The sequence below is a fragment of the Mucilaginibacter rubeus genome (genome assembly GCF_003286415.2).
In the GTDB taxonomy this organism is placed as follows: domain Bacteria; phylum Bacteroidota; class Bacteroidia; order Sphingobacteriales; family Sphingobacteriaceae; genus Mucilaginibacter; species Mucilaginibacter rubeus_A.
Genome location: NZ_CP043450.1, coordinates 5,536,462 through 5,651,804, shown reverse-complemented (window position 1 = coordinate 5,651,804; position 115,343 = coordinate 5,536,462). Strand labels below are relative to the sequence as shown.

The window sequence follows — 115,343 nt, the reverse complement described above, 5'->3', positions numbered from 1 at the left end:
TGTGGTTTTAATACAATTGCATTTTGCAAGGTTAAGCTGAAAGCTTAACCTGTTTTAGGACGAAGTTACGCTATCGCTAAACTTCGACCAGTTAGGGGTGGTTAACCTATAATACGAGGCTCGAAGCAATCGCACGGAAGCATAGCCGTTTTGCATGGCTACGAGATTGCCACGTCGCCCCAGGCGCATTCCCATTTCGCTCCTCGCAATGACATGATTTATGAAGTACTTAAGCTTTATAGCTATGGTCCTTTTATCACAAGTATCTGTTTAATTGCTGCCTCATTCGTATTACTTTCCCCTAACATTACAATCATCATAATTTGATATCCAATAATTAGGTTTTATGACTATTTTCATGCTTCGTTAGCTATAATAATTTCATATGCCGTTCCCCTTGAAAAAAATATTGGTTAAAACGCTTAAGATAAGCGCTATTACCGTTGTTAGTTTATTGCTGTTGATGTTCCTGTTGCCTTACCTTTTTCCCGAAACTGTAACGCAAAAAATAAAACAATGGGCAGCCGGCAGCGTAAACAGCAAACTTTCGTTTTCAAATACACGCTTATCTTTCTTTAAAAAGTTCCCGTCGCTAACGTTAACGCTTAATGATTTTGTGCTGAATGGCAGCGTGCCTTTTCAGAATGATACGCTGGTTTCGGCCAAGGAAATTTCGCTGGCTATTGATCTTTCTTCAGTGTTCAAAAGCAAGATCAATGTGAACAAGATCTATCTTGATCATGCACTGATCAACATACAGGTGGATAGCGCGGGCAAAGCCAACTATAACGTTTATAAGTCATCACCTCCAAAACAAGATAATAAAGCGGATACCGCCAGCGCTTCGTTAGGAATTGAGCAGATTCTGATAGATAAAAGTCACCTGGTTTATGACGACCGCTCGCTGCCCATGCAGATCAACGCGCGGGAGCTCAACTACAAGGGCAGCGGTGACTTAAGCAAAGATATCTTTGACCTTTATAGCCACGTGGATGCCGCTTCGGTTGATTTTTATTACGGCAACAAAGCTTACGTACTTAAGAAAAAAGTAAATGCCGATCTGGTAACCAGTATTAATACCAAATCATTGGCTTTCGCATTTCAAAAAAACGACCTGCTTATTAATAAGCTCCCGGTTAAGTTTAAAGGCCGGTTTGAGTTCCTGAAAGATGGGTATGATATGGATTTCAAGATCAGGAGCGATCAGAATGATTTGGGCGATGTTTTTACCGCCATCCCTGATGAATACGCCAAATATGTTGATAACATGGATATCAGTGGTAACGGCATCATCCAGCTTGATCTTAGCGGAAAGTACATCGCCTCAAAAAATATTATGCCTAACCTGAGCATCAGTATGAAAGTGCGCGATGGTGCTATCGTTAACAAAAGTACCCCCGCACCGGTTAAAAACCTGTACTTGAACATGGACGCCAGTTTGCCAGGGCTTAATCCTGACAGCTTAAACGTTAATATTGATTCGGTTTACTTCAATATTGGCAAGGACTACTTTGGTTCGGTATTGAAACTAAAGGGGATTAAATCGCCATACATTTATGCTAAAGTGAATACCGAAATTGATCTGGAGCAATGGTACAAGGTTTTTGGTATTAAGCCATTCCAGGTAAAAGGAAGATATGGCTTGCATTTACTGGCCGAAGGTAAATACACTACCGGTATCAGGAAAACGGGGCTAAGGCAAAAGGTTGATACCGTGATAACCAGTATTCCTCAATTTAAACTTAAATCAACCTTCAGAAACGGGTATTTCAAATACAGCAAGCTGCCGCAATCCATCAATAATATCAGTTTTGACCTAGATGCCGCTTGTCCGGATCATAACATTGCCAACGCCACTATGGATGTGCGTAACCTGAACATTAACGCGCTTAATAATTACATAAAAGGCTATCTGAAACTAAGCAATAAGGCCGGAGCTTTAATTGATGCCGGTTTGAATGCTAAATTTCATTTAGATGATATCAAGCAGTTTTACCCGATTGACAGCATTGATTTCCGTGGTGATTTTGATGCTAACCTGCAAAGCAAGGGCAGGTATATTCCTGCCCGCCGGATCTTCCCGGTTACAAACGCCGAGATCAACCTGAAAAACGGATATATCCAAACCAAATACTACCCGCACCCAATGCAAAATGTACAGGTGAGTGTAAATATTTTTAATAATACCGGCTCGTTGAAAGGACTTAAAGTGAATATTAAACCGGTATCGTTCAATTTTGAAGGACAGCCATTTTTGCTGAGGGCCAACCTCCGCAATTTTGACGACCTTGATTATAACGTAGCTTCACGCGGTAGCCTTGACCTGGGTAAAATTTATAAAGTATTTGCCGTTAAAGGATATGATGTAAATGGCTTTGTAAGCACCAATTTTAAACTCAAAGGCAAGCAAAGCGATGCCACCACAGGACATTATGACAAGCTGGATAACTCGGGCAGCATGAAGGTGAAAAACATCAAGCTTACAACCGAGCTTTTCCCAAAACCGTTTTTTATCACCAATGGCGTATTCAGCTTTAACCAGGATAAAATGAAGTTCGACCAGTTTAAGGCCAACTATGGTAAATCGATAGTGGTGCTTGACGGTGCTTTATCCAACGTGATAGGTTATGCCATGCAACCAAATTCGCCCTTAAAAGGGGAGTTTAACCTGAAGAGCGACCTGATCATTGCTGATGATTTTATGGCCTTTGCCGGAGTGCCAGCGTCTGCCAAGCCAACCAAATCGTCAGGTGTAATATTGGTGCCATCTAACCTCGATCTTAATTTTGCTGCTGATGTTAAAAAAGTAAAATATAACGGTTTGGATATCAGCGATGTCAAAGGCGCGATGAACATTGCCAACGGGCAGATAGTACTTAAGCAAACAGGTTTCAGCCTGATTGGTGCGCCTGTGGTAATGGATGCCACTTATGGCAGTATTAATCCGCAAAAAGCATTTTTTGATTATCACATCAACGCCAAGGAGTTTGACATTCAGCGTGCTTACCGCGAGATTAAATTATTCCATGATATGGCTACTTCGGCAGAGCATGTGCAGGGTGTTGTGTCGTTAGATTATAAACTGACCGGCAAGCTCAACAGCGATATGAAACCTGTTTACCCGTCATTGAAAGGCGGCGGTGTACTTTCTGTAAAACAGGTGAAGGTATACGGATTGAAATTGCTGAGCGCGGTAGGTAAAGAAACCGGGCACGACAGCGTTGGCCATGGCGATGTAAAAAAGGTTGATATCAAATCTACTATATCAAACAATATCATGACCATTGAGCGTACCAAAATGCGTATTGCAGGTTTCAGGCCAAGGTTTGAAGGCCAAGTAGGTTTGGATGGCAAGCTGAACCTGAAATTCAGGCTGGGACTGCCGCCTTTCGGTATTTTCGGAATCCCGATGACCATAACCGGCACCCAGGACAAACCTATTATCCATTTGGGCAAAGGCAAAAAAGAAGACGAGCTTAAAGAAACACAGGACGAAGAGTAAGAGACTTTGAGGCGGCCATAGTTGACATAGGAAAAGCGTTGGATAGTGCGATTCCCTCCCCAGGGAGGGTGTAGGGAGGGGTTTTAGCGAGATGTCCCTGTCGTAGCAAAGCTGTATAGCCCCCTCCCTGCCAACACACAATTCCAACACACCCCTCCCGGGGGAGGGAATTAGAAAATTGCCATTGCCAACCAACAAATGTAAAATAGTTAACATATGGCTGTTAGTTAACATTAAGTTCATATTGAAATGCTTTTTTTGTTTGCCTTTTTATGCTCAGGTAGCTGAGGGCGACTTCTTTGCAATGGCACCTGCTCAATTTTCAGATATGATTAAACGCTACATCAGGATTATTCAATTTACATTTTACCTGTTTGTATTAATATCTGGTACATCGGCCTTGGCTCAGTCAAATAAAACAGACCGGTTTGAAAAACTACAGTTGCTTGCACAGCAGCATCCCGATTCTGTACTCCTCGTTCTGAAAAAGATACATGCCGATGCAATTCAGGATAACAATAACCTTACTGCTGGTATGAGCCTGCAGCAAATGGGGCAGATCTGTTTTAACCAGGGACATTACGCGCAGGCGCTTGATTTTTATTTGCATGCCGATAAAGTATTCGGACAGATAGGTAATAAGGACCTGCTGGCCGAAAACTGGGGCAAGATGGGGATCCTGTATTATTACAACAGGCAGTCGGATAAATCATTTCAGTTGTATAACAGGGCGCTAAACCTTTATAAGGCAACAAATAATAAAAAAGGGCAGGCCGAAATATTGGGAGCTATTGGTCACTTATACGAGAAGCATCACAAATATGACAGCTCATTTTACTACCAGCGCCTGGCCCTGAAAAGTTACCAGCGCATAGGAGACGATTACGGGCAGGCGAAAATATACGAGAACCTTGGGAGTATCCACGAAGATCTGGCCAATTACGATTCGTCATATTCCTGCTTTAAAAAGTCATTAGAGATCTACAATAAATACAATAATGAGGTTGCCAGCATTGAGGTGATCAATAACATCGGCGATATTTTACGGAAAACCGGCAAGTATGAAGCGGGGATCCAACAATCGCGCAAGGCTTATGCGCTATCGTTAAAAACTGGAAACCTGTATCAGTTAGCGGCCTCTTGTCGCGATCTGGGGAAGTCATACCAGTTGCTTAACCGCATGGATAGCGCTTACCATTACCTTGAGCTTAGCCGTAAGTATTCGCTTGATGTATACTCGAGGGAAAGTTTGAAGCAAACCTCGTTTTTACAGGTGCTGTATGATATGGATAAAAAAAGCGATGAGATCACACGCCTTAACAACATCCGTAAAACCAACCAGATTGTCACCATTGCCGGTGTTACAATTTCCCTGCTGCTTGTTATACTTGGCTTTGTAACCTTCAGCAGGCAGCGTCTTAAAATGCGCGATCAGCGGGCCTTGGCCGAGCAAAACCGGTCGATATTTGAAGCCCAGCGCGATTTAATGGAGCTGGAACTCAAGAATAAACAGTTGCAGGAAGAAAGTCTTAAGCAGCAACTGGAACTTAAAGGGCAAGAACTATCATCGCACACGTTAAACCTCATCAAGAACAACCAGTTGTTGGAGAGTATGCGCAATACCCTGCAGGATATGGTGAAAGAGGATAAGCGCGATCAGAAACGGCAGATGCAGCAAATCATCCAGCAAATAAACCAAAGCTTTAACCACGAGCAGCACTGGAAGGAATTCACCGTTGCTTTTGAGCAAGTTCACCAAAGTTTTTTTGACAAACTGAAGCAGCAGAGCAATGATCTTACCTCAACCGACTTGCGTTTGATAGCCCTGCTTAAAGTAAATATGGATTCAAAGGATATTGCCGGGTTATTAGGCATCTCTATTGACAGTTTGCGGGTTGCCCGCTACCGTTTACGTAAGAAACTCAACATTGATCAAGGTGAAAACCTTACCACTTTTATACAGGCCCTGTAGTTTAATTGCTGTTGATTTCTTTGTCTTTTTGCAGCTTAACATTAGCTTAATGTAACGGTAACTGAATGATAATGGAGGTTTGTGTTTTTGTTATATTATTGAAAATCAACTAATTGTAATTTTGTGCTGCTGTTGCGTATACGCCTCATGTAACGCTGTTTCCTTTTTGTAACGGCATGTTTTAACAGATGTATTGTTGGTTTAAACACTTTTGCGCCGTCAAAAAGCAAATCACAATTGCATTAATCGTTTCGCAAAATGAAAAAATACTTACAAACATTATTACTCCTGCTTTTGTGTGTTACCGCAGCTAACGCACAAAAGTTAAAAGGTCATGTATATGACCGTAAAACCGGCGAGCCTATGGTGGGGGCCACCGTAAGCCTCGACCGAACGAAGATTGCCACGACCACTGGTCTTGATGGTTCGTTTGAATTGAAGAATGTGTCTAAAGGTTCTTACACTGTACGGGTATCTTATGTTTTGTACACAACCACAACGCAACAGGTAGAAGTATCTAAAGATGATAACCCGCACCTGAAAGTATACCTTGAAGAGTCAAACAAACAATTACAGGAAATCACCGTATCATCTCACGGAAATGGTTCGACCGAAAGAACTGCCCGCCGTATTGAGCAGCAGGCTACGCAGGTAATGAACATTGTATCGGGCAGGGCTATCGAAGTATCTCCCGATTTAACAGTGGCTAATGTTATCTCCCGCGTATCTGGTGTATCTGTTGAGCGTAATACCAACGGTGATGCTCAGTATCCTATTTTACGTGGTATGGATAAACGTTACAACTATACTCTGGTAAACGGTATAAAAATCCCAAGCCCTGATAACAAATATCGCTACGTACCACTTGATATTTTCCCTTCCGACCTGCTATCAAGGCTGGAATATTATAAAACGCTAACCCCTAATCTTGAAGGTGACGCTGTGGGCGGTGCTGTTAACCTGGTAATGAAGGATGCTCCTGAGCGTTTTGAAGTAAACGCCAATATTGCCGGTGGTTACAGCCAGTTGCTTTTAGATCGTAAGTTTATGAGCTACGATTATTCAAGCATCAATCACAAATCGCCTTATGAACTTAATGGTAAAGCTTATCAGGCAACCCAGGCCGATTTTGGTACCGGAACTTTAAACTATACGCTTAAACACCCTGCACCAAATGTTGTTGGTAGCTTGTCATTAGGTCAGCGCTTTTTTAACAACAAATTGGGCGTATTAGTAGCCGGTAGTTACCAGAACACCTATCGCGGTAGCAACAGTATCTTCTACAATACTAAAGTTGTTCCAACAGCCGAGTATGCCGCGGTAACCAGCCGTGCCGATAGGGAGTACTCTGAACAGCAAAAACGTTACGGCGTATTCTCAAAAATCGACTACGTATTAGACAGCCGCAATAAATTGAGCTTTTTTAATACTTATGTTAACTTAACCAGTATCCAGGTTCGCGACGAAAAATCTACCAGTTTCTCAACTGATTATGATCCGGACAAAGGAAACGCGCAGTTAGGTTATTCAACCCGTAGCCGTTTTACCGAACAGCAAATTTACAGCGGAACATTACGTGGTGATCATAAGTTGTTCAACGATAAATTAAAAGTACAATGGTCGGCAGTTTATTCTTCGGCCGAAAACGAAGTGCCTAACAATACTACCATCAGCTTAAATGGTGTGCGCGAAAATTTTGTTGACAGGCGTACTTACCTTACAAACGGTACATCGCTTACACACCGTTGGGAACGCAATACGGATGAGGACAAAGCTGGTTACTTAGACCTTACCTATACCGCGCCTATTGGTGGCGTTAACGTTGATTTCTCTGCAGGTGGTTTATATCGCGATAAAGAACGTACCAGCTTCTATAATAACTACAACCTTACTGCCGCTAACCCAAGTGCGTTGTACGGTACCGATTTTACAAATTATACCCAGCTCAACTTTAACGTAACTAACCCAGCTGGTGCTGTAAATAACTCTTTAACCAATGATGCATCTGAAAAAATTGGCGCAGGTTATGGTATGTTTAAATTTACTACAAAAACCATCCAGGTAGTTGGCGGTGCACGTGTTGAACATACAGACCAGGGCTACAGGATGCTTTTCCCTCAGGGCGAGTCAAGACCAAGCGGTAACCAAACCTATACCGATGTATTGCCAAGCTTAACCTTGAAATACTTTTTAAGCGATAAACACCAATTGCATGCTTCTTATTTCAAATCAATTAACAGACCGGGCTTTTATGAGCTTATTCCGGGTGGAAGAATTGGTGACGAGTATAACGAGCGTGGTAACCCCGATCTTAAACATGCCGTTGCCGATAACTACGATTTAAGGTATGAGTTGTTCCCGGACGCGAGCATGCAATTGTTAGCAGGCGCGTTTTACAAAAGGATCACAAATCCTATTGAGTATAGCTTCCAGGCTGATGCCACACGTGGTCAGGATACCTATTATGTGCCGGGCAACTTTGGTACAGCTAAGAACTATGGTTTGGAGCTTGATTTTACCAAATTCTTTAACAAGTTTGGTGTAAAGGCAAACTATACTTACACCCACTCGCGCATCACTACGCCTAAAGATACTTATGTAACTGATGCTACTACAGGCGATACTCACAAGATTTCGGTAAACCAAACCAGGCCGCTATATGGTCAGTCGGAGCATATTGCTAACCTTTCATTTTTGTATAAAGACACCAAAAAAGGCTGGGATGCGCAAATTGCTGGATCTTATACCGGCCCACGTATCAATACCGTATCGCAGTTCCTGAACAACGACCTTTGGCAACGTGGCTTTATCCAGATGGATGCATCGGCAGAAAAACGTTTCAAAAACAACCTGAGCGTATTTATCAAAGCGGGCAACCTGCTTAACAGCCCGGCTAAGTTGTTCCTGAAAGGTACCAATCCTGAAAACGCGACACTGAAAGATGATAACATCGTAGCAAACGGTCAAACTTTGATCCGTAGTGACTACTACAAGCAAACGTATTTGATAGGTGTTCGCTATAAACTCTAACATAATTTATCAACCATAAATAAAAGGCATTACAATGAAACTAAAACAAATATTCGCGGCGGTGCTGCTATCGGCTATAGCCTTTAGCAGTTGCAGAAAAGCTAACCTTGATGTTGATACAAGCTCTGCTGATGGATCGGCAAGCGGTGAGGTATCAGGTGTTTGGGCAAAAGGCAGTACGCAGATCATCAAAGGTGATATTATTATCCCCGAAGGTAAATCACTTACTATTGAAGAGGGTGTAACCGTATTGATGGATACTATTGCTAAACCAGAGTTTATAGTAAAAGGTAACTTATACTCTTTAGGCACTGCCGAAAACCCGGTAAGGATCACCGTAAACCCGGCGTACCGCACTGATGCAAAGAAATTCGGTAAGATGTGGGGCGGGATTCTTGCGGCCAAAACCTGCGCCGAACTGGTGCTTGACCATACTATTTTGGAATACGGCGGCAACACAACATCCGACGGTTCATCATCGGTAAAGATGGGACTTTATAAGGCTGTCGCGGGCGAAAACCTGCCTGCGCTGTGGTTTTCAAATGTGAACGGTAAACTCATTGTAGTGAACTCAACTGTGCGCAACTTCCAGGAAGATTGTACTTATATTGAAGGCGGTAAGATTATTTTTGCCAACAATACTTTTTATACCACAGGTGTTACCGGCGGCGAGGCCATGAACTTTAAATCTGGATGTTTGGCCGATGTGGGTTTTAACCTTGTTTACAGTGCTAACACCAATGCCCTGAAACTATCAAACTCTGGCGACCGTGATCCGCAGGCTTATATCATATGCTATAATAATACCATGGTGAACACCGGCTGGCGCAGGCCATCGGCTAAAGGTGGTTCGGTATGGGTGGAGAACAATGTTCGTGCAGATATCCGCAATAACCTGTTTGCAAATACCCGTTTCGGCATCAAACGCGATACTAAATCTACCGAAGATAAACGTACCGTGATCAGCAATAACCTTTACTATGGTTATGATCAAACCACGGTAAACCAGTTCCAGCCGTCAAAAGATATTATTGGTGGTGTTAACGAAGTGATAGGTACCAAAGCAGGTGATAACGATCCTAAATTTGTGAACTACCCAGAATCAACCCCGGTATTGAATGCTGTTTTTGATACCAACTGGGATTTCCATTTACAAAGCGGTTCTCCGGCCTTAAATCACGGCGTAACCAACTTTACCCGCCATCATGCTGCCGGTATTACCGTAAACGGGATAACTTACGTATCTCCTGATCCGGCTACCTATATCGGCGCTTTCGGAACAAAATAAATTAACTCATCGCAATGATCCTGCGTACCCCGGCAGGATCATTTTTTTAATAATGATCAATGAATAAATTAAGCAAATTAGCTTTTGTAGCGCTTGCTGTTGCTATAGGTAATACCGCTTGCGGTCAGAGCCAGGTGCGTAACAGTAAAGGCCTTACTATCCCCGGCAGCACAGCCCCCGAAATAAAACCCGTAGTTATTACAGAACCGGTATTGTATGATACCGATGATCCTGCAATATGGGTTAACCCCGCTGATCCGTCTAAAAGCCTTATTATCGGTACAGATAAAAATAGCGAGGGCGCGCTGTTCGTATTCGACCTGCAGGGTAAAATTATTAAGGATAAAGTTGTGCATGGTTTAAAACGCCCAAACAATGTTGACCTTGCCTATGGTTTAATGCTGGGCGGTAAACCAACAGATATTGTTATTACTACCGAACGCATGACCCACAAACTCCGGATCTATTCACTGCCGGATATGAAACCTGTAGATAATGGCGGCATCGACGCTTTTGTTGGTGAAACTGGTTTGGAATACCGCGATTTAATGGGAATCTCTATTTATACCGCGAAAAATGGCAAGATGTACGCCATAGTAGGCCGTAAAAATGGTCCGCAAAACGGCGGCTACATCTGGCAGTATCTGCTTGAGGATGATGGCTCCGGCAATGTAAAAGCTACATTGGCGCGTAAGTTTGGTAAATACAGTGGCAAAAAAGAGATAGAGTCAATTGCTGTTGATAACGAGCTGGGCTATATCTACTACTCCGATGAGCAGGTAGGCGTGCGCCAGTATTATGCCGATCCGGAAAAAGGCGACCAGGAACTGGCAATATTCGGCACCTCTGGCTTTAAGGCCGATCACGAAGGTATTTCGATTTATAAATTAACCGATACAACAGGCTATATCCTGGTATCCGACCAGGGCGCTAACCGCTTTCAGATTTTTAGCAGAGAGGGTACCAAAGCAAATCCTTTTGAACATCAATTGCTGAAAATTGCCAACGTTGCCGCAAGGGAAAGTGATGGCAGCGACGTGATTGCTACTCCGTTAAATGATACTTTTAAGCATGGCATTTTTGTGGTGATGAGTACCGATAAAACTTTTCACTATTACCGCTGGGAAGATATAGCTGGTAAGGAGTTGAAGGTAAAATAACAACAAAACATAAGAAGACGTCATTGCGAGGAACGAAGCAATCCCCGATTAGCAGAGCCGCTCTGTATAGTTTGGGATTGCTTCGTTCCTTACAGCAATGACGACTTTTTTATCATTTTGGCCAGAATCATAGTGTATGATTAATAATATCCAAAAACTCCAGCTGAAAGCTTACGCCTTTATCTTCATTATACCATTTTTGTAACACTATCTTCTTCTCGCTCATTTCAACGTGGTCTTTAACCATTTGCAGGTATAAGCGCTGGCACTCTGCCGGTCGCGGTCCCCAGGTGCCCAGGTCCTGATTGTTTTCATCCGAAATAATGATCTTCGGGATTGACCGGGTGCCGTTGGTAAGGTAGCTTTCAATTAAAAATGGCGGCGAATCCCTTAACTGGTAGTCAACTTTAATGAGCGGGTTAAGCTCCGAAAGACGGTGCAGAAACGGTATGGTGTGCGAGGCATCGCCGCACCAGGCTTCTGTAATTACCGTCCATGTTTGTGGTTTACTGATCTTTTCAATAGCGGCAGTCAGATCAGGATTTAATACACCAACCTTTAGCCAGCGTTGCTGGCGCGACCAATTAAGCTTTGTATAATTTAAATAATCCGGGTTATCGTACGGAGCCGGCGGATTAGGGCTGTTTAAAATATCGAAAAATAGCTCTTGATAAGCTGTAAAATTCATAATGTGTTTTCTTGTATAATAATTAACTAACGGCGAACCGTTTAACATCGCAAAATTAGATAACGGATGGGGGGAGTTATCTTAATGTAGATCAATTTCTATAACCTTTACAGAACTATGATTAAATATACTATGTAAATTTGGTTATCAACACAACTAATATGGAACACAGGTTTAGCGTAAACAAAATATTACTGATAGCATTAAGCATTATAGGTATAGGGGCGTTATCGGCTTATAAACCTTCACCGGCTAAAAATGTTCCGGTCAAGCTTAAGCTAATCATGGGAGCCGATATTTCCTTTATCCCCCAACTGGAAGCCGAAGGACACAAGTTTTATGATAATGGCGTAAGCAAAGACCCGTTCATTATTTTGAAAGATCATGGCTTTAACTACGTGAGGCTCCGCGTTTTCAATAATCCCAAAGCCGATAGCGGTTATTCGGCAAAGGCTTATTGTGGTTTGGAGGATACCAAAAAGATGGCTTTACGCATTAAGGATGCCGGAATGGGCTTTTTACTTGATTTTCATTACAGCGATACCTGGGCCGATCCGGGCCATCAACATAAACCGGCCGCGTGGAAAAATCTCAATAACCAGCAATTACAGGATTCTATAAAAGCATTTACGAGGCTTACCCTGCTTACCCTTAAACAGCAGGGCACCCTGCCCGATATGGTGCAGGTAGGTAATGAAATTAATCATGGTATTTTATGGCCCGATGGTCGCGCTAAAAACCTGGATACGCTTGCCGGTTTCCTGAAGGCCGGTACAAATACGGTAAGAGAGGTGAGCGGCAAGATTAAGGTTATGCTGCACATAGCCTGTGGCGGGCAAAATGCCGAGTCGAGGTACTTTGTTGATAATATGCTTAAAAGGGGAGTTAAATTCGATATCATTGGCGAATCATACTATCCCGAATGGCATGGCACACCTGACAGTTTACGGAACAATCTGACAGATCTTAACACCCTTTATAAACAAGATGTTATAGTAGTTGAATACTCACAACTCAAACGTGAGGTGAATGACGTGGCGTTTTCATTACCCGGCAATAAAGTTAAGGGCACTTTTATTTGGGAGCCCTTTAGCTGGGGCGAAACCTTTGTTGATAAACAAGGAAACACAAACGCGCATATGGCTACTTATGATAGCGTCAAAACTCAATATCACATTGCAGATAAATAAAAAGTATTAATTAGGCTCATAATCATAAGGCAATTTGGTTGCCATTTTTTCCCACCATCCCCAAAAGCCGTTAAGGTACAGGTTGGTATTGTTGTAATAGCCATTTTCTGTAATTTCTACCGGGATGCCTTTCTCCAGCAGTAGCTCGGTAAAAGGATATTGTTTGGTGGGCATAATCAGCTGGCTTGTACTTATACCAGTACTTTGAACTGTTGTGCTTTCGGTGGTTAAGGCGGCGTGGTTACGGTAGTTATAATATTCTTCAGGTTCTTTGATCTTTTTATAAACAACCTGCAGCTGATCTTTAAAATTTAAGGTAATGTTGTTTTCTGATTTCGCTGAAATGTCTTTAGCCTTTAATGGCTCACTCATTTTTATCTCGGATTTATTAGTCAGTATCTTTTTGTAATATCGCAGCGAGTCTTTATTAAATATTTTGGAAGCTATCTGATTGGTGTCTAAGAGTTTGTTTTTCTCAATTTTTGCCGAGTCCAGGTATGTGTTAAGTTTTTGTGCATAAAGTTTTTCAATTCTTTCTTTTTCCCTGATGTTTCCCGCGCTAAACTGCCGCACTTCAAAACCTTCTTCTTTCAGTTTGTCGTTGTATAGCGCCCGGGTAAAATGCATAAACGACAATGAATAAGCTTTCAGCCGGTTTTGTTCCCAGGTAGCCTTCCTCCGCTCGTTTCCGTCTATTTCTTTAAATAAGTAATAACCCTGGTAATCAACTTCGTTTTTTGATGTGTAAAATGTAAAGTCAACCAGGGTTAGCGATACCAGGTAGCCAAGATCTTCATTCCTGATAATTAATGGCTCGGAGGCGTAGGCATGAAGCTCCTGTTTGGCATCGTCATAATCAAAGCCAATCACTTCGGGATTGGTAATGGTACAGTGTGCGGCGAATGCCGATGTGCCGATAAATTGTTCTGTAAACATTGCTCCCCAACGTTTCCAGTTATTACTGGCTTTAGAAGTAACTATAACGTCCTTTAGCTGATGACTTACGGGAGTTAAAACAAAATCAATGTTTGATGAAATAGAGCTGGTGTTTAATGCCCTGGCGGTGGTTTTATAGCCGATATAAGAAACTACAATTTTGAAATTCCCTTTGGCCTGCAATGTGAGTTTAAAATGGCCGCTGGTATCGGTCATAGTGCCGTTTTTCGATTCAGCAATAAATACACTTGCGTTTACCAGCGGGCTGCCTTTTTCGTCAGTTACTTTACCGCTAATTTGCTGCTGGCCAAAAGCATGAGTAACAAAAAGACAAAAAATGATAGTTAGTATTTTCTTCATGATCCTGTTACGCTTATTTAATAGCATATTCCTGGTAGTGGTAACCTATTTTTCCATCGCCTGAAATACCTTCAATCGTAAGAGCTATATTTTTTACATCAGCGCCAATAGGAAATTCCAATACCGATTGTCCTCTATCGTCGGTTTTTACTACCGGGTTCCAAAACAGAGTTTCGGGCGAGTTCCTTTTTGTCCTATCGGCTACCGGGTACTTCGGCACATAAAACTCCCGGTATTTTTGATATCCGTTATAAGTAAAGTTAATTACACCTGGTGTTGATGTAACAGTTATATCCTCCGGCTCATCCATCTCATTATAATTGATGCCACCTTTTTTGGTGGTGATCACCAATACACCGCCGCTGCCGGCCAGGCCATAAGCCGCAATTAATGAACCTGAACGCAGTACTTCTATACTTTGCACATTGCCTGCCGGTATGCTGTTTAAGGATATCTGGCCTGGCTGTATTGGAACTCCGTCAAGCACAAATAACATAGGTTTGTTTAAGCCGCCGGTGCTGTAAGGGACTTTTGTGTAACCATGGCTAAACGGGTCTTTTTTTATTCTAAAATATACGCCGACTAATCTTCCCTCCAAACAAATTTCCAGGTTATCGCAATGGTTGAGGTCTTTATAGGTGATGATTTGATTGGCGTTTCCAGCACCATTAAAGTTTGCCGATGGCGCGACAGCCTTTTCAGTGGCGCTTAGTTTTTTTGATTTCACAACAACTTCACTTAACTGGCGCGTTCCGTTTTTGATGGTGTGCGCTTGGTTAGTTGGGGATTGTGCAGGATAATTGGACAATTCTTCCTTTACAACATAACCAGTTGAATCGGCAGGTGCAAATTGATCAAGGATAATGTTGATATCTTTACTATCTGTAGATGCTATTATCGAAAATTGATGTTGCTCCTGCAGGTCGGGCAAATTAAAAGTAAACCTTCCTTTGCTATCGGTCACGGTGCGTATTGTAAATGCCGAATCGCCTTTTGATACCAGCATAACATTTTGTTTGGGTAAAGTTGAGCCTTTGCCTGTTTGTATTTTGCCGCTTAACGTTTGTTGTGTTTGAGCCGGGTAAATCACATCCGGAAATTTACCGGCTAAAAGGTCTTTCCATATAAATCTTCGCCAACCCTGTGTCAGCATTAAATTGTCGAGCTGTAAGCTGATTTGCGGTTCCCGGCTTTTGAAATAATGATTAGGGTATTCAATATAGCCATTAAGATCGGATGTCAACAGCAGATCGGATAAAATGGAAGGCGTTAGGGTTGTGCTGTCAACCGGAGTTTTTCGGTTTACAACAGCTACTGAAAAATTTGCGCTAACCGGATTTGCTAACTGATCTGTAGCCTCAATCGGGATTTGAATAACAGAATTTGTTGATAATATTTTTGGTGTACCTGCATTTAAACGGAGCTGATCATGCCGGTCTATAAATATCAAACGTTCGGCTTTAGGTTCTGAAAGGTTATTAAAAAGGGTGAATTGAACAATGCCGGTAGGCAACGTTCGTTTAGGAATGGAAATACTGCCCTGATTATTTGAAAGATCAAGCTTTGTTAAGCTGATCAGCTTATTGTTTGCCTGAGCGGCCAGCCAAACCGGCTCAGTAGCTTTCAAACCACCGGCCATCACCTGTATAATTACATTAGCTTTATCCTGGTTGTTTACAGCCAAAGCATATCCGGAGGTCAAAGCAACAGGTAAAGTAACTTTTTTTGTAACCCCATCCTTAAACCTGACATGGGCTTCATAACTATGGCCTTGAGTAGGTGTGAGATTAAACCTGCCCATGCCCGCAAATGAAGATTGAAGGTTTGACAATATCTTTCCGCTTTCATCTGTAATTGTTCCTGATACATCCTCGCCTAATCCGGTATTATTGATGGCTTTGAATGCTATAACTGAGGTAATGCCATTTACCAGATCACCACCTTCCGGAAAAAATTGAATGTTGTGGAGCTCGTCATTACGAGTCTTTTTGGTTTCCCTGGGGATACTCTGTTTGGAATTTGCCGGGTTTCCTATTTTTAAGCTGGTATGATAAAATAATTCAGGTTTAAAATTTCGCATCCAGGCAGTGTAGGCGCGTAAAGTATAAGTGCCTCTTTCCATGCTGTCAGGAAGAGCAACCCAACCGGATACGCCGCCATCATTAACTGGAAACCGGAGTTCGATAACACGGGAATCCTGACTGTTTAAAAGATCAACGTATAAAACTTTGCTAAGATCTGTAAATTGGTTGTTTTGAGCATTTACTACATAAGCCCTAAAGCGCAAGGTATCGCCGCTTGAGTGATTATTTCTATCCAAATGCAGGTGAACTTTTTCCTGCGGAAATTTTTCTCCAAATTGTTGTAAAAGCGGTGGGATTTTGCTTTCCGGACTTGCTGTTTGACCAAAAACAGTCATCCTGAAAAAAATAGCGGGCAGGAGAAAAAGCAAACCTTTTTTTATGATCATAAGGCAATAGGTAATGGTTTGTTAAAATCCGGGATCAGTGAACCGGAGCAAGTGTGTATTAACACTTGATTGTTTATAACTGGCTGTTTAAAGCAAGATAAAAATGCCTTATTATTTATTTAACCTATTAGTCAAATACTCTCATTGTTTGGTCGTTTTATCTCGTTTTACACCAAAATGGCCCTTCTGTCGCCTGGTAATCAATGGTGTTGGGTGAAAAAGTTTACTGAAAGGCATAAGGGATATACCACTGAAACAAAATTGGGTTAATCTGTGAACCTGGATTTTTTATTGATACCCGGCAGCCTGTAAGTTGAAAAGTTCGGCATAGCGGCCATTGTTGGCCATGAGTTGTTCATGTGTGCCGGCTTCAAGAATGCAGCCCCTTTCTAAAACAATGATCCGGTCGGCCAGCCTTGCTGTTGAAAACCTGTGTGAAATAAGCACTGCCGATTTGCCCTGGGTCAAAGACGAAAAACGCTGGAAAACCTCGTACTCCGCACGGGCGTCAAGAGCGGCTGTAGGTTCGTCAAGAATAAGTACCTGCGCATCCTTCATATAAGCCCTTGCCAGCGCAACTTTTTGCCATTCCCCGCCAGATAGTTCCACTCCCTCATTAAACCGCCTGCCTAACCATTGGTCATATCCCAATGGAAGCCTGGCAGCCAATGTGTCGGCGAGGCTCTCATGAGCAGCCTTACGGATCAATTCAATATTGGCCTGCTCATCAATATTTCCAACCGCGATATTCTGCGAAAAACTCATCTGGTAACGGATATAATCCTGAAAAATAATACCGAGGTTTAGCCGGAGATCGGCAATGTCGTAGTTTCGCAGGTCGGTGCCGTCCAGCAGGATACGCCCCTCAGTAGGGTCATATAAGCGGGCAAGTAATTTAACAAGCGTAGTTTTGCCTGCGCCGTTCTCACCAACCAATGCTATTTTTTCGCCGGGTTGCAGGGTAAAGTTCAGGTGCCGGTTGGCCCATGATTCGGCATTGTTATATTTAAAGCCTACATCTTCAAATGTGAAGCCTTGCTTTATCGGTTTCGGAAATGGTAAAGGAGATGCGGCCACAGTAATTTTTGGTTTGATCTCAAAAAACTCATGAAAATCATTGAGGTAGATGGCTCCCTGTGATACCGATGTAAAACGGTTTAACGAATTTTCCATCAGGCTGCTAAGCTGCCGGAACGAACCGGCGAGGAAAGTAAGTGTACCTACCGAAGATTTACCTGTAACCGTTTGGTAAATAATAAACCCGTAAGCCACATAATAGCCGATACTACCCAAAACGGAAAAGAAGGTGCCCCAGGCCGAACGTCTTACAGCAAGTTTGCTATTATCGGTATAAAATTTATCTGATAGCGTTTTAAAGCGGTTGATGATAAAATCAGCAAGGCCAAAAATCTTAACTTCTTTTGCCGTTTCATCGCTCGCGCCCAGGTAGCGTACATAATCCAGCTCTCTTCTTTCAGGGGTCTGGCTTCTGGTTAACGCGTAATTCTGACTGTTAAAGTAACTTTCTCCCATAAATGACGGGATAATGGATATGAGTAATAACAGAATTAACCAGGGGTTTAAAGTTAATAAGCCGGTAAGCAGAAAAGCGATGGAGATGAAATCCTGGATTTGGCTCATTACTTGTGATAAAAGCACGGTGCGGCCTACGGTTTGCTGCCTTGCCCGTTCCAGTTTATCATAAAATACAGAATCTTCAAATTGCTCGAGATCAAGTGTGGCCGCATGGCGCATGATGCGCATGGATGTATAGTTAGAAAAAAGATCCCCAAGCAGACTATCTATCAGGCTTATCATCCTGTTTAAGCCGTCGGTTAATATAGCCAGCAAAAATTCGATGATAACCAATTTCCATAATTCATGTTGGCTTCCACCGTGCCGGTTAAGCAACACCACCTGATCGATGATCAGTTTACCCACATACAACAAGGCAACCGGCATGGCCGAGCGGATAATGCGCAACAAAAAACTCATCGTTGTTTTACCCGGACTGCTTTGCCAAACCAAACTGAAAAACTCGGGAAGGTTGCTTAATGCAGACAGCCGTTCTTTGAATGAGATCTTTTGCTCGGGTTTGATATTTCTTGTTTTAGCCATCCGCCACCTTTAATAAATGCGATGTTAAACAAATTAATATTGAAATGCAGACAATCAGCATACTTATGATCATTTACTGACTAAACTTATGGTGTTTAAAATAGGCCGATAATTTATCTGTTTTGATGATTTAGATATTAGACATTAGTTAAAAGTAAATAAAGATGGATTTGCGCAATCGATTGAGTAATTGCTTTTTATTTACTATTTTGGTAAGATAAACCGTTAATACCAATCTTTCGAGTTATGAGGTCAGTAAAGCTATTGCTTGCCCTGCTGTGCGCTTGTGTTATAATGCCCGCTTACGCTGCAATCCGTTTGCCGCAGTTGGTTTCTGATGGCATGATATTGCAGCGGGACGCGAAAGTAAAGATCTGGGGATGGGCCGATGCCGGCGAAAAAATAACCATCAATTTTCAGCATAAAACCTATTATACAGTTACCAATCAAAATGGGATATGGAAAGTCACGCTTTCGCCGATGAAAGCCGGGGGCCCATATGCCATGGAACTTACCGGTAAAAATCAGATCGTTATCCATGATATTTTAATTGGCGATGTATGGTTTTGCTCGGGCCAGTCGAATATGGTTTTACCCATGGAGCGTGTAAAGGAAAAATACTCTGATGAGATCTCCAAGGCTAATTACCCACAGATCAGGAATTTTTTTGTTAAAACCGAGGCCGATGTAACCAAACAACATCCAGATCTGTTGCCCGGTAAGTGGATAAAGGCCGATCCTGGAACTGTTTTGAGCTTCGGTGCTGCGTCATGGTTTTTTGCGAAGCAGCTCTATCAAAAATATCATGTACCCATAGGTATCATCAACTCAAGCGTAGGCGGCACAGTTTGGTAACACCACTTTTATGGATAGCGTGATGAAAACACTCCCGCAACCTGTTGATCCGCTCAATACATCGGCATATGGAACCGATAAAGGTTTGAGTGGGAGCAAACCATGGTATGATACCACGTACATCCCGCATAACTGGCATCGTTTCTGGCTGCCAGGTTACTGGGCCGATCAAGGCGTAAAAAATCTTAATGGCGTGGTATGGTTCAGAAAAGAAATAAACCTGCCTGCATCCATACAGGGTAAAGTGGGCAAACTTTTTTTGGGTAGAATAATAGATGCCGATCAGACCTATTTGAACGGGCAGCTGGTAGGGAGCATTACTTATCAGTATCCGCCAAGGCGATATGCTGTACCTGCAGGATTATTAAAGCCTGGTAAAAATATCATTGTGGTGCGGGTGGTTAACACAGAAGATAAAGGCGGTTTTGTACCGGATAAACGCTATTGTTTGACGATAGCCGGAGATACTATCGACCTTCGTGGCGACTGGCAATATAAAGTAGGACAGGTATTTGAACCAGCTAAAGAAAAACCGGAGTTTTCGGCCCAGAATGAGCCAACCGGGCTTTATAATACTATGGTAGCACCCGTTATCAATTACACCATTAAAGGTATGGTTTGGTACCAGGGCGAAAGCAATGCTGCCCGGGCGGCTGAATATGGGACACTGCTAAAAGCGCTTATTATCGACTGGCGCAACAAATGGCAGCAGGGTAATATCCCGTTTATTTACGCTCAGCTTCCCAATTTTAATGAGGTACAATATTCACCAGCCGAAAGCGACTGGGCACAATTGCGGGAGGGGCAGCTTAGTGCTCTGGAGCTACCCAACACCGGAATGGCTATAACTATTGATGCCGGTGAATGGAACGATATTCATCCCCTCAATAAAAAAACGGTGGGTGAGCGCCTTGCCCGCGCTGCCGAAAATGTGGCTTATGGTGATTTAAAGGTAGTATCATCGGGGCCGATATATCAGGCGGCTAAAATTGAGGGCAATAAAATAGAGATTACCTTTAAGAATACAGGAGCGGGCTTGGTTGCATGGGATGGCGAAGAACTATCGCAATTCGCGATAGCCGGTGCGGATAAAAAGTTTGTTTGGGCAAAGGCTGTTATTATGGGAGATAAAGTATTGGTTTGGAATGATAAAATATCGGCACCACTTTATGTTAGGTATGCCTGGGCCGATAACCCTGATGGCGCAAACCTGTACAACAAAGAAGGTCTGCCTGCATCTCCTTTTCGTACCGGCGATAAATGATAACCATCTTTAAATAAGAAGAAATGAAAAGTACCACTTTATTTTTCTTACTCACATATGCCATAATGGCAAAGGCGCAAAATACCCCTCCGGTAAACTTTACCGCCGACCAGGATCATCAGAATATGATGAAACAATTGGGAATTAAAAAATTACGTAATGGTCCCAGTGGAGATGAATCGGCTCCGAACCATGCCAATTATGACGAATCGTTAGCCAACCCTTATCCGGATTTGCCAGAAGTACTTACTTTAAAAAACGGCAAGAAAGTTACTACGCCCCAAATGTGGTGGAAGCAACGACGTCCCGAAATTGTGGAAGATATGGAGCGTGAAGTTTACGGTCGTATCCCCGCCGATGTACCCAAAGTAACATGGACAGTAAAAGTAACCGATAAAGAGCGCGTTGGCTTCTTCCCGGTGATTGCCAAACAGCTGATAGGGCACGTTGATAACGCGGCATATCCACTTATCAATGTAAATATTGAAATGACTTTGGTGTTACCTGCTAATGCCAAAGGCCCGGTGCCCGTGTTGATGATGTTTGGCAGAAGTGTTTTACCAGCACCGGCGCAGCCCCCGGCTGCTGATCTTGAAAAGATTAACAACGCGTTAAAAGAATTACTGGTAAAAGATCATCCTGAACTGAAAACTATTTTTGAGCAATACCCGGCTTATAATCCGATAGCTGAACAATCACCCTTTGGACCGGCCGGTTTTCCGACGATGAAAGGTGATCCGCCGACAGCCTCTCAATTAATAGCCAACGGCTGGGGATACGTGCTGATAGATCCTGCTTCGATTCAGGCGGATAATGCCGAAGGTTTAACCAAAGGAATTATTGGTTTGGTAAACAAAGGTCAGCCGCGAAAACCTGAGGATTGGGGGGCTTTGCGCGCCTGGTCATGGGGAGCAGCACGCGCCCTCGATTACCTGGAAACAGAGCCTGCCATAGATGCCAAACACGTGGGCATTGAAGGGGTATCCCGCTATGGTAAAGCGGCATTGGTGACACTGGCTTTTGAGCAACGGTTTGCGATGGGTTTGATCGGTTCTTCGGGCGAAGGTGGAGCTAAGCTGCACCGCCGCAATTTTGGCGAGGCGGTTGAAAGCCTTACCGGGGGCGAGTATTATTGGATGGCCGGTAACTTTATGAAGTATGGCGCTGCAGAGGCCACGTTTGGCGTTAAAACAGTAAAAGATATTCCGGTAGACGCCCATGAACTGATTGCCTTATGCGCTCCAAGATTTACTTTTATTAGCTACGGTATTCCGGAGCAGGGAGATGCCAAGTGGCTCGACCAACAGGGGAGTTATATGGCAACTGTAGCCGCCGGCCCGGTATTTAAGCTGCTTGGCGCAAAAGACCTTGGTGTTTCAAGTGATTACAAAACTGAAAAAATGCCGCCCGTAAATACCGGTTTACTTAATGGAGAGCTGGCCTGGCGGCAGCATGACGGAGGCCATACCGATGCACCAAACGTAAAGTATTTTATAGCGTGGGCAAATAAACTGATGGGCTACGGCAAAGAAGGCGCTGATAAAAGCAAATGACTTTCCGGCACATGTTTGCAGTAATTAACATTTGGGGAAGATAGGTGAATTTTTAAAAACTACATCCTGCAGCCGGTGTAATTCCTTCTTTATCCTGGGTTAATGATGGTTGGCCTTTTTTGAAGGTCACTATCCAGATGCTGTCAAAATCATTATCGGGCCATTGCAGGTCTTTAACTTTAAGGCCTAAAGCTTTCAGCAAAGGTTTAAGCTCATTGTGTTCCCAAACAATAAGGATGGTGCCTTTTTTTGATGTAAGCTCCTTGGCCATGCCGTTATCATCCTCTTCCTCAAAATTACTATTGATAGTAAGGTTATATTTTACTGCAAATGGCGAGATAGTTTGGAACATACGCGACCTCGGGGTTGACTTGCCCTGGTGCATGGCCGGTACATAAATATGATCGGGCAAACCAAATTTGGCTTTTAAAACCTCGGGCAGTTTAAGCGAACGGTTAAAGCCTGCGCATGAAAGGTTATCCCCTACATCGGGCTTTTCGGCATGACGGATGAATACCAGTTTCAGGTTTTTCCCCTGGCCGCAGGCGGTAAGGCTGGCCCAACCGACTATTAAAAAAAGTATGAATGTTTTTTTTATCATGCCGGTTATTGTTAGCGTTTTATTCTACAGAAACTGTTAATCCTTCCTGCTGAAGGATTTTGCGGTAAATCTCCATTTCGGTAAAAGAGCCTTCAAGTACGGCGCATTTGCCTTCATTATGTACTTTCCAGGCTATCTTTTCGGCCTGTGGTTCAGAGTAATCCAGGTATTTCATCATACAGTGGATCACGTGGTCAAAAGTGTTAAAATCATCGTTCCAGAGTATTAAACGATGTGTCTCTTTAAGTCCTGCAAGTAACTCTTCGAGGGTAAATGTTTCTTCCTGTACTTCGGTTGGCATACGTAACTACAAATTTACTCAAAAACAATAATAAAAGTGTTAAAATCGTGTTCCATGGTCTTAAAAATCATGTTACACACAAACCCCTAAAAAATTTCACATGAAAAAGGCATACCCGGCTTTTGCTTTGGCATTAGCTGCACAACTTTTAACCGCTCACCATTCATCTGCCCAAAACACAAAAAACAATCTGCAAGGCCCGCCTGCTAACATCAATGTTGACGGCGACTTGAAGGAGTGGGGCGATAGTCTGCGTTATTATAACGACGAAAAGAAGTTAAATTATGCACTGGCTAATGATAAGGATTACCTGTATGCCGCCATCAGGGTGAGTGACAGGCTTGATAAAATGAAAGTGCTGAATGCCGGTATTACTTTAACTATCGATCCCAAAGGAAAAAAGAAAGATAGTTTTACCCTTACTTTTCCCTTAGCCGCCCCCGGTGAAAAACTGGAATTTCCAAAACCCAAAGATGATAATGGAGAGATTACCCAGGCCGACCGTGATGAGCTGATGCGCGAACGCATAACTAAGCTAAGATATATTAAGGTTATTGGATTTAAGGATATAGAGGGTGATATGATCACCACGTCCAATACCTATGGTATTAAAACCGCTATAAATTATGATGCCAACGGCGACCTGGTTTATGAGGCAGCCATCCCGTTAAGTTTTTTTCATGCCGGTAACGATACGTTTAAAAGTGAATGGGCTTTCAATTTTAAAATAAACGGTTTTCAACGGCCAACCGGTGGTGGTACAGGAGAAGGCGATCATGATGGCGGCGGCTTTGGCGGTGGTGGTCGTGGTGGCAGAGGTGGAATGGGCGGCGGCATGGGTGGCGGTCGTGGAGGAAGGGGTGGCCGTGGAGGCATGGGCGGCGGCATGGGCCGTGGAGCAGCGGGAGGAGCCGGCGAAATGTCAAAATCGGTTGATTTTTGGGAGAAATATTATTTAAGCTCTAAATAAGTTTGTTTAAAAAAAGGAAGTCCGAAAGATTTGAGCGATGCTCATTTCTTTCGGACTTTCCGACTGCGGACTTCTGTTTGAAGCTATTTCATTTAAAAAGTAAAATCCGAAAGACTAAGCAATGCTTATTTCTTTCGGACTTTCTGACTGCGGACTTCCGATTTAAACTATTCCACCTTATACCTGTAAACCTGTCTTCCTAAATTACCATTGGCATCAATGCCTTCAACAGTTACCCGGTAAATACCACGGGTATCGGCGTTGAAATAACTGAAGGATGCTTCGCCCGTTTCATTAGTAACAATGTTGGGCTCCCAGAAAATTGTGGTACGATAGTCAGGGATGTTTGTATTGACATTTGCGGCAGTATATTTAGGGGAGTAAAATGTACGGGCTTTATAAAAACCTTTAAACGGATAAGTTATGACGCCTGAAGATGAGCTGCTACCGGTTACATAATTATCTCCACCTTGTTTGGTGGTAATAGCAAGCGCACCTCCCGGAAATTCAGAACCAATGGCTACTGCATAGGAAGCTCCGCGTAAAACTTCTATGCTATAAACATCCGCCGCGCTAATACTATTCAAAACGCTGCCATCTAATACGGCGCCATTCAGGAGAATCGCCATTTTCTTATTGTCGCGGCTATTGATGGGATTCCCGTTTACATCAAATATTACCCCAAAAATCTGGTTTCTCAGACAGTCGGATAGTTTCGTGCATCCCACAAGTTTTTCGCCCATAATGACCTGATCTGGTGCAGGGCCTAATTTCCCTGCGGAGTAACCTCTATAGTTTGCTTTACTTGTTTTTGTTGAACGGATGTTAACCTCTTTTAATACTGTTGTATCTGTGCCGGCGTATCGTTTGGTGGTGATAACAAATTTGGGTTTAATACCTCCTGCACCAAATACAAGCTGCACGCTTTCTATTTCGTCGACGCTATAAAAAGCCAATTGTTGTTCATCGACGATAGTTCCATCTACAAGCATCGACGATGCAAATCCGTTTAATATGTCATTTTTATAAGTGCCACCTAATTCAATATGGGCCCGTGGTTCAGCTGTATATAACGCTGTCTTTAAGGATACGTCTTTTACAGCTCTTAATTTGGCCATATTTACATTGACTACTTGATTTGTTCCGTTTCTATTGAACTCGTTAGGAGCAGTAGCTTTTTTCCCTTTTATTACTACTTCTTTTAAGGCAACCCCATTTTTTAAAGAATCAGCTTTTTGCTGTTCTAAGTATTGAGCAAAGATTTGTTGAGGATTGCTGAATAATGCGATCTGATTACTAACCGAGGTTGTAGTTTTCTCAACTTTTGGATAATCGGTCTGTTTAACAAATATGGTTACATTTTTTCCATCGTTTTGTTTGCGGGCCTGAACCAGCAGGTGGGAAGTATCTGAAACATCAACATCTTCAAACTTAAAATCGCCATTCAGGTTGGTTACGGTATCTGCATAAAAATTTTCCCTGTTGCCCAGTAATGTAACCTTACCGTTGGGTATCGGTTTGCCACCCGGGGTTTGTAGCGCTCCTGCAAGGCTCAGTGACTTTTCGGCTTTAAAATCTGGTTGTTCCTGTTTTTCACTTAAAGTTTTTCGCCACTCAAAACCATGATAGCCCTGTGTAAGCATAAGCATATCCAGGTCGCTTTCGGTTTTATCAGTAATGTTATTAAAATAGTAATTGGGTTGTTCTATATAACCCTTAAGGTCGGATGTCAGGAGCAGGTTATTGAGTATGGTACTTTCGGCATTTTGATTAAAAGGAATACGGCTCTCGTTTATTACAGATACAGAAAAAGCGCCAATTACCGGCTTGCTGGCATTATTAGCGGCCTCCATAACCACAGATACTGCGTTTCGCGTCGCGAGTTTTTGAGCGGCTATATTCAACTTAAGTTTCAATGTGTCGTTGGCGCGTATAAATGCGATCCTTTCATTAAGTGGTTCTGCATCGGCGCCAAATAAGGTAAACTGGGCTATCCCTGATGGAAAGCGTTTCTTTTCAATCTTGAATGAATAACCGGGGTCTTCAAGTTTAAAAGAAGTAGTGTAATAAACCTTGCCTCCCGACTGACCAACCAGGTAGTAGTAAGCGTGCTGCTTTGTCCCGAGGGTTTTAGAAGATGCTGTTAATTTGATATTAATACTGTCAGTAAGCCGATTGTTCACTGTCATGGTAAAACCTTCATCGCCAGCTTTGGGAAGATCAACAGTAAAAGGAGGAATGCCGTCTGTTGTTATTTTCGCTTTATAGGTTTTACCTGCCTGTGGAAGCAACGCAAATATGCCCATACCGAGGTGAGTGGTTTCAAATTCAGCAACTTCGTTACCGTCGTTGTCGGTTATTGAGCCTTTGGCATCCCGCCCAAGTCCGTTTTGGCCAATTACTTTAACTGCTATTTTAGATCTTAGACCATTCACCAGGCTTCCACTTTCCGCAAAAAACTGAACGTCAGTTTTGTTTTCTGTAGCAGGCTGGTTTTGTGGTTGATTTGCTCCGAAAACAGGGCGGCCGTTTACCTGGATCCGCTGATCAAACATAGCTACAGTTCCCTGGTTTCGCATCCAGTTGGTGTATGCTCTCAGGCGATAGCTGCCGGCTTTATAATTGCCGGGCAACACAAAATCGCCCCAGGCCACACCGTTGGTGAGTTTTAGGTTAATCCGCCGGGCAACAGAATCTTTGGCATTAATAAGTTCAACATGTACCACGCCGCTTATATCTGATAATTGATGTTCGGCACCGGTTACCGTATAAACTTTAAACCAGATGGTATCGGTGATATTGTAAAATGGCTTATCTAAATGCAGATAAACTTTTTCAGTGGGTTTGTCGGTTAATTGTTTGTTTGATAGTGCAACGGCTTTTTTCAAAAAGCTGCTATCGGTTTGAGCAAATGATTTTAAGTTAAGCAGCAATAATACGAGTAAGGGGACTGCACGTAGATATTTCATAAGGTTTAGTAGGATTGTAAGTGTCCTGTATGACTCTAAAATATCACAAAGGATTAATAATATCCACTAAAAAATAATATTATTCTACCTTATATCTATAAACTTGCCTGCCTAAGTTACCATCGGCATCAATACCCTCAATTATTACACGATAGGTACCCTTAGCGTCGGCGTTGAAAAAGCTCATTGACGTATTACCATCTTTATCAGTTATCAAACCGGGCGACCAGTAAATGGTGCTTCTAAGATCCTGCATCTGCGCATTGGTTTTAGGATCATCATATTTAGGCGAATAAAATTCACGTGCTCTGTAATACCCTTTAGGTGCATAGGTGGCTATACCCGGAGCATATTTATTATAAACAGCATCTCCGCCGCCACGTTTGGTGGTTATAACTAAAACGCCGCCCGAACCTCTTGCTCCATAAATTGCTGTGGTACCAATTGTTCTTAATACTTCAACAGTAGCCACATCGCTTGGCGTAAGGTTATCCAGAAAATCCGATTCAACATACGCGCCGTCAAGTATAATTTGCATAGGCGTGTTTGGGCTCCGGGTTGAATATGGAATGCCGTTTCTGAATGTTACAAAGTTAAGCCGGCCCTGCAATACCTGCGAAAGCATGCCGCCGTATATCAGATCTTTACTGGTAAGGGTCTGATCGGCATTGCCGGCCCCATTAAGGTTCGCCGAGTTTTTGAATGGGTTTTCCCGTTTCTCTTTTATTACCACTTCTTTCAATACGATGGTATGGTTGCCTATGCCATATTTTACCTGCTCGTCATATAGTTTTTTACTGTTTAAAAGATAGGCCGATGCCCCGTCATTGATATTGATCTGGATATCGGGTGCGTTTTTATTTGGGCCAACAGCTTGCGGTGTTATCTTATCAAGGGTAATGTCGAGGTTTTTACGGTCTTTAGCGGTACGTGCCTGGATAACAAATTTGATGCTATCCCTGAAAACAAGGTCTTTAAAAGTAAACTTTCCTTCAGCATCGGCAACAGTATCAATAATAAAAGTGCCTCCAGCTGTCGAAAACAGGGTAACCTTACCGTTAGGTACCGGTTTGCCGCCAAAGGTTTTAAGGTGGCCGGTTACTTCAAGCGATTTCTCCGGCTTGAAAACTATCGGCGTAAATTTACCGGCAAGCAGTTGTTTCCATTCAAACCGGTGGTATCCCTGGGTAAGCATCAGGGCATCAAGATTAGCCTTGGTTTCATTGCTTACATTGGTAAAGTAATAGTTAGGCTTCTCGATATATCCCCTCAAATCGGAAGTGAGTAATAGTGTCGAAAATATCGAACTTTCGTTAGCCTCGTCGGTATTAACTTTCGACTCATCAATAACCGATGCCGAAAAACTGCCTATAACAGGTTTATCCTGGCTGATTTTAGCATTAAGGTTGATGGTTACTTTTTCGCGCGGTTTGTAGCTTTGTTTTTCTGATGTAACGGCAAGCTTAAGCTGGTCGGGGTTTTGAATAAAAACAAGGCGTTCATTCAATGGTTCGCCGGTTGCTGAAAATAAGGTAAACTGTACTATACCCGATGGGAATTTATCTTTTGGAATGGCTGCCGAAAAGGACGTTGCCCCATCCTTGCTTTTCCCAGCATAACAAAGCTCTCCGCCCGATTGTGCTATAAGCGTTAAGCCCGACAAGGATGCTGTCCCGTTTGCTGCATTTTTACCCGGAATGATAGACACAAATACTTTATCATCGCGCATGCTGTTAACGCTTAATACATAGCCATTGTCAACTGCTTTAGGCAAATCAAAAATACCCTCCGAGCCATCGGCATAGGTAATATGCGCTTTGTATGTTTTGCCGCTTTCGGGTTCGAAATTTGCGGTACCCATGCCAAAATGACTCTCGCCCAGCGCCGAGATCTGGTTATTTTGATCGTCGGCGATATAGCCTTTAATATCAACGCCCAAGCCATCGGCACCAACGGCTTTAAAAGCTACCTTTTCAAAAATGCCGTTAATTAAATTTCCACTCTCCGGAAAAAACTGTACATCAACTTTGTTAGATAATGTTTTGATAGGTACGGCTTTCGTAACGGTACGCTTATCGTCAAGTTTAACTTCGGTATTGATGTGCCCGGTTGTGATAGCAACTGGTGAGTTATTGGTAAAACTGGCGGTAAGGTTGCCTTTATCGTCGGTTACGCCTTTTCCTTTGGCGATAGATTTGCCATTTATTTCAGCCTCATAACTTACAGGTTTATTAACGTATGGTATACCGTTTAGGTCAGTATAAGTAATTACGGCCGTTACCTTTTGTTTACCGTTTAATGTGCTGTAGTTATAGGCGGTTTTGGTAAATACTTTATTGCTAATGCCGTTTACTACAGCTATGGTTTTATCAAAGAAATAAGCCTCACCCTGGTTACGCATCCAGTTGGTGTAGGCGCGGATCCGGTAATTACCTTCAGACATGCTATCTGCCAATGCAAAATCGCCCGCCGCTAAGCCTGCTGTTAAAGGGAGTTTAAGGCTGCGTTTTACCGAGTCATTATCGTCAATCAGGTCAACATTCAGGGTTTCGCTGTAAGCCGAAAGTTTATGCTCACTGCCAATGGTAACATAGGCTTTAAACCAGATGTCTTCACCAATGGCATAAGAGGGTTTATCAAAGTGCAGGTAAACTTTCTCTTGAGGATACTCGGCCCGCCATTTATCAAGCTGGGCGACGATTTTTGTTACCAGTTCATCGTCGGGTTTTATAAAAGCTAAAGTAGTACCAACAAGTAAGATGATAAGGGTTCCAACCGATAGGCGTTTGAAGTTCATAGGTAGTAAAATGTTGACTACCAAGATACGCAAAAAGTACTAAGTCTGAAGTTCTTGGTCTTAAGTCAAAAGTCTTGCTTTATGCTCATGACTTAAGACTTTCGACTTGAGACTTTGGGCTTAAAAAACTACCATTTATTCTTCCACATCATACTTTCAACCGGGCGGGTAGTCGGGTTGTTGTATTTGGCGTTGGCTTTACTGTTATATAAAGTTTCAATTTCGCCTTCAACCACAAAATAAATAAGCTGACCGATTGGCATGCCCGGATAAATTCGTACCGGCTGAGCGCATGAAATTTCAAGTGTCCAGGTATTGCAGAAACCAACATCGCCCTTGCCAGCGGTTGCATGGATATCAATACCTAAACGCCCGGTACTTGATTTGCCTTCCAAAAACGGCACATGACGGTGGGTTTCGGTGTACTCCATGGTTACGCCCAGGTAAAGTGTATTTGGCTGAAGCACAAAGCCATCTTTAGGAATTTCAAAACCATCAATCTCGTTATGAACTTTAGCATCGAGCACCCTGTTACGGTAAGTAGCTAAATATTTACCCAAATGCACATCGTACGAGTTGGTACCGAGGTACTCGCGGTTAAATGGTTCAATAATAATATGGCCTTGTTCAATTTCTTCGAGGATGCGCTTATCAGATAGTATCATACGGGCAGGTTATTGCTGCCGCTAAATTATAAAAATTAGCCCAATTGCCTCCGGCTTTTGTGAACAATATGGGAAAGCGAAATGCGTTGATATAGCGCTAAAACTACTCCCAAACCACATATATGTCAGTTGATTATGAATATGTAGTTGCAGTTATACAATTTAATATTTTTTGACATATGTTTGCATCCTATTTTGCAATTTTACTTTTATGGCGATAGCATACAGGCAGCGTATTGATGATGATACCGAGTTTGCACTCTGGCGTATCGAAGAGGAGGCTACAGACCTGTACAGCCAGTTACAACTTAACCAGCAGGAGAAAGATTTTGTGGAGAGCCTGAGCAATGGCAAGCGCCACCTGCACTGGCTGGGTACCCGTGTACTGCTGCGTAAAATGCTTCGCACCGACGAGTATATCGACTGTAAGGTTGATGAACATGGTAAACCTTACCTGGTAAACCTGCCTTATCATATCTCCTTAAGTCATTCTTTTGATTATGCCGCTGTAATGATCAGCAAAACGCATAAGGTTGGAATTGATATTGAACAGATAAAGCAAAAGGTTGAACGTATTGCCAATAAGTTTATGCGCAAACAAGAGCTGGCCTTTATAGGCGGCAGGCAAAAAATAGAACAGTTATATGTTTGCTGGTGCGCCAAAGAGGCTGTTTATAAATGCAACGGACAAAAAGAAGTTTCTTTTGCCGACAACATTCTCCTGGAGCCGTTTCAGTTTGAACACCACGGGGTGGTAAATGCACAATTGCATAAAAAAAATAATGTTATCGATTATACTGTAGGCTATATGCAGTATGAAGATTATATGATAGGCTACGTAAAGGGCGAGTGATGAAAAACAAAAAAGTATTTTTTCAGGACTGGGGCCTGATCGACTACCAGCAAGCCTGGGATAAACAGGAATCTATTTTTAGCGAAACGGTTAAAACCAAAATTGAAAACCGTAACCGCGAAACGGCCTACGAAGCAGCAGCTAAAGATGGAGGTGCCGGCGTAGCTTACGATACTATTGAGGCCGATGAAACTTTCAACTACCTGGTATTTTGTGAGCATCCGCACGTATATACTTTAGGCAAAAGCGGTAAGCCTGAACATTTACTGTTAGATGAGGAAGGCCTGAAAGAAAAACACGCCGTTTACTATCCGATAAACCGCGGTGGCGATATTACCTACCATGGTCCGGGTCAAATTGTATCATACCCAATCCTCGATCTCGACAATTTTTTTACCGACATTCACCTGTATTTGCGTACGCTGGAAGAAGCGGTGATCCTGACCCTGGCTGATTTTGGTTTAAATGCTGGCCGGTATGAAGGATATACCGGTGTTTGGTTTGACGCCGATAATGAAAAAGCCCGTAAAATATGTGCCATGGGTGTACGCTGCAGCCGTTGGGTAACCATGCATGGCCTCGCTTTAAATGTAAATACCGATCTTAGCTATTTTAAAAACATAGTGCCCTGCGGCATCGACGATAAGGCAGTAACTTCTATGCAGCAGGAACTTGGGCAAGACGTTGATATTAATGAAGTTAAAAAAAACCTGAAACATCATATTTCCGTACTTTTTGGTATGGAGATATTATAATGAGGGGAGTAATTTTAAGTTTATTTACAGCGTTCACTTTATCGGCTTGTGCAGGGAAAAATATGCCTGCGCCGGTTAGTTATAATCCCCCGTCAAAACCAGTTACAGTGATACAGGATACCTTAACATACCTTGCCCTCGGCGACTCATATACTATTGGGCAGTCTGTTCCTATTGATCAGGCTTTTCCCAACCAATTGGCTAACCAGCTGCAAGGTTTTAAAGTAAATGCCCCGACTATCATCGCCCGAACCGGTTGGACAACCGATCAATTGATTGAGGCTATTGATAAAAGTGATGTTAAAAGCAATACATATGATGTGGTTACCCTGCTGATAGGTGTTAACGATCAATACGGCGGATTGAGCCAGGAAAACTATCGCGTTAAGTTTGAACAGGTTTTAAACACTGCTATCAAATTTGCAGGCGGTATCAGGGAACATGTGTTTGTACTATCAATCCCTGACTATGGTGTTACACCTTTTGCCCATGGTAATGATGCAGTGATAGGTCCCGAGATAGATCAGTTTAACGACATTAACCGAGAAATAAGTAGTAATGCCAAAGTCAATTACGTTGAGATAACCGGTATATCCAAATTGGCAGCACATGACCTTTCTCTATTGGCCGATGACGGGTTACACCCCTCCGGTAAAATGTATGGGATGTGGGTGGATAAGTTGAAGGTAGATGTGGGGGCTGTTTTTGCTAAGAAGTAAATTGGTTTTGTATTTTATTGACAATTGTCGTAAATTTATAGTCAATTTACAAAGAAGTTATGAGCACTCCAAAACCCTATAAATTTCTTGATGATGATGAGGTTAATTTAACCTCGATGGTGAGGGAGGGGATTTCATTTCCTTACCTTACTAAATTATCAAATTATATCCATTTTAACATAGATGACTGGGCTTCGTACCTACATCTTTCCGAACGTACAATTCAGCGCTACAAAAAAGAAAATAAAACTTTTGACCCCATCTATTCTGAAAAGATAGTGATGATCGAGTTACTTTATAAAAAAGGCATAGAGGTTTTTGGCGATGAAAACAAGTTTTATGCCTGGATGGATTACCAAAGTATACCCCTGGGTGGAGTAAAGCCTAAAGAACTTTTGGATACAGCCTTTGGTATCAACATGATTCGCGATGAATTAGGGCGGATCGAACATGGTATACTTGCATGATCGTTTATCGTTTAAGTAAACAGGCTTACATTAATGATTTAAGTGGCAGAGGGGCCGAACTAAACGGCGGTCGATGGAACAGTAAGGGAACCGCTGTAGTTTACACTTCTTCATCACGTGCATTGGCTGTACTTGAAGTTGCGGTACATACACCACTTGGGTTAATGCCCGCTGATTATTTTATGGTAACTATTGAATTGCCTGATAATTCAGAAGTTTTTAAGCCCGCTGCTGATCAATTACCAGAAAAATGGAACAGTAACCCATTGATAAAAGCAACACAACAACTTGGGGACAGCTTTGTAAAAGCTAACAAGTATTTGGTAATGCAGGTACCATCGGCTACTGTTGCCGGCGATTTTAATTACTTACTAAATCCTTTGCACATCGATTTTAAATCAGTAAAAATTACAGCTACAGGTTTTTTTCAATTTGATTCAAGGCTGTTTAAAAAGTAAATCCTCTAACACTCCGGCAAACTAATAGGAATATTAATTGCCAACCCGCCGTCACTCGTTTCCTTGTATTTCGAGTTCATATCCAATGCGGTTTGCCACATGGTTTTTACCACGGCATCAAGACTTACCTTAGCTTTTTCAGGATTGCTTTGAAGGGCGAGCTGCGAAGCTGTTATCGCTTTGATGGCGCCCATGGTATTACGTTCGATGCAGGGCACCTGTACCAATCCGCCTATAGGATCACAGGTGAGGCCGAGGTGGTGTTCCATGGCTATCTCTGCTGCCATCAATACCTGGCGTTGGGTACCGCCCATACATTCGGTTAACGCTGCCGCTGCCATGGCTGATGATACACCGATTTCGGCCTGGCAGCCGCCCATAGCTGCTGATATGGTAGCACCTTTTTTGAAAATACTACCGATCTCGCTGGCCGTAAACAAAAAGTTGATGATCTTTTGTTCGGTATTGCCTTCGCAAAAAGCAATGTAATATTGCAGTACAGCAGGGATTACGCCTGCAGCACCGTTTGTTGGTGCGGTTACTACACGACCAAATGAAGCGTTCTCTTCATTAACGGCCAATGCAAAGCAACTCACCCAGTCTAATGTATTTTTGAAGCTGTCGCCTGTGTTTCTGATGGCTGCTACCCACTCATCGTAATTGCTGTATTTATTATTGCCGATGAGCCTGGCGTTTAGTTTAGCGGCACGCCTTGCCACATTTAATCCGCCGGGAAGTTGACCGGTGGTATGGCAGCCGCGATAAATGCATTCTTTTAATGCCCTGAAAATATTCAACGCACCTGTACGGGTTTCCTGTTCGCTGCGCCAGGCCAGCTCGTTTTCGGCCACAACCTCCGAGATGCGCAGCCCGGTTTTGATGCACCAATGGAGCAAGTCGGAAGCGGTGTCAATAGGGAAGGGGAGATCTACCTCAGCTTTAGCCGGGCCGGATGCTCCATCTTTCACTACAAAACCACCACCTATGGAGTAATAAGTTTCTGACACAGCCTTGCCATTACTCAAAAATGCCTGGAAGGTTACCGCGTTGGGATGATAAGGCAAGCTTTCATTGAACAGGAACAGCAAATCATCTTCGGCATAAAAACTTATAGGTAATACACCGCCAAGTATCAATTGATGTGAGCTTTTGATGTGCGCAATTTTAGGCGTTACCTGGTCTACCTCAAAAGTAACCGGGTCATCGCCGCTCAGGCCAAGCAATATGGCTATATCGGTACCGTGCCCCACGCCGGTTTTGGCTAAGGAACCGTATAATAATATCTTAACCTGCTGCACCAGCGGCAATACCCCTTGTTGCTCAAGCGACTGTACAAACTGTTGAGCGGCACGCCATGGGCCAAGCGTATGTGAGCTTGACGGGCCTATGCCAATCTTAAACATATCAAAAACCGAAATCTGTTCTCTTTGCATCAGTGTCAAAGATACTACAGTTAGTGTTATGAAAGAATAAAGTATATACTGTTACAAATAAGTATTTTGAGATAGGGTTAAATAAGTTGCGGGCTAACGTTTAACACATAATAATTGTGATCTTTCAAAACAGCAACTAAAAATTTGTACGAAGTGAGGTCGGGAGGAATAGTTATATCAAGTTGTTTGCATATGCGTTCGGCCATGCGGTCAACAAAAATAACGTCGGCGGTTTTATTAAAATGATTAAGCACTTCATGTATCAATGATATATCTGAGTCGGCAAGCATTACCGCTTCCGGAATTACCGGTTGATAATCTTCCTCTATATGCACAAAGTTCAATGTATCAATGCTGGTGCGCGTTTTTGTGCGTACCAGGGTTGTGTTCGCTACTATATCGCCAATGCGCTGCTTATTTTCGGTAACGGCAACAGATATGATCGCGCCAATTTGTAGTGTTAACCCAAAATCAATCAATCTGAAAATATAGCGTAACAGATATTGTCCTAAGCGCGGGCGGCCCCCATCAAGGCTTATTACCTTAATTTTCATAATGTACTTGCCTAAGCTTTGTCCGTTGAACAATAGCTCGGTAATGATGTCATAAAAGCCATAAAAAATCAAAAATAATATTTGCGGCAGCGTGAAACTATAAAATACAGAGGGATGATAACTTGATCCGTTTGTCCATATATAAATCAGATATACAGCAAGGTACAGCGCATAATCTATCAGGCGGGCCAGTATCCGTTCGCCAAGACCTGCTACCTCATAATCGATATCAATATTTTGTGCTGTTTTTATCGCTATTGTTTGCATACCTAACAAATATAAGTTTCAGTAATTAAATTAAATTGATTGCCAATTACTTTTTTGTTGTTATTTTAAACAAAAAATTATACCTGCAATTTAATGAGAGAGGCTTTATTTATTAAGCAGCGAACCGGGAAGTGGAAAGAGTTTGAAAACATCCCCACTAACGATCCGGATGTTTTAGCAGAGCAGTTTATTATAATTACCGACGACCTTGCCTACTCTAAAACCTTTTATCCAAACTCAGGTACAACCAAGTACCTAAACGGCTTGGCTGCACGTTTTCACCAATCCATATATAAAAGTAAAAAAGAAAGCAGGAACCGTTTTGTTCAGTTTTGGATGCTGGAGTTGCCCCTGGTATTTGCAAAGTACCGTAAGCAGCTGCTTATCTCGTTTGTTTTTTTTATCACCTTTTGCCTGATAGGTGCTTTATCCGCAAAATATGATAATACGTTTGTAAACATGATCATGGGCGATGGTTATGTGAACATGACCAATGAAAATATAGCCAAAGGCGATCCTTTTGGGGTTTATAAGGATCAGGATCCTTTTTTAATGTTTGTTCAGATAGCCGAAAATAACCTGTTTATAACCGTGTTAACCTTTGTAGCCGGTATGTTCTTTTCTGTTGGTACGCTATTTCTGCTACTGAAAAACGGGATCATGCTGGGCTCATTTCAGTATTTTTTTATAAGTAAAGGACTCGGCCTGCAGTCGATACTGGTAATATGGATCCACGGTACCCTTGAAATATCCTGTATCATTATTGCAGGAGCAGCAGGCCTTATATTAGGAAACAGCATTATTTTCCCAAAAACGTACAGCCGTTTGGTTTCATTAAAAAGAGGGGCTGTTGATGGCCTTAAGATCACGATGGGTATATTGCCTATTATTGTAATGGCAGCTATATTTGAGAGTTTTGTAACCAGACATACAGAAATGCCTAAATGGCTTAGCTGTTTTATAATGATTGCATCTCTTGTATTTATTGTTACCTATGTTGTAATTTACCCCTTATATTTAAACCGCAAACTAAACCGTCACAATAATTAATGATCCCGAAAATTACATTAAGGCAGTCGCGTGATTTTGGCGAAATTATCAATGATGCCATAGTTTTTATCATCCAAAACTGGAAAGGACTATTAAAAGCATATGCCATATTATGTGGTTTTTTTATAGCCGGAAATATACTGTTCTCTATTTTACTTCAGTTTAAGGTAATTAATACACATAAAGAATCATTAGGCGGAAGTGGTTCATACATCAGGAGCCCGTTTGGTATCGAATATTTTATGGTAATGATATTCGGCTTCCTGAATGTTATCGCATCAACTTTAACGGTATCCAGTTTCGTAGTTATCTATAACCAGAAAAAGGGCGAATTGCCAACCGTGCATGAAGTGTGGGGTTATTTCAAATATTATTTCTGGCGGGTATCCGGCTCCATGTTGCTGTTGTTTCTGATGGCAATTCCTACTGTAATTATATGTGTGTTACCTGCCGCCGCTATGAGCCTCGTAAGCCCGGTAGCCGCGGGTTTTACCGGCCTGATATGTGTAATGGTGCCTATGTGCTATTTTATGACCGTATTAAGCCTGTTTTTCCCTATCATGATTGGCGAAAATTCAAGCTTTGGCCGCACATTTGGAAAATGCTTTAAGCTTATAAAAAAGAAATGGTGGAGCACCTTCGGGGTGATTTTTGTTATTATTATCCTGGTGTACACCGTTTATTTGCTCTTTGCTATTCCTTCCTTTATCATCTCGGGCGGAACGTTAACGTTTTTACCATATAATGTATCATCTGTTGTGGTGATTATTTATTGCATTTGTATGAGCGTTGTACAAATAGTAAATATTGTGCCGGTTACCGGCTTGATGGTAGCTTATTATAGTTATGTAGAAGATAAAGAAAGCATTGGCTTGATGGAACGTATCATGACGCCCCTAACTTCGGATAAGGACGATGATGGTGAAGCGACTAAGCTAAAAGAAGAGTATTGATATGCGCCGCCTTTTTTTAGCCTTAACGTTTATTATTTTTTCAGTCGTCTGTTGTTTTGCTGATGACAACGGAAAAAAGATGCCGGAAAAGAAATCCCCTCCGGCTGTATTGAAGATTGACACCACACAATTGTCGGCACCGCGAAGCTTTGATGAGAAGAAAATCCGCAACTATCTCAAGGATCAGGAATTTGTATATAACAAGGACGATTTGCCGGGCGAAACACTTTGGAATCGGTTCTGGAGATGGTTTTGGCAAATGATTGACCGCAAGTTGTTTGCAGCTGCCGGATCGCGAAGGTTTTATTTTTACCTTGAAGTAGCTATCGGTGTTGTATTCGTATTGTTTATACTTTATAAGGTAACCGGCATCAACGCCATATCGGTTTTCAGAGGCAAAGCGCGTGATATCCCTTTTACCTATTCCGAATCAATAGAAAATATTCATGAAGTAAACTTTGATGCCAAAATTGAAAAGGCTATTGCCGGGCATAATTATCGCCTTGCAGTGAGGCTGTTGTACTTGTATAGTTTAAAGCAGCTTAATGATGCCGGGATCATTAACTGGGAGGTGGGTAAAACTAATATGGCGTATCTTAATGAATTACCCGAGGGGGAAAGAAAGCGGCTCTTCAGAATACTTACCAGGCAGTTTGAATATATATGGTACGGCGATTTTCGGGTAGATAGCACGTCGTTTACCGAAATAGATACCCTTTTTAAGCAGTTTAAACAAAACTTAGGATGAGGGATTTTAAAGCGTACATATTTATTGCTTCATTGATATTGGTGATTTACCTGGTGGCCCAATATCAGCAACCGCAACCTATTGATTGGACACCCTCTTATTTAAAAGAGGCTAAGATTCCATTAGGTAGCAAAATACTATACGATCGCTTACCTGATATTTTTCCTGGTGCTAAGGTGAAAAACTACCGTGAGCCCATGTATAATGTGCTTCATGATCATAAGGTAACTAATGCAACTTATATCATTATCTCCAATTACGCGGCTATCACAACGCCCGATTTTGATAAGATGATCCCTTTTATTAAACAGGGGAACGATGTTTTTATCTCATCTACATCTTTTGGGGATACACTATCCAATAAATTTAAATTGGAAACGAATATCAATTATGAGGTAAGGGAACAGCCCGATACCCTTCATTTTACTAACAGCGCTCTCGATCCTCATAAAGAATATATTATAGAGAAAGACCTTCGCGGAGAATATTTTAGTGCTTTTGATACAGCAAAGGCAATTTCGCTGGTGCAGAATGCGCGCAATCAAAGCACCGTCTTAAAATTCAATATGGGAAAGGGGGCTTTGTATTTAAGTACCGACCCTAATCTTTTTACCAATTACAGCCTTTTGAAGCCCGACGGCGCTGAGTTTGCTGCCAAAGCATTATCATACCTTAAAAACAATAAAACCATTATCTGGGACGAATATTATAACATCGGCCGCGATGGTGAAGAATCGGAATTCAGGGTGCTTTTTGCTAAGGAACCATTACGCTGGGCTTACTTCATTTCGCTCATAAGTGTTATTGTGTATGTACTTTACCAGATGAAACGCCGCCAGCGTATCATACCCGTTATTACACCGCTTGAAAACAGTACCCTGGGTTTTGTGACTGTAGTAGGGCAGGTTTATTATGAGCGCCGCGACAACAGTAATATAGCCCAAAAGAAGGTAGCCTATTTGCTTGAATACATCAGGCAGAAATACAGGCTGCAAACCAATAAAATTGATCAGGAATTTACGGCAACACTGGCCAGCCGTGCCGATATGGATATCGAAGAAACGCGCGAAATGGTTGGTGTTATCAATTATATCTTAAGCCAGGCCCCTATCTCTGATCAGGAACTTATTAAAGCAAACCACCTTATTGAACAATTTTATATACGATCCAGGTAAATATGGAAAATGAATTTTTTGAACAACGTACCGATCTGAGCAAGCTTAGCGCTGCGGTAGAACAGATAAAAGCTACACTCGGTACTATCATAGTCGGGCAGCATGAATCTATCGACCTGCTTATCGCAGGCATTCTGGCCGATGGTCATATACTTATTGAAGGTGTTCCGGGAGTGGCTAAAACACTTACCGCAAAACTTATCGCCAAAGCTATCGATGCCCAATACTCGCGCGTTCAGTTTACGCCCGATCTTATGCCATCAGATATTTTGGGAACATCGATATTCAACCCCAAAACCTCTGAGTTTGAATTTAAACGCGGACCGGTTTTTGGTAATATTATCCTGATAGATGAAATTAACCGTGCTCCTGCTAAAACCCAATCGGCACTATTTGAGGTGATGGAAGAGCGGCAGATAACTATCGACGGGCATCAATACAAGATGGAAGAACCATTTACGGTGTTGGCTACACAGAACCCGGTTGAGCACGAAGGTACTTATCGCCTGCCTGAAGCGCAGTTAGACAGGTTTTTGTTCAAAATAGAGGTGAAATACCCAACGCTTGAAGAGGAAATAGCTATTGTGACCCAACAGCACCAGCAAAGAACTGCCGATCAGCTGAGCCACATAGCGCCTGTATTATCGGCCGTTGATATTAATGAACTGAGGAAGCAGGTGAGGGCTTTACATGTTGAGGATAAACTGATAGAGTTTACCGCCAAAGTAATTCACGAAACCCGCAACAATAAATCGTTGCAACTTGGCGGCTCGCCACGCGCTTCATTAGCTATTATTAATGCGGCTAAAGCTATGGCCGCAATCAATGGGCGAGATTTTGTTACCCCCGATGATATTATTTACGTAGTACCGCCGGTGTTAAGACACCGTATTATGCTCACCCCCGATAGGGAAATGGAGGGTATAACCCCTGATATTGTTATAGCCCAGATGATTCAGAAAATTGAAGTGCCACGCTAACCCAGGGTTGTGAAAAAACTGTTTGGTTTAATTTATAAAAACCTGTTTTTAACCGGTAGGCTATTTACCGGACTTGGGGTGTGCGCGCTTCTGTTTTTGCTCGAATTCTTTTTTCCATGGCTTGGTGTTATCCCAGAGTTGTTTTTCTGGGTGCTGATCATCCTGTTAGCGATTGATTTGTTGATGCTGCTGAAAACAAGCAAAGGGGTATTCGCAAGGCGGATTACTCCCGAAAGATTGAGCAACAGCGATGAGAATGAGTTGAGCATTTATATCGAAAATCGTTATGCTTTTAATATAAACGTGAGCATTATTGATGAGATCCCTGTTCAGTTTCAAAAGCGCGATGTCTGGTTTGAAACTGCTTTGAAACCCAACGAGCGTAAACAGATCAATTATATGCTGAGGCCTACCCGCCGCGGCGAATATGAGTTTGGCTGGATCCGTGTTTTTGTAAAATCGGCCCTGGGTTTGATTGAACGGCGGTATAATTTTGAACAGACAGAAATACTGGCCGTTTATCCATCTTTTTTACAGATGCGCAAATATGAGCTCATGGCCATTTCAAACCGGCTGACGGATATCGGCATAAAAAAAATCAGGCGTATCGGCCATAGTCTTGAATTTGAACAGGTAAAAAACTATGTGGCCGGCGACGATTATCGCACCATTAACTGGAAAGCCACAGCCCGCCAGGGAAACCTGATGGTGAACTCCTTTGTTGACGAAAAAGCGCAGCATGTATATTGTATAATTGATAAGTCGCGGGCAATGAAAATGCCATTTGAGGGGATGAGTTTGCTTGATTATGCTATTAACGCCAGCCTGGTCTTATCAAACGTTGCCCTGTTAAAGGAGGACAAAGCCGGATTAATCACCGTAGCGGAAAAGATTGGCGCAGTTGTACCCTCGGATAGTAAATACACCCAGCTGAATAAAATACTGGAGGTGTTGTACAAAGAGAAAACCGATTTTTTAGAAACTAATCTTGAAGCGCTTTACGTCACAGCCCGCAGGGTTATCAAGCAACGGAGCCTGATAGTTTTCTTTACCAATTATGAAAGCCTCTCGGCCTTGCAAAGGCAGCTGCCCTTTTTAAAACGAATAGCCAAATTTCACTTGCTGCTGGTTGTGTTTTTTGAGAATACAGAACTACGTGCCTTGAGCGAACAACCTGCAAGCAATGTTGAAGGTATCTACATAAAAACCATAGCCGAAAAATTTGCCTACGATAAAAAGCTAATGGTAAAAGAACTGGCCAGCCACGGCATTCAATCCATATTGACAACTCCTCAAAATCTTACCATCAATACGGTGAACCGCTACCTGGAAATAAAAGCAAAGCAGAAACTCTGAGAATTGTAGAGTCAAGAAGTCAAGATTCAAGAGCCAAGAGGAAAAGAGTCAGGAAGTCGAGATTCAAGAATCAAGATGAGAACCGTAATAAACAAGAAGGCCCAAAGAGAATTTTCTTTTTGGGCTTTCTTGTTTCTCGAATCTCGACTTCCTGATTCTATGCAATTATTTCTTGTTTCTTGGATCTTGACTTCCTGATTCTCCGACGCCTAAAACCCTGGCTTCGGGAAATTGATACCGCCTGCTGCAAGTTCTTTAAGCATTTGCTCCTGCAGGTTGATCTTGGCGTTAAGGAAATTAGCCGGATCAACCCAAACGTTGATGGTAAACCTTACACAATCATTGTCAAGGCTGATAACACCTACGCGTGCGGCAGGTTCATGAAGGATATCTTTACTCGCGTTTACAACATGGGTCATGATAGCCTTTGCCTTCTCCATATCATTACTGTAACCCACACGCATTTCAAAATCCAGGCGGCGGCGACCTTCGCGGGTTACGTTGACAATAACTTCATTAAAAAGTTTTCCGTTGGGAATAATGACAGTTTTGTTATCAGCAGTGATCAATACGGTATAAAACATTTGTATGGATACCACCCGGCCATCCTGTCCCTGGGCTACAATGCTGTCTTCAAGTTCGAAAGGTTTTAACAACAGGATAAGTACACCACCGGCAAAGTTTTGAAAGGTACCCGATAAGGCTAAACCCGCCGCTACCGAAAATGCACCGATGATGGTGGTGAAAATGCTCATCTCCAGCCCTATGATGTTCATTACCCAGATAATAAGTAAAACATATAATGCTGTAATGGTTAAGCTTAGGAAAAATGGTTGTAACGACGAATGGATGCCGCGCTTCATCATGCGCAAACGAAGCCTCGCACGCAAAAACTTAATAAACCATAAACCAATAAAAAATATGATTAGTCCACCTACATAATTAGGGCCGCGGTTAATGAGCCAATGGTGGAACTGTGTGTAAAATTCGTCCAGTTTCATAACTGGGCGCAAAGTTAATAATTATCTGTTAACTGTACAGGGAAACGAAGAGCTCGGGGCCCTTGAATAACACCCATTCAACCAGGGTGCTTTGTATTTGTTTAGTTTTTTGAGATAGACGTTTCATGACCTGCATTATTCAAATCCTGTGCCTGATTTGGGCTGTATCAGATTTGTTATGCAAATTTATGCTTTTGCTGAAGCGCAAAATTCAAAAATTAATCAAATGATTGATTAATGACTGTCGCTTTACCTTTCTATGACTATAACAACCTGTTTTAAAGCACAAAACCCTGTCTGCAAAAACAGACAGGGTTTTGAAAAGTATGTATTTTGGTACACTCCGCCAATTGGCGGAATGCAGGGTATATTACATCATACCGCCCATGCCACCACCCATTGGAGGTGCGCCAGCTGGAGCATCTTCAGGATCATCAGCCAATACAACTTCAGTAGTTAATAACATTGAAGCGATTGAAGCTGCGTTTTCTAAAGCTACACGACCTACTTTAGTTGGGTCGATAACACCGGCAGCAATAAGGTTTTCGTATTTGTCGCTACGTGCATTGTAACCAAAGTCGGCAGTACCTTCTTTAACTTTTTGCACAACGATTGAACCTTCGATACCAGCGTTTTCGCAGATCTGACGAAGAGGTTCTTCGATAGCGCGACGGATAATCTGGATACCAGTGTTTTCGTCTTCGTTATCACCTTTTAAGTCAGCGATAGAAGCAACCGCACGGATGAAAGCAACACCACCACCGGCTACGATACCTTCTTCAACAGCGGCACGTGTAGCGTGTAAAGCGTCGTCAACACGGTCTTTTTTCTCTTTCATTTCAACTTCAGTAGCAGCACCTACGTAAAGTACAGCAACACCGCCAGATAATTTGGCTAAACGCTCTTGTAATTTTTCGCGGTCGTAATCAGAAGTAGTTGATTCGATCTGTGATTTGATCTGGCTTACGCGGCCTTTGATCTCTTCTGCAGAACCTGAACCATTGATGATAGTAGTATTATCTTTGTCGATAACGATTTTCTCAGCAGTACCTAAGTAGCTAAGGTCAGCGTTCTCTAATTTGTAACCTCTTTCTTCAGAGATCAAGGTACCACCGGTAAGGATAGCGATATCCTCTAACATAGCTTTACGACGGTCACCAAAGCCCGGAGCTTTAACAGCAGCAACTTTCAGTGAACCACGGATCTTGTTAACTACCAAAGTAGCTAAAGCTTCACCGTCAAGATCTTCAGCGATGATCAATAATGGTTTGCCGGTTTGTACTTGTTTTTCAAGGATTGGAAGCAATTCTTTCATTGAAGAGATCTTCTTGTCGTAGATCAGGATGAAAGGATTTTCTAATTCAGCTTCCATTTTATCAGCGTTGGTTACGAAGTAAGGAGAAAGGTAACCACGGTCAAACTGCATACCTTCTACAGTTTTAACTTCGGTTTCAGTACCTTTTGCTTCTTCAACAGTGATAACACCATCTTTACCAACTTTTTCCATTGCTTCAGCAATTAACGAACCGATAACCTCGTCGTTATTTGCAGAGATAGAAGCAACTTGTTTGATTTTGTTATTGTCTTCACCAACAGTTTGTGACTGAGTTTTCAGGTTTTCAACAACTGCAGCAACAGCTTTGTCGATACCGCGTTTTAAATCCATTGGATTTGCACCGGCAGCAACGTTTTTAATACCAGCAGTTACAATAGCCTGAGCTAAAACGGTAGCAGTAGTAGTACCATCACCTGCAATATCGGCAGTTTTTGAAGCTACTTCTTTAACCATTTGAGCGCCCATGTTTTCAAGGGCGTCTTTTAATTCAATTTCTTTAGCTACAGTAACACCGTCTTTAGTGATAGCTGGTGAGCCAAATTTTTTGTCGATAATTACGTTACGGCCTTTAGGACCTAAGGTTACTTTTACTGCGTTAGCAAGGATATCAACACCGCGTTTCAGTGCGTCGCGTGCTTCAACATTGTATTTAACTTGTTTTGCCATTTTGTTTTTAAGATTTGAGATCTGAGATTTGAGATGTGAGAAAACTCCATTTCAAATTCAAATCGTTTAATTTTTTTAGTTTTCGAGATAAGGATTTAAGAGTACTTTTGTCTCAAATCTCATATCTAACATCTCATGTCTAAATTAAAGAACTGCGTAAATGTCTGATTCGCGCATGATTAAGTACTCTTTACCTTCATAGGTAATTTCAGTACCTGCATATTTACCATATAAAACCTGATCACCAACTTTTACGGTTAAAGGCTCGTCAACTTTTCCCTGTCCTACAGCAACGATAGTTCCACGCTGAGGTTTTTCTTTAGCAGTATCAGGAATGAAGATACCTGAAGCGGTTTTCTCTTCGGCTGCTGCAGCTTCCACTACAACCCTATCGCCGATAGGTTTAATGTTTAATGACATAGTTATAACTGTTTTATTTTATTTAAGTTTTCAGCCCGATACGCAACATCAATTATGCCAAGCAAGCATTATGTCAAGTATTGACAGGCTAAACTGTTTTAATGTCAGCAAAAGGTTACTTGTGTTTTGTGGCTTAACAATTTTTTAACCCGATGGTGTCAGGATGTCAGTATGACTTAAGGATGACGGTAGAAGTTAGGGGTTATATAAAACACGGTATCAATAAAAAACAGAATGCCATTATCAGAAAGCACGTTTTCATCATGCAAATCCTCGAAAATTAATCCCAGTTCATCATTGTAGTAATCGTTATTACGTTTGTTTAGAAAACCATTGTAGCTCAGAAAGCCTTTTACAGTTTTAAGATCTGTTGTTTCTGAGGTTAAAATAAACTCCTGCATAACAACTGAGTTTAGTATGCCATTAATTTCTTTAAATCCAAGAAAAGTATATGCTGTGGCAGGAAAGAAATAATTGTGGATAAGCAGGCTATTGAAATAGTCCAGCCATGTTTCATAGAAGATGCCTGCATTGGTTTTTATTACATGCGAATCGTCAAAGTGATATACCTTTTGTTCAGCGCCTTCGCTTATGAAATCGATATCTTGAATCTCCGGCTTATAAAATAGATTTTCTTTTTCTGCAAAGGCTATTATTGCTGTTGCTTCTTTACTTTTGAGCTGCTGTTGTTTTTCAAATTTGAAGCTTGATTCCGCATTTGCTCTAAGGAAACTTTGGGTTTTTTTGAGTTTACTTGTTCGGCTAACCGATTCATCTCCGAGAATGATATGTTGTAATTCATCTTTAGCGTTTTTCATTCATAATGAATATTCAAAAATACGATTTATTAATTAAACAAAAATGAATGCCTAAATGGCACTCGCTTGTGTTAAATGATAAGGAAACCTTACGCCGTCTTCTTCGCCGCCGATAACTTTTTTAATTCATCTTTAGCCTTGGCAAACCATATCTTATTGCTTTTGCGCTCAACAGGGCTTAATTGCGATTGCTCATTGAGCATATCGGTGAAAATTTGCCATGCGTCGTCATCCCGGCCTGCTCGGGTCAAGAACATGCCGTATTCATAGCGGGGTTCAAAATAGGAGTAGCGGCCCTTCATCAGCTTAAACTCGTTTTCTGCCAGATTTTCCTGGTAAGTGAACTCGAGCGATTTGGCATACAGGATATGCGCTTTTGAACGCGCAAATTGCGGTAACTTATAAAGTTTCTGAGCAATCGGGATCACCTCATTATACAAGCCCTTTTCAAAGTAAGCTACAATGAGTTGTGCCATTACGTGCTCGTTTTCGGCAAAGGCGCCGGTAAGGCTATTCTTGTAAATTTCGAGGGCCTTATCCGTAAGACCTGCTTCCAGGTAGGCATCTGCCAATTTTACACGGTTGGCAAAAGTATCTGTAAACCGCACCTCGTCTTCAAGGCGTTTTATTTTGGCCCCCGGATTTATAACCGCTTCAACATTGATTTTAGGTGCACGAATACCACGGTTGGAGAGTATTTCGCTGTAGATGTAATACAGGCTACCAAAAACAGGTATTATGATAAGGATCCAAAGCCATTTTTGTTGAGTACCACGCCTGAGGCTATGTATGATACAAAATGCCTCTAATGCCAGTATAAGATAATAGTAATTGCCACCGCCAAAGTACATGCCTGTTTATGATATAGGATTTAGTAATATCCAAAAATAACGAAAATACAGCTGCTAACAAGGGTGTTTATAGCTCGTGAACCATTTTTTTGCTAATAGTTTGAGTATCGCGTAAGCGGTTTTAGCTATAGTATTAAATAAAAAAGCCACCGGGTTTTATTACCGGTGGCCTGATATTAAAATAGCCCTAATTGTCCCTGGTCATCCATATCGATGTCGTCGGGGTTGGTGATCTCAAAATCGATCTTTTTGGGTGGCTTGGGTGTCTCTTCTGATTGATCGGCTGGTTCTGCCGGTTCATCATGCTGAGCAACCGCAGGCTGATCTTCATTTACCTCTGCTGATGTAGCTGCATCTTCTTCGATAATTTCAGTTTCTGCTTCAGCGGCCTCAGTTTCCTGGTTAATGCCATCGCTGATTAGCTCAACAGATTTTACCGGGTGCTGTGAAAGACGGTTGCCCATGGCTTTCATACCTTTTACATCAATGACATCTGCCAAATTCAGTTCAAGGGTTTCAGATGTTTGATCCTTGCCTTTCAGATGTGTCATGCTGATTACCGGCGCGGTATGACCAAGCAATACCATTTTTGATCCGGCTTCTTCGCTGATCAGGCTTACCTGTTTGCCTACCGCTATGTTTTCAAATGCGAAACGCTTAACAAGGTAGTTTTTAGATTTACCTTCGATGTGCACTATCGAAAATACGGCCTGCGGATCATACTTTTCGATAAGGATCATCTTATCATCAAAGTGATTATTTAAATCGAAGCTGCTTAGCTCATAAACGCCGTTGCTAAGCACGGTAAGGATGCGGTCGTCGCCATCAAATTCGCCCAGGTATTTACCGCGGCTATCGGCATTTAAGCGTTTTAAAATTTCATCATACCAGATCTTGCGACCGGCCAGGGTTGAAACACCTTTGCTTTTCAGTATGATTTTTTTGACCGGGTATTTGGTAATGATATTACCCATCGAACCGCGGCCTTTGATAGCTATTGAAGCAAAGTCCTCGTCAAACTGCAGTTTCTTGAGTTTGGAATGAGGTTTAAGCTGTACGTTCACCACCTCGGCTTCGCCGTTAGGATTGGCAGTAAAGTACAATACTTTTGAGCCTTTGGTACCCTTGGTCAGGTCGTATTCTTTATCGCGGGTTACGCCCACTACCGAGAAGCGTTTGATATAGCTGATGCCGCTTTCGCCATCCTTATATATCATGTTGTAAACGGTGCGCTCATCGTTCTTTTTAAACACGGCAACGTGGATAATGTCTTTACCCACAAAAACCTTGTCCTGTACCTTAGTGATGATGCAACGCCCATCACCCCTGAAAACAATGATCTCGTCAATGTCGGAGCAATCGCCAACATACTCAACCGACTCGTCTTTTTTCAGGCCTGAGCCGATAAAGCCGTCGGCCCTGTTAACGTACAGCTTGATGTTAGCCAAGGCTACCTGGGCAGCTTCCACTTTATCAAAGGTGCGCAGCTCGGTTTTACGTTCACGGTCTTTGCCGTATTTATCCTTTAGTTTCTGGAACCAGGCAATGGTGTATTCGGTAAGATGTTTCAGGTCGTGTTTAACCTGTTTTATCTCATTTTCGAGCGCCTTCATCTGTTCATCCGCTTTCTTAACGTCAAAGCGGGTGATGCTGCTCATAGGTTTATCTATCAGCTTTTTATAATCTTCGGGCTGTATGGTACGATAAAACTGGGGGAAGAAAGGCTCAAACAAGCGGTTCAACACTTCAAGCACTACCTCAAAATTGCCAGAGTTTTCGTATTCGGGATTTTTATACATCCCCTCCTGGATAAAGATCTTGAGTAAGGAACTGAAGAAGATCTTCTCCATCAAATCTTTTAACCTGATCTCTAATTCCTGCTTAAGCAAATCCTTGGTGAAGAATGTGCTTTCGGTGAGCATATCATTCACGCTCATGAAGCGCGGCTTATCATCCTGTATCACGCAGGTGTTTGGCGATATGGATACCTCGCAATCAGTAAAAGCATAAAGCGCGTCGATAGTTACATCGGGCGATATGCCGGGAGCAAGGTGGATGATGATCTCTACATCTTTCGCGGTATTATCCTCGATCTTTTTAATCTTGATCTTGCCCTTGTCATTAGCCGAGATCACGCTATCTATCAAGCCACCGGTAGTGGTGGTAAAAGGTATTTCGGTAATGGCCAGCGTTTTTTTATCGCGCTCAATAATTTTAGCCCTTACGCGCACTTTGCCGCCACGTTGTCCTTCATTATATAACGAAGCATCGGCCATACCTCCAGTCGGGAAATCCGGCATCAGGTTCGGGCGTTCTCCTTTTAATACAGCTATAGAAGCTTCGATTAGCTCGATAAAGTTATGTGGTAAAATTTTGGTGGCCAAACCTACCGCGATACCCTCGGCACCTTGCGCAAGCAGCAGCGGGAACTTTACCGGCAGGGTGATAGGTTCTTTATTACGACCGTCATAACTGGCCTGCCAAACTGTTGTATCCGGATTGAAAACAACATCAAGTGCAAACTTCGACAAGCGGGCCTCAATATAACGCGGGGCAGCAGCCGAGTCGCCGGTTACCGGGTCGCCCCAGTTACCCTGGCAATCAATCAGTAGGTTTTTTTGGCCAATCTGAACCATGGCATCGCCGATAGAAGCATCACCATGCGGGTGATATTTCATGGTATTACCAATAACGTTGGCGGCTTTGTTATATCGCCCGTCGTCCATCTCCTTTAATGAATGCAGGATACGGCGTTGTACCGGCTTTAAGCCATCATTAATATGCGGAACGGCCCGGTCAAGAATTACATATGATGCATAATCAAGAAACCAGTTTTCATATAACCCATCGAGTGAGGTAACAGTATGTAGTTTTTCTTCATTAGGGGTTGGTGTATCGTTTTGATGCAGATCGTCACTCATTATTCAATAAAAACTTTTGGATTGGTAAAGATAAGGATTATGTGTTGATGTGGAGATGAGGTAAACTATATTTTAATGAACAGACAATTTGTAATTGCATCAAAATTGTTACGTTTGTGTTGGTTTTAACAGGTAACAATTGTAAATTGATAGCGTAAAAATCATTGGTATAACAATTAAATAATTGATCTCTCCGTTAAAGCACCGTACAATTAATTAATGGTACGCGAATTTTGATTAATTAATTGTTTATATATTTACCTATGGTGTTAAGCAAGGATTTTTTCTTGCATACCCCCTAAAATGAAAACTATTTTGAAGCTAACCCGGCCCTTATTACTTATGGCTTTATCGTTGCTGTGCTTTATAAAAAGTATTGCCCAGATAAATCCACGGCCGCTATATGCCCAAAATAACAAGAAACACACCGCTGCGAAAGCTAAGCCGGGCTACTCTAAATCTACGTTAGGTACCGATCAATTTAAAGAGTTTACCAAACTTGTTGCCCAGGCCAATGTAATTTACATGCAGCCAAAGGGATTTAAAGAAATTCCGGCCCCCAATGATGAGGATTTTTCTTTTGACTACGCCCTGCAGTTACCCGGGCAGGATTTTGAAGTTTGGTTTCAGGTAAAATCCCAAAAGCAAAACTATACCAGCTACGAGCAGGGCCAATATGATATCGACAGGGAAACCGAAAATCCCGATTCGATATATATTAATATGAGTAAAGCCCACGCCACAGCTTTTACAGGCGAGCGTGAAAATCCAATCCGTACCATTCCGGCCAATGTTTTAAGACGTTATAAGGCCGATGCGGGAAAATCATACCTGTTAAACCTGCTTGATCTGCCTGCTACTAAACATTACAAATATGCCTTGCTGATAGCCCTGCAGCGTAACCATACCGGCACTATCATGGCCGTTTGCTTTACTAACGATAAAGGCCCCGAGTTTTTTAAAAACGTGGATAGGGCAAGTAATTGTTTAAAGTTTAAGCCGTAAGATTTCTGATAATCAGGGAGCAAATTTTCACTTAAAATTAGCTGATATATTTATTGGGGTACTTGCACCGTTAGGTGCTACCTATTTGTAGAAAAGTTTGAAAGCAATTTTTGTGCGCCGTAGGTGCTACCCGGATGGTACGGCTTATGCGGGAGAGGGTAGCCTCTACGAGGCAAAGGCTTATTGCTGTTATGTTTGCTACAAACAGGTATCCCCTACGGGGAATTAGAAGGTAATAAAATTGTGTATGTACGTTGGCTTGAGAAGGGGCAGGCGAGACGAGTGATAGCTGGCGTGTGTCTCTATGTCTCGATCGTGATGCCAATAACACGCCCCTCCATCCCTCTCAAGAGGGGAATCGCACGGCCCCTGCTTTTTATAAGGATTCTATCCCCAATGTTAATAAGTTGATATCTGCTCCCCGTTAATTAAGCCGGAAGTTTTATTTTTGCAGTTAGGCGTATTTTGCGCTGTTTTAAATTCTCTACTTTATATACATGGCAGAACCAGTTAATTATAGTGAAGATAGTATCCGCTCCCTCGATTGGAAGGAGCACATCCGTTTACGTCCCGGTATGTATATTGGTAAACTGGGCGATGGCTCTGCTTATGACGATGGTGTATACGTATTGCTTAAAGAGATTGTCGATAACTCGATAGATGAGTTTGTGATGGGATCGGGCCGCACCATCGAGGTTAACATGAGCGATCATAAAGTATCTGTGCGTGATTATGGCCGCGGTATCCCTTTAGGTAAAGTGATCGATTGCGTATCTAAAATAAATACAGGTGGTAAATACGATAGCAAAGCCTTCCAGAAATCGGTAGGTTTAAATGGTGTGGGTACCAAGGCGGTTAATGCGCTTTCCAACTCGTTCACCGTACAATCATACCGCGATGGCCGTACTAAACTGGCCGAATTTGCCAAAGGCGAGCTCATTCGTGATGAAAGCGAAAAGGATACCACTCAACGCAATGGTACCGCTATCAACTTTGTTCCTGATGATACCATTTTCAGGCATTACCGCTTTATCCCTGAGTTTGTTGAAAGCATGATCTGGAACTACGTGTTCCTGAACGCGGGGCTGACCATCAACTTTAATAATCAAAAGTATTTTTCGGAACGCGGTCTTTTTGATTTGCTTACCCGTAATACCGATGCCGAGACCTTGCGCTATCCGATCATCCACCTGAAAGGCGAGGATATTGAAATAGCTATGACTCACGGTCAGCAATACGGTGAGGAATATTACTCGTTCGTGAACGGCCAAAACACCACCCAGGGCGGTACGCACCAGGCGGCATTTCGTGAAGCAGTGGTAAGGACTGTGCGTGAGTTTTATAAAAAGGAGTTTGACGCTTCGGATATCAGGGCTTCAATTGTTGCGGCTATTGCCATAAAAGTACAGGAGCCGGTATTTGAGTCGCAAACCAAAACCAAACTGGGCTCACAAAACGTTGGTCCGGATGGCCCTTCGGTACGTGGTTTTATCAACGACTTTGTTAAAAAGGAACTTGATAATTACCTGCATAAAAATACAGAAGCTGCCGATGGCTTGCTGAAACGTATTCTGCAATCAGAGCGTGAGCGTAAGGATATTGCCGGTATTAAGAAACTGGCTAACGAACGCGCTAAAAAAGCATCCTTACACAACCGCAAACTGCGCGATTGTAAACTGCATTTTGATGATACGCACGAACGCAAACAGGATACTACCTTATTCATCACCGAGGGTGACTCGGCCAGTGGATCGATCACCAAATCGCGCGATGTGATGACGCAAGCGGTGTTTAGTTTAAAGGGTAAACCGTTAAACTGCTTTGGCCTAACCAAAAAAGTGGTTTACGAAAACGAAGAATTTAACCTGCTGCAACACGCCCTGAATATTGAGGACGGTCTTGACGCTTTGCGTTATAACAACATTGTAATAGCTACCGATGCCGATGTGGACGGTATGCACATCCGCCTGTTGCTGATGACCTTCTTCCTGCAGTTTTTCCCGGATCTGGTGAAGGCCGGTCACGTTTCTATTCTGCAAACACCATTATTCCGCGTGCGTAATAAAAAGGAGACCATTTATTGTTATAGTGACGAGGAACGCCGCAACGCCATAGCCAAATTGGGTAACAAACCGGAGATCACCCGATTTAAAGGTTTGGGTGAGATTTCACCTGATGAATTTGGCTTGTTTATCGGTAAGGACATGCGCCTTGATCCTGTAATTTTAAGGGATGCCAACGTTAAGGCGCTCCTGGAATATTTTATGGGTAAAAACACACCAACCCGCCAAATGCACATTGTAAACAACCTGCGGGTTGAAAAGGATGATGAAACTATCAATCCAACAATAGCTAAAGAAGCTGATGCTGAGGAAGAGTTACCGGTAGCAGTGTAAAGAACCATGATTTGCCTGATTAAAGGATTCCCCTGGATATAGTAACATCGGGAGGCTTTAATCAGGCAATTTTTTATCATAGAAATCAAATAATCCTAAAAATCAGGGTTCTTGTTAAAAAATTTCCTTATCTTGTTTCCCCCTGTTTTTTAAAGGGCGAACATTGTATGATAAGTCACGAAATTAAAATAGCCTTTGATGAATATGAGTCACTGGCCGATCTTGATAAAGCTGACAGGCAGCTATGCCTTGAAGCTCAGAAAGCATTAAAAAACTCACACTCTCCATATTCAAAATTCCGTGTTGGGGCTGCGCTTCGTTTACAAAGCGGTAAAATTTTACATGGCAGCAACCAGGAAAATGTAGCCTACCCATCGGGCTTATGTGCCGAACGTGTTGCATTGTTTAACTGGGGCGCCAATCATCCCGATGACCCTATTGAGGCCATGGCGGTAACGGCTCATTCGGACGAGTTTCCTATTGTAAAGCCAATTACCTCATGCGGCTCTTGTTTGCAGGTATTAGCCGAATGCGAAAAGAAACAAAATCAATCAATAAAAATTATATTGCACGCCGAAGATGGTCCGGTATGGATTATCAAAGGCATTGAAAACCAATTGCCGTTTTTGTTTTTTGAAGAACGCATAGCTACCCAGTAATGAAAATAAAACTGTTTTTATTCTTTATCGGCCTTGTATTCAGCGCCGGTGTATCGGCCCAGCAGGGCTTCCCGTTTGACAACGAGATCAGGGCTTTTAAACATCAGGACAGTGTAAGCTTTCCCAAGCCAAATGGTATTTTGTTTATCGGTAGCTCGTCAATCCGCAAGTGGACAGATCTGGAGCAGCGATATGCCGGCAAGCCAATTATCAGAAGGGGAGTGGGGGGCTGCGAATTGTGGCAGATAGCTGATTATTACACACCTTATATCCTGTTTCCGTACAAACCGCGCAAAATTTTTATTTATGCCGGCGAAAATGATATAGCGGCGGGCAAATCAGCCCGGGATGTAGCGGCTTCATTTACCAAGCTTTGGGAACTCATTCATCAAAAGCTGCCCAATGCCGAGGTGTATTTTATGTCGATAAAGCCGAGCCCGGTTCGTGCTAAATATTATGATGTTGTTTATGCTGCAAACGAGCTGGTTAAAAATTACCTGAAAGGCAAACCAAAAAGTTATTACATAGACCTGGTTCCGTCTATTTATAAACCGGGCACCACCCGGCCCGATTCAAGTTTGTTTAATGATGATTACCTGCATCTTAATAGCAAAGGTTACGATCAATGGCAAAAGGTACTTGATCCGCTGGTAAAATAAAAAAGGCCCCGCACCAAACGGGGCCTTCACCTACTTACATATTAAACACTAAACTAAAACTTGCTTATTTAAAAACGCTGTACACGTTTGTGATTTTCCAGCCGCTGCCGGTGTTGGTAACGGTTACATAATTGCTGCGGGTAAAAGTGTTGTATTTCATATCAACTTTTACTACTGCCAGGTCATTGTTGCTTTCAACAATTGAAGTACTGGTAACGCAATCCTGCTCGGTATTTTTGTTGGCTTTTAATAAATCAACTACTTCGGTTTTGCTAAAACTTAATACTTTAGTGCCGCGTAACATGCTGAATTTTGCCGACTGATCTACCACATCGTTAAAGCCCTGGATTTTGCCGCGGGTCATGGCATCAATGTATGTGTTGATCGCATAATTTTTGGTTAAGTTATCGCCATCTATTTTATTTGCTGCTTTTGCTGCGGTGCCTGCTACTAAAAGGGCTAAGCCAAGCATGATTGATTTTAAAGTTTTCATATTGTTGTTGTTTTTAAGGTTTTTAAATTCTAAATTGTTTTTATACTCATAAGACATCCCTACCACGCATTACGTTACAACATAAGCCACTAAATATGACGATTTAACAAACATTTAACATTTTCGCATATTTTTTAGGAATCATGATAACAGTATGCCGTTAAATAATACTTATGGTTGATTTTAATACCATTATTTTACAATTTGCCGAACAGGGCGAAAAAACCGGGTGGACATACATTGAAATTCCTGCTGATATAGCACAGGAAATGAAGCCCGGAAATAAAAAATCATTCCGGGTAAAAGGTAAGCTTGATGAATTTGAAGTACGCGGAATGGCGTTAATGCCCATGGGTAAAGGCAATTTTATCATGGCCTTGCGCCGGGAGGTTTGCAAAGCTATCCATAAACATCGGGGTGCTATGCTCCGGGTGCGCCTTGAGCCTGATGATGATTTTAAGTATATCATTCCCGATGATTTACAGGAGTGTTTAGAATATGAGCCCGAAGGCGGTGAGTTTTTTCATAGCCTTGCCGAAAGCCACCGCGGATATTTTATAAAATGGATTGATAGCGCCAAAACAGAAGCTACCCGCGCCAACCGGATAGCGAGCACGGTTAACGCCATGGTGCGCCGTATGGATTATGGCCAGATGTTAAGGGCGCAAAAAAAGGCAAGGGAGTAATAAATTGAACAAATTATGAGTATCCCTCCATTTAAACTTAACGGCCGTATCTGGTTAGAAATAGACGAAGAAAAAGTACTTGGCCATGGCCGGGTTGAACTGCTTGAGCGGATCCATGAGTCTGGCTCTATCAGGCAGGCCGCATTGCAAATGAAAATGTCATACAAGCAAGCCTGGGACCTGGTTAATCATATTAACAATGGCTTTAAACAACCGCTTGTGATCTCCAAGCGAGGGGGAAAGGGAGGCGGAATAGCTTTGCTTACCCCTTTTGGACAAGAGGTTATTGGGGAGTTTAAGGAATTGCAACAAAAATTCTTTCGTTTTTTGGACAAAAACGGGAAAAAGTAAAAGTTTTATTGCTTTTGTAGGCGAAAATTTCAGAATGGGCATCAATGTCTGGATAAATTATCGAATCTATTCTGCATTTTTGCGTTATACTTTCAAAAATATAACGAAAATCACTGTATGAGAAAACAATTACCTATTTTAACTCTGTTTTTTATTGCTGTAATTATGTTTTGCCACAGCAATGCTATCGGGCAAACAGCAGATACGAGCAAAAGCGTATTTAACCTTGGCCAGGTAAATATTATCGGTATCAAGGATAGTGTTCGGTCAAGCAAGCTAAATATCCATACCCTTAATTTGTATAACCGTTACGATGTTTCGCACGCGTTGAACCTCCTGCCCGGTGTTATACTTACCGCGGTTGGCCCAAGAAACGAATCGGCTATTAATGTGCGTGGTTTTGATATCAGGCAGGTACCGGTTTATTTGGATGGCGTTCCGCTTTATGTGCCTTACGATGGTTATGTTGATCTGGCCCGGTACAACACTTTTAATTTGTCTGAGATCATTGTATCTAAAGGGTATTCATCTGTACTATTTGGTCCCAATGCCGAAGGCGGTGCTATCAACCTCATCAGCCGCAAGCCTGCTAAACCATTTGAATTGAATGCTGTGGCCGGTTACCTGAGCGGCGGCTACAGGTTGAATACCAACATCGGCGGCACATTTGGTAAGTTTTATTACCAGGTATCGGCTTCTCAATTAAAGCGCGACTACTTTCCGTTATCTTCAAAATTTACGCCTGTTAAAAACGAAGACGGTGGCCATCGCGATAATTCATACAGTAATGATGTTGACGTAAGCGGTAAAATTGGCTTCACCCCAACAGAATCCCAGGAATATGCCGTTGGTTATACCTATCACCATGGCACCAAAGGCACTCCTGTTTATGCGGGCGATGATACCCAGAACTCTTTGTTCAAAAACCCCCGTTACTGGAAATGGCCAAATTGGGATACCCGTGGTTTGTACTTATTGAGTAACAATAAGCTCAACAGCACAAATGTGATTAAAACCCGCTGGTATTATGATCAGTTTAAAAATGAGATTGACAGCTATGATAACGCGTCATACAATACCATCACCAAACCTTATGCCTTCAGGAGTATTTATAATGACTATACTTTAGGCGGCAACGTAACTTTTGAAAACACCGATCTAAAAAATAACAATTTCAGCGTAGCCGCCCATTTTAAGCAGGATGTTCACCGCGAACATAACATTGGTGAACCTACACGCCGCGATGCCGATAACAACTTCTATATCGGAGCTGAAGACACTTACCATATAACATCCGCATTGAAAGTAAACGCCGGCGTGGCTTATAACGACAGACGCAGCATCCAGGCCCAGCAATACACCAACAATACAATCAGCGATTTGCCAGCCAACAGTAATGGTGCCTGGAACGTACAGGGCTTAATTCAATGCGATGTTGATAATGCTAATTCATTAAGCTTTTCGGTAGCACGTAAAACAAGGTTTGCTACTATTAAAGACCGTTATTCTTATAAATTTGGTACCGCCATCCCTAACCCAGATCTGAAAGCTGAAGACGCGCTGAACTACGATCTGAGCTATCATTCGCTTATCGGTGGTAAGCTATCAATTCAAGCCTCTGGTTTTTATAGCAAGATCAATAACAGTATCCAAACCGTAAATAACGTAGCTGTTGATCCGGTAACTAAAACAAACCAGTCGCAGGTGCAAAATGTTGGCCGCGCCGAGTATTATGGTGCCGAGTTTGCGGTTGGTTATCCTATTATTCCGCAGTTAAGGGTTGATGCAAACTATACTTTAATAGTGCGTAATAATTTATCGGCCCCGCAAATTCATTTTACTGATGTGCCCAAGAATAAAATATTTGCTTCGTTGCAATATTCGCCGCTTGCTAAATTGTATTTCCTGGCATCTGAAGAGTATAATTCAAAAAGGTACAGCACCAGTTACGGTACAGTATCAGGAGCGTTTTACCTCACCAACGTAAAAGCACATATTACCTTGGTTAAAGGATTTGCAATTGAAGGCGGTGTAAACAACCTTTTCGACAGGAATTACACGCTGGTTGAAGGTTACCCGGAAATGGGCAGAAATTACTTTGCCAACCTGATTTTTAACTACTAATTTTAAGGAAGCATTATACTCCACGTCATTGCGAGGAACTAAGCAATCCCCGATTAGCAGATCCGCTCTGTATAGTTTGGGATTACTTCGTGCCGCGCAATGACGATTTGTGAAGAGAAAAGTGAAAGACAACCACGAGATAAAGCATAAACAATCTTCTTTCCCACGTACGGGCAAGGTTTATCTTGTGCTGTGCCTTTTGTTTGTTATCACAGGCTTAACAGCTTATACGGGTACGGAGCCGGTTGTGCCCATGGGCGATTATGTATTTAATTATCCAGCCAATTTCGGCAACAGAATTAATGTACCTGCTGATAACCCCACCACACAACAAGGGGTTTATTTGGGGCGATTGCTTTTTTATGAGCCGAAGCTATCTGCAACCAATGCCATTTCGTGTGGCAACTGTCATCAGCAATCAAAAGCATTTACCGATGGGCGGGCTTTAAGTATTGGTGTTAATAATGGTTTGGCTACACGTAACTCCATGTCGCTGGCTAATTTGTTATGGGCCCGGAAGTTTTTTTGGGACGGACGGGCTGCAAGTTTGGAAGATCAGGTTTTATTTCCGCTCACTAACCCGCACGAAATGGGGCAATCTATACAGGTATCGGTACAAAAGCTAAGCAATACCAAATTGTACCCTGGCTTGTTTAAAATTGTTTACGGTGATAGTACCATAACAGGCGACCGTATAGCGAAGGCGATAGCCCAATTTGAGCGGACGCTGATCTCTGCCAATTCCCGTTATGACCAGTACCTACGCAATGCTTATAAACCCACCGGTGATGAGCTGAAAGGAATGGAACTTTTTAACCGTGGCCCTGATCCTGAAAAAGGTATCCGCGGGGCCAATTGTACCCATTGCCATGGCGGCCCTAAAACCTACCTTGAGCTTTTTCATAACAACGGGTTAGATAGTATATCAAAAGACGAAGGTATGGCAGCCTTTACGGGTTTGGTTACCGATAGGGGCCGATTTAAAGTTCCAACTCTGCGTAACATAGCCTTGACTGCTCCTTACATGCACGATGGTCGCTTTAAAACGCTTGACGAAGTGGTTGACCATTACAGCGAACACATTAAACAATCGGTATCATTAAGCGCTTTTTTGCAGGGCGAATCAAATGAAGTAGGAGGGCATTCGCTGAAACTGCTGCCTAAAGAAAAAAAACAATTAATTGCATTTCTGAATATGCTTACCGATTCTACCTTTATAACGGATAAGCGCTTTGGCAATCCGCATCAATCAACAAAAAATTAAACATCATATCCATGAAAAAATACACCATTGTACTGTTGTTACTGATAGCCGGTTTAACAACCAATGCCCAAACTGCAACAAAGGAAGCTGTTATAAAAGTAACCGGAGAAGTAACAACACCACTTACTATAGGCAACGCTGAATTTCAGCAATACAAACAAACAACAGTAACCCGTAAGGACAGGGACGGTAAAGATCATACCTACTCAGGTGTACTTGTATCGGATATACTGGGAAAAGCGGGTGTTACTTTAGGCCCTGAACTCCGTGGTGAAAACCTGGCAAAATATCTTTTAGTAGAAGCCAGCGATGGTTACCAGGTGCTTTTTGCCCTTGCCGAACTGGACAAGGGTTTTACAGATCGTACTATCATTCTTGCCGATAAGGTCGATGGTCAACCCCTGGTTCCGGCCGATGGCCCGTTCCGCATTATTGTTCAGGACGAAAAGAAGCCGGCACGCTGTATAAAACAGGTTACGGCAATGAAGGTTATGTTTGCTAAGTAGTAATAGATGATGAGGTTTAGTTTTTGAAATGCTATCTTAGGAGCTGTTTAAAGGTCGCCTTACTGTAGCGGTGATTTTTAAATAACCTAATTTAATTTAAACCTTTCATGATCCCATACAACCAGGCTGTAGAACAGCTCGAAGAAGAAAAAGAAGAAAAATCTAAGATTTATACTCTCAATTCAATCCGGATTGTAACATTTCTGTTTGGGCCTTTGGCGGCCGGGTATTTGGTATCTCAAAATTATAAAGCGTTTGACCAGCGGGAAAAGGTAACCGCTACCTGGATAATTGCCGTTGTAGCGTTAATTGCAGTTGTCGGCCTGGCCATTTTTACTTCAGGTATAGAACGTTTTCCTAAATTTGTATTTCCGTTGGCTTATGCCTGGGGTACTTTCTTGCTTGTACAAAAATTTCAGGGCGAACAAATGAAGGAGCACTCCGCTGCTGGAGGAACTACTTTCACTATTTGGCGTGCTTTGCTTGCCGGGTTAATTTGTTTAGTGGCCACCCTGGCAATCATATTTGTCATCCTTTTAATGGTTCCGGGCGCGCTTGATGAATAGGTTTATTACTATCTGCTTTTTGAAGAGAAGCAGATAGTAATAAAAAGCTTAATTTTATTCTACCTCTTCCATCAAGGTGTTGAACATTACAAATTTTTCGTTGAATTTTTCCTGGTGGGTAGCCTGAAATTTATGCAGGTGGTTCATATAAAACTGCTGAAAATGTTCAATGCTATCGGCATTATACTGAATGCAGTAAGTAACCCCCTCGTTAGGCGAATCAATAACCGTCAGGATACGATATGAACTGAAATGCCCGGTGGCCATTATAGCCGGGATATGAATGGTTTTGATATAGTTAAGCCATTCGTCATGAATGGTTTCATCAATTATTATGGTATCGTTGTATACAATCATTTTCAAAAATAATCATTTTCGATTAGTCATTGAGTCATTTGGTCATTAAGTCATTTTTAAAGTACAAGGATAGATCCACGCAAAAGCAATGACATAATGACTCAATGAAATAATGACCAATTATGACGCATCCGGTTTATCGCCTCTTAATAGCCTAAAACGCTTACGGGCTTCATTTATCCAGAGACTGCCGGGGTAATCGGTTATGATTTTTTGGTAGTAGCTTTGGGCTATGGTTTTATCATTCAGCCGGTTTTCATAAATATCGCCCAACATAAATACAGCGTCATCCGCCCATAAGTCGGAGGGGTGTTGTTCAAGAATTTTTTTCAATAATGGTACCGCGCCGGCGTAATCTTTTTGCTGGATCAGGATGCGTGATTTCGACATCATGATGTCATCGTCCAGAGCATTATTCGGAAACTTTTTGCCGATGCTATCCAATATCATAACCGCCTTTTCCGGATTTTGAGCAAAGATCTGCAGGTCGGCACGGGCATACATTTTAAGCGCGGCCCCGGTGCTATCGGCAGCAAGATTATCCTGTATTAACAACAGCAGGTTAAGCGCGTCATTGGCAATCAGTTGCGATGTAGCAACTTTCAGTACATCTAACTGTCCCTTTGCCCAGGTAAAATCGCCGGTATAGTAGGCTAACTTCGCGTTTCTGAACACTGCATCCTGTCCGATAGCGGTGGCCGGAAAATCCTTTTCAACCTGGCTGTAAAGCAGGGTGGCTTCCCAGGGTTGGTTGTTAAGCAGGTAAATATCACCTAAGTCAAGCTTGCAATCGGCCAGTAGTGTTGGCCTGATATCGCCGAGTTTAGTAGCCTCTTCCAGTAATTTTTGAGCGTCTTTTAGTTTATGCAGCTTGTAGGCCTGCAAATTGGCAAGCTTTTGCATGGCGAAGGCTGTGCTGTTGTTGCGGCCAAATTCGGTTAGCAGATCGTTATAGTCTTTTTCGAGCCCAAGTAAGTCCTCCGGTAAATACTTTCCTGATGTTACCTTAAGGTTTTTGGTATTGATAAGCTCAATTTTTGAGGGAATATATAATGGCGATGTTTTTCCTTTGCTGATGATATACTCATATCCACGGATGGCCTCGTCATAAGCTTCGTTAGCAATAAAGGTGCGGCAAAGATCATAGATGCTATTGCCATCATCGTTTTGCCGGCGGCTCAAAGCCAGCGCCTGGTTAAGGGCCAGGCCAAATTCTTTTTGCTGCAGGTATTGCCAGGTTAACAGATCGGCATAAATGGTTTGCTGCGGATCTTTCTGAATGCGCCTTAGCAAAGCTACTTTCAGCATATCGTAATCGGCATTGCCTTCGTATATGCTTGAAAAAGCGTTTTCGGCCTGATTTATAAAGTTGGGGTTTTGTGGTAAAAAGTTCAGATACTCCTCGGTAAGCGATACCTTATCGCGCTTAAAACGATAGAGGTTAATAAGTTCGTAGGTAAACGCATTATCATTTTTGAGCAGCTTACGTCCCTGCTGAAAAATTTTGATGACATAATCAATATTAGCGCTCTGGTAAAACTGGGATGCCAGCGCGGAAATCTCGCCCTGATCGGCAGGCAGACTTTTAATAAGGTCATCATAAATAGCATCGGCCTTGCTCATATTGCCTTCCTGGGTATAAATATTACCCATCATAATGGCGTACTGGTGATCATCCGGATGGCGGCGGATCAGCTTTTTGGTGATGCTTTCGGCCTCGTCAAATTTCTTGAGGTTGAGCAGCGTATTTACATACACACTGTAATAATTCTCGTTGTTTTGCTTATATAGTTTCTGATAAATTTCGAGCGCTTTTTGAGGTTCGCCATTAGCGCTGTATTGCTTGGCCAGCAGCAGTTCGTTATCCTGCGCAAGTAGCCGGGCGCTAATGCAAAAAGTAAGAATAATAACAATATATAAAGCCCTCATCTGTTCAAAAATAATCAATTAATAGAATTGATTTAGCTGGTTTAAACGTATTATTTATATAACGGTATATCAGGGTAAAATTATAGTGACATCTTGATAACATCGAAGTTATTTATCTAATTTGACAGCATTAATAAAATAGGATACTTGTAGCTATGCTAAGCCGGGCCAGATATTTTCTTATTGTAAGTTGCATAATCGCTTTCTTTTCCTGTAACCGGAACAAAGTAAGGCAAATCCCTATTATTGACTTTTTTAAAACTCCCGAAAGGAGCTTTTACCGCATATCTCCTGATGGTAAATATGTATCTTATCTCAAACCGTACAAGGATAAGCAGAACATATTTATACAATCATTGGGCGATGGTAAAGAGCGGATGGTAACCAAATTTGATGATTATTCTGTCAGGGGCGATTACTTTTGGACGTACAATAACCAGCTTGTTTTCTCGCAGGATATCATAGCTTCCGATTCGGTTAAAATGTATGCTTTTGATGTAGCCACTGATAAAAGCCGCACAATATTATCGCTGGGTAATGTGCGCATAGGTTTGGTTAACCGCAACAGGCAGCAGCCGGATATCATCACCATTAAAACCAACGAACGAGATCCCGGCAATTTTGATGTTTATCGCCTTAACGTAAAAACAGGCGAAATGAAGATCTACCTGCAAAATCCCGGTAACATTACCGAGTGGTTTGCAGATGCCGATGGCCGGATCAGGCTGGAAAGGGCTTCGGACGGGGTTAACGAAACCATCCTGTTTCGTCCGGATGAGGACAAGCCTTTCAAACCCATAATCGAAAATAATTTTAAAAATACGGTAAGACCCATCGCTTTTACAGGAATTAAAAATTACTTCTACGCGCTTTCAAACGTAAACCGCGATAAAATGTCGCTCGTGGAGATCAATGCCGAAGACGGAAAGGAAGAGCGTACTATTTTTAGCTGTAGCAAAGCCGATGTTACCAGCTTTGAGTATTCAAAAAACAAACACCGCATTGAATTTACAGGTTGGGATGAGGCTATGCCCCGTAAGCATTTTCTGGCGCCCGATGTGGAGCAAATGTACCGTACTATTCAGCAGCAGCTTAAGGGCAATGAGATTAAAGTTGTTGACCGCGATAGCTCTGAAAATAAATTTATCCTTAATACTTATACCGATCGTAATCCCGGCTCGTTTTACCTTTTTGAAAAAAGCAGCGGTAAGTTAACCAAGCTGAGTGATATTAACTCGAGCCTTGTACCGGCAGAGCTATGCGCAATGAAGCCTATCTCATATCATGCCCGCGACGGTTTACTGATTAACGGTTATTTAACGCTGCCGCGAGGCGATAAAAGCGAAAATTACCCGGTAGTGGTTATGCCGCATGACGGACCATGGTCGCGTGATACCTGGGGCTATGATGACCAGGTGCAGTTTTTGGCCAATCGTGGCTACGCGGTCTTCCAGGTTAATTACCGTGGCTCAACAGGATATGGTAAAGCATTCCGCAGTGCCGGGTATAAACAGGTGGGCGGCAAAATTCAGGATGATATTACCGATGGTGTGCATTGGCTTATTGATACAAAGGTTGCCAACCCTAAAAAGATTGCCATATTTGGTGGCAGGTTTGGAGGCTTTTCGGCGCTTTACGGTGTTTCGTTCCACCCCGAACTATATAATTGCGCCGTGGTACAATATGGGCTCATTAACTTTTTTACCTATATTAAAGATGCCCCTCCGTTTGTTAAGCCCTATTTAAAAATGACCTACGAAATGGTTGGCAATCCCGAAACCGATGCCGATCAGCTGCGGGCCATATCGCCGGTTTTTCATACCGATAAAATTAAGGTACCTTTAATCATATTCCAGGGTGCTAAAGATCAGCGGGCCAATATCAGTGAGCTTAACCAGTTTGTGCGCGAGCTGCGTAAACGGAATGTTGATGTGAAATACTTTTTAAAACCCAATGAACGCGCTTATTTCAGGAGCGAGCATAACCGTATGGAAATGTACGCAGAAATAGAGAAGTTTTTGGATAAGAACATGCGGGTTAAACCTTAAGCCTATATGGCAGTACAGAAAAACGCTTACCGGCAAAATTTTACGCTGATCACTATTTTCGTGGTGTTCATATCCATAACTTTTGTGGTAGCCCTGTTTATATCCTATAATCTTACCGCCAAGTATGTTGAAAATGAGTTTGCTTCAAAAAAGGTAGACGTACTGGAACAAACCATTAAGCCTTATTATGAATTTTTTCAGAATAAAATCCCTGAGATAACCTCATACCAGGGTTTTCTTGATTCGGCATCTGCAGGTAAATATGCCGCCTCTGTTTTTCAGGACTATAGTTTTGTACGCAGGGTTGTTTTTTATGATGCAATGATAGGTGGTACAACCAATATGACGGTGCGTAAAAATAACCTGAGCATATCGGTCAAGGCTATTTATCAGTATTGGCATGTTCATGGTAAAGTGAATGGTTCGCGGCAGCGTACACAAGCCAACGAAGATGATTTTAGGGAAATGGCTGTTAAACTAAGCAATTACATCGCTTTTTCCGACACGTCGAAGGTATCGAGCCAGGATGAGCTTTTTAAGGCTTTCTGGGATGTTAAACCCGATAAGATAAGTTATACCAATATCCTGCGCCGCGAGGATGTGCGCATTTATCGCGATATGCAAATGCTGGGTAACAGCAAAGGGGCATCGTACAAGCAAAATATGATGACCTTTTACCTTGACCCGTACCTGATGAAGGTAAAAAATACGCATCCTGAACTTTACGAAAATGTATCCATTCAGCCGGTAGTGTATGATCCTGTTGATAGTGAAGGGGATAAACTGATCACCGAGGTGTCGTTACCGGTTGCTTTTTCTGATTACAAGCTATTCTTCAGTTCGGCGCAGGGTTATTTAACCGCCGAAATCAACCGCCGTTTCATGCCCATAGGGGCTATTGTACTATTAATGACCCTGTTTTTGTTGCTGATAGGTTGGCTTATTTACCGTAACCTGAACGTAAACATGAAGTTGTTTAAGCTGCAGTATGATTTTATCAACAACTTTACCCATGAGTTTAAGACCCCGGTAAGCGTAATTAAAATAGCAGGTTCAAATTTGCGGGGCGACGGTGAGTTAACTGAAAGGCAGCGACGCCACTACGGTAAAATACTGGACGAAGAGGCCGATAAGCTGAATGAGCTGATGAATAAGCTACTTTCATTTACGCAAATTGAAAATAAATCCATTACGCTTAAGGAAGAAGAAATTGATATAGAGAGTTTTATTAGCCGCTATATTGATACCTTTAAAATAAAGTATGCCGATTTTAATCTTAAATTTAAAATCAACGGAGTTGAAACTTTTTATACCGATCCGGTATTATTAGGAAGTGTTTTCCAGAACCTGATTGAAAATGCATATAAATACTCGCACCCTCAGCAAAAGGAGTTATTTATCAATATTTCGCATGAAAGGCGCAATATTATATTTTCATTTGCCGATAAGGGGATAGGAATACCCAAAAATGAATTGAATAACGTTTTTAAAAAGTTTTACAGGATAGAGAACCAATACAATCAAAACGGGAGCGTTGGCCTGGGTTTGGCATTTTGTAAAGAACTGGTTAATTTTATGAACGGCGATATAACTGTTTACAGTAAGGTTAACGAAGGTTCGGAATTTATAGTTACGCTTCCATACGAAAATTAAGATATGAACAAAGAAATTAAAATCGCGCTGGTTGAAGATGACGAGAACCTGCGTTTCCTGGTTGCAGAGCGTTTGCAGTCGGAAGGTTACAAGGTATTGGAAGCCGGTAACGGTAATGATGCCGAGGCCATGATCCTGGCCGAACAGCCGGATATTGTACTGTTAGACTGGATGCTGCCCGGCAAACCCGGCTCTGAAGTTTGCGGCAATATCCGCGAAAAGGGCTTTGATAAACTTATCATCATGATGACCGCTAAAGCCCAGGACGTTGATAAGATCGAGGCTTATAACTTTGGTGTATCTGATTATATCACTAAGCCTTACAACATGGATGTGATGGTGGCGATGATCGAAAACAAGATCAAATTTTCGCTTAACAGCGAAAAGCCCGAATCGTACCGTTTTGCCAATATGGAGCACCTGCCAAACACGCACCTGCTTATCCGTGATGGCCGTAAAATAGAGCTAACCATCCTCGAAAACAGGATTCTACTATACTTCCTGAAAAACAAAAACAAGGTAATAAACCGTGAAGAACTGATGATGGAAGTTTGGGGCTATAACGCCGATGTAAACACCCGCACGCTGGATATGCACATTGTACGCCTCCGTAAAAAAATAGAAACCAACGCCGATTCGCCGCAGTATTTACAAACCGTAAGGGGAATTGGGTATAAGTTTGTTTATAACCAGTAGTTTAAACATACTTCTCATTCCGTCATTGCGAGGCACGAAGCAATCCCCGATAAGCAGAGCGGCTATGCAAGTCTCCCTGTAAAGTTGGGGATTGCTTCGTGCCTCGCAATGACGATCTTTTATATACCCTTCCTATACACCCTCGCCACAATAAAATCTCCAAAAAAGGTTTTATCCTCAATTACGTTATATCCAACAGCGTCAAAACGCTTTTCGATGGCGGGGAGCCTGCTTGCTTCTATTCCGCAAAGCAGCCGGAAAAAAATAAACATGCTTTGGAGCATTACATTTTGCCACCAGCGACCTGTAAGCTGAAAATCGGCGTTGAGCCAGAGACCATCGGATTTAAGCAGATTGTGCAAATGGTTTAAAACATTATCAACCGTTTCATCCACAAAATTATCAAACAAAAAAGGTGTAATTATTACGTCAAAGCCAGCAGCAAGCTTAACGTTTTCGATAGCATCGTTAATAAACGTAACCGTGTTTTGGCCGGTTTGGCGTTTTTGCGAGAGAGCCGTCATATTAGCCGAGATTTCCACATAAGTAATATCCAGGCTTGAAGGGTGAATTTTGGTAAGCTCTTCCAGGATCCAGCCCGTGCCGCCACCTGCTATGAGTATTTTACTTGCCGGGGGAATAAAGCTTAATAAATATACCTGCGCGTTTATTAATGCCCTGCCATATACCAACCTCGAAAGCCTGTCATAAAACCATGCCGAGTTGTTATAATTGGCAGCCATGTTTAGTGAGGAATGTATTTGAGGAAACTGAACGCTACCACCATAACATATTGCAGGATGAGTACGCCATCCATATAAAAAAAGTAATAATATTCATTCTTTTCCCAGGCCGATTTAAAGATCAACCAGCCAGTAAGGAACATGGTAAGAGTAAGCGCGAAAAAATCAGGACTGAACCCGTTTTGCCTGAACAGGAACATCAGCACTATGTAGCCCGCAAGCAGTACCTGGCAAAACAGGTAGGCATTCTTCTCGCCCCAAACTACAGGGATGGTTTTTAGGCCCACTTTACGGTCGTCGAAAAGGTCACGGATGTCAAAAGGAACTGTTAGCGCGCCGATAAACAAAAAGCGTTTGGCTATAAGTATTGTAGTGTCGCGCATGGAAATATCCGTAAGGTGATTATGCATTGATTCCAGTACCGGAAACAATACACAGCTCATGGTCCATACCAGGGTTATCAAAAATGGTTTTAAGCCGGGAATATTTCTTAAGCCAAATTTATGATCGCCTACGCTAAATAAGGGCAAGCCGTAGCCAAAGGATAAAACGCTGAGAAATATGAGCAAGATCTTTGATTCGGTGGTGATGATAAAGAACAGCGGAATCAGCGACAACAACGAGACAATGGTAAACGTTACCATCAACCTGTAATGCGCAAAGAACCAGCGTACCCTTCTGTATGGCGAGCGTTGCGGTTTAGCGGGCCTTGTAATCAGGATACAGAAATTATAAATGCCAAGTGTTGATGTAAATAGTAAACCTAAAACAGGGAACACCGGTTTTGACCCTATCAGGTGGAACGTTAACAATGCCTGTGCAACCGCACAAAGCGACATGAAAATATTACTGAAGAGCAGGAAATCTAATACAGATTGTAATAATTTCTTCATCGGTAACGGGGTAGCGGTTTATGCCGATCCTTTAAGAATTTAGTAGTGATGGATCCTGACCTGCTTTTAATGTAAATATCGTAATCTCCGGCAATATTCCAACCCTGCCGGTTAAGCCAACAAAGCCAAAGCCAACATTTACATATAATTGTTGCATATTTTCCTGATAATGGCCAGCCCACTCGTTATAAACATATTTAATAGGGCTGTATTGAAAGTGTTCGGTGCGTACACCAAACTGCATCCCATGGGTATGGCCGGCAAACATGGCATCTATCTGCGGGTACTTTGGTAATACTTCGGCACGCCAATGCGATGGATCATGCGAAAGCAAAAGCTTTACCGGCAAATCATCGGTATTTTTTACTGCCAGATCCATTCGGCCGTATTTCGGGAACCTGCTGTATTCACTCCAGTTTTCGATACCTAATATGCCTATTTCTTCTCCATCAATCTTAAGCCTCCGGTTTTCGTTAAGTAGCAGATCCCAGCCCATGTTTTTATGGGTAGCTATCAAATCCTGGTGATTTTTATTCTTGTCGGCGAGAGTACTCCAATACCCATAATCGCCATAATCATGATTGCCAAGGGTAGAGAAAACACCGAGCGGGGCTTTTACCTTACTGAAAATATCCTGGTAATCTGTCATTTCGGTTGCTTCGCCGTTAACAAGATCTCCGGTGAAAAATATCAGGTCGGTTTTTTCTTTTAAGAGCATTTCAACGCCGCCAAGTACAGCTTTTTTGTTATAAAAACTGCCTGAATGAATATCTGAGATCTGCCCAATCCTTAGGCCGTCAAAAGCCTTTGGCAGGTTGGGCAGGTACATGGTCTGATATAGTACATGATAATCATAGGAGCCCTTAGGCATTGCCGTTTTAATTGCAGCCAGTGGCACTGCAGCAGCAAGTAGCCCGGCTTTTAAAAGGAACTCTGATCGGGGGATGGAATCAGTGTTCGAAGTAGCAGTAGTAGTGGCAGTGGCAGGAGCTGTTTCAGGAGTGGCTTGAATTTTAGTTGCAGCTGCAGTTTTGTTGCGTTTTAGTACTATTTTTCGTCTGATATCATCGGCAAAAATGAACAGTATAAAAGTTAATTTGCAGATGAGCAGGATAAATGTTGCCAGCAAGCAACCGGCACGTACGCCGGTACCGGCAATGGTGATATAACCGCCTGTTAAAAGCGCGGCTATCGTAAGCCCAGATGTTGTCCAATAAAAAATGGCGAATGCTTTTGATTGCAGCAATCGCCATTTTTGGAATGCGCCGCGGATGCCCTGTAAAACATACCGGTCAACCAGCAGCTCAATTATGATCCAGAATAAAATACTCAGCGCTTTAAAAATCATATCAGCGCTATATATTTAGTAACGGTCGTCGTCAATATCAAGGTCGTCGTCATCGGGCTGCAAGTTAAACAAACTGTTAAACATATCCGAAAACGCGAAGCCATTATCAAGGAAACCTTTATTCAATTGTGAAAACTCTGAAAGGCCGTGAAGTACAAATTCCATGAGTAGCAATTGCTGACTTTCGCTCAGGCGCGGGTGGACCTTTTTAACCAGGTCTTTCAAGCCTGCAACTTCTTCCAGTGCCTTTTTGTACTCCTGCATTGGCATATCATCAACCAAAGCTACATTGTTACCGTCGCCAAACCAGTTAATGATAGCGGCGTACGGATTAGGGGCCTTTGCTTTTTTAGCCTTTTCAGGATCAGGGAAGAATGATAATAGCAAACTCTTGATAGCTTTGCCTATCAGGATGTTTGCAACCTTGCCCGGACCTTCCAGTTCGCCCTCGTAAACCAGCTCAATTTTACCGGTAATGGCAGGGATCACTCCTAAAAAGTCGGTGATACGTACAAAGGTTGTTTTTTCGTGATTGATGATCATCCTGCGCTCGGCATTGCTGATCAGGTTTTCGTAAGCAGAAATGGTTAAACGTGCTGATACACCCGATTTTTTGTCGATATATTCTGAGTTGCGGGCTTCAAACGCGATTTGCTCAACCAAATTTTTTACCAGGCCATCGGCTTCGATAGCTATACGCTGATCGTCGGTAAGCGAAGCTTCCTGCTGAGTGATTTTGCGTGAAATTTCAACCGAACGTGGGTAATGCGTCAGGATCTGGCTTTCAATACGGTCTTTTAATGGCGTAACTATCGAACCACGGTTGGTATAATCTTCGGGATTGGCGGTAAACACAAACTGGATATCCAGTGGTAAACGCAATTTAAAACCGCGGATCTGGATATCTTTCTCCTGTAGGATGTTAAATAGTGATACCTGGATACGGGCCTGAAGATCGGGCAGCTCGTTAATTACGAAAATGCCACGGTGCGCACGAGGAATTAAGCCGAAATGGATAACGCGTTCGTCGGAATAAGTTAGCTTTAAGGTAGCCGCTTTAATTGGGTCAACGTCGCCAATTAAATCAGCAACGGTAACGTCTGGCGTCGCCAGTTTTTCGGTATAACGCTCAGAACGGTGAATCCAGCCGATAGGGGTATCATCACCTTTTTCGGTTATGATGCTGTGCCCAAACCATGAAATAGGATTGTAAGGGTCATCAAATAATTCTGATCCTTCAATATATGGAATATACTCGTCAAGCAGGTTAACCAGCAAGCGGGCAATACGTGTTTTAGCCTGGCCGCGTAAACCTAATAGTAAAATATTATGGCGCGACAGGATAGCAGTTTGCAGGTCCGGAATAACAGTATCTTCAAAACCTATGATGCCTTCAAAGCCGCCTTCGCGTTTTTTAAGCTGTTCAATTAGGTTGGCACGTAATTCGTCTTTAACCGAGCGGCTTTTATAGCCAGTTTGCTTTAATTGGCCGAGGGTTTTAATATCTAATAATTTACTCATTCTATTTTTTATAGTCCGAAAGTCGGAAAGACCGAAAGTCCGGAAGTGTTTTTATTGTGATCTGGAAGTCGGAAAGTACGCAAGTCCGAACGTTTTTTAAAAGTTGGTCGATCATCTTTCGGACTTTCCGACCTCGGACTTCAGACTAAAGACTTATCTAACAGTCCTTCTCCTGTTTCTGATGTAATCCTCAAAAATGTATTCACCTAAGCCGTTCAGCGAGCTGTAAAACGCTTTGCCGCCGTTTGTTTCAGTGAATTTACGAACAAACTGCTGCAAATAAGGGTCTTTAGCTATCATAAATGTAGTTATAGGGATCTTTAACCGTTTACATTGAGCGGCCATGTTAAGGGTTTTATTAACCACTTTTCTGTCCAGCCCGATGCTGTTTTTATAATACCTGGTACCTTCTTTTAAGCAGGTTGGCTTACCATCGGTGATCATGAAAATTTGTTTGTTGTGCGTTTTACGCCTGCGGAGCAAATCGGTAGCCAGTTCCAAACCTGCATAAGTATTGGTATGGTAGGGGCCAACCTGTAAGTAAGGCAAATCCTGCAGGGTTATAGGCCATGCGTCGTTACCAAATACTACAATATCCAGTGTGTCTTTAGGGTATTTGGTGCGGATCAGTTCGGCAAGGGCCATAGCTACTTTTTTGGCCGGCGTTATCCTGTCCTCGCCATAAAGGATCATGGAGTGCGAAATATCAATCATGAGCACGGTTGAAGTAAGGGTTTTGTAATCCATTTCCTCTACTTCAAGATCGCGTTCGGTCATCATGAAATCGCCTATACCGTGATTAACCTGGGCGTTATGGATAGATTGGGTCATATCTATCTGGTCCAGACTGTCGCCAAACTCAAACTCGCGGCGCTCGGCATTTTTTTCATCGCCCTGGCCCGATTGTGGTGAGCGGTGATTGCCTTTGCCCGATTTTTTTAGTTTGCCAAAGATCTCTTCCAGGGCAGATTGCCTGATGCTCTGCTCGGTTTTCGCTGTGATCTTAAATTCACCGTTTTGATTGTCCTCATCAAGATAGCCTTTCTGTTTCAGCTCATCGATGAAATCGCCCATGCCATAATCATCGTTGGTGAGGTTGTATTGTTTGTCGAGTTCGTTAAGCCAGGCCAAAGCTTCGCCGGCATCGCCCGATGTATAATTGAGCAACTCGAGGAATAATTTTAGTAATTCGTCAAATCCGCCTTTAGGGATTTGGTTGGGCTTAAATTTGGAAAATCCAAAACCGCGCATATTTTGTCCTTTCTGTACATAAAGGAACGGAATATTTTGGTGAAAAGTTTTGCTGTGGCAGTGATAAAGTAAATTGTTAGGTAAGTATGACAATTAGCGATGGATGCTTTGGCGTCTTCTCCATCACGTCATTGCGAGGTACGAAGCAATCCCAAATTGGCAGAGCAGCTAAGCAGGTCCCCTATAAAGTCGGGGATTGCTTCGTGCCTCGCAATGACGCTGGTAGAGTTGATCCTAAATATATGCCAAACTATTCAGCAACTCAGCCGGATATACCGGGTTTGCGCCACGCTGGCTGGCTACGTATGAGCCAACCGAACAGGCTTTATCTACTACTTGCTGCATAGGTTTGCCTGCCAGCAGGCCAGACACAAAGGTGGCCAGGAAAGCATCGCCCGCGCCTACTGTGTCGGCTACTTTTACGGGGCAGCCTGGGCTGTCATAAAATTCATGGTCATGCCATACCAATGCCCCATGCTCTCCGCGTGTTACGCATATGGTTTGGCTGTGATATTTAGAGCGGAATTCACCAATCTTGTCACGCAAAGGAGCGCTGCCACCGCCAATAAGCAGGTCGGCTTCTTCCTCGTTCATTTTTACTACATCGGCACGGGCAACCAGTGTTTCAATGGTTGATAGGGTATAATGCGGCGGACGAAGGTTTACGTCAAAAACTTTTAATGCCGGGGTTTCGTCAAGCAGGTTTAACAGTGTTTCGCGGGTAGTGGCCGTACGGCAGGCCAAACTGCCAAACACAATGGCCTGGGCTGCCTGCGCTGCTTTGGTAAGCGCTGCAGAAGGTTCCATATTATCCCATGAAACGGGTTGTGGAATAATGTAAGTGGCGGTATTGCTTTCGTCAAGTTGTACAGTAACCTCGCAGGTTGGAAACTCATCATCCTGCTGGATCAGGTTTGAATACAGATCGTTGGTTTTTAAAAAGCCTATTAAGGCATCGCCTGAGCTGTCCATCCCAACCGAGCTTGCAAAAGCTGTTTCTACACCTTGCTGTACCAAATGCCTTGCCACGTTCATAGGCGCGCCACCGGCTTTTTTACCATCGCCAAAAGCATCCCATAAAACTTCGCCAAAACTTAATACCTGATTTCCCATAGTTAAATTGTTTTTTTAATGCCGATGAAACCCAAATATACTGTATTGTCTGAACCGGAATTAATCGAATTGAAGAATTAATTGAATTTTTTCTTTTTAATTCTGTTAATTCGGGCAATTCTTAAAATTCAGGTTCAGACAAAAAACTACCTTTATTATATGAAAAGAATATTACTGAGTTTTGTGTTTATGCTTGTTGCCGCGTATGGTTTTGCGCAGGATAGGCAAGCCATCCTGAAAGTAATGCATACGCAGGAGGAAGCCTGGAACCGTGGCAATATTGAAGAATTCATGACAACCTACTGGAAGTCGGATTCGCTGGTTTTTGTGGGCAAAACAGCCCCAACTTACGGCTGGCAAACAACTTTGGAACACTACAAACAAACCTATCCTGATAAAGCTGCTATGGGGCAGCTCAAATTCAATATCATACAAATAAAGGTGCTTGATAAAACTAATGCCTTTGTTTTAGGCGGCTGGAAGCTAACCCGCGAAAAGGATACGCCCGGCGGTTATTTTACATTATGGTTCAGGAAAATTAAGGGCGAGTGGAAGATAGTTTGTGATCACACAAGTTGAAGAGATTAGTGGTTGGAGATAAGAGATTGGTTTGATTAGATCTCAAAAAATAGTACTGCATGAAAAGAGGTTTGATAATTGGAAAGTTTTTGCCGCTACATATCGGACATATGGCTTTGATAGGTTATGCGCTTGAGCATTGTGATGAGCTTATGATAGTTATAGGAGCAAGTGATGACGAACCTATTCCGGGTGATGTTAGACTTAACTGGCTCGACAAAACTTACGCGGATAACGATAAGGTTAAACCTGTATTGTTAAACTACGATGAAGCTATATTGCCCGGCGCGGGCGAATCAATAGAAAATATGTCGAGGCTTTGGGCCAGCTATCTTAAAAAGAACGTGCCGCACATTGATGTAATATTTGCATCTGAAGCTTACGGTGCTTATATGAGCCGGTTTCTGGATTGTGAAAGTGTTATTTATGAAGAACCCTGCAAAGTTGTACCAGTAGCGGCAGCAAGGATCAGGGAAGAGCCTAATTTATACCTGCATCTTTTACCTGAGGCGGTTAAGGAATATTATCAGGATCGGGGCAAATAATTTATTATCAATCTTTGCTAACCCACTCCTTCTTAAAGTCTGAGGGATTTTTACCTACTATTTTATTAAAGAGTTTATTGAAATAAGATAAGCTTTCAAAGCCCACGGCGTAACAGGTTTCTGTTACGTTTTTATCCTGCATCAGCAGGTTCTTTGCTACGTCAACCCGGTATTGGTTCACAAAATCGGTAAAAGTCATTTTGGTTTGCCTTTTAAAGTACCGGCAAAAGGCAGCCGTGGTGAAATTAACTTTATCGGCTATCACATTTACATCTGGTTTAAGGTTGTAATTGCTGCCGATATATTCATAAACAGCGCCCATCCTTATCTTATCCTTTAAAAAGAATTGCAGGTTTGGCTCGTCGTTGTTTAAAATGGCAAATTCGTTTGAACCCGCCAGGATATTAAAGATCTCCATCAGTCCTAACAATTGCTGAAATGAGCCCATCCCTGGTAATAGCTTTAATTTCTGTACCGCTAAAGTCCGGGTATCACCATGAAAGGCAATGCCATTGGCCGCCTTTTTGAAAAGCTGCTCAATCGCCGAAAACTCAGGAGTGATGCCTATCGCCGTTCCCATAAAGTCTTCTTTCAGCTGCACTACTATCTGGTGGTATTCGCTCCGGAGGCGGTAATCAAAGTTGAGGTGGGGGAGGTTACTGCCAATAAGTACAAGGTCATGTTGTGTATAGCCGGAGATATGGGAGCCAACATGCCTGATCCCGGCATCAGCTTCAACATAAACCAGTTCATATTCCGGATGATAATGCCACAAGAAAGTGTTCCGAAGCCGGGGCGAAAAAAGCTTGAACGATTTGCCCGGTTCAAAATCTACCTTCTCTAACTGGATCTTATCCATGCTACATTGAGTGTTGTGTTTTTATAAAGATAACTAAATGGTCAATAGAGAACAAATTTTGATCATTGTACAGGATAAGCCGTCCTCAACGTCGCCCTAAATTTGAATTGTAAATCAAAACGAAATTATGAAGACCGAAAACGCAACTATGACCATGGCAACAGCCCCCGCCAATGCCCATAAAGAGATCCCTGGCAATCCATCTACCGCAAAATCGAGCCAGATTAGTCTGAACAAACGGGGCAACAACGAACCACTGAAAATACTGAGCGAGGCCGACTGGCAATTTTGGATAGACAATGGTTATGTGATCATTAAAAACGCTGTACCCAAAGAACAGGTTAAAAAGCTGGCCGATTACCTGTGGCAATATGAAGGTAAAGACGCCAACGACATAGAAACCTGGTATAAAAAGCCAAATGCCCAAATGCAAATGACCGAGCTGAACAATACCGGCATGGTTGAAATTTATAATCAGCAATTTATGTGGGATAACCGGCAGTACCCTAAAGTTCACGCGGCTTTTGCCGATATCTGGGGCACGGAAAAACTGTGGGTGACTATCGACAGGGCTAATCTGAACTTTCCGTTACGCCCCGGGTTTGAATATAAAGGTTTTATCCACTGGGATTATGATCCTGAAACCAAACCTCAAAACGTGCAAGGGGTATTAGCGCTTGCCGATCAGACGGACGAAAATATGGGCGGCTTTCAATGCATCCCTGAATTGTACCGAACTTATGATGCCTGGAAATTAACCCAGCCCGAAGATCGTGACCATTACAAACCTGATACCACCGGCTTTGAAACGGAAAAAGTGAAACTGGAGGCTGGCGATCTGCTGATATTTAACAGTCTGCAGCCACATGGTATCCGCCCAAATAAGAGTAATGATAAGGTGCGCATAGCCCAATACATATCCATGATGCCCGCACAGGAAGATAACGAAGAGCTAAGGCAGTGGCGCATCAACAGCTGGCAAAGCCGCGAAGCTATGCAAGGCTATGCTTTTCCCGGCGATCCGATGGAACGTGAAAAACAAAATCCTGTAGCTGAGCTTAGTGAGCTGGGTAAAAAGCTATTGGGATTAGAGAGGTGGTAGGTTGTTGTCAGGATAAAGCAAGGGATTGTGCGATTCCCTCCCTTGGGAGGGTGTAGGGAGGGGTTTCAGCGAGATACTTGGACGTTGCAAAATCGCATAACCCCTCCCTGCCAACACGCAATCCTGACGCGCCCCTCCCAAGGGAGGGAATTAAAAAACAAAAACGCGATGGATAAAATCCATCGCGTTTAATATCATGACTTAAGACTTCGGACTTAAAAAGGCTTTCCAGCCGCCAGTTCGCGGTTGGCCCATTTCACGGCCAGGCCTTCGCGGTATTTGGCGTATTTGCCTTTAAACACCATTTTCAGGGCGCTGTCAACACCGCCTTTAACGGCCAGGTTATATAAACTTGCCGCCTTACGGGTAATGCTTGCATCCCAGGCACGAAGACTTAGGGAGTATGAACCATCAACATATTTCATCCAATGCCAGTAACCGGTAGGCATAAACAAGGTATCGCCATGTTCAAGGAAAACCTCAATACCTTCAACGCCGTCAAGTGCCGGGAATTTTTTAACATCAGGGTTTAATACATCATAATCTTCCAAAGCATAAGTTGCATTCGGGATGCAATACAGGCGACGTTTCCATTTGTTCTCAAACAGGATCACATGCTTGCGGCCACCAAAGTGGGTATGGAAAATATGCGGAAGATCAATATCGTAATGTAAAAAAGTAACCGAGTTTGAACCGCCGAAAAACATGGCAGGCATGCTCTCCAAAAAGCCACCCATTAAATCTTTTGGTAATACGATATCATCCAAAAGCTGTGGTGCCTGTTTAAATATATTAAAGAAAAAGATCCTTAATTCGGTTGGTTTACTGCGGATGAGGTCGATATACTCATCAAAGGGCATTTCTGTTGCCGATGAATTGATGGGTTTTGATGGATCGGCCTTAGAGTTGTCATATAGCGGCACTACTTTGTTGCCAACAACCTGTTTTAAATATTCGGGTGTCCATTTTTCGCGGGCAGGCCAGCTTTTGGTAAGCCCTTTGATAACCAGCGGGCGACGTGGGTCTAAATAATTCTTCTTAAAGTCTTCGGGAGAAATATTTTCAACCGTATCGATCGGGTTAAGAATGAAGCACATATGTAGTTTTTATTACTTTCGGGGGTTATGCTAATTTTAAGTTAAAGTTACAATATTGTTCCTTAACTATTTATAAGCATTCAAAATAACGAAATAAACCCCAAAGTATTATAAAGATATATCAATATTATGGCTTACCTGCAGCAAGGGCATTATTAGCACGTTTAATAGCCAGTTCCTCTTTCCAATCCATATAGTCCTTTTTAAAGCGGGCTTTCATCATGTTGTCAAACTTGCGCTGTACGGTTAAGTTATATAAGCTTTTGGCTTTTATAGCCCATGATTTATCCCAGGCGCGTAACGATATGGAGAATGAACCGGTCAAATATTTCATCCAATGCCAGTAACCTGTAGGCATAAATAGAGTGTCTCCATGTTCTAAAATTGCCTCCTGGCCCTCAATACCGTCAAGTGCCGGGAATTTGGTGAAGTCAGGGTTTTCAATATCATAGTCTTCCAGTGCATAGGTTGCAAAGGGGATGCAATACAGTCGCTCCGTCCATTTCTGGTCAAACAGCATTACGTGTTTGCGGCCATTAAAGTGTGTGTGGAAGATGTGGGCAAGATCGATATCGTAATGTAAAAATGTTACCGAACCAGCACCACCAAAAAACATGTTAGGGTACTTATCAAGAAAGCCACCCATTAAATCTGATGGTGAACGGTAATCATCAAGCAGCTTTGGGGCATGTTTTATGGGGTCAAACAGAAAGATCCTTAAGTCGGTAGGTTGTTTTTGAATAAGATCGATATAATCGCCAAACTTCATTTCGCTGGCCGATGCGTTGATAGCCTTAGATGGATCGGCCTTAGCGCTATTATATAGCGGAACGGTTTGATCGCCTACGGTTTCTTTTATGTATTCAAAAGTCCATTTTTGAAGGGCTGGCCAGCTTTCAGTCGCTTTGCGGATTATAAGCGGTTTGCGTGGATTTAAATAATTGTTAACAAAATCCTCTTTGCTTATATGGTCTACACGGTCAATAGGTGTAAGTGTTATACTCATTTTCACAAATTAATTAATGGGCAAAATTAATTCTTTGTAAAAAACATGTAAACAATTTGCGGGGATTTTGAAATTTTAATGACAGTTGTTTTTAGTAGCACTCCAAAGTGTCAGCGGCAGTTTTTGTTAGTTGATAAACAAAAAGAGTTGATAGTTACTAACCATCAACTCTTTTCAAAAACTTTTTTGGCGACTGCCGCTGCAACTGCCACTATAAAGCTTAATTAGGCATCAACACGGTGTTCACCACGTGGATAATGCCATTACTTTGGGCAACATCATCTATGGTGATCCATGACTTGCCTCCTTTTTCGTCAACCAGATATAATTTAGTGCCTTGCGACATTACTGTTATCGTGCCACCACTTAACGTGCTTAGTTCTGTTTTGCCTTTACCTTCCTTAACCTTGGTTAACAGGTCGGTGGAACTTAGTTTGCCCGGAACTACATGGTAGGTTAACGTTTTGATCAGGCTTGCTTTATTGGCGGGCTTCATTAAGTTATCAACCGTACCCGCCGGTAGTTTGGCAAATGCTTCGTTAGTTGGTGCAAATACTGTATATGGTCCTGCGGCTGATAGCGTTGGTGCCAGGCCTGCCGCTTTAACAGCGGCTACAAGTGTAGTATGATCTTTTGAACCTGATGCATTTTGTACAATGTTTTTAGCCGGTGACATAACAGCGCCGCCAACTGTTTTTTGAGCATAAGCTTTTGGAGCAACGGCAACAGCCAATAAGGCAACAGCCGCGATGAGTAGTTTTTTCATAATTTAATCGTCAGGATAAGTATCTTTTAAAGATACGATTAGTAAATCTAAACAGATTTAAATATCATTTTGCTTTGTAACAATGTATTGACTGTTATTATGCCGTTTGGTTTAAAAAAATAAACCCGCTGCAATATGATCGGCATATAACTTGCCCGTAGCTGTCAGGTAAATCACATTGTCCTTTTGGCTGATCCATTCCCTGTCAAAAAATTCAGCGCCAGCTTTAAGTAATTCGTCAGATGCTCCTTTGGCTATCTGGTTAAGCCTTGCTAAGTCAAGCCCCCAAATGGTACGTAAGGAAGTCATGATATACTCGTTCAGGCGGTTCTCTTCGGTTAGCTCCTCGGTTTCGGCTGATAGTTTCCCGGTTTCAAGCGCCTGCATGTATTTGGCGTTATTGGCTATGTTCCATTGGCGAGTATCGCCATTGTAAGAGTGGGCCGATGGGCCTATACCTAAGTATTTAACACCTTTCCAGTAATTAGAGTTATGGCGCGAATAGTGGCCGGGCTTGCAAAAATTGGAGATCTCGTAATGTTCAAACCCGTGGGCCTGCATAGCATCCATCAGCACCATGAATTGCTCAGCACTTTGCTGCTCGTTCATGGGCGGTTGTTTCTTTTTATTGATGAATGCTGCCAGCGCGGTTTGGGGTTCAACCGTCATGGAATAGGTGGATACATGCGGAACATTAAGCTCAAACACCTTATCCAGGTTTTGTTTCCATTTAGTATCGCTGAGCATGGGATAACCATAAATCAGATCGACAGTGATATTTTCAAAACCTGCGTCCTGGGCACGCTTGACTGATGATTCGGCTTCCTGTCCTCGGTGAACGCGGTTCATCCACGCCAAATCTTCGTCAAAAAATGATTGGATCCCAATGCTGAAGCGGTTTACAGGTGTCTGCTTCAAAGCTTTGAGTTTATCCGGTTTCAGGTCGTCGGGATTGGCCTCTAAGGTAACTTCTGCAGTGGACGATACCGTGTGCAGCTCGGTAATGGTATTGATGATCCTGCTGATCTCATCGCCATCTAAAACAGAAGGCGTACCTCCGCCAAAGTAGATGGTTTCGATGGTTTCGCCGTTGAGATAGCTTTTTTGCAATTTGATCTCTTTGATCAAAGCGTGCAACATTTCATCCTTATATTTTAACGACGTACTGAAATGGAAATCGCAATAATGGCAAGCCTGCTTGCAAAAGGGAATATGGATGTAAATGCCTGCCATAATTTTAAGAGTATATAATCCCCCAAAGAATGGGATAGGTTAATGATGTTAATTTACTAATTATCAATGATTAAAATGTTTTAATGGCTTTATTGATCTTTTGTATTTTTAGTCTATTTACGTTATTTTTGTTACTCGGTCGTTACTATGTATGTTTCATGAGTAACAAAAGTAACAAATAAACACTAATCGATAAGTCATGGTAACTATTAGATATAAAAAGCTAAGCACAGGCAAATTTAGTGCTTATTTGGATGTCTATTCCAACACCGGTGAGGGTAAAAGTAAACGCAACTACGAGTTTCTTAAGATTTATGTAGATAAAGACTATTCTGATGCAGCAAGCCGTGTTAGCGAGGCTGATAAAGAAAAAATGAAGATTATTAAAGCACTGCGTAATAAACGGGAGGACGAACTGAATTTCTCGGAGCATGGTTATAAGCAACCTGCCAAGATCAATTATCATCTTCAGGATTATCTTGACCAATGCCTTGCAAAGAAATTTAATTATAAACTGGAATGCTTGATCATTCATCTCGGAAAGTATTGCCCAAAACGAACCATATTATTCCAGGAAGTAGATGAAGAATTTTTAGATAGGTTTCAGAGTTATCTTCTTAATCAGGTTAGCAGAAATACAACTAATGCTTACATGTCTGTGTTTAGGCAGCATTTCAATAAGCTAGTAATTAAAGGGATTATTCAAGCTTCTCCATTTGGTAATTTTAGGATTATCGAGGAGGAAGACTCGGAGCGCACCACGCTCACTATTGAAGAAGTTAGAACCTTAGCTAATTTCGTTCCCAAAAGAGGTAACAGCCAGATCAGGGAAGCTTTTATATTTTCTTGTTTTACTGGTTTGCGTTTTTCGGATATTAAGAAGTTGCATTACGATGAAATTGTTAACGATCAGTTGATATTTCGGCCGGCGAAAACGACAAAGAAAATTGTTACTGTACCATTGGCCGATGAAGCAAAAATGATTATTGCAAAAGTGGTAAAGCATCCTACAAATAAAAAAGTGTTTTGGGATTTGCCAACGAGTCAGGTGGTAAATGTTTACTTAAAATTCTGGGCATTGGAAGCTGGTCTGAAAAAAAATCTCCATTTTCACGCTGCCCGTCACACGTTTGCAACCATCGGCCTGACTTTTGGAATCGACATATATACTATGAAAGAATTGCTGGGGCACAGTAAAATTGAAATGACCCAAATCTACGCCAAAATCGTTGACGAGAAGAAACGAAACGAAATGTTGAAATTTCCTAAACTTTGAATATGAGAAAGGTTTTCTTTGAAATCGGTTTAGTAATTGCCTTTACCCTGGTCTACCTTTTGGTTCCCGGAATACGCTTGCCGCTGATTATTACTTTTGGCATATTAGGCATTTGGCTATTACCCGTTCAATTGTTTTTATCTGTAAGTTTTAAAAACTGGCAGGATGAGCTTAGTGGCCGTTTTCATCATTTACCAACACAGGAGCGTTTATTGCAGGTTAAGGTTAATTTTGAGGGGCTTGATCCGATAGAGGTTAACAAGCTTCGGCTGTTTTATATTAATGTAAGCATTTTTCACTACCTGCTGATGATTTTCTATGGCCTGTCATTTCTATCGCTCGGCCTTTTGTTTTTGATTTTTGGGGGCTATTCTAAAGATACTTATTTCGTTGCTATCAGTCTTTTGGGATTTATAATTACTTGTTTTATCGGCTACGTCTTGATTGGTCAGGTATTTCCTGGCGGAAACAAGAAAAATATCGACGCTGTTTTCTATCTGTTTTGGAGCAAAGATTGGCAAAAGCAACTTTCTGCACTTGGTCAGATAGACAAAGGGGACTTTCAATTATTGCGTAAGCCACAGACATTCTATGATTTTTGGCGGCAAGGTAAAACAGCAGAAGAAAAGGAAATGTCGTTTAAAAAATTGGTAGATGACCTAAACAGGTACAGTAAAGACGGGCCACTTTTTAAATATAATGAGCAGGGAAAAATAGAGCTTACCGAAATTATACGTAATGGTGCGCCGGATAAAACGTTGGCAGGTTTCCTTAAATACTGCATTAAGGACCGCAAAATACTTTCGGAGGATATTTTGAAAAAAAGTCACAGGGGATTATTGCATTCCGTTTTTGTGATTGGTCAAAACAAAGGTCTTGTTGTATTGGAGAACGAAAGATTCAAAACCTTACCAGATGATTATGTCGAAGTATATAAATCAATCTTGATAGAATAAAAGTTTTGGATAGAACTCCATAAAGTTTGTAAGCACGACATAAAGTACGTTCGTACGATACCGCCCAATCGGTCGTATTACTCTATTTTGTTCTATTTTTTTGCTTCCGTTAATCAAAACGGAGGTCGAATGAATATCAATGAAAACACCAGGGTAATAGATCTTAAAGTATCAGATCTGTTAACCATTTTAAAAGAATCCGCAACATCTTTGCCCGTACCACTACTGCTGCCAAGCGACGAAGATGAAATAGGGGGCTATGAGGTAGCAGAGAGAACTACAGGTTACGCACGCCAAACCCTTTACCAGTTAAAATCCGCAGGAAAGATTCCCTGCATTGTCCTTCCTAATGGTGGTGTCAGGTTCTCTAAAAAGGAGATTATTAGCTGGCTAATGTCCCATAAAAGGCTAACTGACAAAGAAATTGCTGAGAAGGCAGAAAATTTTGTTTTTAAACGCCGTATGCGCAGAAAATAAGGGGAATATGGAACAGGAATATCCTTATCTCCGAATCGGCACTGCCTATTACAAGATCGTTCAAAAACCTCTCGCTTCGGGCGACCGCATGACATTGCTCCTTCCCTGGTCGGTAGAGTGCATTAAGCAAGATCATGGCAAGAGCTATCTGTCTGGAATACCTAAGTATGATGGCTTTTGCTTTGTACCGTCACACCTGCATTACCAGCGTTTTATCGGCAGTTTCTATAATCGGTATCATCCATTTATACATGTTCCGAAGATTGGCCAGCCAGAACGAACGCTGACCTACTTAAGTCATATTTTCGGCGACCAGCTCGAATACGGTTTGGATTATTTAAAAATACTGCTCGAAATGCCGATGCAGATGCTGCCCATCCTTTGCCTGGTTAGCACCGAGCGGAATACAGGCAAGACCACTTTTTTAAACCTGCTGAAAGCGGTTTTCGGGGATAACATGACCATAAACACAAACGAAGACTTTCGTTCAAACTTTAACGCAGAATGGGCGCATAAGGTCATCATAGGAGTGGATGAAACTTTTTTGGAACGTCGGGAAGACTCCGAGCGTCTGAAAAATCTTAGTACTGCCACATTCTACAAATCCGAGGCCAAAGGACAGGACAGACAGGAAATCGAATTTTTCGGCAAGTTTATTTTATGCAGTAATAACGAGGATAATTTTGTACTGGTTGACCCCGGCGAAACCCGTTATTGGATACGTAAGATACCCGTATTTGAAAACGAAGATCAGGGCTTATTAGGCGCTCTTAAAAAGGAAATTCCTTTATTCATTCACTACCTGACAGGTAGGAAGCTTTCCACGCCAAAACAAAGCCGGATGTGGTTTACCGCCCAGCAGATCGCTACACCGGCGCTCAAAAAAGTTATCCGGCAAAACCGGAACAAACTGGAGTTAGAAATTGCAGGGATACTATTGACAATTGCGGACGGAAAGGAAGTAGAGGAAGTGAAATTTTGTGTAGGCGATGTACAGGACTGGCTCAATAAAAAAGGTTTTCGCAACCATGATACCACCGCTATTCGCAGGGTGCTACAGAACGTATGGAACCTAAAACCGGCTGCCAATTCCAACTCCTACAATCAGTACAAGATCGGGCCGGACGGTACGATCTATGAGAGCACGCAGAAAGGCCGCTACTTTAACATGAGTATCAAAGCGATTGAAAAGATCAATGACTCCTGATGATTTGGTGATGGATAATTTAATTTATTGATAATCAAAAGAATATAGTCATCAATGCTTCATCAAAAAATCATCAACTCCTAATGCCGATGAAAGAAAAAATCATCGGAATGATTTGATAACAAATTTGATGAACAAACGATGATGAGTTAATTAATTGAAAAATAGGGTATTAAGTGATGGTTTCATCGAATCATCAAATAAATTACAAAAATACATGAAAACTTTAAATTGCGCGGAAGCCAGAAAGATCTCTATCATTAGTTACCTGGAGAAATGCGGTATTCAGCCGCAACGGATTAAAGCTCATAACTATTGGTACTTATCACCACTGCGGGACGAAAAGACCGCTTCATTCAAAGTAAATACCAAGCTTAATGCCTGGATGGATTTTGGCGAAGGTACCGGAGGTAATTTGATTGACCTGGGCATACGAATGCATCATTGTTCTGTTGAAGAATTCCTGGAGCGTTTGAATAATGGCAATCATGATTTTTCTTTTCATCAGCAAGCTTCGCGAAAGGCAGAACCCCAGCCGGAAAATCCGGTGATCATTACCGGCGTGAAAGCGCTTGAACATCCTGCTTTGATCGCCTACCTGAAAACACGCGGGGTTGATCCGGCAGTTGCCACTACCTATTGCAAAGAGGTCGATTTTACAATAAGTGGCAAACCGTATTTCGCCATTGGGTTTACCAACCGTTCGGGTGGTTACGAGCTGCGGAATAACTGGTTCAAAGGGGCATCGTCGCCCAAGGACATTACCATCATTGGCGGCTGTCATAAAACCACCATCGTACTGGAAGGTTTTACTGATTTCCTGTCGCTTTTGCAATTGAAGGGAGGCAAACCTCAGTCTGATTTTATCATCCTGAATTCTGTTGCGCTGGCCGAAAGAGCGGTGCCCATTTTAAAGAGCTACTCGGAAGTTTTTCTGATGCTCAACCATGACAAGGCCGGAATTGCAGCTGCGGAAAAGTTGCAGGCTGTGGGTATCAGCTTCACCGATGCATCAGACTTTTACAAGGGTTTTAACGACATCAATGAGTACCTGGCTGCCCAAAAAAAGGCTTCTTTACAACCGCAGATCCGGCGCAGAGCACCGGAAGAAAGGAGCCGGGGAATTGGGCGCTAAGTCAAATTTTGACATGGGCTACGGATACGGGCTTGCTGTACCAAGCATATATACAGATAGCTGAATATATAACCGGCCCATTTTTCGAATTGTAAGGAGCGAGTTAATGTTTTTGCTACACAAAAACCCGAATTCACCCCAACGGGGTGATTCGGAACTCGCTCCCGTTGGTCGAACTTTTATAGCAACAAAAAATGAAAAGAACACATGCTAACAGCTAATGAAAATAAAACAATAGAAAAAGCGAGGACCCCCGGCAGACCCAAAAAAACGATCAGGCGGAGTGATTTTTTAATGGTGCGTTTAACGCCAACGGAGAGGATTTTGATCGAGGGAAGAGCGAAAAATGCCGGGCTTAAACCCAGTGAATGGTTTCGCAGCGCAGCTAAAAGTGCCAGGGTTTTCCCGCGCTTCACTGTAGAAGAAACCGGCTGGTTCAGGATGCTGGCTGGGGTAGCAAATAACCTTAACCAGCTTACCCACCTGGCGCACGTAGCAGGCCTCTTTACGCTTGCTATGAAATGCCAGTCCATCCTTAAACAGGTAGAAGAATTAATTGCAAAACTTAGCAGCCATGATGGGTAAGCCGATCACCGGGAGAAGCTTCGGCGGCTGTGTCCGTTATGTGGTGAACAAGCCGGAGGCTAAAATATTATCTGCCGAAGGCGTTCGCATGCAGAACGCTAATGCTATGATTCAGGATTTTAACATGCAACGTAAAATGCGGCCCGAACTCGGCAAAGCAGTGGGACACCAGGTACTCAGCTGGAGTAAGGAAGACCTACTTAAATTAAGCGATGATATCATGGTGGAGCGGGCGAAAGAATACATGGAAAAAGTAGGAATCCGAACTACGCAGTATGTGATCGTTCGTCACAGCGACCGCGATCATCCGCATCTCCATATTGTTTACAACCGGGTGGATAATAACGGCAAGACCATTAGTGACAAAAACAATTTCGCTAAGAATGTAAAAGCCTGCAAGGAGATCACCCTGAAATACGGCTATCATATCGGCGAAGGCAAAGATCTGGTGAACCGCCAGTCGTTACAGGGCAGGGAGAAGGTCAGGTACGAATTATACGATGCTATCAAAGCAGACATGAAAACAGCCACTAACTGGAAACAATTGGAAGGGCAGCTTGCCAGGCAGGGAATTACCATTGCTTATAAATTCCGTAGCGGTACCAATGAAGTTCAGGGCATCTCCTTTGAAAAAGGCAACATAAAAATGAAAGGTTCCGCTATTGACCGGAGCTTGAGTTTTGTCCGTATTGATGCCAATTTAAACCGAAACCAACAGGTACAGCAGTATCATGCGGCAAGGGAAGCCAATCAACCACTTGTGGCGAACCAGCTGCGTGAGTCAATCCGGGAGAGCGTTCAGGCGGAATACAGCCATAACCCCGGTACAGGTAAAGGCATATTGGAAGTGCTATTGGAGCCACAATTTGTTGCCGGGCCACCTGATCCAATGGGTGACGCAGATATTGCCCGCAGGAAACGGAAGAAGCACGAAGCGGAGCATTCCCGGTCACAGGGTATAAGCAGGTAGAAGAATAAAAATTAAGATTGACCTCAAAACGATTTGTTATGCAAAATGAAGAATTAGAAGAAAAGGTAAATATTATGGAAGAGCTGATCCAGGGTTTTGCCGGTAGGATCAGTGTGATGGAAACCAGCGTGGCCGAGTTTCTAAAGAGCTTTCTGGAACAGTACCGGGGTACATTGGAAACGATCACGGCACGGATTGAAATAGCTAACAAACGGTACAACGATCAAAAGATCCAGCAGCAGATCGATGAATTAAATGGCGTAGTAGCGACAGTACCGAAAGTCATTCGTGTGAAAAACAGTCACCATTTAGGTGCCTGGTCGAGTAGTTTGATCATTGGCCTGGTGGTTTGTTTTATAATAACAGCCGGATCATTCGGGAGTACTTTATATCTCTATCATCAAAATGATGACCTGAATCGTGAAGCTTATAACTTCTGGTTGGTTAGGGCACTTTATCCAAAGCTTGCTAAGACCATCGATACAAAGCTGGCGGAGGATCCGAAGGGTTTTATAGATAAGGCTGAAAAAGCAATGGCAAAACAGCAGGCGATAATTGCTGCCGAAGCCGTAGCTGCACAGGCAGAAAAGGATCAGAAGGAGGCTAAGCGGAAGCTGGAAAAGGTGAAAGCAAATAAGTGATGGAGGTGAGATAAACAGGCTAAGCAGCTGCGGCAGGTTGCTGTATTGCACCGCGGCATGCGCCCGGTTTCATTTCGCAGCCAGCCTCGCTGGCGCACACAGGCAAGTATTGGTTCCTCATACATGCCTGCCTTCCAGCCGCGCATAATAGCCACAACACCGCAGTCACAAAGGTAGCGACACAGGAAAACAGTCATGGGTATAATAAACCGCGGCTACCACCGCGGCCCTTGACAATTTTCCTGTTTTGAGCTTCCGGTTGTTTAAGCGGTAATGTGGTGGGAGTGTGTATTAAGCCAAATTATGAAAAGCCCCTTTCGTTAATTAGTCAATAAAATACTTATTGAAAATCTTAGTAAGATCAATCGGCAGATCATACGCTTGGTGCCAAATTAGTTTACCTGAAATGAATTTAGCAGGAGAAGTTTATTTGATATCAAAAACATCAAAAATTTCTTTGATACCTAAGGTCTAACTACGCTTGATATTTCTTTTCAAGGATTTTAAATTCAGGATCAGCAAGAATGTTGCCCATCCTGTTTTAGTAGGTAATAAGGGCGCTGGAATCAGCCACGTTAATTCCTGTTTTTCAATACCTCCACCTTTTCCCGCTCACTTGCAAGTAGGCGTTCGTAGAGTTTTTTATTCTCTTCGAAAAGCTCAACTAATTTATCAATAGGATTGAAGTTTATCGTTCCATAATTATTTAGAGGTCCTTGGTTATGCGAACCCTCATAATTATTCTGGATGTTGTAAATAGCCTTTTCTTCGTCAAAGTTTTTGATTGCTTCAACAGGCACTTTTAATATTACAGCTATTTGGGCAAGTATATCATCTTCTATGGTTTCTTTTGCCTCAAGTAATGATACTCGCCTTTGGCTCCATTCATCACCAAGTTCTATTGCTAAGGCCTCTTGTTTGAGGCCTAACATTTCCCTGAAGCGTTTTATATTGCGACCATGATGAATATTTTTGGGTGCGTCGGTAGCTGTATTCATGATAAAAGGTTTTTTAAGCAAATGTAAGAAATTTTCAATGTTTAAAATACGGGTTTGATGCGGCTTGCAAAAGGATAAAATAGACAACCAATGCGACTTCGTAGACTGCTGAGGATAATCTAGTGATTATAGGATTCGTGGATAAGCCCAGTTTAGGAATAAGTATATTTTCGATTTGTAAATTATCTGTGCTACCTGTTTGTGTATAGTTATAGGCTTTTTTAGAAGTGCTGTTTTTAGTGCTGATAGACCGTGAAAATTTAAAATGGGGCGGTAGTAAACCAGCCAAAAGGATGCGCTCGATAGTCAAAGTTTTAGATTCGGTGCAGTTATTTATATTATGATATAAAGTGTTTTCACAAAAGCTCATTTGTTATATGGTGAAATACTGTGCTGACATACTTTTTGTCCAAAATATTTTCTGAAGAAATATGATTTATTTAAACATATTATATGTTTGATAGCTAACTTTTCGAAATCATTTAAATTATATTTATTGGCTAAACGTTGTAATCGACAAAATCTATGATCGAAATTATCAAAAACAATATTTCCTGGCTAAAGGACTTTTTCACCTTAATCCTGACCGGAACAGGGGCAGTCGTTACAATCCTGACCTATCAAAGGGCCAAAGCAACCATATTACAGCCGATCCGAAGCGAGGTCGTTAAAAAACAGACAGAATTGTTGTCCGAATTACTACAGTTGTTGTTTGCCAATGATCAATCTTTTGAAACAGGCTTGGACTACGTCGAGATTTGTAAGGTCAATACATTGCTGTTATTGAACGATTATGGATTCACTGACAAATTTAAAGCTGAACGTTTGCAGGAGGCTAAAACGAACCTTCAAGGTGCAGTCTTTACTAAGAACAAACTTGAAAACTTTCACCGCATACAGCCATTCGGCGAAGGTCCTATCCACGCTGAGAGCCAAGAGAAGATCAAAGAAAAGTTAGAAAATGGGAAGGTGAGAATAATCTTGATTCAAACGACCAAGAAAAACAGGGAATTTACGGCTAAGTTGGATTATTTTCGAAGCCATCCATTTATGCCTACGTCAATTCAGGAGACGCTCGAAAGTTTAAATAAAGACATCACATACAATTTGAGTACGGCATTAACAGAAGAACTTGAGAAATTCATTAACGAACTTCCAAAGCAAATCAAGATTAATTCCCAAGTAAAAGTAAATCTTTCTGGTATCTCCAATAATTTCATCCATGCGAGACGTTCACACAAGGAACAGGTGGAAACCCTGACCCGAAATATCAGGAATCATTTGAGGATAGACGAAAAATGGTTAGCATAATTAAAAAAAATCCTGTCATTAAACTAATAAAACTCTTTTTCGAAGATGAATATATTCCCTAACCTCTATCGAATTGACAAAAAGCATTACAGATTGAGGGAGTTACACGATACAATTTCCGTTATTAAGCGGATAGTTAAAGCCAGTATCAGTACAGAGCTTCCTTCACTGGAGATTGACCCAGACAGTGTAACAGAATTTCCCAAAGATAATGTTAACTATTATCTGTATACATACAACACGGATGAAATAGCTTCGGATTGGGTAAAGTTCTTACCAAAGGAGCTGACAGGAAACAAGGACTTTATTCAAAAGAAACTATCCCTTACCCTTTTTATCGAGACGGAATTCGACCTGTTTGTTATTGTTGGTGGCAACGCGTTTAAAATGGTCGTAAGTTTTATTGATCATTCCTTCGGATTGAACTATTACGATAGGATTATCGAACCAGATAAGGACGAGCTAACATCGATTAGGACCAGGGGGATGACAGGTCAGCGGATTGGAATGAACGAACAGTTTAGAAATGAATACAGGATTGTGAATTTCACGAGGTTTGGCAAGCTGCCCAAGGAGATCCATGTCAAACTCTGCAGGGAGACAACAAACACGCACTTCCCTTATTTAAAGAGAAAAGTAAGTGACCGAGTTCAAATAACAGTAGGCGCGGGATTTAAAGTAAGTCGGCCCGTTGATTTTGAGACATTGCACAAGCTTGTTATAGAAATGTCAATCATCAAAGGCATAGAACCATCCGATTATCTAAGTTCATTCGTTGAAATTAAAGACGAAAACGTATTAAAGGATTGTCGCTGGATGTTAGTACGAAAAATCTATGACAACTTGGCTTTCCTGTATGAGAACGGTCATGACCCAAGGGACAGGTTTGATTTCGATTTTTGTAACCCCAACAAAATTGATAAGTATTATGAGGCAGATACCTATCAGCTTAAAGAGAAAACCGAAGGAGGTGGGTTTAAAATTTTTGATACGATAGCGGATAGAGAGGATGTGTTCAAGCGCGTGATGGATAGAGCCATGGAATTAGAACTGACTTCGAATATCTACGATTTTAATAAGTATATATGGGGAGTACATATTACTGCGGTAAAAGGTGAAAAAGGCATCGCGAATTCCGGCTTCATTTTTCATTTCAGCGCGGAATTTAGCATGGATGGAAAAGCAATCTTTCTGATAGACACAAAATGGTATATCCTGAAGGACCAATTTATAAAGGACATGGTCGCCAATGCCACTCATATTTTAAAAACATATGCAGCACCGGCGACAATCTTCAAGTATTCGTGGGACAGGAATACGACGCCCAGAGAAAAAGATTACAATCTTAAATATGATGGACTACCAGGGTACATCGTGATGGACACGGTGATCGTCGATGGTATTGAACTCTGTGATTTTGTTTTCTACAATGAGCAAACCATATACCTCGTCCATGTCAAGGCCGGCTTTAGTTCCCCCATGCGGGAACTTGCTAACCAAATAACTATTTCGGCGAGAAGGCTAAGGGAAGCGCTGAATACAGACGAGAACCCATTTCTTGATAGGCTTTACCAAAGACTTTTAGATAAGGGATTCTATCTTAACGACCTCGATTTAACAGGTTTCAAAGCGCTTTTTAAGAAAACGATCAATTATGTGTTAGCGGTCAACTCAACGCTAAGCGAAGATCTGCTTATCGAAGAAAATATGAACCGTTATGATTCAAACATAGCCAGGTTTTCGCTAATTCAATGTTCAAACGAGATGAACACAAGTTACTACCCACTTCTTACCTACCAAATTCCCAGATATTAAAGACGTAATACTTTTTATAATCTTCTATAGCTGTTTTGGAACCTGATTTTATCAAGTGGTTGGAAAAATAACTTCACAATTTATATGTGGGGATAATAAAGGCTATTATTTGTATTTTTATAGCTAATTAAAGGTAACGCATACCGAAAGAATTATTTTATCCTAACTTATTACTATATTATATATGCAGATTCACTACATGTGGATTAATGATTTCGCGCCAATTCAACAAACCGGTATCAATTTATCGTCTAACCTGATTTTTGAGATGCAACATTTGTCGGGAAAGGCATCCTGGGAATTAACCATAAAAAAGAACCCTGACTACATTGACCATTTCTTCGATGATTTAGAACCTGCCGCGGATATAGGAAAAATCTCGAATGTTACAGCTATTATAGGAAAAAACGGTGCGGGCAAAACGAGCATTCTGAGTTATATCAAGTCCCGCCTGCCGCAGGGCCTTGAGTCACGGACAATGAATGACCTGTTTGTATATTCATGGGCCGATCAGAATAACAAGGAAACGTATTATATCATACGGCCTTTTGAGTTTCCTCTGGAAATAAACAATCTGAGCGGTCTCCAATTTGAAGAAAGCGAATATGGAGATGATGCCGCGTCCTCATTGCAATTCACCGGGAAGCTGGGGGCTGCCGAATATATTTATTATTCCTATCTCCTGGATTTCAACGAGGATATGCAACCGTGGAAGGGACTGTCGAACCTTTCATCCGCCTATTTGATGATGGAAGAGCGAAGGCGCATCACTGAAGAGAGCAGGCATGAACGAAGCCGGGAGACCATGCTCGCACATTGCAACGACCTGGACAATTTACACATGTCCGAGGTTGCCAGAGCAGTGGAATTGTTATCATCCGACTTCCAACAATTACCATTCAGTAAGCCTGAATATTTGATCATCGAAATTGACTTGCGGGACGCAACTTATTTTGACGATGAAAAAGAAAAATTCCCTGAATTTTATACCCTGTTGCAATCATTAAGAGCTTCTGATTCGGTCAAAGAGGATAATAAAGAAAGAACAACAGCAGAGCTGCGTCGCGATATGTTATTGCGAACGTTGATGTTAGGTGTTTTTTACAATTACCATCTCCAGGATTTTAAATATTCGGTAGGCAGCCTTTACACGCACCGCATAGAAAAAGACTTGAACGAGTCTGCTACTGAATATATATTGAGGTTTTTTTCATCAATGGAAGTCGGCAGTTCCATACAAAATAACGAACAAATAAAAATACCTCGACATGAATTCCTTTCAACAGCAGTGATTGAATTTTATAACTTTGTCCGGCAACAATTTGATAGCGGTGTTATTTCGGCACGCAACGACCTCTCGTCGATGTACCTGAAGCTTGACAGCGAATCGGAAAAAGTATTTAAGAAATTCAGTAAGCTGTATCTCAGTATCAAAGGTATTAGCTCGTTCCTCAATTTTAAATGGCGGTCCTTAAGCGGCGGTGAACAATCCTATTTATCGTTAATGTCAAGGTTTTACGACCTGAAGAATCATGGGCATGGCGACTTGCCCAGGAACCTAGTCATTATGATCGATGAGGGAGATTTAGGCTATCATCCGGAATGGCAGAGAAAATATCTAAAAACAACTTTAGATTTTCTCAGGCGATTATTCAGAAACCACTCTATGCAGGTGATAATGACCGCAAATTCCCCATTTATCTCTTCTGACTTGCCCAAAGCAAATGTACTCTTCATTGAGAAGGGCCCCAATGGATCAATTTATCATAGTAAGGACAACAACCGCGAGAGTACTTTTGGTTCAAACATTCACACACTATTTTCCAATTCGTTCTATATGGATGGTGTATTGATGGGGGATTTCGCGAAAGCACGGATCAACAGGATCATAGATTTTATCAATGATAAGCGGGTAAATATTCCAAATGCTGATTACAAAAAAACGATCGAAGCAATCGGCGAGCCGGTCCTGCGAAAGAAACTTCTGGACATGTGGTTTGAGAAATTCGGCCCCATTGAGGAACGGGAGCAATTATTGAAGCGATTAGCGGAATTGAACGAGCAAATAAATCCAAGCAAAGATGATCAGGAACCCGCATAAACTGGCCGACCTGGATGCGATGTCTTTGGTCTATTACAGGGACCTGCAACAAACCATGCACCTGAATGCCCGCATCGGCAGGTGCACCGTACCTGAGCTGCAACCATTGATGAACTACATTACCAGGAATTTAATCAGGATCATCACGCTCAGGCCGGACGATCTGGAGACCGAAGGTGTTACACTCAATGGAATGTTCGATCAGGCAATAACGGGCTACCTCGCGACGAACCCTGTGTTAATGAACGCAGGCGGCAACAGGATCACAGCACGGCAGCAGAAGGTCAATCACATGAAAAAACTGTGGAAGTTAGAGATCAACAAGATCTTCGATTACGACCATACCGCTGACTGTTTTACAAAAATTGATGACGGCAAACTGGCATACCGGCATGCAACCCGGTTGCAAATGAATACCTGTACCTATTGCAACGCGAACTTCACTTATACGATCAGGACCGGTAGGATGAAAAGCAGGCCTGAGTTTGATCACTTTCTGAAAAAAAGTACAAACCCGTTCTTCGCGTTGTCTTTCTTTAACCTGGTCCCGTCTTGTTCCCTGTGTAATTCCGGGGCTTTGAAAGGGCAGAGGGTTTTTTCAGTAGGGACACATATTCACCCTATGGTTGACGACATCGAGGGGTTCTATCAATTTCGAACCAAGGTCAAAGCGGTAGATTTTCTGGTGAACGGAAAGGATTTTGATTTAGAAATGGAGCCATGTCCAGGTAAAACCCAGGCGGAACTGAAAAAAGCCGAAAGGAGCATCGCGGTTTTCGGGATCAATGACCGTTACCGTTTTCACAAGGACATCGCCGGTGAGGTGATCAAAAAAGCATACGTGTACAACCATTCGGCCATTGAAAACATTTACAATGGTTTCCAGGTGGACGGGCAATCCATCTTCAAATCACCGGCTGAGGTCAAGGAACTGGTCATGGGTAATTTCTTGCATCCCGACCATTTTCACAAGCGGGCATTGTCTAAAATGACCAAAGACATCGCTGAGGAATTTGGCCTGACTATTTGAAGTAACCGAATTAACCATGCAATCTTTAAAAGAAACCATTACACAGGAAAAGCACGACGAGCTGATTGGCTATGATGAATTTCATACGCCGGGTTACCAGTACACGATTATGTACATGTCCCGGACCCATTCGCTGGCCGAGTTCATATTCTCCAAAATTCTGGCCTACCAGGGAAAACTGTTTTCGGATTTGGAAGCTTTCGAGGTAGTGGAAGCTTTTACCATCAAAACAATTTGCGATTGGGAGTGGTACTGCGAACGCATGATCTGTGAATTCCTGAAGCAGGACACCAGTCAGCTATCAAATGAACTGGGACTTACCCTACCTTCTACGATCACCACCGATGAATGTATCGGGTACCTCAACGGGCTGGGTTATTTCGACCTGAAAAGCGCTTCTAATCTGAAAGCAATTGCGAAGAAAGTGCTTCCCAAAAAGAACAATCCTTTTGACAATATCAATGCGGAGGCGAGAAACAGGATCGATGATTATTATGTGATCCGAAACTACGTCGCCCATAAAAGCCAAAAGTCAAGACGGTCGTTACTGAAGGTTTATGAGAAATATAATCAAAAAGGCTTTGAAGAAGCAGGTTCATTTCTTTTAAACAAAAATGACCCGAAAGGAAAGTCGATCCGTTTTCAGGAATTTGGAAGCGCATTCTGGCTGGCTGCATTTAAGTTGCTGGAATCCGCTTATCCTAAGATTTATAAATGGATTGTAGAGGATGAACCTGTATACAACGACCAGTGCCATATTCGTTTTCATTATCTTAGAATGCTTATCAATCGGGAGCAACCCACGGAGGCCTGATTGACATTATTGAAAAAGACGTGGCTTGAAACATGATGAACTGGAATGGGGTTCTGAACTGATCCGCAATGGTTCGTACGGGACAACCCTTATTGGCATATACCGTTGATAAGTGTGGCTTATTAAATTAGCCGCCGCTAAAAATAAAATAGAGGATGGATTGAAATGCTATCTCCTTTAATATGGTTCGCTTGTTAACAATGTGCACCAATATTAACTATAATATTAGTCGTTACCTCAAGCAAAAAATGAAACAGAACAGTACCTTTAATTTTACAATCTATAAAAAATACAATGAGACTTAACGGCTGCGGAGACATCGTGTTTGTTAATCCGCAGAAAGCGTTAGAAGTTCTAAAGCAACAGCATGCGGGACAGATGATCTACATTTCTGCTGAAGATATTGAACTCCGGGCGTATGACCTCCCGGCTCTGCCAGAATTGAATCTTCCGGGAGGATTCCCCGAATGTTGCGAAGGGCACCGGCAAATGTATCAATCCTTAAGGGATGAATTTGACCGGTTTCCGAATTGCTGTAAATGGCACAGCACATTGATCGGCACGCCCTGGTTCAATAAAGGAAATTACCTCTACATGCCGATGAAGGTGATGAATTCCTTTGCTTATACCATCAGCTTCATCAAAGAATACATGAACGTCCCTGATTGGCACAAACGTATTAAAGACTATATCGATACAACCATCAATAGTTTCGGTCAATTCCCTTTAAACTTCGGCCCGCCGCTTGGACTAAGTCAGTACGTATCCATTATCCAGGACAATTTACCTTTGATTGATGAGCTGGCCACAGAGAAGCATTTGGCGATTGAAAACATGCTGAGCGGACACGCCCGGGGCGACAAAGAGAAAGGGGAATCGGATTTTCAATTGCTAATGAGCATTTATAACGAGTGGTTACGGATCTTTCCATTTGAGATACCTTACTTACAGCCTTTGCGAAACCATCTTGAAAATACAATACCTGTTATCAAGGAAAAGCTAGATACCAATATGTTTACCGGCCATACCAGTTATTCATTGAGGTCCAAAGCCGAATTACTTGATTTCATAAAGAAAGCTACGACAATAATCATAACCGATCTTAATGCTGCAAAACTCTATGAAAAAGGTGAATTGACAGCGATTAAAGAAACGGCACTCAAATTACTAACCGCAAATCGACGCATTGAAATTGAAGAATTGCAGTTGCCGGCAAAGTCCGACCAAAACGCTTACTTGAAATTACTGAAGAAATGGCTCAAAGGGGAGAAGAAATTTATCACTGAACTTCGTTTGACCATAGGAGATGAAACTCAGGATGTTTTTTTTCAACGTTGCTTGTGCGACGCAATACATAGTTTTCAGCGAAATGAAACCAATGAGCCCTGTTTGCTAAACGTTCGGAATAACGGACCGAACCGAGAGTCGATGGTCAGATATGCTGTGAAAAACTTCTTATCAGCCAGGTTTCCGGATGCTATACTTACAGCGGAGGAAGAAAAAGATACTCGTTTTATGGATCTAAAATTTTATCACAGCGCCCTTTCGCATAAAGTGATAGAATTTAAAGGTTGGTGGAACCAAGATAAAAAGAACATACCGCTTCAGTTATCCGGCTATCTGACCGATTTTGAAAAGGATGGGTATGTGTTTATGATAAACCATCTTAAATCTAAAAATATAATGGCCGACTATAAAGCACTAGTCCAACAGGAAAATATAAATTTCGTCCCTAATTCGTGGCAAACGCACAAACACGCAAACTTAGATTTTGAATATTTCAGTTCGAAGCATCAGTTCGATGGGCGTGAAAAAACATTATTCCATTTTATCTTCAATGTGTATTTTTAAGTATTAGAATAATCTGCAACCTTATCATGACCTATATTTTCGAAAAGCTCATTCCCGTTCTTGCCGTAGTAACAGCATGGTCTCTGGGCTTCGCCAATTTACAATCTACCTACAACCGCCAGGATAATATTAAAAGAAAAAGATTGCTATTCAACCTTATGGAATTACGTTATTGGATCGAAAAAGAGCTACAATTAGATCAACAACTCGCAGAGATCCTGGAACTGTTTATTATCGAGCTGCAAAAAAGATTACCGCTTCCCGAGGACGAACTCCTTGGAATTAAGGCCTTGATGTCTGGTATCATCAGAAAACAGTTTCTTATTCAACCAAAACTTCCGGACTTGGAAACCTCTATCGATAACATCGTAAAAGAACTTGCCGAAGTCGATCCCGTCTTTGCCTTTGAACTAAATGGTAGGTTTCAAGTAACTGATAAAATTAAATCCATACAAGCCTACCTGGAGCAGGTTGAAGTACCTGAAGGAGAAGGACCCTCCAATAAAGAAAAGCTGTTTGACAAGATTCTCCGGCCAAAACTTATGACCGAAGTCGTGAAACAATTGGACGAACATATATTAAATATTGCCGGCATGATTAGTCGTAAGGTGTTGAAAAAAGTAAAGAACGCCGTTTATCCTTCCGATACTATGCTTGATAGATCGGAGGTTCATTCGTTTTTAAATGATTACATCACAAAGTTGATCCATCAATTTCGTCAACCAGGAAACATGTCATGAGCTTGTTCGCAGATGAAGCCGCCATGCAAAAATGGCTGCACAAGAAATTAAAAAAAGAAGTAGCATTAGCGGACCTGATATTTGACTACGAACGGTATAAATCATCGATAAGGACAGACGATCCTTCATTTGTTATAAACCAAATAAGGAAGAGCTATTTGTTCTGCATGGATTCGTTCGACATCAATGAACTACTCTTTGCTAATGAAAATATATCCCTAAACCCGAAAGATATCCTCAAACCTGACTTTGTCCTTTACGCAGCGGAAACCCAAAGCATCGTCATTGTTGAACTCAAAAATCTTAAAAGCGCTACCAGGCAAGCCGGTACTGAAGTTGGCGCTTATGCAGCTGAAATAAAAAGCTATTTACCGTTCATGGCGGATGGCGAGGTAGTTAACGTAATAATTTCTTCAGATTGGCCTGTTTTATTACGGCACTACGTCATGAACGAAATCATCTGGCTCAATCGAAACGTCATTTGCCTGGAACCCTTAAAGCGTAATGGAAGAATTGGTTTGGCAATTGTGTCGCCTGATAAAATTGCCAATGATCAACTGAAATTTTCGGTCAGCCAAAGACAGCTGGGAGGATTCCACCTCTGTCTTTATGATTATGGGGCGAAGCAAGCAGGGAATTTTTTTAGAATGGATGACCATCAAAATCGCATACGCACAGCTTTGAATGCGATGGCTGCCAGGGGGAACGCATTGCGTACACATGGCTTTGCATTTTTATTTCGGGTTAGATCCGACTTCGGGGAAGCACCTTATATCATAACAATTGTCAACTTTTCCTCATTCCAGGGATTGCCATTTGCTTTTTTAGATCCTGAATATGTGCCTAATAAAACGGCCATGCGATTTTTGCAATTACTACGCGATAACGATCCTGAAGGGCATGGTCAGATGCTGAATAAGATATGCGAGGCGGGGGAAGTATTTTTGAAAGGTTTTTGTGATCCACGGCCTGAAGATTTCAGAGATTGGGGCTACCTAAAAGAATATGCATTTCACGAAATGGATGCTATGGCATTTACTGGATGGGGCGTTTTTGAGGAAATGTACTTCGAGCTGCTGGCCAAAAAATACGATGCACTTGATTTGGATTTTGAATATGACAATCCAATGGTAGCTATTTCGATGCTCAATGAAATAGTCCAGGAAATCGATTTGCAAATCGATTGGGAAAAACTGGGATTAGGCGATGATGATGAAGACGATTTTTTTGAATGAGCATCCGAGACATCATTTGCACTCGATTGCGCTATTCGGATTCGAACCAAAGATTGCTTTTATGGTATAAAGACTAATTATTGGGGATTATATTCCTTTACCAACCTTAGTTACTTATTTGTTACTAAGATTGTAAATATTTCAAAATTAATTCAATACTCTCAATTTGCCTAAATTAGCTTTACAAAATTTTCATTTAAAAAACGTACGTCCAACTAACTTCTTTTGGTGCAAATTTTTGCAAAATTATTTGTAGATAATTCTTGCTATTTTAAGGTTCACTGCAATTGATGTACTTTATACCGGCCTATACTTATGAGTAATAAAAATTCGAAAATAAAATTTCCCGCTTTAAATTCATTACTGAATTACCGGAAAAGAAAACATACAATCTGAAGTTTGAATAACATTTTTAAAATTGCCAATATCCACAATTGTTATATTTGTTATTTAAGCTTAGATAATGCCTGAACTTGACACCCATCCGTTTACTTCATTACCTCTTTGGAAAGAATTTAGAAAAAAGACTGAACATGATTCGGCAAACCGCGAAATGGTATTTCGCCACGTTGATGCAGCACTCCCTCTGTTAGAGCGAATCATTGTTGCGTTTCCGAAATACACGCTACATAACGCGCGTCATCAATTTAATATCATCAAAATCATCGGCGAGCTATTAGGTGACTATATCAATAAATTAAATTCGCTTGAAATTGCGATGCTGATATTGAGTGCTGTATATCATGATATTGGTATGGTTTACCAACCTCAGGAGCTAGAAGAAATAACTAGAGAGCCAGAATTTCAGGAATTTTTAAAAGTAAATTCTTCTGCTATGTTGCTTTATGAAGAACAGGGAAAAATTGCTGATGAAAATCTTATAGGATGGTATTGCCGTTGGATGCATGCAAAGCGGGTTTGGAAATTCCTTGACCAGATTGATTCAACTAACCCTTTTGTATGGAATAAAATTCCCATCAAAGTTCAATTGGGCAATCTCTGCGAAAGTCACAATGAGAGTGTTGACTACATCAAAAGAAATGATACACTATTCGATAATAAATTTCTCGGCGAATGCGATCTTACATTCTGTGCAATTTTGTTGAGGCTTGCCGATATTCTTGACTTCGATGACACTAGAACTCCGCTGAGCGTGTATGAATATCTCGGATTGGAGCAGCGCCAAAGAAACTCAGATAAAATCAGTGATGACGAGTGGCTTAAACACATGAGCTCAGGAGGTTTTAGAGTCGAAGATGATGGGAAAAGAAGGGCTTTGCGTTTTACAGCTCATCCAGAGAATCCTCAAGTAGAGGTAGGGATAAGAAATTTTTTAAAACTAATAGAAGCAGAACTGACTTCTTGTAGCAAATTAATTGGATTTTGTTCTGATCGTTGGCGGCATTTTGAGCTGCCCAACGAAATAAACAAAGATGGCATAATAGCTAAAAATTATCGCTCCGGAAGTTACCATTTCTCCCTTGCCGAAGATGATGTAATGAAACTGCTGACCGGTGAAGGAATATACAACGATGATTTTATCTTCTTGAGAGAGTTATTGCAGAACGCGATAGATACGAGTCGACATCGTGAATTCCGGGAAAAACTATCAAAGCAAGATTATAAAGCAGACGCGATTAAGGTCTCATTTTTTACAGACCAGGATGGCTATCAATGGATGCGGATAGACGATTTCGGAATGGGCATGAATTTAGATATCATTGAAAAGCATTTACTTAAAAAAGGAAAATCATACTATAATTCCGATAGCTTTAAACTTGAAAAATTGATGATTCGCCAAAGGGATGGCGTGGACTTCGTTCCAATTAGTCGCTTTGGTATAGGATTACTTTCATGTTTTATAGCGGGTGACAGAATTGAAATAAACACCCAGCATTTTGATGAACCAACAAACGCCTACCGTTTGTCTGTTGAAGGAAGGACAGGCTTTTTTGTGCTCCAAACGAAAAAAGACCACCATCTACCTGCATCGATGCCCTCGGAGAATGGTTCTGAAAGTGGGTTTCGTAAACTTGCCGGAACATCAATTGCTGTGCGCATAACGACGAACAAGGAATACGATGGCTTTGATATGGAGCGTCAATTGAAGTTTTATCTTGTTGCGCCTCCAGTCCCGGTTAAATATAATGGAAGTGTTGTCGGAGGGGATTTTTCCGAAGTGCTAACTAAGTCTTGGGAGGTGCCGCGCTTTTATGAGATGAGCGCTGACTTCGTGAATCGTGTTAGCCAATTGACAGAATGCTCATTTGTAGATGGAATAAAAATTCGCCTCTTACCTATCAACTTGACTAAAGACTCGCTTAGCCTGAATATTAAAGGTCAATTGCTGATGATTTATGTTGATTTTAATAAGTCCGTATTAGCTGAGATGCCAAATGTTGATTTTAGATTAGAGTTACATGAAAAACATTTAGTAATTCATTGCGTCAAGGAAGTTGTAATAGACGAAAAGCGATCAGAATTTCGTGAAAGTGATAATATCACCTTTATATTGGATGAGTTAAACATCCCGGCTATTTTAACTGAAAGCCCTTATCGACCGTTTAATCGGTATCATTTTGGAGGGATTCAACTAAGTCATAATGGTATCAGGATCATCGATGACAGCAAGATGTTTGAGTTAAATGGAGATCGGATAAACAATTATCATGAATTTGAATTCGGACATAATAATTACAGTTACATCTACACTGGTGTCATTTATTTTCAAGATCAATTGTTGCCTGATCTAACAGTATCGCGCAATGAAATAAAAGAAATTAAGTTTCCAGTAATTGCAAATGTTCTGACATCAGCCCGTGCTTTAAACCAATTGATTTATTTTTCGAATGAGCAGCGAAAGTTTGATTTTTTCCAGGAATTAGACCGTGATATCGATTATAGTACAGAGGTAATAAAGCGTTCGCAATTTTATGAGCAAAATAGAACGTTTTGGGATAGTGAAATAAAAATAGACACAATTGAAGGCGAGTACTCGATAGCGGAACTAATAGCAAAAAAACCATTGAAATTAGGGTTTGCCAAATCTCATCGCAACTCAAATTTTTATCAAAACCTCATTGATTATATTCTCCAACTTAATTTTGATGTTTCCGTTATCCTAAATAACGACAATGATTTGCCTCGTCGATCATATTTTTTGAATCAGAAGCAATTTTTAACTCTTCCAGGGATTTCAGGTTTTCCACCTCTTACATTTCTAAATTTTGAGAATGTTTCCGACATATTAAGTTCTGGTCGCAACGTCAATATTAATCACCCTTATACCAAATGGTATATGTTAGCATATCCCATTTTGATTGCTGAATATCAATTTTATGCTAAACAATTGATTTATGCAATCTATTTTTCTACATACAATAATAGCAGGCCAGATTGGGATAAAATCAATCGTATTCTAAACAAACTAAGACGGGTGCTGCCGCCGGATATTATTCCACCAATGGAAATTAATCTGAAGCCATCAGATTTCAACGACAAGGACGGCTATATCTGGTATGATGCCTGATTTCAATCGAAGATTTCGATAATGACGTTTGCGAAGGGGGGGGGGATTTTTAACGTGGTTTCAGTCTGAACGATTTATTACTCATGAATTTGAAATCAGTTGAAACTTGTTTTTGTTTTATCAGCGTTTTATCAGAGACAAAAAGACATTTACAGTCATCGTAAATTCGTGATTATCAATATGGAGAATATCGAAGTCGAATCGATAATCTCTGGAATGCCGTTCAGGCTAATTTTTTCGAATATGTTCTTTCAATCACTTTTGTTACTTATTTGTTACTTTAAGATTGTAAGTATTTAGAAATTAATTTAATATTTGATTCCTGCCATGCGGCAAAGGTAATGCAATTATTTTTTTGACTAAAGCGGGTATTTGTGCAATAAGGGTTACGGGACATTTAAGCTTTGTTTATCTTTATGCTCCAATTATATAAACCATGAGCTTTAAACTCGCTGTATTCTTATTTACCCGTCAATTATTTCAAAAACATAAACCACGCCTTCCTTTGTATACTTTTCTTGTCCCGAACTCACGTTAATAAAAATTTGAATGAGGTTAAAAACTTTTGATGCATCATCACTAACACCCGCAGAAATGCAAGGTTATTTACACGCTGCCATTGCACCCCGGCCGATATGTTTTGCATCCACTATTGATAAAAACGGCGTGGTTAATTTAAGTCCGTTTAGTTTTTTTAATGTGTTCAGTGTCAATCCACCGATATGTGTTTTTTCGCCAACAAGCAGGGCGCGGGATAATACCACCAAGCATACGCTTGAAAATGTTTTGGAAGTACCCGAATGTGTGATTAATATCGTGAACTACGATATGGTTCAACAGGCCTATTTAACCAGTACAGATTATCCAAGAGAAGTAAATGAGTTTTCGAAAGCGGGGTTTACCGAATTGGATTCGGAGACCGTAAAGCCGCCCAGGGTAGCGGAATCGACCGTTCAATTGGAATGTGTAGTGAATGATGTGATATCGTTAGGGAAAAACGGAGGAGCTGGTAATTTGGTTATTGCAGAGGTGAAACGGATTCATATCAATGAAGAAATTTTAGATGCTAATGGCAAAATAGACCCTCATAAAATAGATCTGGTGGCCCGTTTAGGCGGTGATTGGTATTGCAGGGTAAACGGCGATAATTTATTTAAAATTGCCAAACCGATAGATTGTGCCGGAATAGGTATAGGCGTAGATGCTTTTCCTCAAGAGGTTAAAAACTCTAACATATTAACCGGGAATAATTTGGGGTTATTGGGGCTTGTTAAAACGCTACCATCTAATGAGGAGGTAGAAGCCTTTAGCAAAACCGTTGAAATGATAGAACTGCTTGATGCCACTATCGACAGCCATACCCGTACAATAAACCTGCATTTAAAAGCCAAACATTTGTTAGATAACGGCCGTGTAATGGATGCCTGGAAAGTGTTGTTGATGTAGCTTGTCCATCCTGGCTAAAGCCGGTATTTGTGCAGTGAGGATTAGCAGACATTTAAGCTTTTTTTATCTTTAGGTTCCAATTGTATAAAACCATGACCTTTAAATACTTTGTTTTCTTATTTGCCTGTTTGTTGGCCGGCGGAGTTGCCAATAGCCAACAAGGCAATAAAACCATTCAAATAGATATTCACAAATTGTTAAATGCCCGCCCCGTAACTACGGTTACTGATGGTAAGTTGCAAACCTGGATAACCGGTATTGATGGTGGAGGCAAAGGGGATGGTTATCTGACCGGGGCGGCAGCAAAGCTCAATGGCGATAAAAACGCGCATGCTTTGCCCGACGATCCATTGATTCCGGCTAACTCATCGCACCCTGCTATATTGCTTCATTATAAAAATGGTGATAAAGGTAACCAAACCCGGAATGTTGCCGGTATTGATAGTTTTAGCTTTGAAGTGCCTCATAAAAAGTATACGGATTTGTACCTGAGCCTCACCAGTTCAGAAGGTTCGTCTCAACTGCACATCAAGCTAACCTATGCTGATGGCAGCGAGGTTAAGGATTTTCTGTTGCCCGATTATTATAATGACATTCCGGAAGGAGACGCAAACCTGAGTTACGCAGTACATGACCTGGCTAAATGGGGACTTGGGAATAAGATGACCGAAAGCGATCATCATAATATTGATGTACTCAATATTCATCCCGATCCGAAGCGGATCCTTAAGGATGTTACGCTAAGTAAAGACAAATCCGGCTACCTGGTATTTTGGGCTGCTACAGGCTTAATTAAATAAATTATTCTGTTGAATGTTGCGCGGCGCTTCGCTTAAAACAGGCTCAAAAAAATATTCGTTCATGAAATTATCGTTCAGATAATTACCCTACTTTTGCAAAAAATAATAAGCCCCGTTTTAAGCTTTGAGGACTCGTTTGGTTATTTGGTGTTGCCTGCTTTTTTTGTTGAAAAGTGTTGCCGCTTTTGCGCAACAGGATTCAATTGCTACAGACACGGCTGCAAAATTACCTGTACGTACTTTTCGTCCCGGCAATTCGGTGCTTGATTCGGTGGCTTACGCCATGCAAAACCGGGATAAATTTATGGCCGATTCGGTAGCCATGCGTTATCTCAGGGTTCCCGATGCCGCCATGCGTGCTCAGTATGCCGACAGCGTTTTTGCCCGCGAATTATACCACGGTTACGGTTTTCTGGATCTTCACTCCAGAACCAAAAGCAAGGTGATGGAAGGGCATTACCGCCCCTCGCGCGATCCCTGGATCATCGTGATCATTATTGCCATGTTGCTATACACAGCCATTCTTAATCTTGCCCTGAGTAAAGATGTAAGCAATGTATTTACCTCCTTTTACAGTAAACGCGTACTCTCAATAGCCGGTAAAGAAGAGAGCCCCGTTAGCTCCTGGGCGTTCCTGGGTTTGTTTTTGCTGTTTTGCGCTACCTTTGGTTTGTTCCTGTATCAACTGGCTGCATATAAAGGTGTTTATTATAAAATAGCCGGGAGCGGGTTGTTTACTTTTCTTACTATTGTAATTATAGCATTGTTCTCGCTTAAGTTTTTAATACTCAAGTTTTTAGGCTTTGTGTTTGATATTAATAAGCTGGTGAGCGAATATCTTAATATTCTTCATCTTACCTACTTTAACATCGCGTTTGTTTTTTTACCGGTGGTTATTTGTTTTAGCTTACTTGGGGCACAATATATCCCAATATTGCTAACAACCACACTAATAATAGTGATAGTAATCTTTATATGGCAATATATCAGGAGCAGCGTAAATATAATTTCTACCTTTCGATTTCATAAATTTTATTTATTTACGTATCTTTGTGCCCTCGAAATTTGCCCTGTTTTGATTTTAATAAAGGCATTGAATATTAAAATTTAGGTTATTAAAAGCACTGAATTGGAAGATAGAAAGAAAAAGGTTAAAAGCATACTGGTTACTTTGCCTAAGCCCGAAAATGATAAAAATCCTTACGCCGAGCTGGCTAAAAAGCTTAACCTGAAAATTGATTTCAGATCATTTATTCATGTTGAGGGTGTGCCTGCAAAGGATTTCAGAAAAGAGAAGATTAACCTCGCTGATTTTAGCGCTGTGATCTTTACCAGTCGTAACTCGGCCGATCATTTTTTCCGTATTTGTGAAGAGATGCGTTTTGAGGTGCCTGTTGAAATGAAGTATTTCTGTCTTTCAGAAACCATAGCACTTTACCTGCAAAAATATATCCAGTACCGTAAGCGTAAGATATTTTTTGGAAAGCAAACAGCTGCCGATCTGGCCGAGGTGTTGAAAAAGCACTCGTCTGAAAAATTCCTTTATCCATGTTCTGACGTTGCGGCTGAAGAAACTCAGCGCTTTTTGCTGGAGAATGGTTATAACTTTACCCCCGCTGTACTTTTCCGTACAGTTTGCAGTGATCTTTCTGATCTTGCGGATGTATTTTATGACGTTATTGCGTTTTTTAGTCCGTCAAGTATACAATCGCTGTATAAAAACTTTCCCGATTTTAAACAGAATAATACACGCATTGCTGCGTTTGGTGCAACTACCCATAAGGCTGTGCTTGAGGCTGGTTTAATTTTGGATATACCTGCTCCAACCCCCGGAGCGCCCTCAATGACAATGGCCATTGAGCAGTATGTTAAGCTTGTAAATAAATAAGTTAGAAATTTATTTAACCCGACTGCAACTTTTTGCAGTATATACCCGTATAACCGCTAACTAATTGTCATATAAACAATTGGTTAGCGGTTTGTTAATTATACAGCATTTTGTTTAGTATTGGTAAGTAAAGTACACAGCTTGTCGATACATGAGGCCAAATTATCGTTTTTTATAGCTTGCTTTGCATAAAAATGTGATATATTCGGGCGTCGCATTGTGTTATGGTTATATAACTGATTTTGAATTTGTAAAATGAAACAGGTATACTTTTTAATAGTAGTTTTAGCAGGTAGTGTATTAAGTGGTTGTGGCCGCGGTGGCGGTGACAGGGGAGAGGTTGTGGGTGTGCCTGCAAGGTCGTTCAGGGCCGAAGTTCCTTACGGCATGGTTTATATCCCTGGTGGCAGCTTCCTGATGGGACAAACCGATCAGGATGTAACTTTCGCACAAATAGCACAAACCAAACAGGTTACTGTTTCTCCGTTTTTCATGGATCAAACCGAAACCAGCAACAGTCAGTACAAAATGTTTGTGAACTGGGTTCGCGACTCAATAGCGATAACAAGTTATATCAACGATAATAAATACTATATACAGCCTAAAGCTGGTACCGGTAATAATAACGGTGGTAAAAAGTTCATCAACTGGGACTATGTAAAAAAGAATCCTATCTGGAGCAGCAAAGGCGGACAGGCAAGTAATGCTCAGAAATTGCAGGGTATGTATTATCAGGGCGACGACCGTGTATTTGACCGTAACGAGGTTGATGTGCGTTTGCTAAAATATAACTATGCACTGTTTACCCTGCGTGAAGCTGCCGATCACCATAACGATAAGACAAAACACCGCTCAGATTTCATTTTACGTGACACCGTGCCTGTGTATCCTGATACCCTGGTTTGGTTAAGCGATTTCTCATACGCTGCGAACGAACCGATGGTTGAAAGTTATTTCTCGCATCCGGCGTTCCGTAATTATCCTGTTGTAGGTGTAACCTGGAGGCAGGCCCGTGCATACGCTACATGGCGTAGCCGTTACAATGATGCTTATAAAGATAAGCGTCATTTAGCGCACCGTGCGCCTTATAGCTTACCAACTGAAGCTGAGTTTGAATATGCTGCACGCGGTGGCAGGATTGGTACCGACTATCCATGGGGTGGTCCTTATATTAAAAATGCAAAAGGCTGCTTACTGGCAAACTTTAAACCAGGACGTGGTAACTATACTGATGACGGTGGTGCATACACAGTACCGGTTCGTTCATACTTCCCTAACGATTACGGCTTATATAATATGGCTGGTAACGTAGCAGAGTGGACACTTTCTGCTTTTGACGAATCTGCGTCAACATTTGTGCATGACCTTGCGCCAACCTTTAATTACGAAGCAAAATCAACAGATCCTGAAGTGCTGAAACGTAAAGTTGTGCGCGGTGGATCATGGAAAGATATTGGATATTTCCTTCAAAACTCAACCAGATCTTATGAATACCAGGATACCGCTAAATCGTATATCGGTTTCCGTTGCGTAACCCATTATTTGGGCCGCGATATCACAGACAAACGCTAATTTATTTTAGTTAAGGCGAGCAACAATCAAATCAAAAAATAACAAAGTTTACTTCTGAATTATTATGGCTGGAAAGAAAAAACCTTACGGAATAGGTAACATCGTATCATGGGGTGCTACAGTGGTGATTATAGGGTTAATGTTTAAGATTCTACACTGGCCTGGGGCCACTTACTGGATAGCGGGCGGGCTTATTACTGAAGCTATTCTGTTTTTTATATTAGGTTTTCAGAGAGAAGACAAAGAAATTGACTGGGTTCGTGTTTATCCTGAATTAAGCGAAGATTTTCAGGGCGAACTTCCAAAAGCATCTGTAAGAAATGCTGTTAGTGCAGGTCCTTCAACAACTGCCGCTTTAGATAAAATGATGGAAGATGCTAAAATAGGTCCGGAACTGGTACGCAGCCTTGGCGATGGCTTACGTTCATTTGGCGATAAAGTGGCTGCCATATCACGCGTTACCGATGCCGGCGAAGCTACCATAGCATTCACAAGCAAAGTTAAAGATGCTACAGCAAGCTACGAAAAACTAAGCGTGTCATTTGAAAAGGCATCGGCTAATTTAACCGAAATGGCTAACTCAAATGTTGATTCAAAAGCATATCACGATCAGGTTAATCAACTTGCTAAAAACTTATCGGCACTTAATGCCGTATACGAGCTTGAGCTGCAAGATTCAAGCGCGCATTTAAAATCAATGAATAAATTTTACCAAAACCTTGCGCTTACCATGAACAACTTTAATGAGTCTATGGACGATTCGAAGCAGTTTAAGGAAGAGGTTGGTCGTTTGGCTAAAAACCTGGCATCATTAAACTCAATTTATGGTAACATGCTTACTGCCATGAACCAGCCGCGTGTTTAATTATAATTAATTGATTGATTACCAGAAAAGAATTAGAATAGATGGCCGGAGGTAAGGAAACCCCAAGACAGCGAATGATAGGTATACTATACCTGGTACTATTGGGCCTTATTGCCCTTAACGTACCGGATAGCCTGTTAGACGCGTTTAAGAATATTACGAACAGTTTGGATGCATCAACCAAAAACGTTAATACTGGCTTACAGGCCACATACAGCGCTTTTGAAGCAACCAAATTGAAAGAACAAGCCGAAAGAGCTAAGCCTATTTACGATAAAGCTAAACAGGCAAGTGCTATAGCTGCTGAGCTGAATACTTATATAGAAGAGTTAAAAGCTAAGTTGATTGCAGAAGGCGGCGGTATTAATCCGGAGATTGATGATGTTGAAGGTAGAGATAACCTTGATATCTCTCCCCGGATTATGATCAACCAAAAAAATGGTGAGAAGCTGAAAGCCAAAATTGACGAAACACGTCAAAGGTTACTTGAAGCTTTAGGTAAAGATAGCGTTGGCGTACAGTTTTCACTGAATACAGTAGCACCTAAGCCACATGGAGATGTTAAAAAGTCATGGCAGGAAGCTAACTTTGGCGACGGTATACCTTTGGGTGCAACCCTTACTACTTTAGCTAAAATTGAAGCTGATAGTAAAAATGCCGAAAATGAAGTGGTGAAAAAACTATTAGGAAAAATTGATCAGGCGCAGGTTACATTGGATAAGTTCAGTGCGGTTGTTGTAGCTCCAAGCAGCTACGTAATTGCAGGGCAGCCATACACAGCCCAGATCTTTTTAACTGCTTACGATTCAAAATCAAATCCTGATATTACTGTTAATGGTGGTAAAGTATCCGTTACCGATGGTAAGGGTAATTATACTATTACGGCAAGCGGCGAAGGAAAACATAGTATTGAAGGTTTCATCAGTGTTAAAAATAACACAACCGGTAAAAACGATTCTTATCCTTTCAAGCAAGAATATACGGTTGCAAGGCCTTCAGCGGTTATTTCGCCCGATAAAATGAACGTGCTTTATATAGGTGTTCCTAACCCTATATCAGTATCTGCACCAGGTGTATCGGCAAGCGATTTAAACGTACATTTCAGCGGAGCCGGTTCTTTAAGCGGTTCAGCTGGCCATTATACAGCTACGGTGAGCAGCATTGGTAAAGCTACCATTTCTGTTAGTGGCGCTAAAGGAGCTGTATTAGGTTCAACGGAGTTCCGTATCAAGAGGATTCCGGATCCTAAACCACAGTTTGCAGGTAAAAGCGGTGGTAACACCAGTTCGGCCAATATCAAAGCTCAGGACAGGCTTTTTGCCCAGTTGGATAACTTTGACTTTGACGCGAAATTTAATGTAACGCACTTTACTATGCTGGTTGTTAAACCACGCCAGGACGCTATTATTTTATCAGGCTCGGGCGGCGATTTAACCAGCGCTATGCACAGTGCTTTAAATACAGTTACACCAGGAACTACTGTTATATTTAAGGATATCATCGCGGTTGGTCCTGATCATTCACCGCGGTCACTTGATCCTATTGTATTATCCGCAAACTAAACGCGTATGAAAAAGAGAATTTTAGTTGTTATCCTTTGCCTGGCTTGCGTAAGTGCGTATGCACAAAAAAAGCGCACCAAAAGGCCTGCAAAAAAGACAACCACAACCAGACAGGTAGCGCAAAAACCAGTACAGGTTCAGCCGGATAACGTAACCAGTCAGCAGCCGCTTGATACAGCACGTAAAATTGCTGCAAAGCCTTTTGACAGGCCGCTTGATGGATACTACAAGAAAAGCAACATCTTTAACGCGAAGGTTACTCCATATCCTAATTTGCGTGAAAACGACGTAGCTTTTGCAAAACGTGTGTGGCGTGAAATCGATGTACGCGAAAAAATGAACCAATACCTTGCTTCGCCAAAGGGGCGTTTAATTGACGTACTGCTTGACGCGATCATGAGGGGGGAACTTACCGCGTATGATCCAACCCCAGGTAAAAAGGATGATCCGGGAGGCGACGGTTTTACTACGCCGTTAACAGGTGCTCAGGCACGTGGCCGTTTAGCTTCAGACAGCAGTGTAGTTGAAAAGCGTGACAAGGATAACAACGTAATCTCATCCAGCATGGTAGCCGGAGATTTTAACCCGGATAGCGTATTAAAGTTCCGCATCAAGGAAGACTGGGTATTTGACAAACAGCGTTCTGTTTTTGAACCACGCATTATTGGTATCGCCCCTTTAATTAAACCTAAAGGAGCCGGTACACTTGATATCGATTTTCAGCCTGCTTTTTGGGTATATTTCCCTGAAGCGCGTCCGGTATTGGCAACCAAAGAAGTGGTTAGCCGTGCCAGTGACGCAACAGGCTTGAGCTTCGACGACGTATTTATCAAACGGATCTTTACCAGCTATATCGTAAAAGAAAGCAACGATAAAGATGAACGTATAAAAGATTATGCCCAGGGCATTGATAAGCTTTACGAATCGGAAAGGATCAAAAAATCTCTTCTTGACTGGGAGCTTAACCTTTGGCAGTACTAATAGTTAAAGATTAAACGCGATTTTATAAAACAGGCGATGAATTTTCATCGCCTGTTTTGTTTTATGTTGGGATGCTGTTATTCGTCTCTACAAAATTTATCATCTGTACATATCACTTCAAATAAAAGAAAATGTCATTTCGATAGAGCTGCGGGCGGGAGAACGAGCGCCGGGGCGAAAGAGAAATCTTATACGCCATGCAGAATGCCCCTACACGGCGTATAAGATTTCTCCTCACCAGCCCCGCACGTCCCCAATCGGATTCGTTCGAAATGACACGCGGTTGATTGATAATCATTAACAAGATGGCATTCCACATTATAGGCTATTTTCACCTCCCGCCTGACCAATAGCTCAAAGCTTTCTACCAACTCCCCAAAATTCCCGACCAACTCCTGAAATTGCGACGAATTGTGCCTTTTTAGCGTTTGCAGAGCACTTTCAGGGCTTTGTCTATTTATATTCACAGCTGGTATAACTCTTTTTAGCAGTCAAAATATATGTTGTTCATTTGATCATTGAAAATAACAACACAGCATATTTAAAAACATTAAAACCTTAAAGCCATGAAAACCTCAATAAAATTATCAGCCTTATTTGTATTATTAACTGCAGGTGTATTTGCTACCAAAGTAGCCAAAGCCGACGAAGGCAATGCCGATGTTAATCCTAAAGCAAAAGAAGTAGTAAGCTTTAAAGCCCTTGACCATGATCGCGGTTTAAAAATAAACTTTGCAAAATCCGAAAGCGGAAAATCAGTTGTAAAGGTTTACAATAAAGACAATGAGCTTTTATTGAAAGACATTGTGCCCAGCAAAACAGAGGTGAGCAAAGGCTACGTGTTAAACGGTTTGGCCGATGGTGAATACACCATGGAAATCTATAGCAATAACCAGGTGGTTAAAAAATCAATCCACGTTTACCAGGATGGCGATCAAAAATCATTTTACATCGCTCAATAATAAAAATCACTAACTCAATATATAACAAAGGCCCGGTTGATTGAACCGGGCCTTTATTTTTTATTAAAAGCTTAACTGCTACTGCAACTAAAACCTGCTACTGACTAAGATTAGATTGTTCAACCTCTGTATTAAAATAAGCCAGTATAGCTTTGGCCTGTTTAAGATTTACCACTTCGAGCAGCATTTCTTCGTTTGCCTCTCGGATTTTCTTTACCGATTTAAAGTATTTAAGCAGCTTTTCGGCGGTGGTTTTGCCTATACCTTCTATTAGTTCAAGCTCGGTTACCAAGGTGCCTTTATCGCGTTTTTTGCGATGGAAAGTGATACCAAAACGATGCGCCTCGTCGCGCAAATGCTGGATCACCTTAAGGGTCTCCGATTTTTTATCGAGGTATAACGGATACTGGTCGTTTGGATAATAAAGCTCTTCCAGGCGTTTGGCAATGCCTATAACGGTTACTTTTTTATCTATACCTAACAACTTAAGGCTGTGCATGGCCGATGATAGCTGGCCTTTACCACCGTCGATCACTATAAGTTGAGGCAGCTCTGTGCCTTCATCGAGCATGCGACGGTAACGGCGGTGTACAGCTTCTTCCATGGTGGCAAAGTCATTGGGCCCTTCAACGGTTTTAACGTTAAAGTGGCGGTAATCTTTTTTGGATGGCTTGCCGT

At 41.9% G+C, this 115,343-nt stretch carries 96 protein-coding genes (1 of these 96 running past the window's edge); 63 read left to right on the top strand and 33 right to left on the bottom strand.

Annotated elements, in window-relative coordinates; all coding sequences use genetic code 11:
• Positions 1-397 precede the first annotated feature (397 nt).
• The 5 genes from DEO27_RS22520 (at position 398) to DEO27_RS22500 (ending at position 10,952) form a co-directional block, all read left to right on the top strand.
• On the top strand, positions 398-3,502 hold the full coding sequence (locus tag DEO27_RS22520; RefSeq protein ID WP_190295193.1) for an AsmA family protein: 3,105 nt from the start codon (positions 398-400) through the stop codon (positions 3,500-3,502).
• 328 nt (positions 3,503-3,830) lie between these two features.
• On the top strand, positions 3,831-5,474 hold the full coding sequence (locus tag DEO27_RS22515; RefSeq protein ID WP_112569051.1) for a tetratricopeptide repeat protein: 1,644 nt from the start codon (positions 3,831-3,833) through the stop codon (positions 5,472-5,474).
• Between the two features lie 258 nt (positions 5,475-5,732).
• Entirely contained in the window at positions 5,733-8,504 is a 2,772-nt protein-coding gene (locus DEO27_RS22510) for a TonB-dependent receptor (protein WP_112568832.1), read from the top strand.
• Between the two features lie 34 nt (positions 8,505-8,538).
• Positions 8,539-9,792 (top strand): right-handed parallel beta-helix repeat-containing protein, encoded by a 1,254-nt coding sequence (locus DEO27_RS22505; protein WP_112568830.1) that lies wholly within the window; start codon positions 8,539-8,541, stop codon positions 9,790-9,792.
• 59 nt (positions 9,793-9,851) lie between these two features.
• Positions 9,852-10,952, top strand: coding sequence for a phytase (locus DEO27_RS22500; RefSeq protein WP_112568828.1), 1,101 nt, complete (start codon positions 9,852-9,854; stop codon positions 10,950-10,952).
• A 127-nt stretch (positions 10,953-11,079) separates the two neighbouring features.
• Here DEO27_RS22500 and DEO27_RS22495 read toward each other — a convergent pair whose 3' ends face one another.
• Positions 11,080-11,640: a thioredoxin family protein gene (locus DEO27_RS22495; RefSeq protein WP_112569049.1), complete on the bottom strand. Its 561-nt coding sequence runs from the start codon at positions 11,638-11,640 to the stop codon at positions 11,080-11,082.
• A gap of 161 nt (positions 11,641-11,801) precedes the next feature.
• Between DEO27_RS22495 and DEO27_RS22490 the strand changes: the two genes are divergently transcribed.
• Positions 11,802-12,830: an arabinogalactan endo-beta-1,4-galactanase gene (locus DEO27_RS22490; RefSeq protein WP_112568826.1), complete on the top strand. Its 1,029-nt coding sequence runs from the start codon at positions 11,802-11,804 to the stop codon at positions 12,828-12,830.
• A 6-nt stretch (positions 12,831-12,836) separates the two neighbouring features.
• On the opposite strand, the gene DEO27_RS22485 is transcribed toward DEO27_RS22490, so the two are convergent.
• The 3 genes from DEO27_RS22485 to DEO27_RS22475 all read right to left on the bottom strand — a co-directional run bounded on the left by DEO27_RS22485 (position 12,837) and on the right by DEO27_RS22475 (position 18,714).
• Positions 12,837-14,126 carry a carboxypeptidase-like regulatory domain-containing protein gene (locus tag DEO27_RS22485; RefSeq protein ID WP_190295192.1) on the bottom strand — a complete coding sequence of 430 codons (1,290 nt, stop codon included), beginning with the start codon at positions 14,124-14,126 and terminating at the stop codon, positions 12,837-12,839.
• Between the two features lie 13 nt (positions 14,127-14,139).
• Positions 14,140-16,596: a TonB-dependent receptor plug domain-containing protein gene (locus DEO27_RS22480; RefSeq protein WP_112568822.1), complete on the bottom strand. Its 2,457-nt coding sequence runs from the start codon at positions 16,594-16,596 to the stop codon at positions 14,140-14,142.
• A 288-nt stretch (positions 16,597-16,884) separates the two neighbouring features.
• The gene (locus DEO27_RS22475; RefSeq protein WP_112568820.1) at positions 16,885-18,714 is read right to left on the bottom strand and encodes an ABC transporter ATP-binding protein; all 1,830 of its coding nucleotides are present in this window, start codon (positions 18,712-18,714) and stop codon (positions 16,885-16,887) included.
• A 246-nt stretch (positions 18,715-18,960) separates the two neighbouring features.
• Between DEO27_RS22475 and DEO27_RS31800 the strand changes: the two genes are divergently transcribed.
• From DEO27_RS31800 to DEO27_RS22465, 3 genes are read left to right on the top strand one after another with little or no spacing between them, the layout of a single operon-like run.
• Positions 18,961-19,569, top strand: coding sequence for a hypothetical protein (locus DEO27_RS31800; RefSeq protein WP_223818027.1), 609 nt, complete (start codon positions 18,961-18,963; stop codon positions 19,567-19,569).
• A gap of 22 nt (positions 19,570-19,591) precedes the next feature.
• Positions 19,592-20,833, top strand: a complete 1,242-nt coding sequence (locus DEO27_RS22470) for a sialate O-acetylesterase (RefSeq protein WP_223818026.1) — start codon at positions 19,592-19,594, stop codon at positions 20,831-20,833.
• 23 nt (positions 20,834-20,856) lie between these two features.
• Positions 20,857-22,386 (top strand): acetylxylan esterase, encoded by a 1,530-nt coding sequence (locus DEO27_RS22465; RefSeq protein ID WP_112568818.1) that lies wholly within the window; start codon positions 20,857-20,859, stop codon positions 22,384-22,386.
• A 52-nt stretch (positions 22,387-22,438) separates the two neighbouring features.
• Here DEO27_RS22465 and DEO27_RS22460 read toward each other — a convergent pair whose 3' ends face one another.
• Both DEO27_RS22460 and DEO27_RS22455 read right to left on the bottom strand, forming a co-directional pair.
• Complete coding sequence (locus tag DEO27_RS22460; RefSeq protein ID WP_223818025.1) at positions 22,439-22,987, bottom strand: histidine phosphatase family protein; 549 nt, start codon at positions 22,985-22,987, stop codon at positions 22,439-22,441.
• A gap of 19 nt (positions 22,988-23,006) precedes the next feature.
• A complete protein-coding gene (locus tag DEO27_RS22455; RefSeq protein WP_112568816.1) occupies positions 23,007-23,288 on the bottom strand; it encodes an ATP-dependent Clp protease adaptor ClpS in 282 nt (93 codons plus the stop codon).
• A gap of 100 nt (positions 23,289-23,388) precedes the next feature.
• Between DEO27_RS22455 and DEO27_RS31590 the strand changes: the two genes are divergently transcribed.
• The gene (locus tag DEO27_RS31590) at positions 23,389-24,258 is read left to right on the top strand and encodes a hypothetical protein (RefSeq protein ID WP_190295190.1); all 870 of its coding nucleotides are present in this window, start codon (positions 23,389-23,391) and stop codon (positions 24,256-24,258) included.
• A gap of 167 nt (positions 24,259-24,425) precedes the next feature.
• Here DEO27_RS31590 and DEO27_RS22445 read toward each other — a convergent pair whose 3' ends face one another.
• The 3 genes from DEO27_RS22445 to dcd all read right to left on the bottom strand — a co-directional run bounded on the left by DEO27_RS22445 (position 24,426) and on the right by dcd (position 30,689).
• On the bottom strand, positions 24,426-27,227 hold the full coding sequence (locus DEO27_RS22445) for a hypothetical protein (protein WP_146749986.1): 2,802 nt from the start codon (positions 27,225-27,227) through the stop codon (positions 24,426-24,428).
• Positions 27,228-27,306: 79 nt separating this feature from the next.
• Positions 27,307-30,024: a TonB-dependent receptor plug domain-containing protein gene (locus tag DEO27_RS22440; RefSeq protein WP_112568812.1), complete on the bottom strand. Its 2,718-nt coding sequence runs from the start codon at positions 30,022-30,024 to the stop codon at positions 27,307-27,309.
• Positions 30,025-30,152: 128 nt separating this feature from the next.
• A complete protein-coding gene (dcd, locus tag DEO27_RS22435; protein ID WP_112568810.1) occupies positions 30,153-30,689 on the bottom strand; it encodes a dCTP deaminase in 537 nt (178 codons plus the stop codon).
• A gap of 211 nt (positions 30,690-30,900) precedes the next feature.
• On the opposite strand from dcd, the gene DEO27_RS22430 reads away from it, so the two are divergent.
• The 5 genes from DEO27_RS22430 to DEO27_RS22410 are packed head-to-tail and all read left to right on the top strand — an operon-like array spanning position 30,901 to position 33,941.
• Positions 30,901-31,542 carry a 4'-phosphopantetheinyl transferase family protein gene (locus tag DEO27_RS22430; RefSeq protein WP_112568808.1) on the top strand — a complete coding sequence of 214 codons (642 nt, stop codon included), beginning with the start codon at positions 30,901-30,903 and terminating at the stop codon, positions 31,540-31,542.
• A complete protein-coding gene (gene lipB, locus DEO27_RS22425; protein ID WP_112568805.1) occupies positions 31,542-32,297 on the top strand; it encodes a lipoyl(octanoyl) transferase LipB in 756 nt (251 codons plus the stop codon). The genes DEO27_RS22430 and lipB overlap by 1 nt, the downstream gene beginning before the upstream one ends.
• On the top strand, positions 32,297-33,016 hold the full coding sequence (locus DEO27_RS22420) for an SGNH/GDSL hydrolase family protein (protein WP_223818024.1): 720 nt from the start codon (positions 32,297-32,299) through the stop codon (positions 33,014-33,016). Before lipB ends, DEO27_RS22420 begins: the two co-directional genes overlap by 1 nt.
• A 59-nt stretch (positions 33,017-33,075) precedes the next feature.
• Complete coding sequence (locus DEO27_RS22415) at positions 33,076-33,483, top strand: antitoxin Xre/MbcA/ParS toxin-binding domain-containing protein (RefSeq protein ID WP_112568803.1); 408 nt, start codon at positions 33,076-33,078, stop codon at positions 33,481-33,483.
• Complete coding sequence (locus DEO27_RS22410) at positions 33,480-33,941, top strand: RES family NAD+ phosphorylase (RefSeq protein ID WP_112568801.1); 462 nt, start codon at positions 33,480-33,482, stop codon at positions 33,939-33,941. Before DEO27_RS22415 ends, DEO27_RS22410 begins: the two co-directional genes overlap by 4 nt.
• Positions 33,942-33,946: 5 nt before the next feature.
• Here DEO27_RS22410 and DEO27_RS22405 read toward each other — a convergent pair whose 3' ends face one another.
• Complete coding sequence (locus tag DEO27_RS22405) at positions 33,947-35,374, bottom strand: L-serine ammonia-lyase (protein WP_112568799.1); 1,428 nt, start codon at positions 35,372-35,374, stop codon at positions 33,947-33,949.
• 77 nt (positions 35,375-35,451) lie between these two features.
• Positions 35,452-36,195 (bottom strand): RDD family protein, encoded by a 744-nt coding sequence (locus DEO27_RS22400; protein ID WP_112568797.1) that lies wholly within the window; start codon positions 36,193-36,195, stop codon positions 35,452-35,454.
• Positions 36,196-36,288: 93 nt separating this feature from the next.
• Here DEO27_RS22400 and DEO27_RS22395 point away from each other — a divergent pair, with 93 nt between their 5' ends.
• The 6 genes from DEO27_RS22395 to DEO27_RS22370 all read left to right on the top strand — a co-directional run bounded on the left by DEO27_RS22395 (position 36,289) and on the right by DEO27_RS22370 (position 42,457).
• Positions 36,289-37,245, top strand: coding sequence for a stage II sporulation protein M (locus tag DEO27_RS22395; protein WP_112568795.1), 957 nt, complete (start codon positions 36,289-36,291; stop codon positions 37,243-37,245).
• Complete coding sequence (locus DEO27_RS22390) at positions 37,245-38,198, top strand: hypothetical protein (protein WP_112568793.1); 954 nt, start codon at positions 37,245-37,247, stop codon at positions 38,196-38,198. The genes DEO27_RS22395 and DEO27_RS22390 overlap by 1 nt, the downstream gene beginning before the upstream one ends.
• A 79-nt stretch (positions 38,199-38,277) precedes the next feature.
• Positions 38,278-38,946, top strand: a complete 669-nt coding sequence (locus DEO27_RS22385; protein WP_112568791.1) for a DUF4129 domain-containing protein — start codon at positions 38,278-38,280, stop codon at positions 38,944-38,946.
• Positions 38,943-40,121 (top strand): DUF4350 domain-containing protein, encoded by a 1,179-nt coding sequence (locus tag DEO27_RS22380; RefSeq protein WP_112568789.1) that lies wholly within the window; start codon positions 38,943-38,945, stop codon positions 40,119-40,121. Before DEO27_RS22385 ends, DEO27_RS22380 begins: the two co-directional genes overlap by 4 nt.
• A 2-nt stretch (positions 40,122-40,123) precedes the next feature.
• The gene (locus DEO27_RS22375) at positions 40,124-41,101 is read left to right on the top strand and encodes an AAA family ATPase (protein WP_112568787.1); all 978 of its coding nucleotides are present in this window, start codon (positions 40,124-40,126) and stop codon (positions 41,099-41,101) included.
• Positions 41,102-41,110: 9 nt separating this feature from the next.
• Entirely contained in the window at positions 41,111-42,457 is a 1,347-nt protein-coding gene (locus DEO27_RS22370; protein ID WP_112568785.1) for a DUF58 domain-containing protein, read from the top strand.
• Between the two features lie 209 nt (positions 42,458-42,666).
• Here DEO27_RS22370 and DEO27_RS22365 read toward each other — a convergent pair whose 3' ends face one another.
• The 6 genes from DEO27_RS22365 to DEO27_RS22340 all read right to left on the bottom strand — a co-directional run bounded on the left by DEO27_RS22365 (position 42,667) and on the right by DEO27_RS22340 (position 50,470).
• Positions 42,667-43,458, bottom strand: a complete 792-nt coding sequence (locus DEO27_RS22365) for a mechanosensitive ion channel family protein (RefSeq protein WP_112568783.1) — start codon at positions 43,456-43,458, stop codon at positions 42,667-42,669.
• A gap of 370 nt (positions 43,459-43,828) precedes the next feature.
• Positions 43,829-45,460 (bottom strand): chaperonin GroEL, encoded by a 1,632-nt coding sequence (gene groL / locus DEO27_RS22360; protein WP_112568781.1) that lies wholly within the window; start codon positions 45,458-45,460, stop codon positions 43,829-43,831.
• 144 nt (positions 45,461-45,604) lie between these two features.
• Positions 45,605-45,880 carry a co-chaperone GroES gene (groES, locus tag DEO27_RS22355; RefSeq protein ID WP_022834050.1) on the bottom strand — a complete coding sequence of 92 codons (276 nt, stop codon included), beginning with the start codon at positions 45,878-45,880 and terminating at the stop codon, positions 45,605-45,607.
• 176 nt (positions 45,881-46,056) lie between these two features.
• Complete coding sequence (locus tag DEO27_RS22350; RefSeq protein WP_112568779.1) at positions 46,057-46,698, bottom strand: hypothetical protein; 642 nt, start codon at positions 46,696-46,698, stop codon at positions 46,057-46,059.
• Positions 46,699-46,787: 89 nt separating this feature from the next.
• Positions 46,788-47,549, bottom strand: a complete 762-nt coding sequence (locus DEO27_RS22345) for a hypothetical protein (RefSeq protein WP_112568777.1) — start codon at positions 47,547-47,549, stop codon at positions 46,788-46,790.
• A 176-nt stretch (positions 47,550-47,725) separates the two neighbouring features.
• Positions 47,726-50,470, bottom strand: a complete 2,745-nt coding sequence (locus tag DEO27_RS22340; RefSeq protein ID WP_112568775.1) for a DNA gyrase/topoisomerase IV subunit A — start codon at positions 50,468-50,470, stop codon at positions 47,726-47,728.
• 303 nt (positions 50,471-50,773) lie between these two features.
• Here DEO27_RS22340 and DEO27_RS22335 point away from each other — a divergent pair, with 303 nt between their 5' ends.
• From DEO27_RS22335 to DEO27_RS22320, 4 genes are all read left to right on the top strand, one after another.
• On the top strand, positions 50,774-51,475 hold the full coding sequence (locus DEO27_RS22335; protein ID WP_146749985.1) for a hypothetical protein: 702 nt from the start codon (positions 50,774-50,776) through the stop codon (positions 51,473-51,475).
• 497 nt (positions 51,476-51,972) lie between these two features.
• The gene (locus tag DEO27_RS22330; protein ID WP_112568771.1) at positions 51,973-53,871 is read left to right on the top strand and encodes a DNA topoisomerase IV subunit B; all 1,899 of its coding nucleotides are present in this window, start codon (positions 51,973-51,975) and stop codon (positions 53,869-53,871) included.
• A 167-nt stretch (positions 53,872-54,038) separates the two neighbouring features.
• Positions 54,039-54,530, top strand: a complete 492-nt coding sequence (locus DEO27_RS22325; RefSeq protein ID WP_112568769.1) for a cytidine deaminase — start codon at positions 54,039-54,041, stop codon at positions 54,528-54,530.
• Positions 54,530-55,189, top strand: a complete 660-nt coding sequence (locus DEO27_RS22320; RefSeq protein WP_112568767.1) for a GDSL-type esterase/lipase family protein — start codon at positions 54,530-54,532, stop codon at positions 55,187-55,189. The genes DEO27_RS22325 and DEO27_RS22320 overlap by 1 nt, the downstream gene beginning before the upstream one ends.
• Before the next feature lie 64 nt (positions 55,190-55,253).
• Here DEO27_RS22320 and DEO27_RS22315 read toward each other — a convergent pair whose 3' ends face one another.
• Positions 55,254-55,682, bottom strand: coding sequence for a nuclear transport factor 2 family protein (locus DEO27_RS22315; RefSeq protein WP_190295188.1), 429 nt, complete (start codon positions 55,680-55,682; stop codon positions 55,254-55,256).
• Positions 55,683-55,855: 173 nt separating this feature from the next.
• On the opposite strand from DEO27_RS22315, the gene DEO27_RS22310 reads away from it, so the two are divergent.
• From DEO27_RS22310 to DEO27_RS22285, 6 genes are all read left to right on the top strand, one after another.
• Positions 55,856-56,368 (top strand): YdeI/OmpD-associated family protein, encoded by a 513-nt coding sequence (locus DEO27_RS22310; RefSeq protein ID WP_112568763.1) that lies wholly within the window; start codon positions 55,856-55,858, stop codon positions 56,366-56,368.
• 15 nt (positions 56,369-56,383) lie between these two features.
• Positions 56,384-56,719, top strand: coding sequence for a winged helix-turn-helix domain-containing protein (locus tag DEO27_RS22305; protein WP_112568761.1), 336 nt, complete (start codon positions 56,384-56,386; stop codon positions 56,717-56,719).
• A 117-nt stretch (positions 56,720-56,836) separates the two neighbouring features.
• The gene (locus DEO27_RS22300; RefSeq protein WP_112568759.1) at positions 56,837-58,843 is read left to right on the top strand and encodes a TonB-dependent receptor plug domain-containing protein; all 2,007 of its coding nucleotides are present in this window, start codon (positions 56,837-56,839) and stop codon (positions 58,841-58,843) included.
• A 109-nt stretch (positions 58,844-58,952) separates the two neighbouring features.
• Complete coding sequence (locus DEO27_RS22295; protein ID WP_223818023.1) at positions 58,953-60,107, top strand: cytochrome-c peroxidase; 1,155 nt, start codon at positions 58,953-58,955, stop codon at positions 60,105-60,107.
• A gap of 11 nt (positions 60,108-60,118) precedes the next feature.
• Positions 60,119-60,613, top strand: a complete 495-nt coding sequence (locus DEO27_RS22290; RefSeq protein ID WP_112568757.1) for a molybdopterin-dependent oxidoreductase — start codon at positions 60,119-60,121, stop codon at positions 60,611-60,613.
• 107 nt (positions 60,614-60,720) lie between these two features.
• Positions 60,721-61,179: a hypothetical protein gene (locus DEO27_RS22285; protein ID WP_112568755.1), complete on the top strand. Its 459-nt coding sequence runs from the start codon at positions 60,721-60,723 to the stop codon at positions 61,177-61,179.
• A 54-nt stretch (positions 61,180-61,233) separates the two neighbouring features.
• On the opposite strand, the gene DEO27_RS22280 is transcribed toward DEO27_RS22285, so the two are convergent.
• Both DEO27_RS22280 and DEO27_RS22275 read right to left on the bottom strand, forming a co-directional pair.
• Positions 61,234-61,536, bottom strand: a complete 303-nt coding sequence (locus tag DEO27_RS22280; protein WP_090530427.1) for a DUF4286 family protein — start codon at positions 61,534-61,536, stop codon at positions 61,234-61,236.
• Positions 61,537-61,656: 120 nt separating this feature from the next.
• Positions 61,657-63,465: a tetratricopeptide repeat protein gene (locus DEO27_RS22275; protein ID WP_112568753.1), complete on the bottom strand. Its 1,809-nt coding sequence runs from the start codon at positions 63,463-63,465 to the stop codon at positions 61,657-61,659.
• A gap of 155 nt (positions 63,466-63,620) precedes the next feature.
• Here DEO27_RS22275 and DEO27_RS22270 point away from each other — a divergent pair, with 155 nt between their 5' ends.
• Genes DEO27_RS22270 through DEO27_RS22260 form a run of 3 tightly spaced genes read left to right on the top strand, consistent with a single transcriptional unit; the run spans position 63,621 to position 67,862 of the window.
• Positions 63,621-65,513: an alpha/beta hydrolase family protein gene (locus DEO27_RS22270; protein ID WP_112568751.1), complete on the top strand. Its 1,893-nt coding sequence runs from the start codon at positions 63,621-63,623 to the stop codon at positions 65,511-65,513.
• Positions 65,514-65,519: 6 nt separating this feature from the next.
• Entirely contained in the window at positions 65,520-67,166 is a 1,647-nt protein-coding gene (locus DEO27_RS22265) for a sensor histidine kinase (protein ID WP_112568749.1), read from the top strand.
• A gap of 3 nt (positions 67,167-67,169) precedes the next feature.
• A complete protein-coding gene (locus tag DEO27_RS22260; RefSeq protein WP_112568747.1) occupies positions 67,170-67,862 on the top strand; it encodes a response regulator transcription factor in 693 nt (230 codons plus the stop codon).
• A gap of 119 nt (positions 67,863-67,981) precedes the next feature.
• On the opposite strand, the gene DEO27_RS22255 is transcribed toward DEO27_RS22260, so the two are convergent.
• From DEO27_RS22255 to DEO27_RS22230, 6 genes are all read right to left on the bottom strand, one after another.
• A complete protein-coding gene (locus DEO27_RS22255) occupies positions 67,982-68,605 on the bottom strand; it encodes a class I SAM-dependent methyltransferase (protein ID WP_112568745.1) in 624 nt (207 codons plus the stop codon).
• Between the two features lie 2 nt (positions 68,606-68,607).
• Entirely contained in the window at positions 68,608-69,498 is an 891-nt protein-coding gene (locus tag DEO27_RS22250) for a UbiA family prenyltransferase (protein WP_223818022.1), read from the bottom strand.
• Between the two features lie 31 nt (positions 69,499-69,529).
• Positions 69,530-70,846: a metallophosphoesterase gene (locus DEO27_RS22245; RefSeq protein ID WP_112568743.1), complete on the bottom strand. Its 1,317-nt coding sequence runs from the start codon at positions 70,844-70,846 to the stop codon at positions 69,530-69,532.
• A 15-nt stretch (positions 70,847-70,861) separates the two neighbouring features.
• Positions 70,862-72,367, bottom strand: coding sequence for a sigma 54-interacting transcriptional regulator (locus DEO27_RS22240; protein ID WP_091215521.1), 1,506 nt, complete (start codon positions 72,365-72,367; stop codon positions 70,862-70,864).
• A 153-nt stretch (positions 72,368-72,520) separates the two neighbouring features.
• Positions 72,521-73,618 carry a vWA domain-containing protein gene (locus DEO27_RS22235; protein ID WP_091215524.1) on the bottom strand — a complete coding sequence of 366 codons (1,098 nt, stop codon included), beginning with the start codon at positions 73,616-73,618 and terminating at the stop codon, positions 72,521-72,523.
• A 234-nt stretch (positions 73,619-73,852) separates the two neighbouring features.
• Complete coding sequence (locus tag DEO27_RS22230) at positions 73,853-74,731, bottom strand: carbohydrate kinase family protein (protein ID WP_112568741.1); 879 nt, start codon at positions 74,729-74,731, stop codon at positions 73,853-73,855.
• Positions 74,732-74,890: 159 nt separating this feature from the next.
• Here DEO27_RS22230 and DEO27_RS22225 point away from each other — a divergent pair, with 159 nt between their 5' ends.
• Together DEO27_RS22225 and DEO27_RS22220 are read left to right on the top strand one after the other, a co-directional pair.
• Positions 74,891-75,310 carry a YybH family protein gene (locus DEO27_RS22225; protein WP_112568739.1) on the top strand — a complete coding sequence of 140 codons (420 nt, stop codon included), beginning with the start codon at positions 74,891-74,893 and terminating at the stop codon, positions 75,308-75,310.
• A 59-nt stretch (positions 75,311-75,369) separates the two neighbouring features.
• A complete protein-coding gene (locus DEO27_RS22220) occupies positions 75,370-75,855 on the top strand; it encodes an adenylyltransferase/cytidyltransferase family protein (protein ID WP_112568737.1) in 486 nt (161 codons plus the stop codon).
• Positions 75,856-75,862: 7 nt separating this feature from the next.
• Here the strand turns inward: DEO27_RS22220 and DEO27_RS22215 are convergent, their stop codons facing one another.
• Positions 75,863-76,714 (bottom strand): helix-turn-helix domain-containing protein, encoded by an 852-nt coding sequence (locus tag DEO27_RS22215; protein WP_112568735.1) that lies wholly within the window; start codon positions 76,712-76,714, stop codon positions 75,863-75,865.
• A 127-nt stretch (positions 76,715-76,841) separates the two neighbouring features.
• Here DEO27_RS22215 and DEO27_RS22210 point away from each other — a divergent pair, with 127 nt between their 5' ends.
• Positions 76,842-77,816, top strand: a complete 975-nt coding sequence (locus DEO27_RS22210; protein WP_223818021.1) for a phytanoyl-CoA dioxygenase family protein — start codon at positions 76,842-76,844, stop codon at positions 77,814-77,816.
• Positions 77,817-78,031: 215 nt separating this feature from the next.
• Here the strand turns inward: DEO27_RS22210 and DEO27_RS22205 are convergent, their stop codons facing one another.
• The 4 genes from DEO27_RS22205 to hemW all read right to left on the bottom strand — a co-directional run bounded on the left by DEO27_RS22205 (position 78,032) and on the right by hemW (position 81,918).
• Complete coding sequence (locus tag DEO27_RS22205; protein ID WP_112568733.1) at positions 78,032-78,913, bottom strand: cupin-like domain-containing protein; 882 nt, start codon at positions 78,911-78,913, stop codon at positions 78,032-78,034.
• A gap of 127 nt (positions 78,914-79,040) precedes the next feature.
• Positions 79,041-79,919 carry a cupin-like domain-containing protein gene (locus tag DEO27_RS22200; protein ID WP_112568731.1) on the bottom strand — a complete coding sequence of 293 codons (879 nt, stop codon included), beginning with the start codon at positions 79,917-79,919 and terminating at the stop codon, positions 79,041-79,043.
• Between the two features lie 220 nt (positions 79,920-80,139).
• Positions 80,140-80,685, bottom strand: coding sequence for a fasciclin domain-containing protein (locus DEO27_RS22195; RefSeq protein ID WP_112568729.1), 546 nt, complete (start codon positions 80,683-80,685; stop codon positions 80,140-80,142).
• A gap of 111 nt (positions 80,686-80,796) precedes the next feature.
• The gene (gene hemW / locus DEO27_RS22190) at positions 80,797-81,918 is read right to left on the bottom strand and encodes a radical SAM family heme chaperone HemW (RefSeq protein ID WP_112568727.1); all 1,122 of its coding nucleotides are present in this window, start codon (positions 81,916-81,918) and stop codon (positions 80,797-80,799) included.
• A gap of 199 nt (positions 81,919-82,117) precedes the next feature.
• On the opposite strand from hemW, the gene DEO27_RS22185 reads away from it, so the two are divergent.
• From DEO27_RS22185 to DEO27_RS22150, 8 genes are all read left to right on the top strand, one after another.
• Complete coding sequence (locus tag DEO27_RS22185; RefSeq protein ID WP_112568725.1) at positions 82,118-83,194, top strand: site-specific integrase; 1,077 nt, start codon at positions 82,118-82,120, stop codon at positions 83,192-83,194.
• Between the two features lie 2 nt (positions 83,195-83,196).
• Positions 83,197-84,150 carry a hypothetical protein gene (locus DEO27_RS22180; protein ID WP_112568723.1) on the top strand — a complete coding sequence of 318 codons (954 nt, stop codon included), beginning with the start codon at positions 83,197-83,199 and terminating at the stop codon, positions 84,148-84,150.
• 129 nt (positions 84,151-84,279) lie between these two features.
• Positions 84,280-84,627 (top strand): helix-turn-helix transcriptional regulator, encoded by a 348-nt coding sequence (locus tag DEO27_RS22175; RefSeq protein WP_112568721.1) that lies wholly within the window; start codon positions 84,280-84,282, stop codon positions 84,625-84,627.
• A gap of 7 nt (positions 84,628-84,634) precedes the next feature.
• Positions 84,635-85,834, top strand: a complete 1,200-nt coding sequence (locus tag DEO27_RS22170; protein ID WP_112568719.1) for a primase-helicase family protein — start codon at positions 84,635-84,637, stop codon at positions 85,832-85,834.
• 217 nt (positions 85,835-86,051) lie between these two features.
• A complete protein-coding gene (locus DEO27_RS22165; protein WP_146749984.1) occupies positions 86,052-86,969 on the top strand; it encodes a toprim domain-containing protein in 918 nt (305 codons plus the stop codon).
• 207 nt (positions 86,970-87,176) lie between these two features.
• Positions 87,177-87,554 (top strand): MobC family plasmid mobilization relaxosome protein, encoded by a 378-nt coding sequence (locus DEO27_RS22160; RefSeq protein WP_112568715.1) that lies wholly within the window; start codon positions 87,177-87,179, stop codon positions 87,552-87,554.
• Entirely contained in the window at positions 87,544-88,524 is a 981-nt protein-coding gene (locus DEO27_RS22155) for a relaxase/mobilization nuclease domain-containing protein (RefSeq protein WP_112568713.1), read from the top strand. The genes DEO27_RS22160 and DEO27_RS22155 overlap by 11 nt, the downstream gene beginning before the upstream one ends.
• Positions 88,525-88,562: 38 nt before the next feature.
• Positions 88,563-89,165, top strand: coding sequence for a hypothetical protein (locus tag DEO27_RS22150; protein ID WP_112568711.1), 603 nt, complete (start codon positions 88,563-88,565; stop codon positions 89,163-89,165).
• A gap of 575 nt (positions 89,166-89,740) precedes the next feature.
• On the opposite strand, the gene DEO27_RS22145 is transcribed toward DEO27_RS22150, so the two are convergent.
• Positions 89,741-90,163 (bottom strand): helix-turn-helix transcriptional regulator, encoded by a 423-nt coding sequence (locus DEO27_RS22145; protein ID WP_112568709.1) that lies wholly within the window; start codon positions 90,161-90,163, stop codon positions 89,741-89,743.
• A 525-nt stretch (positions 90,164-90,688) separates the two neighbouring features.
• On the opposite strand from DEO27_RS22145, the gene DEO27_RS22140 reads away from it, so the two are divergent.
• The 18 genes from DEO27_RS22140 to DEO27_RS22055 all read left to right on the top strand — a co-directional run bounded on the left by DEO27_RS22140 (position 90,689) and on the right by DEO27_RS22055 (position 114,665).
• Entirely contained in the window at positions 90,689-91,474 is a 786-nt protein-coding gene (locus DEO27_RS22140) for a hypothetical protein (protein ID WP_112568707.1), read from the top strand.
• Between the two features lie 45 nt (positions 91,475-91,519).
• On the top strand, positions 91,520-93,289 hold the full coding sequence (locus DEO27_RS22135; protein ID WP_112568705.1) for a DUF6119 family protein: 1,770 nt from the start codon (positions 91,520-91,522) through the stop codon (positions 93,287-93,289).
• 184 nt (positions 93,290-93,473) lie between these two features.
• Positions 93,474-95,390, top strand: a complete 1,917-nt coding sequence (locus DEO27_RS22130; protein WP_112568703.1) for an ATP-binding protein — start codon at positions 93,474-93,476, stop codon at positions 95,388-95,390.
• Positions 95,371-96,420 carry a hypothetical protein gene (locus tag DEO27_RS22125; RefSeq protein WP_112568701.1) on the top strand — a complete coding sequence of 350 codons (1,050 nt, stop codon included), beginning with the start codon at positions 95,371-95,373 and terminating at the stop codon, positions 96,418-96,420. Before DEO27_RS22130 ends, DEO27_RS22125 begins: the two co-directional genes overlap by 20 nt.
• Before the next feature lie 16 nt (positions 96,421-96,436).
• Entirely contained in the window at positions 96,437-97,234 is a 798-nt protein-coding gene (locus DEO27_RS22120; RefSeq protein ID WP_112568699.1) for a hypothetical protein, read from the top strand.
• A 294-nt stretch (positions 97,235-97,528) separates the two neighbouring features.
• Positions 97,529-99,085, top strand: coding sequence for a hypothetical protein (locus tag DEO27_RS22115; RefSeq protein WP_112568697.1), 1,557 nt, complete (start codon positions 97,529-97,531; stop codon positions 99,083-99,085).
• Positions 99,086-99,111: 26 nt separating this feature from the next.
• Entirely contained in the window at positions 99,112-99,825 is a 714-nt protein-coding gene (locus DEO27_RS22110; RefSeq protein ID WP_112568695.1) for a hypothetical protein, read from the top strand.
• Positions 99,822-101,060 (top strand): hypothetical protein, encoded by a 1,239-nt coding sequence (locus DEO27_RS22105; RefSeq protein WP_112568693.1) that lies wholly within the window; start codon positions 99,822-99,824, stop codon positions 101,058-101,060. Before DEO27_RS22110 ends, DEO27_RS22105 begins: the two co-directional genes overlap by 4 nt.
• A gap of 463 nt (positions 101,061-101,523) precedes the next feature.
• Complete coding sequence (locus DEO27_RS22100) at positions 101,524-104,589, top strand: hypothetical protein (RefSeq protein ID WP_112568691.1); 3,066 nt, start codon at positions 101,524-101,526, stop codon at positions 104,587-104,589.
• A 549-nt stretch (positions 104,590-105,138) separates the two neighbouring features.
• Positions 105,139-106,035, top strand: coding sequence for a flavin reductase family protein (locus DEO27_RS22095; RefSeq protein WP_112568689.1), 897 nt, complete (start codon positions 105,139-105,141; stop codon positions 106,033-106,035).
• A gap of 92 nt (positions 106,036-106,127) precedes the next feature.
• Positions 106,128-106,835: a hypothetical protein gene (locus DEO27_RS22090; protein ID WP_112568686.1), complete on the top strand. Its 708-nt coding sequence runs from the start codon at positions 106,128-106,130 to the stop codon at positions 106,833-106,835.
• Between the two features lie 163 nt (positions 106,836-106,998).
• Entirely contained in the window at positions 106,999-107,946 is a 948-nt protein-coding gene (locus DEO27_RS22085) for a DUF4271 domain-containing protein (RefSeq protein WP_146749983.1), read from the top strand.
• A gap of 18 nt (positions 107,947-107,964) precedes the next feature.
• Positions 107,965-108,723, top strand: coding sequence for a uroporphyrinogen-III synthase (locus DEO27_RS22080; RefSeq protein ID WP_090530369.1), 759 nt, complete (start codon positions 107,965-107,967; stop codon positions 108,721-108,723).
• 255 nt (positions 108,724-108,978) lie between these two features.
• A complete protein-coding gene (locus tag DEO27_RS22075; protein ID WP_112568682.1) occupies positions 108,979-110,295 on the top strand; it encodes an SUMF1/EgtB/PvdO family nonheme iron enzyme in 1,317 nt (438 codons plus the stop codon).
• Between the two features lie 64 nt (positions 110,296-110,359).
• On the top strand, positions 110,360-111,160 hold the full coding sequence (gene gldL, locus DEO27_RS22070; protein WP_112568680.1) for a gliding motility protein GldL: 801 nt from the start codon (positions 110,360-110,362) through the stop codon (positions 111,158-111,160).
• A 41-nt stretch (positions 111,161-111,201) separates the two neighbouring features.
• The gene (gene gldM, locus DEO27_RS22065; RefSeq protein ID WP_112568678.1) at positions 111,202-112,722 is read left to right on the top strand and encodes a gliding motility protein GldM; all 1,521 of its coding nucleotides are present in this window, start codon (positions 111,202-111,204) and stop codon (positions 112,720-112,722) included.
• 6 nt (positions 112,723-112,728) lie between these two features.
• Positions 112,729-113,703, top strand: coding sequence for a gliding motility protein GldN (gldN, locus tag DEO27_RS22060; protein WP_112568676.1), 975 nt, complete (start codon positions 112,729-112,731; stop codon positions 113,701-113,703).
• A gap of 566 nt (positions 113,704-114,269) precedes the next feature.
• On the top strand, positions 114,270-114,665 hold the full coding sequence (locus tag DEO27_RS22055) for a hypothetical protein (protein WP_112568674.1): 396 nt from the start codon (positions 114,270-114,272) through the stop codon (positions 114,663-114,665).
• A gap of 97 nt (positions 114,666-114,762) precedes the next feature.
• Here the strand turns inward: DEO27_RS22055 and uvrC are convergent, their stop codons facing one another.
• Positions 114,763-115,343: the final stretch of an excinuclease ABC subunit UvrC gene (gene uvrC / locus DEO27_RS22050; protein ID WP_112569037.1), read on the bottom strand. It continues 1,246 nt past the right edge of the window; 581 of the gene's 1,827 nt are visible here — the last part of the coding sequence; its start codon lies beyond the right edge, outside the window; its stop codon occupies positions 114,763-114,765.

What these genes read in the sequence shown, in the direction of transcription:
- gldL (WP_112568680.1), top strand. Translation starts at nt 110,360, where the DNA reads ATGGCTGGAAAGAAAAAACCTTACGGAATAGGTAACATCGTATCATGG.
- DEO27_RS22170 (WP_112568719.1), top strand. Translation starts at nt 84,635, where the DNA reads ATGGAACAGGAATATCCTTATCTCCGAATCGGCACTGCCTATTACAAG.
- DEO27_RS22330 (WP_112568771.1), top strand. Translation starts at nt 51,973, where the DNA reads ATGGCAGAACCAGTTAATTATAGTGAAGATAGTATCCGCTCCCTCGAT.
- DEO27_RS22415 (WP_112568803.1), top strand. Translation starts at nt 33,076, where the DNA reads ATGAGCACTCCAAAACCCTATAAATTTCTTGATGATGATGAGGTTAAT.
- DEO27_RS22140 (WP_112568707.1), top strand. Translation starts at nt 90,689, where the DNA reads ATGATCGAAATTATCAAAAACAATATTTCCTGGCTAAAGGACTTTTTC.
- DEO27_RS22175 (WP_112568721.1), top strand. Translation starts at nt 84,280, where the DNA reads ATGAATATCAATGAAAACACCAGGGTAATAGATCTTAAAGTATCAGAT.
- DEO27_RS22195 (WP_112568729.1), bottom strand. Translation starts at nt 80,685, where the DNA reads ATGAAAAAACTACTCATCGCGGCTGTTGCCTTATTGGCTGTTGCCGTT.
- DEO27_RS22380 (WP_112568789.1), top strand. Translation starts at nt 38,943, where the DNA reads ATGAGGGATTTTAAAGCGTACATATTTATTGCTTCATTGATATTGGTG.
- DEO27_RS22445 (WP_146749986.1), bottom strand. Translation starts at nt 27,227, where the DNA reads ATGAAATATCTACGTGCAGTCCCCTTACTCGTATTATTGCTGCTTAAC.
- DEO27_RS22350 (WP_112568779.1), bottom strand. Translation starts at nt 46,698, where the DNA reads ATGAAAAACGCTAAAGATGAATTACAACATATCATTCTCGGAGATGAA.
- DEO27_RS22505 (WP_112568830.1), top strand. Translation starts at nt 8,539, where the DNA reads ATGAAACTAAAACAAATATTCGCGGCGGTGCTGCTATCGGCTATAGCC.
- DEO27_RS22180 (WP_112568723.1), top strand. Translation starts at nt 83,197, where the DNA reads ATGAGAAAGGTTTTCTTTGAAATCGGTTTAGTAATTGCCTTTACCCTG.
- groES (WP_022834050.1), bottom strand. Translation starts at nt 45,880, where the DNA reads ATGTCATTAAACATTAAACCTATCGGCGATAGGGTTGTAGTGGAAGCT.
- DEO27_RS22405 (WP_112568799.1), bottom strand. Translation starts at nt 35,374, where the DNA reads ATGCAAAGAGAACAGATTTCGGTTTTTGATATGTTTAAGATTGGCATA.
- DEO27_RS22105 (WP_112568693.1), top strand. Translation starts at nt 99,822, where the DNA reads ATGAGCTTGTTCGCAGATGAAGCCGCCATGCAAAAATGGCTGCACAAG.
- DEO27_RS22395 (WP_112568795.1), top strand. Translation starts at nt 36,289, where the DNA reads ATGAGAGAGGCTTTATTTATTAAGCAGCGAACCGGGAAGTGGAAAGAG.
- DEO27_RS22430 (WP_112568808.1), top strand. Translation starts at nt 30,901, where the DNA reads ATGGCGATAGCATACAGGCAGCGTATTGATGATGATACCGAGTTTGCA.
- DEO27_RS22215 (WP_112568735.1), bottom strand. Translation starts at nt 76,714, where the DNA reads ATGGATAAGATCCAGTTAGAGAAGGTAGATTTTGAACCGGGCAAATCG.
- DEO27_RS22145 (WP_112568709.1), bottom strand. Translation starts at nt 90,163, where the DNA reads ATGAATACAGCTACCGACGCACCCAAAAATATTCATCATGGTCGCAAT.
- DEO27_RS22485 (WP_190295192.1), bottom strand. Translation starts at nt 14,126, where the DNA reads ATGAAGAAAATACTAACTATCATTTTTTGTCTTTTTGTTACTCATGCT.
- DEO27_RS22460 (WP_223818025.1), bottom strand. Translation starts at nt 22,987, where the DNA reads ATGATAAAAAAAACATTCATACTTTTTTTAATAGTCGGTTGGGCCAGC.
- DEO27_RS22495 (WP_112569049.1), bottom strand. Translation starts at nt 11,640, where the DNA reads ATGAATTTTACAGCTTATCAAGAGCTATTTTTCGATATTTTAAACAGC.
- DEO27_RS31590 (WP_190295190.1), top strand. Translation starts at nt 23,389, where the DNA reads ATGAAAAAGGCATACCCGGCTTTTGCTTTGGCATTAGCTGCACAACTT.
- DEO27_RS22125 (WP_112568701.1), top strand. Translation starts at nt 95,371, where the DNA reads ATGATCAGGAACCCGCATAAACTGGCCGACCTGGATGCGATGTCTTTG.
- DEO27_RS22265 (WP_112568749.1), top strand. Translation starts at nt 65,520, where the DNA reads ATGGCAGTACAGAAAAACGCTTACCGGCAAAATTTTACGCTGATCACT.
- DEO27_RS22110 (WP_112568695.1), top strand. Translation starts at nt 99,112, where the DNA reads ATGACCTATATTTTCGAAAAGCTCATTCCCGTTCTTGCCGTAGTAACA.
- DEO27_RS22075 (WP_112568682.1), top strand. Translation starts at nt 108,979, where the DNA reads ATGAAACAGGTATACTTTTTAATAGTAGTTTTAGCAGGTAGTGTATTA.
- DEO27_RS22335 (WP_146749985.1), top strand. Translation starts at nt 50,774, where the DNA reads ATGAAAACTATTTTGAAGCTAACCCGGCCCTTATTACTTATGGCTTTA.
- DEO27_RS22515 (WP_112569051.1), top strand. Translation starts at nt 3,831, where the DNA reads ATGATTAAACGCTACATCAGGATTATTCAATTTACATTTTACCTGTTT.
- DEO27_RS22390 (WP_112568793.1), top strand. Translation starts at nt 37,245, where the DNA reads ATGATCCCGAAAATTACATTAAGGCAGTCGCGTGATTTTGGCGAAATT.
- DEO27_RS22275 (WP_112568753.1), bottom strand. Translation starts at nt 63,465, where the DNA reads ATGAGGGCTTTATATATTGTTATTATTCTTACTTTTTGCATTAGCGCC.
- DEO27_RS22095 (WP_112568689.1), top strand. Translation starts at nt 105,139, where the DNA reads ATGAGGTTAAAAACTTTTGATGCATCATCACTAACACCCGCAGAAATG.
- DEO27_RS22290 (WP_112568757.1), top strand. Translation starts at nt 60,119, where the DNA reads ATGAAAAAATACACCATTGTACTGTTGTTACTGATAGCCGGTTTAACA.
- gldN (WP_112568676.1), top strand. Translation starts at nt 112,729, where the DNA reads ATGAAAAAGAGAATTTTAGTTGTTATCCTTTGCCTGGCTTGCGTAAGT.
- DEO27_RS22345 (WP_112568777.1), bottom strand. Translation starts at nt 47,549, where the DNA reads ATGTACTTTGGCGGTGGCAATTACTATTATCTTATACTGGCATTAGAG.
- DEO27_RS22310 (WP_112568763.1), top strand. Translation starts at nt 55,856, where the DNA reads ATGGTTGATTTTAATACCATTATTTTACAATTTGCCGAACAGGGCGAA.
- DEO27_RS22240 (WP_091215521.1), bottom strand. Translation starts at nt 72,367, where the DNA reads ATGAGTAAATTATTAGATATTAAAACCCTCGGCCAATTAAAGCAAACT.
- DEO27_RS22510 (WP_112568832.1), top strand. Translation starts at nt 5,733, where the DNA reads ATGAAAAAATACTTACAAACATTATTACTCCTGCTTTTGTGTGTTACC.
- DEO27_RS22200 (WP_112568731.1), bottom strand. Translation starts at nt 79,919, where the DNA reads ATGAGTATAACACTTACACCTATTGACCGTGTAGACCATATAAGCAAA.
- DEO27_RS22220 (WP_112568737.1), top strand. Translation starts at nt 75,370, where the DNA reads ATGAAAAGAGGTTTGATAATTGGAAAGTTTTTGCCGCTACATATCGGA.
- DEO27_RS22250 (WP_223818022.1), bottom strand. Translation starts at nt 69,498, where the DNA reads ATGAAGAAATTATTACAATCTGTATTAGATTTCCTGCTCTTCAGTAAT.
- lipB (WP_112568805.1), top strand. Translation starts at nt 31,542, where the DNA reads ATGAAAAACAAAAAAGTATTTTTTCAGGACTGGGGCCTGATCGACTAC.
- DEO27_RS22150 (WP_112568711.1), top strand. Translation starts at nt 88,563, where the DNA reads ATGCAAAATGAAGAATTAGAAGAAAAGGTAAATATTATGGAAGAGCTG.
- DEO27_RS22365 (WP_112568783.1), bottom strand. Translation starts at nt 43,458, where the DNA reads ATGAAACTGGACGAATTTTACACACAGTTCCACCATTGGCTCATTAAC.
- DEO27_RS22500 (WP_112568828.1), top strand. Translation starts at nt 9,852, where the DNA reads ATGAATAAATTAAGCAAATTAGCTTTTGTAGCGCTTGCTGTTGCTATA.
- DEO27_RS22285 (WP_112568755.1), top strand. Translation starts at nt 60,721, where the DNA reads ATGATCCCATACAACCAGGCTGTAGAACAGCTCGAAGAAGAAAAAGAA.
- DEO27_RS22385 (WP_112568791.1), top strand. Translation starts at nt 38,278, where the DNA reads ATGCCGGAAAAGAAATCCCCTCCGGCTGTATTGAAGATTGACACCACA.
- DEO27_RS22225 (WP_112568739.1), top strand. Translation starts at nt 74,891, where the DNA reads ATGAAAAGAATATTACTGAGTTTTGTGTTTATGCTTGTTGCCGCGTAT.
- DEO27_RS22410 (WP_112568801.1), top strand. Translation starts at nt 33,480, where the DNA reads ATGATCGTTTATCGTTTAAGTAAACAGGCTTACATTAATGATTTAAGT.
- DEO27_RS22160 (WP_112568715.1), top strand. Translation starts at nt 87,177, where the DNA reads ATGCTAACAGCTAATGAAAATAAAACAATAGAAAAAGCGAGGACCCCC.
- DEO27_RS22475 (WP_112568820.1), bottom strand. Translation starts at nt 18,714, where the DNA reads ATGGCTAAAACAAGAAATATCAAACCCGAGCAAAAGATCTCATTCAAA.
- DEO27_RS22455 (WP_112568816.1), bottom strand. Translation starts at nt 23,288, where the DNA reads ATGCCAACCGAAGTACAGGAAGAAACATTTACCCTCGAAGAGTTACTT.
- DEO27_RS22340 (WP_112568775.1), bottom strand. Translation starts at nt 50,470, where the DNA reads ATGAGTGACGATCTGCATCAAAACGATACACCAACCCCTAATGAAGAA.
- dcd (WP_112568810.1), bottom strand. Translation starts at nt 30,689, where the DNA reads ATGATACTATCTGATAAGCGCATCCTCGAAGAAATTGAACAAGGCCAT.
- DEO27_RS22320 (WP_112568767.1), top strand. Translation starts at nt 54,530, where the DNA reads ATGAAAATAAAACTGTTTTTATTCTTTATCGGCCTTGTATTCAGCGCC.
- DEO27_RS22470 (WP_223818026.1), top strand. Translation starts at nt 19,592, where the DNA reads ATGAAAACACTCCCGCAACCTGTTGATCCGCTCAATACATCGGCATAT.
- DEO27_RS22135 (WP_112568705.1), top strand. Translation starts at nt 91,520, where the DNA reads ATGAATATATTCCCTAACCTCTATCGAATTGACAAAAAGCATTACAGA.
- DEO27_RS22400 (WP_112568797.1), bottom strand. Translation starts at nt 36,195, where the DNA reads ATGCAAACAATAGCGATAAAAACAGCACAAAATATTGATATCGATTAT.
- DEO27_RS22480 (WP_112568822.1), bottom strand. Translation starts at nt 16,596, where the DNA reads ATGATCATAAAAAAAGGTTTGCTTTTTCTCCTGCCCGCTATTTTTTTC.
- DEO27_RS22420 (WP_223818024.1), top strand. Translation starts at nt 32,297, where the DNA reads ATGAGGGGAGTAATTTTAAGTTTATTTACAGCGTTCACTTTATCGGCT.
- DEO27_RS22100 (WP_112568691.1), top strand. Translation starts at nt 101,524, where the DNA reads ATGCCTGAACTTGACACCCATCCGTTTACTTCATTACCTCTTTGGAAA.
- DEO27_RS22375 (WP_112568787.1), top strand. Translation starts at nt 40,124, where the DNA reads ATGGAAAATGAATTTTTTGAACAACGTACCGATCTGAGCAAGCTTAGC.
- DEO27_RS22300 (WP_112568759.1), top strand. Translation starts at nt 56,837, where the DNA reads ATGAGAAAACAATTACCTATTTTAACTCTGTTTTTTATTGCTGTAATT.
- DEO27_RS22315 (WP_190295188.1), bottom strand. Translation starts at nt 55,682, where the DNA reads ATGAAAACTTTAAAATCAATCATGCTTGGCTTAGCCCTTTTAGTAGCA.
- DEO27_RS22270 (WP_112568751.1), top strand. Translation starts at nt 63,621, where the DNA reads ATGCTAAGCCGGGCCAGATATTTTCTTATTGTAAGTTGCATAATCGCT.
- DEO27_RS22165 (WP_146749984.1), top strand. Translation starts at nt 86,052, where the DNA reads ATGAAAACTTTAAATTGCGCGGAAGCCAGAAAGATCTCTATCATTAGT.
- DEO27_RS22155 (WP_112568713.1), top strand. Translation starts at nt 87,544, where the DNA reads ATGATGGGTAAGCCGATCACCGGGAGAAGCTTCGGCGGCTGTGTCCGT.
- DEO27_RS22305 (WP_112568761.1), top strand. Translation starts at nt 56,384, where the DNA reads ATGAGTATCCCTCCATTTAAACTTAACGGCCGTATCTGGTTAGAAATA.
- DEO27_RS22090 (WP_112568686.1), top strand. Translation starts at nt 106,128, where the DNA reads ATGACCTTTAAATACTTTGTTTTCTTATTTGCCTGTTTGTTGGCCGGC.
- DEO27_RS22185 (WP_112568725.1), top strand. Translation starts at nt 82,118, where the DNA reads ATGGTAACTATTAGATATAAAAAGCTAAGCACAGGCAAATTTAGTGCT.
- DEO27_RS31800 (WP_223818027.1), top strand. Translation starts at nt 18,961, where the DNA reads ATGAGGTCAGTAAAGCTATTGCTTGCCCTGCTGTGCGCTTGTGTTATA.
- DEO27_RS22130 (WP_112568703.1), top strand. Translation starts at nt 93,474, where the DNA reads ATGCAGATTCACTACATGTGGATTAATGATTTCGCGCCAATTCAACAA.
- groL (WP_112568781.1), bottom strand. Translation starts at nt 45,460, where the DNA reads ATGGCAAAACAAGTTAAATACAATGTTGAAGCACGCGACGCACTGAAA.
- DEO27_RS22255 (WP_112568745.1), bottom strand. Translation starts at nt 68,605, where the DNA reads ATGGCTGCCAATTATAACAACTCGGCATGGTTTTATGACAGGCTTTCG.
- gldM (WP_112568678.1), top strand. Translation starts at nt 111,202, where the DNA reads ATGGCCGGAGGTAAGGAAACCCCAAGACAGCGAATGATAGGTATACTA.
- DEO27_RS22465 (WP_112568818.1), top strand. Translation starts at nt 20,857, where the DNA reads ATGAAAAGTACCACTTTATTTTTCTTACTCACATATGCCATAATGGCA.
- DEO27_RS22115 (WP_112568697.1), top strand. Translation starts at nt 97,529, where the DNA reads ATGAGACTTAACGGCTGCGGAGACATCGTGTTTGTTAATCCGCAGAAA.
- DEO27_RS22325 (WP_112568769.1), top strand. Translation starts at nt 54,039, where the DNA reads ATGATAAGTCACGAAATTAAAATAGCCTTTGATGAATATGAGTCACTG.
- DEO27_RS22260 (WP_112568747.1), top strand. Translation starts at nt 67,170, where the DNA reads ATGAACAAAGAAATTAAAATCGCGCTGGTTGAAGATGACGAGAACCTG.
- DEO27_RS22440 (WP_112568812.1), bottom strand. Translation starts at nt 30,024, where the DNA reads ATGAACTTCAAACGCCTATCGGTTGGAACCCTTATCATCTTACTTGTT.
- DEO27_RS22280 (WP_090530427.1), bottom strand. Translation starts at nt 61,536, where the DNA reads ATGATTGTATACAACGATACCATAATAATTGATGAAACCATTCATGAC.
- DEO27_RS22055 (WP_112568674.1), top strand. Translation starts at nt 114,270, where the DNA reads ATGAAAACCTCAATAAAATTATCAGCCTTATTTGTATTATTAACTGCA.
- DEO27_RS22235 (WP_091215524.1), bottom strand. Translation starts at nt 73,618, where the DNA reads ATGCGCGGTTTTGGATTTTCCAAATTTAAGCCCAACCAAATCCCTAAA.
- hemW (WP_112568727.1), bottom strand. Translation starts at nt 81,918, where the DNA reads ATGGCAGGCATTTACATCCATATTCCCTTTTGCAAGCAGGCTTGCCAT.
- DEO27_RS22230 (WP_112568741.1), bottom strand. Translation starts at nt 74,731, where the DNA reads ATGGGAAATCAGGTATTAAGTTTTGGCGAAGTTTTATGGGATGCTTTT.
- DEO27_RS22210 (WP_223818021.1), top strand. Translation starts at nt 76,842, where the DNA reads ATGAAGACCGAAAACGCAACTATGACCATGGCAACAGCCCCCGCCAAT.
- DEO27_RS22205 (WP_112568733.1), bottom strand. Translation starts at nt 78,913, where the DNA reads ATGTGCTTCATTCTTAACCCGATCGATACGGTTGAAAATATTTCTCCC.
- DEO27_RS22245 (WP_112568743.1), bottom strand. Translation starts at nt 70,846, where the DNA reads ATGATTTTTAAAGCGCTGAGTATTTTATTCTGGATCATAATTGAGCTG.
- DEO27_RS22490 (WP_112568826.1), top strand. Translation starts at nt 11,802, where the DNA reads ATGGAACACAGGTTTAGCGTAAACAAAATATTACTGATAGCATTAAGC.
- DEO27_RS22120 (WP_112568699.1), top strand. Translation starts at nt 96,437, where the DNA reads ATGCAATCTTTAAAAGAAACCATTACACAGGAAAAGCACGACGAGCTG.